The sequence below is a fragment of the Xanthomarina sp. F1114 genome, from assembly GCF_026410255.1.
In the GTDB taxonomy this organism is placed as follows: domain Bacteria; phylum Bacteroidota; class Bacteroidia; order Flavobacteriales; family Flavobacteriaceae; genus Xanthomarina.
This window is the reverse complement of record NZ_JAPMLL010000002.1, coordinates 173015-288357: the sequence shown is the minus strand read 5'-3', so window position 1 is coordinate 288357 and position 115343 is coordinate 173015. Positions and strand designations below refer to the sequence as shown.

Below are 115343 nucleotides of genomic sequence, written 5' to 3'. Positions count from 1 at the left end.
ACAGTTTCCCATTTCCATTAGTTTTTAATTTCAATCCATCATTAAGTGTGCTTTTCCAATCTTTTTTTTCTAATTTAATTTCTAAATCAATTGTTCTCGCAAAATGTAAGTTTGGCTCAAATAAAATTGGATTTTCTTCAAAAATATCAATACCAAAAATTTCTGAATTGTCTTTGGTTGATAAAGCCATTTTCAGATTTTCTTTTGCTGTATAAATATTATATGTTAAACTTTTTCCTCCGAATATTTTAGCAATCCAATTTTTATAGTTTTTAGCCTCAATTTTATTTTCAAAAGAGTACTCTCCGTCACAGAAGATTAAACTTCCTTTTTCAGTAATTAGTTTTTCATTTTCATTAAATTCAATTGCTAAATATGAACTTGGATATTCTGATATTTTAAATTTCATATCTATTTGACGCAGTTTTGGTAAATGTGTTACAACGTGATTGTGTATGATTTCGTTGCGTGTTTCAGCACTAAAGTTAGCAAATAAATCACAGATAGAAAGTCCGCGAGGACTTTCGTAAGTAGGCTAGAACTAGCAATGAATTATACACGGTGTTAGCAGCTGGTATTTTTATTTCGTTGCTATATAAATTTCAACTTCTGAATTTTCTCCTTTTTGAGAGTTCTCTCCGTAAACTTCAAAATCATAAGTGTATTTCCTATTCAGTTCATTGTCTTTTTTCCAAATGTCAATCCAAGTATTTACAACTGCATTAGGCATTTCTCCTTTAGCGATAAATTTTTGAAAATTGTCAGATTTGAATTCACGTCCAATTAATCCGTTTGGAATTTCATTAAGTGAATGAACAGGAACACCAATTATTGTCGTATAATCTTCCGTATAATCACTTTTGTAATCAGTATAGATTGAAACGATTTTGTCTGAGGCTTTATTTGGTACTTTTTCCAATATATTCTCAGCATAAAATTGTCCCCATAATTTTTCTAAATCTTTTTGTGATTTATTTTCCTTATTTGTTGTTCGAGTTGAAACTCCAATTATTTTAAATCCGTTTGTCATTTTTTATTTTGTCAACTGTTATAATCCTGAATGTGTTTGAATTTACTGTAATTCTAACGTTTTTTTCAAAGTTTGAGATGTAGAAGTTCTTACCGATTTTTTCAAAGTTGTTTATTTCCGTTTTCTCAATTGTTCTTAACATTAATATTTCAATTTCTTTATTTGAAAAATTAGTTTTCAGTTTTTTATTAATTCGGTCATAAACTAATTCGGTGTAGCAAATGTTGCTTAAAATTTGAGTTTTGTCAATATTCATTTATGTTGATTCAATTCTACCGAGTTTGTGTTTACTTGCTGCTAACGGTTTTGTGTATGATTTCGTTGCGTGTTTTAGCAACTAATTTAGCAAATACAAACCGAATAGAAAATCCGCGAGGATTTTCGTAAGTAGGCGAGTACTAGCAATGAATTATACACGGTGTTACCACACGTTTTTATTCGGTTAATATTCTTTTTATTTCAATGTGTCCATTTTCATTAGCCCAATCAATAGCTTTTTTTTCTGATTGGTCTTTTATGTTTTTATCCGCTCCTTTTGAGAGAAGAAATTCGACGACTTCTTTATGTCCTCTCAAACTTGCTCTAATTAAAGCAGTTTCTCCATATTTGTTTTTAGAATTCACATTGTCGAATTTATTAAACAACATTTTTACGATTTCTAAATTCCCTAAATCCGAAGCGACAATAAGCTCGGTTAAACCAATTTCAGTTGGTATTCCAATTTTTGCTCCAGAATGAATTAAAAACTTTGCACATTCAGGATGATTTCGAAAACAAGCTTGAATTACTGCATTTTCTCCTCCTTTCAAAGTAAGGTTGATATCAGCACCAAGTTCAGTTAATTTTTTTAATGATTTTAAATTTCCATTTTCAGATGCGTACAAAATAGCAGTCCAACCTTTTAGTGATTGAGTATTTAAATCAGCTTTATATTTAAAAAGTAATTCAATTATTTCAACTTGGTCATTTACAGAAGCGGTCATTATTGGTGTAACTCCATCGTTAATAATATTATTCGGGTGAATTCCGTATGAAAGTTGATTTTTGGTTTTATTATAGTTTCCAGATGCAACATATTGTTGAAAAGTCAGATTGTTAACTTTTTCTTTTTTATTGCATCCAAAAAGAGAAAATGCCATAGTTAATATAATTATTATTCGGTTAAAATTGCTTTTCATCAAATGTGTGGTAACGGTTTTGTGTATGATTAGTTGCGTGTTTTAAGCACTAAAGTTAGTAAATAAAACACAGATAGAGAGTCCGCGAGGACTTTCGTAAATTGGCTAAAACCAAGCAATTAATTATACACGGTGTTGGCAATAGTTATTTTTTCGATTGTTTTTTCTCAAGTTCTATTGCTAAATCAATCGCTTTATCTTTTTTGTTTTTCAAGTCAGCTGATAATTGATCTAAAAAAATGTCTTTGTTTGTTGAATACTCTAATTGACAATCTGTTGGAATTCCAATATTCTCGTAATTTTTGCCATTTAAATCTTGATAAACTTCGTTAGACAACTCGTATTCCCAACCATTTGGAAGTTCTTTGTCTAATGTCGAAGAAAAAATCCCTTCCGTTGTTGAGCCAATTCTTTTGAAATTGTCATTTGCCAAGGAAGCCAAAACAAGAATTTCGGACGCACTCGCTGTTAAATGGCTTGTAAGTAAATATACATTGCCATTAAAGTGATTTTGTGATGGAACAATTTTAAATTTTTGAGGATTTGCAAAACCTTTTTCTATTCTTGCTTTTTTTGTGTAAGCCAATTTTTCCTTATTTGAAAAGTGGTTTAAAATGTCAAGTGCAACAGCATCTTTTCCACCACCATTAAAACGCAAATCCAAAATATAGCTTTTCGCATTTGGTAAGTCTTTAATAATTGAATTCAATATTTTGTTAATTCCGTCAACTTCGTCTTGCCTTTGTAATTCATCTTTTCTGTTTTCTGCTTTTTCCCAATATTGACCATAGAAGTTTCTTAAATCTAAATCTTTTTCCAAATCATAATCCGCTAGCATTAGCATAGAATTTATTTGAATGTAGCCTACGTTTTCCTCGATAAGTCCGTAACGAACCATTCCTGCATTGTAATTGCGTAAACTGTCAACATAAAATTCTGCAATTTCTTTGTTGAGATTAAATTCGTCCAATTTAGAATATTTTTCTTCTTGTTCTTCTATTTGATTTTTAAACTCGTTTTCAATTTTTTCGGGTACTTCCATTTTGACGTGTCCATCATTTAGAAGTTCAATCATTTCCCTAAAGATTGTGTACAGATCTAAATCAGTAGTGTTCTCGTTTACTTTAGGTTCATATTTTTTATAGACTTCGTTCCAATCAATATTTTTAATATCAAAAGATGCGTAATGTTCATTGAATGTGTCCCAAAACACTTGAAAGTTAATTTTTGGGTCGTGATTTAATTCGCTCGTAGTTTTACAGAGATTTGGCAATTCATCTAATCTCGTAAATAACCAATCATCATTTCCGTGTTGAATTGTTAATGTATCTTTTGAATATTTTTTGACTTTTCCAAAATCTAAAATATGTTCTTTAAAGGATAAATTACAATCTTGCTTTGAAATATTATAAACGCTTATAAGTGTGTCGTTCAATTCGATAATATTTCCATATCCAATTTGTTTCCAAATTCCGTCTGGTTTTGGTTTTTCATTCGATACTTTTTCATTGCACGAACACAGAATAAAAAATAATGTAAATACTGATAAAAATTTAATGTTTTTCATTCTGTTTCTTGGTTTGTTTTTAATTATTGCCAACGGTCTTGTGTATGGTTAGTTGCGTGGTTAAGCCTTAAAGTTAGCAAACAAATCACAGATAGAAAATTCCAGCGGAATTTTCGTAAGTCGGCAGTGACCTAGCAATTAATTATACACGTTGTTGTAGTGCGTTTTTATTGTTCGTGCTCATTATAACTTATCCGTTTTTTATTTCCGATTGTGTCTATCTCTATTTCTCCGTATTTAAATTCGGTTGAGTCAATTTCTATATTTTTCGGCAAATTATAGCTTACATTAAATGAATAATCAGGTAAAAATCCGTCATAAGTATAATAGTAAGAAATGCTGTCTGCATTTTTTTGTAATTTCGGAAACCATTTAATTCTGGTGATTTCTTGATATTCCTCAAAAGTTAAATTATCGGCTTTTGTCCCGTAAGCAAGTCCGTTTGCTGATTCGATTTTCATTGCTAGTTCTCTTCTCATTTCGCTTTTCTCAATTCGATTTTCGTAAATCTTTTTTGAATAATTAAAATAAAGAAGTGAAGAAATCAAAATAGTTATCAATGCAGAAATTTGCATTCTTTTCTTGATGGAAGTATTTCTTTTTCTAAAAAATCCGATTGCGATTCTTATTCCAATTAGTGATAGAAATGAGAATCCGATTATTTTTAAAAACTCAATTGGTCGAACATAACTATTGAAAGTCAATTCAACAAAGTCAGTCCAATAAGCCAGTAATCCAGTCAGAATTATCAAGTTTATTAAAACAATTACTAAATATTTAATCGAATTTCTAATCATTTCTCAAATGCACTACAACGTGTTTGTGTATGATTAGTGGCGTGTTTAAGCACCTAATTTAGCAAATAAATACCGAATAGAAAATCCGCGAGGATTTTCGTAAGTAGGCGAAAACTAGCCATTAATTATACACGTTGTTGTAAAACGTTTTTTTATTCAATTTTCCTATAAACATCTGTTCCGCAGTCAATACAAAACCCTTTTCCTTTAGTTAAAGTCAATAGTCCATTTTCTTTAACCATTATTGAATAAAGTTTATTACAGTCAAATTCAATATAATAATTCCCCCAACCTTGTCTTATAAGTTCAAATTTACTCTCTGAAATTAATTTACCGTTTTTGAAAATTTTTATTGTTTTATCTTTCTCAATAATGACTTGTTCATCTTTTTTTCCTTTAAAAGGCATAAAGAGATTTGTCATAGTTTCCCATTTCCATTTTCCGACTATTTGGTTGATGTTTAATTGCTCTTTTTGAAAATTAATCCCTCTAATTCTATCTATTGCATACATTGAATAAAAAGAGCCTTTATTCTTTTTAGCAAACTTTAAGTATTTTTCTGCTAAGATTGAATCATTTGTTTTTAATTCGTTGTTCCTTAAGTAAGTTACATATTCTGAAAAGTTTTTCTTTCTCAAAGAGTCTAATGAAAAATCTTCTGAAATTAATTTCTCAAATTGTATTGTTGGTAAGTTTCCAAAAGAATCAATTTTTGATTTTAAAATAGTTATTTCATTATTCAGTTTTAAGTTTTCATTCTGTAATTTAGATTCATTTTTGTTACAGGATTGTAAAGTTGAAATAATCAAAAAAAGCAAAATTATTGTTCTCATAGTTCTCTGTTTGTCAAATGTTTTACAACGGTCCAGTATATGAAAAGTAGGGCAATAAGTAAGCCATTTCCATTCGGTTAAGCCACGAACCACATTTTTAATTTTTCTTTTTCAATTTTTCAGTTATAAAAATACAAAATTAAAAATGTGGTGGCATTGCAAACACACAACTTGCTTTTGATTAAGCCAAAATCGCCCTATTTTTTATATACATTGTTCTCTACTGGCTTTCTGCGTTCATATTGGTTTTCAGCGTTGGTAGAGGCATACTCTTTTACAGTTTGGGTGTTGCTTGGATGGCGCGACTGTAAATGTGTATGGCTCGTAGCGTTGGCAATTAGAGTGATTTAGAATATCTCAATGTCTTAATATACTTCTCCATATATTCCCAATATGGATTTCCATCTTTATCAGCTGGTAATTTAATAGTTGAAAATGGCATTCGACTCGGACGCCATTTCCTTCCAAAATCCCATCTATATTGTTCAAGTTCTACTATGGTGCATATAAACATTGCTATATAAGGATTCCATTCTTTATTTTTTAACAAGATTACGTTTACATCGTGAGAACAAGTGAAATCAGTATCCTGATAGAAGGCGTAACCTACAGAACCATTGTTAGTAATGGTTATACAATTTTTCTTAAATATTTTCCTTTCAATGTCGTGGTCAGCACTTCTTTCATCTTTATTGTGATTTTCAATATCGAAAAGGGAATAGTATTGCGTTACTCCATTATTATTTTCAGTTGCACCAATAAAAGGAACATTCCCATTTTCTGTATGTTCTGGTTTTCTATTGTAATAGCCATTTAAAATCTTGAAAATCCCGTCATTTCCACCATATTGAAATTCTTTCCATTTTAGAATGTCAAGCTCGAATGGAACCTCATCAAATGGTTCAATTTCTACGGGCGTAAAATTTCTTTTTACCTTAAAAGAAATATAATCTTTAATTTTATTTTCGAAAAGGTTTTGGGTAAGGGATGTATAGTCTGTTTTGAGATATGCTTCTGCAATCCACTCATCTTTACCAGACACTAATTTTTGTATTGATGTACCAGGAATTTCTTTGCGGTTCTTATATATTCTTACAAATTCTGACTTTATTAAGTCCCATCGTTTTCTGAAATCAAGACGTCCTCGGTTTTTTCTTTTTTCAAAACCATCGTCCTTTAGATATCCAAACCACGTCTCATTATCATCATTCGGAATATTGGCCTGCCAAACCATTATACAAGTATTAGCAGCAACAGGATAAAACAATTCATTTGGCATAGATATTACTGCTTTCAATGTATGGTTTTGTAATAATCTTTTCTTGATTGCAATCAGATTTTTCTCATTTTTTATTGCGCAACTCACCTGAACAATACCGATAACAATACCTTTCTTATCTGCAACTACTTTAAGTCCGTGTTCAATAAATTCCATTTGACCAGCATTACCAACATCATAAGGTGGATTTAAAAAAACTACATCTGGACTATGGTTGGCTTTAATTACTTCTTCGTGATTAAAGCAATCTCCATTATATATATTTGATTTTCCATCTCCTCTGAACATCATATTGGTACAAGCATAGGAAAACATATCTGGTCTTCTTTCTACGCCAACAAGTTGTGAAGATTTTATAGTTTTCTTTTTTGCTGAATCGCCATCAGCTAATTTTAGCATTTCTTTCATTGCAGAGATAAGAAAACTTCCAGAACCACAACAAGGGTCATAGATTACAGTGTCATCGGATATATTAGCTAAATCACAAAACAAGCTGGTAACGTGAGTTGGTGTTAATACAAGACCTTGTTTTTGTGAACTGCCTGCATAGCGAATAAATTCAGTATAGAACTTACCTAAAACGTCAACTCCAGCATCTTCTAATTTTATTAATGGATGTACGTTTTTGAATAAATAATCTATAAAATCTTCTTTAACTATTTGAATAGTTTCCTTCTCTTCCTTTTTTCTTTTTATAACCTTTTGCTTGAAAATCGGCTCGTTAAGAATTTTATTAAATTCTTTTATGATAGATTGCTTATTCCTTACATCAAAACTATTTAATACCCTTACAATAGCATCGAGCATACCTTCCGCTAATTCAGGTGTTTTTTTGTACGTTGGATAACTCTGTTTGAAGGGTTCGTCCAATAAGGCTAATAAAATACCACTGACAATTGTACATCTGCTATTTTCGGTTATAGAATAAGAATGGAATTCGTCATTTAAGTGAACCGCTTTTTGCAGTATATCAATATTTTTGAGGCTTTCCGCAAAAGAATCATCGTCAAATAATTTTAGATAATCATTAATTGCAAGCAAGGATGTTTTGTCTAAATCTTCAGCTTCTTCATCGCCCCTTCTTTGTCGAAATGTGGAAACCTTTAACTCGTTTGTGTTCTCTCCGCTTATAGCTAAAGAAATTACATCAAAGTCTTTGGATAAAAAATTTGAATAATGCAAAGCACCATCTACAGCAAATTGTTTTGGTTTATCTCTTTTAGGACTTTCGTGTTCATAAACGTGGAATTTGCATTCAATAACGACAATGTAGTTTATATTTTGAGATGGAAAAGAGATGATAAATTCAGGGAATCCAGGATTTCCTTTTCCTGATTTCGAAGCGAATTTTAAAATTTCATTAATTCTTCGACTTCGAGAACGTTGTTCTTCTAATTTGACAACATTAAAAAGTGGGTCAGTTTTAAAATGTGACCTCACTATATCTTCTGTGATTCTCTCGTTTGCCATATTAAAATTCTAATGAGCCTTGTTTTGTATTTTTGTTTCTAATGTATTTTGAGGTGTTTTCGGCAACTGAAAATACGTTTTCGGTACATTTATATTTAAATGCTTCTTTTGCAAACTTATCTGCAAAAAATAAATCATTAATAGTCTCAAAGTCTATTTTTAAAACGGCAGCCAATTTTTTTAACTTTGTAATGCTAAATTTTTGATTTCCATTTTCAATTCGACTAATTGCACTTGAATTGATTCCGATTCTATCTCCGAATTCAATTTGCGTCCATTCACGTTTCTCGCGTTCTTCCTTTATAAAATTTCCAAAACTTGCCATTAGTAAATACTTTGACTTGACCTATTTCACGCAAATATATAATTATTTTGCGTGAAATAGGTCAAGTTTGTCAATAAGTTTTAGTCAGCGCAAAGGCAGAAACAGTTCTTTTATTTTTTAAGCTTGGGCTGTTGCGTTTGGAAAAAATAAATGTGCTGTTTTGGTGGTGGCTTTTAGCTTGTAGAGAACTGGTTATATGAGCACTAATATACACTTTTATTGGTTATCATTGCGGGATATCGTAACTTTTTGCTCGTGGTTAACAGAAGACCTTATGCCCCGAACAGTCGTGTCCAAAGGATTGCTTATGGCCATTAAATCCCTATGAGCTACATGGGTGTAAATCATAGTCGTCTCAGGCTTACTATGCCCTAATAAACTCTGAATATAACGCAAGTCAACTCCATTCTCAAGCATATGTGTCGCGTAACTATGACGCAAAACATGTGGAGATATCGAAGGACTTATCTGGGCTAACTTACAAGATTTCTTTAAAAATGCACGCACAGAACTTGCACTATAAATCCCGCCATCACGACCCTCAATAAAATAATACCTCGGTTGATAAGTAGCAATATAATTTAAAAGCATAGGCCTCAATACTTCCGCTACACCAACTATTCTGTCTTTTCGTCCCTTGCCCTTTCGTATGCGAATTTGTAGCCTTTCAATATCTAAGTCTGTAGGTTTTAAATCTAGTAATTCGCCTATCCTTAGTCCGCTGGAATATAACAAGCCTATAATGACGCGATGCTTTAAGTTTTTTGTTACCTGAATTAAACGAATTACAGCTTCCTTAGAAATAACATTAGGAAGATTCTTGTCTTTTTTTGGACGCTTATAATCACTGGCATCAAAAGCTTCAAGATCGCAATAGTCGGTTAGATATTTAAAAGCACTAACGCATTGTCTATGGCTGCTAATGCTATATCTTTCTTTAGCCATAACGGCACTCATAAAAAAATCGAGGTGATGGTTATCCCAGTCCCTTAATGGATCGTCTTTAAATAAATATAAAAATCGCAGTACAAAATAACCATAAGTAGCAATGGTTTGCTCGCTTAAACGCTTCCCTTTTAAAAACCAGACATATTCTTTTAAAAATGCTTTGTGAGTTTTGGGTAAGCCGCGATGCATTTCAACTTTACTGTTCTCTACAGGCTGCTTTTTTTCTTCAATAAGCGATTTAGGTTTCGCTTTGTGTAAGCCACTATAATCTACATAATACCCCTTTTCTCTTAAATAATTAAATAAATTATGAAGCTCCTCGTTGGTGTGCAATACATAAAATGTTCTATGTGTTTTAGTCCATAAAACCCCCGGATACTTTTTTATAACGTCTTTAGTAGAATCGTTGTATAAAAATTGAATCGCAATTTGATCTTTGTTTTTATGAAACAAAGGCAGTAAAGTTATAGTTCGCTTCATTAGAACAAGATACAAAAAATAACGACATTAAAAACCTGTTTTTTAGCGACTTAAATAAATTGTTGTTTCATTTTTATTCCAACAAAAGAAGCAGTTACTCCAGTGTTTTTTACCATACTATTAAAAAGGGGAATAGGTCGTTTAACACGAAGTAAAAGTGCAAAAAGAGAACGTAAATCGCAATGGAGATTCCGATATATAAAAAAACATAAATCTTGCTAGATAACCTGTGTTTTCTAGCAAAATTTATGTTCTAAACAAATCTGTGTTCCGTTTAAAATAGATAGTATAAACCTTAACCTTCCAGAAGCTGTAATGTTATAAGAATTTTTTTTAAAGATTCCCTTTTTCGGCCTATCGAAGATTTATTGTAAAATTTGAAATGAAATCGAAGATTCACAAATACCAAAATAAATATTAAAGCATGAGTAAAACGCCGTAAAATTTTAGGCTGTTTGAGCGGGCGAAATTTTGAGTCAAACAAGATTTTTCACGCGAGTTCCTAAAATTTAGGCGTCGAATGATAAATTTAGATAAATTGTCGTAAGCCTAGATTTTTTTGGTTCGTTTTTTCATCGATGGAAAAAATGAACATACTAATAATTAAAAAACTTAGTTTAAAAGAATGTCACGACTTTTTCCGACATTCTTTTAAACTTAAATTAGTCTATTCCTAATCTTCTAACTGTTTTTTCTCTACTAAGAGCTATAACTATAGGTCATGAAAATCGAGGATTTACTCACCAACAATAACAAAGCTAAAAGTGACTAGTAATAAATAAAAAACCAATAATCTTTGGCCAAAAGCCTACTGCCAATTAAAAGTTTAAACCAAACTGTTTTATTTCAGCCAATTTTATTAGTAGTTCTCCAAGAAGTTATTCAACAATCTTACCCCTACGCCAGTACCCCCTTTTCCTTTATAATTATCTACAGCATCTAAGAAAGCTGGACCTGCAATATCCAAATGAATATAAGGCGATTTAACAAAATGCTCCAGGAATTTACCGGCAGTAATACTTCCGGCATACTTGCCACCAAGGTTTTTCATGTCGGCAATAGAAGATTTAATGTCTTCTGCATAATCATCCCAAAAGGGCATTTGAGCCAATCTTTCGTGAACGTGATACCCCGAGTTTATTAAAGCGTTAATTATGTCCTGCTCAGCATTTCCCATAACACAAGAAGCCTTTTGCCCAATGGCAGCAACAGCTGCTCCGGTTAATGTAGCGGCATCTATAACTAATTCTGGATCTAGCTCATTGGAATAGGCTAAGGCATCTGCTAAAATCATGCGGCCTTCGGCATCCGTATTTAAAACTTCAACAGTTGTCCCATCGTACATTTTTATAACGTCTCCCGGAACGTAGGCGTTTCCACCTGGACGATTATCGGTTGCTGGAATTAATGCAATTATATGTAGATCTAATTCGTTCATTGCTGCAGCGTAGATGGCTCCTGCCATACATGCAGCACCACCCATATCACTCTTCATAGAATCCATAGAACCGGCAGTTGGTTTTATACTCATGCCCCCAGTATCGTAAACAACCCCTTTCCCAACTAAAACAATAGGTTTTTTGTTCTTTGGTTTATTCGGTTTGTATTCAATAATGGTGAAGGTTGGCGGATCTATAGAGCCTAAATTTACAGCTAATAATCCGCCCATATTTAGAGCTTCAATTTTGGCTTTGTCAAAAACGGTCACGCTTACATTTGCTACTTCTTCAAACGCCTTAATTTCTTTCGAAAGTTGTACAGCTGTTAAATAAGAAAGTGGCTCGTTTACCATGTCTCTGGACCAATAAACGGCTTTTGTTGTATGGTTTAAATTACTGATTGCTTTAGCTTCGAAAGTATCTAATAAGATAATATTTTTTAGCCGATAGCGTTTTTTATCTGCTTCTTTAAAATATTTTAAAAACTGATAGTTAGACAAGGCTAAGCCTTCGGCAAGCGCTAAGGCTTGAGCACCTTTTCCAGAGATAAATAGATCTTCAGCAGCTTGGTCTAATTTTGTTCGTAGATCGTGTCCGGCAACTCGAAGTTTTTCTAAATCGGTATGCTCTTTTACAAAGAAAATAAACCGATCTCCTAATTTTAAATAATCTGTTTCATCATCAGAAGCAATAAATTTCTTTGCTTGTTCTTCTACTAAAGGCGAAACACCTTCTACAGTTTGGAATTCCTTCCCAATTATAAATGCAATATGTCCGTCTTTGGAATATAGTTCTCCTTGTTTAATCATTTCTTTTGAAATTAAATTTATACATTTTCAAAATTAACCAATTTGAGTACAATAAGAGTGAGTAAAAAGGGAAGATTAAAAATTGATCTCGAAACTGAAATTAAATTCGAAACTGAAGCAATAAATAAAGCAGATGTTTTAACCAAAGTGGAAATTTTAATAACAAGTTATTAGGCTGTCATATATAAAAAAAAAGCCTGTTATCTTAGTCCGGACTAACTCCGTAGCAACTCCGTACATACTCCGTGTCGAGTCCGTGTTAGATTAAATAGAAAAAAACAAGCAATCAGACTCGATCAATTAGGTTGATATCTGTAGATTTTTAAACTTTAAAACTCCCTAAACAGATTCCTATAAAACCTTAATTCCTGTAAACTTAAGAAATTCTTGTTCACTTTTTTTAGATTGTTTGGTTAATAGCCTTTTAAGCTCTAATAAGCTCTTTTAGTTTCTTCTGTCCACTTTCTTAAATCATCAATCCCCAACCAGCCCGCATCATAAAGCTACCTTCGGGTGGGACATCAATTAAAAATACGCTAATCTAAAATCTCCAATAGCCTAGTGTGCTTCCAACCAGTTATCTCCAATATCTAAATCTACATCTAAAGGAACTTTTAGTTTAAAAGCAGATTCCATTTCAGACTTAATTAGAGGTTTAATAATGTCTAATTCCTCTTTATAAACATCAAAAACCAACTCATCATGTACTTGTAAAAGCATTTTGGTTTTGTAATTTCCAGCTTCTAGTTTGTTGTGAATATGTATCATGGCAATCTTAATAATATCGGCAGCACTTCCTTGAATAGGAGCGTTTACAGCATTTCTTTCGGCAGCACCACGAACAACAGCGTTTCTGGAATTAATGTCTTTTAAATAGCGTCTTCGCCCTAAAACAGTTTGCACATAACCATGGTCGCGCGCAAAATCTACCTGCTTTCCAATATAACTTTTAAGTTTTGGATAGGTTTCGTAATAAGTGTCAATTAAGTCTTTAGCTTCAGATCTGGATAAATCGGTTTGATTACTCAATCCAAAAGCCGAAACCCCATAAATAATTCCAAAATTCACCGTTTTGGCATTGCTACGTTGTTCTCTTGTAACCTCGCTTAAAGGCACATTAAATACTTTAGATGCTGTAGATGCGTGAATGTCTTCGCCATTCTTAAAGGCTTCAATCATGGTTTCCTCTTCGCTCAATGCAGCAATAACACGCAATTCAATTTGAGAATAATCGGCTGCTAATAAGGTATAATCTTTATTTCTGGGTATAAAGGCTTTTCTAACCTGTCTGCCACGCTCGGTTCTAATAGGAATATTCTGTAAATTAGGATTATTACTACTTAAACGCCCGGTAGCGGCAACAGTTTGCATATAGTCTGTGTGCACCCTGCCAGTTGTAGGTTCTACCTGTAACGGGAGCGCATCTATATAAGTACTTTTTAGTTTTGCTAAGCCACGATATTCTAGAATATGTTTAATAATTTCATGGTCTTTGGCCAGATTAGATAAAATATCTTCGGAAGTTGCATACTGACCCGTTTTGGTCTTTTTAGGCTTATCTACCAACTTTAATTTGTCAAAGAGAATATCTCCTAATTGTTTTGGAGAGGCAATATTAAACGCTTCGCCAGCTTCTTTAAAGATGTGCGTTTCTAAAGTGTGAATATCGCTATCTAATTTTTCCGAAAGCGAGTTTAAAAACTCCGTATCTAAATTAATCCCTTCTAATTCCATGTCTGCCAATACACGAAGCAACGGAATTTCAATCTCATCAAAAAGTTTTTGCGTATTGGCTTCACCTAACTCTTTGGTAAAATGTTCTTTTAATTGAAGCGTAATATCGGCATCTTCTACAGCGTATTCGGTTTGCTTTTCTATAGGAACATCTCGCATAGAAAGCTGGTTTTTCCCTTTTTTGCCAATCAGTTCGGTAATAGAAATAGGTGTATAATTCAAATAAGTTTCGGCCAAAACATCCATATTATGTCGCATATCTGGATTAATTAGATAATGGGCTAACATAGTGTCAAACAATTTGCCTGCAACTTTTATATCGTATTTTCTAAGAACTTTTATATCGTATTTTAAATTCTGACCTACTTTTTCAATGTGCTCAGCTTCAAAAAACGGACGTAATTGCTCTATAATTTCTTGTGCTTCATTTTTGTCTTCTGGAAACGGTAAATAATATCCCTTCCCAATTTCCCAAGAAAAAGCAATCCCAACTAATTGAGCTTCCAATGGATTTAAACTAGTGGTTTCCGTATCAAAACAGACACTAGCCTGCTTCATTAAGTTTTGTATAAAAAGCTTGGTGGCCATTCCTGCGGCAATACTTTGGTAGAAATGCGACGTGTTTTCTAGGGTTGCTCTGGTAAATTCTGAAACAGTCCCTGATGTTGTTTTAGGTGAAGAATCGCCGCCAAATAAAGAAAACTGTCCAGCACCAGCAGAAGCCTGTTCTTTTGGGGTAGATGCTGTTTGCTTGTCAGCACCTGAAGTAGGAGTCGATCCATGAGAACCCCCAGCATCTTCCGAAGCAAAAGTTTTTAGAAAATTGTCAATTAAACGTCTAAATTCTAATTCTTGGAATATTTTGGTAACCGCTTCAATATCCGGATCAGACATCTCAAAATCTACAGCATCAAAATCTACCGGAACATCCAGCATAATTGTAGCTAATTTTTTAGAAAGCATACCTAACTCCTTAGATGCCTCTACCTTTTCTTTCATTTTCCCTTTCAGCTCATGCGTGTTTTCTAACAAACCCTCCATACTGCCATAGGCCTTAATAAATTTTTTAGCCGTTTTGTCTCCAACACCCGGAAGACCTGGAATATTATCACTAGAATCGCCCATCATGCCTAGATAATCTATAACTTGCTCTGGTCTTTCTACTTCAAACTTTTTCTGCACTTCAGGAATCCCCCAAATCTCATAACCTCCTCCAAAAGATTTTGGCCTGTACATAACAATATTGTCAGATACTAATTGCGCAAAATCCTTGTCTGGAGTTACCATAAATGTTTTATAACCTTCTTTTTCAGCTTTTTTGGCTAGCGTTCCAATAACATCATCGGCTTCAAAACCCTCTTTTACCATGATTGGAATATGCATGGCTTTTAAAATTTCTTGAATATATGGTACAGCAATTTTAATGGCTTCCGGAGTTGCATCCCGATTGGCTTTGTATTCCGAAAACATTTCAACACGATCGGCACTGCCCCCTTTGTCAAAACAAACAGCTAAATAATCCGGTCTTTCCCGTTTAATAACATCTAAAAGAGAATTCATAAACCCCATAATTGCAGAGGTATCCAAACCATTGGAATTAATTCTTGGGTTTTTTATAAAAGCGTAATAGCCACGAAAAATTAGGGCATAAGCATCAACTAGAAAAAGACGTTTTTGATCGGACATGATATAAAATTTGAAAGGATTTCAAAGCTACGAAAAACTTATTAGACCAATATGTTTTTTATAAACCCACTTATTACTTTTTTTTAACAGATACATCCTCAAAAAGACCCGCTTTACACTCAGATTTTATAGTAATTTGTATCCCCGTTTTTAATACAGACCAGAATTTAAATCCAACGGCAGCTTTCCCATAGCTTTCCCGTACCTTTCCCGTACCTTTCCCATGGCTTCCCTATAATGGCATTATAGTTCTTTCCTTTAAGCATAAAAGAAAGAAAAGAGTTGTATAATTATTTCAGGATGTATTTATTAACCTGTATAGTTATTTTAGGACGAGTCAACTTTATAGCTGCTCCATAGATAGTGTATAGATAGTGTATGGATAGTGTATGGATGCAAGCGTTTTTTCTTACAAATTATACCAACCGGACTCATGTGCAAAAGCATTATATTATTCGTGAAATTTTAAGATAATTAGACTCCCTATTGACTCTGTAATGCGGCTGCTGATAGCCACTTTAGAATATAAAACGAAGATGTTGCCTTTTTAAAACAGAGATTTGCTTACTTTCAAATGCATAACGTATCTTTGAAACTCAAAAAATAGACGAATGAATACATTTTCAATAGCCATCCATGGTGGTGCAGGAACCTTAGTAAAAGGCATGATGACGCCAGAACTTGAAACCCAATATAAACAAGCCTTAAAAAAGGCAATAGATCATGGGTATGTAGTTTTAGAAAATGGAGGCTCGGCCGTCGATGCCGTAGAAACAGCTGTTAAAATACTTGAAGATTCTCATTTGTTTAATGCAGGAAAGGGCGCTGTGTTTACAGCTACCGAAACCCATGAAATGGATGCGAGTATTATGGACGGAAAAACTTTAAATGCTGGTGCGGTATCCTTAATTACAGGTATTAAAAATCCAGTGAGTTTAGCCAAAGATATCATGGAAAAAAGCGAGCATGTATTTTTAGCCGGAGATGGTGCTATGGAGTTTGCTAAGGAAATGAATTATAAACTAGAAGATCCTGAGTATTTTTACGACGAATTTAGACATAAACAATGGTTGGAAATTAAAGATACAGATAGCTTTCAACTAGATCATTCTAAAACGAAAGATTCTAAATTTGGAACGGTTGGTGCTGTAGCTTGCGATAAAGATGGTAATATCGCTGCAGCAACATCAACAGGAGGTATGACGAATAAAAAATGGGGCAGAGTAGGAGATTCACCTATGATAGGCGCTGGAAACTATGCCAATAATAAAACCTGTGCCATTTCGTGTACCGGAAGTGGCGAGTTTTTTATTCGTGGCGTTGTTGCTTACGATGTGGCTTGCCTTATGGAACATAAAAATATGTCCTTAAAAGACGCTGCAACCGAAGTCATTAATAAACGCATTCTGGAGCTGGGCGGCGATGGCGGATTAGTGGCCGTAGATGCCAAAGGAAATATGGCCATGCCATTCAATACAGAAGGGATGTATCGAGCTAGTAAGTCTTCTAATGGAATAGAAGAGGTTTCAATATATAAGTAAAAGTGGTGTTAGTGTGTGTATTGTTTAGTAACAGAAAACAATCACTTCAGCCCTTTAGTTGTTCTTTTACTCTGCTCCTCCCTTTAATTAAAGAAAAGAGGCTAGCCCGACTATAGGAGGGCTAGACAGAGAATTTGTTTATTTACTTTTCAATTAGAATTTTCAATTACTACCTAAAAACTCATCGAATCTAAGAGAATGTCCCTGTAATAACCTCCTAGATAAAATCTGCTTCAATTGGCAAAACACGCACTTGTCTATCCGTAATAGAATATCTGTCTCCGTTAGAGAGTACATGGACTCTTAAATTAGCAATAGTCATTGGCGTCCCTTCATCTAAAACTTTTTCGTTGTTATGGGTAATTTTACTGCCATCAAAAATAATAACCATCCCAGAACCAATGACAAGGCATTTTCCGTTTTTAATAATCATTCCTGTGTCTTCAGCTAATCCAAAACCAAGAAGATTTGGGAATTTTGCTACCGCTTCAGAGACACGGCCAAATCTACCACGTTGTATAAAATGTGTGTCAATAATAAGCTCAGGAACAAGCCCTAAACCTTTATACATAGTAACTGCTCCTTTAACAAAAGCGTCGGTAGCACTTCCTCCAGCAATCATTTCTTCTGTCATAGCCATCGCTCCGGCACTGGTACCAGCAATAACAAAACCAACCTCGTTATGGTAACGGTCTAGCATAATTTTATGAATGGTAGTACCTCCAATCTTTCTTGAAATCTTAGATTGGTCACCCCCAGAAAACATAATACAATCTGCTTCCTTAATTAATTTTATAGAACTTTGTTTTTCAGAATCTTCCTGGCTTCTAATATCTAGAACAGTCACATTCTCACACCCTAAAGCAGTAAAAGCAGTTAGGTAGTTTTCACCTACCTCTACCGGAATGCTGGAAGCGGTAGGAATAACAACAATATTGGCGTTTTTGCCTCCTGCTTGTTCTTTTACATGATATAAAATTCCTTCATCTATAAACTCAAGTGTGTGTTTTTCACTTTCGTTTTTTCCTTTATCTTCATTTCCTCCAATAGGAATAAGTGTTCCTTTTATTTCTGATTGACTCATGGGGTCTTATTAATTTTTTGAATTGCAAAAATAAACTTATTTGTTTAAAAAAGTCAAATTACCAATTTTATTGCTAACTTTTATGCTTGTTTAAAAATTGAAAGACTTAAAAGCATTATCCAAAATATAAAAATAAAAGTTTCTGATGCTTAATGAACTCAACTAAAACTTCTGAGGAACTTTTAGAATAAGAAGCAATAAAATAGCATCTCTAATTTTTAGAATTCAAATACAGAAGCATTTTAGGAATCTATGTAAAACAAGAGATACTCCTTGTTTAATCCTTCTGAGCTTGTAATTGTTTTCAAAAAAAACGGATTAGGTCTAATGGTCTTTTAGTTGATTTTTAAGGAGTTATAATTCTGCGTAATTGTTTCTGCGTAAAAACATGTTCCTCTTTAAAATATCCCAAACATTTCTGTATATTTACGATAATTCAATTTAAACTATCAAAACCCTAATAATTTATGAAAATAAGAGAAATAAATGCAATGAGAGGGCCAAATTATTGGTCAATTAGACGTCATAAGTTAATTGTCATGGTTCTCGACCTTGAAGAGATGGAAGAATTACCATCTAATAAAATAGATGGGTTTTATGATAGATTAAAAACCATGTTTCCTACCATGTATGAACACCGTTGCTCTGTTGGAGAAGCAGGTGGATTCTTCCAACGTGTAGAAGAAGGTACTTGGATGGGGCATATTATTGAACATATTGCACTCGAAGTTCAAACGCTTGCCGGTATGGATGTTGGCTTCGGAAGAACACGTGGTTATGGCGAAGAAGGCGTATATAACGTGGTTTTTGCTTATATGGAAGAATCTGTTGGCCGTTATGCGGCTGAAATCTCTGTCAAAATCTGTGAAGCATTAATTGCAGGTGAACCTTATGACATGACGGAAGATATTCAGCACATGCGCGAACTTCGTGAAGATTCTCGCTTAGGACCAAGTACTGGTTCTATTGTGGAAGAAGCAGAGTCCCGTGGAATTCCTTGGATTCGTTTAAATAAATACTCGCTTTGCCAGTTAGGGTATGGCGCCAATCAAAAACGTATTCAAGCTACAGTTACAAGCGAAACAAGTAGTATTGGGGTAGAATTAGCCTGCGATAAAGAAGATACTAAATACCTATTAGAACAAGCTGAGGTGGAAGTGCCAAGAGGCGATATTATTCGCCGAGAACGCAGTCTGGAAGACGCGTGTAAATATGTGGGTTTTCCATTAGTAGTTAAACCTATCGACGGCAATCACGGGAGAGGCATAACAGTAGATATTAAAAATTATGATGAGGCTTTAAAAGCCTTCCATCATGCTAAAGAAAGCTCCAGAAGTGGTGCTATTATTATAGAAAAATTTATTGAAGGAGACGATTATCGTTTGTTGGTTATCAATAACAGATTAGTTGCTGCTGCAAAACGAACTCCAGCTCACGTTATTGGAGATGGGAAATCGACCGTTCAAGAGTTAATAGACGAAGTAAATAAAGACCCACGGCGCGGATACGGACATGAAAACGTGCTGACCCAGATTACAGTCAACGCGCTTACAGAAACTATAATTAAAGATGCGGGTTATAGCTTAGACTCCGTAATTCCTAACGAAGAGATGCTTATTCTAAAAGATACAGCAAACTTGAGTACAGGTGGAACGGCCGAGGATGTTACAGATATTGTTCACCCTTCAAATATTTCCATGGTAGAACGCATTTCAAAAATTATCGATTTAGATATTTGTGGAATTGATATAGCAACTTCAGATATTTCTAAGCCCTTATCAGAAACTGGTGGAGCCGTATTAGAGGTTAATGCGGGTCCAGGATTTAGAATGCACTTAGCGCCAACACATGGTTTGCCTAGAAATGTAGCTGGACATGTAATTGATAAATTATTCCCTAAGGGAGATACAGGACGTATTCCTATTATTGCTGTAACAGGTACTAATGGAAAAACTACAACTACAAGATTAATTGCCCATATGGCAAAAATGAATGGGTATCGCGTAGGCTATACAACCAGCGATGGAGTTTATATTCAAAATAGATTATTAATGACGGGCGATTGTACGGGGCCTGCAAGTGCAGAATTTGTACTAAAAGATCCAACCGTAAATTTTGCCGTGCTTGAAAGCGCTAGAGGCGGACTGCTTAGAGCTGGTCTTGGATTTAAGAAATGTGATATTGGAATTGTTACCAATGTGGCTGCAGACCATTTAGGCCTAAAAGGAATTCATACCATAGAACAATTAGCTAAAGTAAAAGGCGTGATTCCAGAAACGGTTCTACCTAACGGATACGCCATTTTAAATGCCGACGACGACCTAGTGTACGATATGAGACGCGCTGTAGATTGTAATGTGGCCTTGTTTTCTATGGACGAAAACAACCCGAGAATAAAAGCTTTACAACGTATTGGAGGTATTACAGCTGTTTATGAAAATGGCTATGTCACCATTTGTCGTGGCGAATGGAAAATGCGAATCATGAAAGCCGAAAACATTCCGCTAACCTATGGAGGAAAAGCAAAATTCATGATCCAGAATGTGCTTCCAGCAATTCTAAGTGCAAATATTCAAGGTTTTAGTATTGAAGATATGAAAGCGGCTTTAGAAACGTTTATTCCTTCGGCTTCCCAAACTCCTGGACGTTTAAACCTCTTTAAATTTGAAAACTTTACCATTCTTTTAGATTATGCACATAATCCAGCAGGAATGTTAGCACTTAAGAATTTTACAGACGAATTAGAGGCTACAGTTAAAGTGGGAATTATTGCTGGAGTAGGCGATAGACGAGATGAAGATACCAATCAAGTAGGAAGCATTGCTGCCGATATGTTTGACGAAATTATTATTCGTCAAGACAAACGCTTGCGAGGAAGAACCGAAGAAGAACTCATTAAACTTTTGAATGATGGAATAAAAATGAGAGACCCAAATAAGAAAACAACTATTATACCTTCAGAAAAAGAAGCCATTACTTATGCGGTTAAAAATGCTGTTAAAGGGTCGCTAATTATTTTATGTAGCGATGTGATTCCGGATGCTTTATCTTTAGTTCAAAAGTTTAAAGAACAGGAGTCTAGAGGCGAATTAATTAGTGCAGACTAATGTTGCTTTACTTTTTGAAATCTATCATTCAGAGCAAAGCGAAGAATCCCTAATAATTAGAAGATTCTTCAGTTGCTGCACTCTTTCTGAATGACGTTTTCTTTATAATCGACTTTTTTTAAATAAAATAAATTAATGAATTACTCCGATAATAAATACGCAACTTTATTTAATAAGCAAAAAACCAATCAGTTTCTGGTTGGAAACACCTCTTATAAGGAGCGGATTGGAAAGCTAAAACGTTTAAAACACGCTTTAGAGGTTAGCTACAAACAGGAACTTAGAGAGGCGCTTTATAAAGATTTTAAAAAGCCTCATCTCGAAACAGACCTTACAGAAATCTATCCGGTAATAGATGAGATTAAATTTGTAACCAAAAACTTAAAGTCCTGGTTAGAACGTCAAAAGGTAGAAACGCCTTTAGCTTTATTAGGAAGTAGCTCCTTTATTATTAACGAGCCCAAAGGCGTTTGTTTGATTATTTCGCCTTGGAATTATCCCATAAATCTAACTTTTGGTCCCTTGGTTTCGGCTATTGCAGGTGGTAATACAGTTATTTTAAAACCTTCTGAAATGACGCCAAACACCTCAAAAGTTATGGCGAAAATAGTAGCAGAACTATTCGAAGAAAACGAAATAGCCTTGGTTGAAGGTGAAGTTGAGGTCTCACAAGAATTACTAAAGCTACCATTTAATCATATCTTCTTTACAGGATCTCCTGCTGTTGGAAAAATTGTGATGAAAGCAGCTTCAGAACACTTAACCTCTGTAACTTTAGAATTAGGAGGGAAATCGCCAACCATCATTGACGATGGATCGCACTTGGAAAAAGCAGTGAAGAGAATTATTTATGGAAAATTCACCAATGCCGGGCAAACCTGTATTGCTCCAGATTATGTCTTGTTGAAATCAAGTTTGAAATCGGAGTTTATTGAGCTTTTTAAAACAAAAGTTCTGGAGTTTTATTCAGAGAATCCTGAAACTTCAGATTCTTATTGTAGAATTGTCAATAGAAAACATTTTGACCGTTTGGTGTCTCACTTGGAGGAAACCAAAACCAATAAAGGCAGTATAGTGTCTGGAGGAAATTACAATGCTACAGACAATTTTATAGAACCAACCTTGGTTTTAGATAGTCCGGAAGATTCCAAATTGATGCAGGAAGAAATTTTTGGGCCTATTTTACCTATTAAAACTTACGAAACAATCGAGGAGGCAGTTTCCTATGTTAATTCTAAAGAAAAACCCTTGGCGCTTTATATATTCAGTAAAAGCAAGAAAACTATTAATTATGTCCTTCAAAATACACGAGCAGGAGGTACTTGTATAAATCATAATTTACTACAATTTTTAAATCATAACCTGCCTTTTGGAGGCTCTAACAATAGTGGAATAGGAAAATCGCATGGAATCTTCGGGTTTCAGGAATTTACCAATCAGCGCTCTGTTTTAAAACAACATACTCTGGGTGCTGTAGATTTATTGACCCCTCCGTATAATAATTGGAAACAAAAGCTGGTAGATTTAACTCTTAAATGGTTTTAAAAAAGGAGAACGCAACTGATTAAAGTTTATATTCTCCTTTCTCTTCCCTCAAATTAATTAATAGCTTCTTTATATATTTTTCTTGAACACGGGTTATATTATTGCAAAACAATACATAGAACTGATGTTTAGTTAGTTTTTATTTTTTCGTCTAATTAGCTTTTTTCTCTTTAAAGCAGACTGGTTATACGTTTGTTTATCTAATATTTGGAAATCTACAAACATGCTTTTAGAAACGTCTATATGTTTTGTTGTTAAACTACTTGTATTAGATGTGTTTCTTGCTGTGGACATCACTTTGTTGCTTGCAGCAAAAGCGAATATTTGAAAATAAAAGACAAAGAAAAACGTTAAGAAAATAGGTCTGTAGTTGGGTTTCATTTGGTAGATTTTGAGTAAATATATTAATACCCACCAATGTTTAATTATTTATTTAGTGAACGACCTCTTTTATTTAGTGAATGACTTTTTCTATCTAGTAAATGGATTCTTATACCTCTAAAATAGCCTTTAAAGCTTCTTTTTGATGTCGGCTAACAGGAATTTCATTATTGTTAATAAACACTGCATTTCTGTGTAAAGATTCTATTTTGGTAGTATTTACAACAAAAGAACGATGTGTTTTAAAGAAAATGGAAGGATTGAGCTGCTCGGATATAAATTTTAGAGTTTTAGGAACTAAATATTCTCTTTGAGCAGTTACCACATAGCAATAATTATCAAAGGCTTTTAAATATAGAATATCGGATTGCTTTAGTTTTTGGATGATGTTATTAGAAGAAAAGCTTAAGAATTCAGGCGCTTCTTGAAGGTGGTTATTCCAGGCAATTTCAATATTACTTCTTAAACTGTGCTCTGTAAAGGGTTTTACAATATAGCCAAGAGGTTTGGTTTGTTTAACACGATTAATTGTAAGCTGATCTGTCTGTGAAGTGAGATATAAATATGGAATATGTAAGAGGTCTAATGCTTCACCAAGTGCAACACCATCTTTGTCTCCTTCAAGTTGAATGTCTAATAACACCAAATCTGGGTTGGTTTCCTTTATAGAAATTAAAGCATCGTCTACATTATCTGCTTCTCCACACACTAAATAGCCTTGTTTTAATAAGGCCGTCTCAATGGTGATAGCAATTATAGGCTCGTCTTCAACGATAAATATCCTTAATGGTTTCAAAATACAATTCGTTTATCGTTCTAAAATACTAAAGAATATTGAATTTTTTAACAATTAAAGTAGCTTCCGTTCCTTTTTGTTTTTCAGACTTATAATGTATCTCTGCACGAAGTTTTTTAGAGAGTGCTTTCATAAGTTTAATACCAAAAGAGCTGTCTTTTACTTCGCCACTAAAGCCTTTGCCATTATCGATAACTTTTAAAACTAATGCTTTGTCTTCTTGAGTAAATAAAATGGTTAAGAGACTCTTATCTGTTACCTTTTCAAAGGCGTGTTTTATGCTGTTAATAATTAATTCGTTTAAAATTAAACCTATTGGCGTAATGGTTTCTACATCTAAAATAATAGGTTCCACCTGCAGCTTGTATCTAATAGCTTGTTCTTGGAATTGATGACTCTCAAAAATATCTTTTACCAAATCGTTAAAATACTCTTCGGTATTAATTCCAACTAACTGATCTTTATTATAAAGTTTTTGATGAATAAGAACCATAGAGCGAACTCTGTTTTGAGCTTCTTGTATAGCTACTTTTGCCTCTTTATCTTCCATGTTTTCTGACTGTAAATAGAGCAGACTAGAAACAATTTGAAAGCTATTCTTTACGCGGTGGTGTGTTTCTTTAAGTAAAATATTTTTTTCATCGATAGAGGCTTCTAATAAAACTTTTTGTCTGGCTAGCAATTTGTTTTTTCTTTGATTCTTATAAAAAAAGAAGCCTAAAGACGACGCAATTAAAAGTCCTGCAAATGCTAAATAAGAATAAAGCTGACTCTCTCTTTCTTTTGCTTCTAAGCTGAGTTTTTGTAATTCTTCTTTTTTATCAAACTCATATTGCATTTCTAATTGCGTTTGCTTTTTAACATTTGCCGCATTAAAAACAGAATCTTTAGCTTTTAAATAGTCTTCATGGTTTAATAAAGCTAAATCAAATGCTCCTGAAGATTTGTAGGTTTTATATAAGCATTCACAGGCTTCAGTTATAAACTCTATATCATTCTGTTGAACAGCTAGTTGTTTTGATGCTTCGCAGTCTTGAGCTGCCAGTTTAGTATTATTTAGCTCTAAATAAAGATTCCCTCTATAAAGCAGAACCTCATACAATTTACGTTGGTTATTCTCTTTTTCGTAAAAGGAATAAGCATTATTTAAATAGGTTAAAGCTTTGTCATAATGATTTAATTTTAAATGTACATGACCTAAATTTAAATCAGAATTTATAATGGTTCGCTGTGGAGCATTCCCAGCTTCTTTACTCTTTTTTGCTTCCTCTTGAAGGTCTAAGGCTTTTTTAAATTCACCCATTTTTAAAAGTAAATCGCCTTTGTTAGCCATAATAATACCAGCATTAACTTGAGAGCCTAGTTGCAGAGCAGATGCAATAGCCAAGTCGTAATAAACAAGAGCCTTGCTGTATTCCTCCATTTGATTGTAATAGTTTGCAAGTGTATTGTTTAATACTAAATTTTTTCCCTTGTATTTCTCTCGTTGCTCTTGGTTTAATGCTAAAGTGTCTATTTTGTCTAATATTTTTTTAGACTCCAATAAAGTTGAAATGGCTTTAGAACTATTGCCATTTTTTCTGTAAATACCACTTTTACTAATTAAAACGGATGCTTTTAGTGTAGGCAAATCGATATCTTGTAAAAAGTCGTTGGATTTATCAAAATAAATCATGGCCGAATCTAATCGGGTATTATAGAAATAATAATTACCTAGAGAATAATAAGACATGGCTAAAAGCTTATTTCTCTTAGCTTCTTTAGAAATATCAATGGCTTTACTTACAAGCTTAAGAGAGTTTTTTGTGTATCTATATGCTCCAGCTTGAGTGTTTAAAAGCTTGACTTTGTCTTCGGCCAGAGTGACGGTTTCAACAGAATTATAAATGGAGTCAATGGCCTTATTAATTACATCTGTTTTAGTTTGTGCTTGTAGATTAAATGATATAACAGTAGTAGAGAGAAAAATAAAGAGTACGCGTAAAGACATATGTGTTTAATTAGCTAGTAAACTAATATAGGTAATTTTAAATATTAAATAAAAGACGATATGTCATTTTGTTCTTATAGCGGTTATTTTTTCTAAATGAATATAGACGGCTACATACTCATTTTATTTTCTTAACAGATGGTTAAAGTTTTTATTAAGTCAATGACTGTGAGCCAATTCAATTATCTTTGTTAAAATTTTAGAAACATTGCGTTGGATACTTTTTATAATAGCTTATATTTTTTTTGTGGTTTATGGATATCAAGCCATAAAAACCCTGACTAAAAACAAATGGTATTATTATGCTTTTCTAGCCATTGGTTTCGTTGTGGTAGGAAATTTTTTGTTTCAATTTGTTGGGGCATCTAAGGGGCGGGTTATGTCTCCTCCTAAAAATGAAGCTCTTGGATATTTATTGGCTTTTATGTCTTTTGGAATGGTTCTTATTCCAATTTTAATGGGTGAAGATATTCTTCGGTTTTTTACAGGAATATATCATAAATATTCACCCTCTGAAAAGAACTTTCATGTGCCTTCACGAAGAAAATTTGTAAGTCAGATGGCACTGGGCCTGGCAGCCATTCCTTTTTCTTCTTTATTGTATGGCATGTTTAAAGGGAAATACGATTTTAGAGTACTAACATACACGTTACATTTTGACGACTTACCAGCTGCTTTTGATGGTTATAGAATTACACAGATTAGTGATATCCATTCAGGGAGTTTTGACGATAGAGAAAAAATTGAATATGCAGTCGATCTAGTTAATCAGCAGCAATCTGACGCGATATTTTTTACTGGAGATATGGTAAATAATAGATCGTCAGAAATGATTCCTTGGATGGATGTGTTTGACAAATTAAAAGCTAAAGACGGGAAATATTCCATTCTTGGGAATCATGATTATGGCGACTATTTTTATTGGGACAGCGAAGAAGAAAAAGAACAAAACTTTGAAGAATTAAAACAAATTCAAAAAGATATTGGTTTCGATTTACTTCTAAACGAGAGCCGTTTTATAGAAAAAGATGGCCAACGATTAGCTATAGTTGGTGTTGAAAACTGGGGTAGAGGTGTCTTTATAAAAGCCGGAGATTTAAAGAAAGCAGCTGAAAATATTGATAAAGACGACTTTAAAGTTTTAATGACTCATGATCCTTCGCATTGGGAAGATGTGGTAATAGACGACGAATATAAATATCAATTGACACTTAGTGGTCATACCCACGGCATGCAATTTGGCATAGAAATTCCAGGTTGGGTAAAATGGAGTCCTATAAAATGGCGATATAAATATTGGGCAGGAATTTATAAGGAAATGGGACAGTACATTAATGTAAACAGAGGCTTTGGCTATCTGGGTTATCCTGGAAGGGTTGGAATCTGGCCAGAAATAACAGTTATAGAGCTTAAAAAGGGCAAAAACTTGAGCTAGTTAGTTCTCCTGTTTCTTTTTAACATAAAAAGCCTTACTTTTATATCTAAACCTGGTGTAAACTACTATTTACAAGCAGGATATATAATTTATCAAAAAAATACGTAGGTTTGTATATAGTCATTTGACTTAAAACTTTAAAAGTATGTCAAAATTTGGGGAACTTATAGACGTAGATATTCCAGTTCTACTTGATTTTTTTACCGAATGGAATGATCAATCTGTTGCTATGCATCCGGTACTAAGAGATGTAGCAGCTGCCTTAGGAGATAAGGCGAAAGTTATAAAAATTGATGTGGATAAAAATAAAGAACTGGCCGAAGCTCTTAGAGTTAAAGGCTTACCCACATTAATTATTTATAAAAATGGCGAAATGAAATGGCGCCATAGTGGCGAAAAAGATGCCAATGCCTTAATTGGAATTATTCAAGAATACATTTAATTTTATATCAAATCTGCATCTATAGCTTTGAAGGTATATCCTTTTTTGCTAAAATACTCTAATACGCGTGGTAAAGCATATTGCATATTCTCTGAAGCTTTCTCGCTATCATGAAAAACCACAATACTACCATTCTTAGCGTTTTTAATAACATTCTTTAAAGCTTGCTCCTTGCTGGTGTTGTCACTCCAATCTACAGCTAAAACAGACCACATTATTATTATATAATCTAAAGCCATTAGACTACGGCCTTGAGATTTTGTTATTTTTCCATAAGGTGGTCGAAAGAGCTTTTTTACGGCTAATTTGTCATTCTTTACTTCCGACTTTTGAAGCTGAAAATCGATAATGTCTTGTGTTTGTTGGACACTTTCTAAATAAACCTTAGTTGAAGTTTTCCAGCCTTGCGGATGATTGTAAGTATGGTTTCCAACGGTATGACCTTTTTCTACAGTCTTTAGAAAAATTTCAGGATGGGTTTCAATATTATTTCCAATGCAAAAAAACGTAGCTTTTGCCTGATACTTATCTAAGGTCTCTAGAGTCCAAGGAGTTATTATGGGAGTAGGACCATCGTCAAAAGTGAGATATAAAACCTGCTCCTCTGTCGACATATTCCAAGTGTATTTTGGAAAAAGTCTTTTTATAAACAGAGGAAGCTTGGCTGGAATAAATTCCATATTTTAATTATCTTTTAGGTCTAGGAGTAAGCTGTCAAACTCTTGTTCTTGAACCTTGTCTAAATCTGGTTGAGGTGCAGTTTCTGCTTCTGTATCCTCGTAAAAATGGCTAAATAGGTTTAAGTAATTGGTAAACACTTTAGCTTGTTCTGAATAGAAATCAGGGTCGTAGTCCTGTAAGACATTCAAAATACCTTTATAACGTTCTATATCAGTTAATATCTCTTCCAATAACTGGTATTGTTTATCAACCTTTAGCTTACTGTAATAAATTAAGTTTTCTTGATACTTTCTAGAAACATCCATAAAAAGCTTTTCCGCTTTGTCTTCGGCGTCTACTTCATAGTAAATTCCAATATACGGTTCTAATAAGGTATAGTATCCAAATAGTTCAACTGGCATATTATCCATGGCAATATCTGCTATTTCTTCAGCCTTTGTTAATTTCTCGTCATTAATAAGCTGTTCAGCCAAACGTGCTAAATTCCCTCTGTAAGTTATGGAGTTTTTACGGGTTTCTACATCGTGATAGACATCTGGATTACCACTATTTCCCCAATCCCATTTTACAACTTTGTCGTACATTAATTCAGCATCAACACGACCCATATCAAACGGATTGGCTCTATTTACTGGAGTTTTTATTGGCACTAACTTATAGCACATACCATCTAATTGTAAGTAATCTTTCATCCAGATATAATCTTCATCACCAAAAGCGCCACCCGTAAAATAAATAGGGCGTTTCCAATCGTTATTAGCAATAATATCTAGCATTAACAGACGATTTTTATAGATGGCATTATCAGTAATTTTAACATCTAAATAATCCACCATTTTGTCTGCATCTTTTTCTTTTACAATGCCATATTTTAGAGCATTTTCCTTGTTAACTGGAACACGGATATTTTCTACCGGAAAGTAATTAGAATTCACCAATTGAGATGGATAGAAACTGGCGTCTTCTCCTTGTTGTTCTAAAATATATTTGAATTTGGTTCTAGGATTATCACTCGATACAAAATCCATAAAATCTTTAATCATCATGGTGTCTCTAGAGATTTCTCTCTTCATGATATAATCTCGCGTTCCTGCTCTGTATTGGTTATGAGTTAGCTGAGACGGAATAGGATCGCTTTCATAAGCCTTGCGTTTCATTTGGTCAATATACCAGTCTGTTTGGAATAAACTGGTGTTTACAATACGAACATCTGTTCTATAGCCTTCAATTTCTTGGGCATACCAAAGTGCAAACGTATCATTATCTCCAATGGTAAATAAAATAGCATTTTCTGCACAGGAATCTAAGTACATTTTAGCCATAGATCTAGCTGTGTATTTTCCAGACCTATCATGATCGTCCCAGTTATTTGCAGCTAAAATTCCTGGAACTAAAACCAGACATGCCATTGTAATTACAGGTGCTAAATATTTTGAAACTGTGTATTTTCTTAAAAAGTCGAAAATGGCGTAAACTCCAAACCCAATCCATAATGAAAACACATAAAAAGAACCAACTACAGAATAATCTCTTTCTCTTGGTTCAAAAGGCCTTACGTTGGTGTAAAATTGGATAGCCATTCCCGTAAAGATGAAAAAGACCAACATAACCCAAAAGGTTTTTTTGTCTGTTTTAAACAAGAAAAACAAACCGAGAAGCCCTAAAATTAAAGGTAAAAAGTAATAAGTGTTACGGCCTTTATTATTTTTCACATCGCTAGGCAGGTTGTCTTGCGAAAGGCCTAAATGCCACTCGTCTATAGGTTTTATACCACTTAACCAGTTACCATGGTTGTCGTATCTTCCTTGAATGTCATCTTGTTTTCCAACAAAATTCCATAAAAAATACCTCCAATACATATAACCAAACTGATACTCTAGCATATAGGCAATATTGCTTGCTAAAGACGGTTTTTCAACCTTGATATATTGTCCAAATTGTTTTAAAAAGGTATGGTAATCTTCGTAATCTACCAAGCCTTGAGAAACATTGTTTTTAAATTCGGCAACAGTTTTACGTAACTCGTTTTCCATTTGGTATTCAGGCTTAAGCCTAAAATCTAAATAGCCCGAGAACAGCATATAATTAACGGCATTTTCCTGACTCCACATACGTGGGAGAATAGAGGCGTGTTCGCTATTATAGTTTTGTTTGGCGTTTTTCCAGTCGTTTATAATAACGTATTTTCCGTTTTTTTCATCTTTTTCATAGTTTGGTTTATCGTCAATATAAGGCTCGTTTTCATCTAAACCAGAATATTGATCGGTAAATAAAGGACCATAAAATAAGTGCGTTTCGGGGTATTGTTCTAGGTTGTAATAAGCTAGAAGCTCTCGAGCATCAGACGGGTCATTCTCATTAACTACTACATTAGCATTAGCACGAATAGGAAGCATGAGCCAAGAAGAAAATCCTATAAAAATAAACATCAAACACAGAATCCCTGTATTTAAATGTTTGTAGTTTTTTTGATGTGTGTGTTTTAATCCGAAGTAGAAAGCTGCAATTAATACAATGCCCGCAATGATGGTTCCTGAATTAAATGGCATTCCCATAGAATTCACAAAAAAGATTTCGGAAGCACTAAATATTTTTAAAGCATTTGGTAGTAACAGTTTAAAAATGAATAATAAAATGGCGGCAGAAGCTACATTGGCAATTATAAAATTCTTTACAGTAACTGTTTTGTAGTTTTTAAAAAAGTAGATTAATCCAATGGCTGGTATGGTTAAAAGTCCCATAAAATGGACTCCAAAAGATAAACCAATAATAAATGCAATTAGAATTAACCATTTGTTTCCACGAGGGGTATCCATGTCTTTTTCCCAACGTAATCCTAAATAGAAAAGAACAGACATAATTAGGGTAGCCATAGCATAAACTTCCGTTTCAACGGCGCTAAACCAAAACGAATCTGTAAATGTAAAAGCTAAACTCCCTACAAGTGCACTTCCAAGAATAGCAACTTGTTTGTTTTGAGTAAAATCTCCATGAATGGTTGCTAACTTTGTTAATAGAAGTGTTACTGTCCAAAATAAAAACAATATTGTAAAAGCACTTGCTACAGCACTCATTAAGTTCATAACCAAACCAATTTGGCTGGGCTCCATAGCAAACATAGAAAAGAAGGCACCAAACATTTGAAAAAGCGGGGCTCCAGGTGGGTGTCCAACTTGTAATTTAGCAGAAGTTAAAATGTATTCGCCGGCATCCCAAAAGCTTACAGTTGGCTCTACTGTCAAGCTATAAGTTATTAATGCAATTAAAAAGGAACACCATCCTAATATGTTATTCCATTTTTTAAAGCTTAAATGTGTCATAGATTCTATGTTAGTTAACGAGGCGAATTTAACAAATAATATGGTATCTAAAATACTTTTAAGGAAACGTTAAGTAATAATAAAAATTTTTATTCAAAAAATACTTGCGCAAATCAAAGTTTGTTTTAAATTTGCAAACTCAAATGCATCATGGCCTATGGTGTAACTGGCAACACGTCTGGTTTTGGTCCAGAAGAGTCTAGGTTCGAGCCCTAGTAGGCCAACAGTAATGTTTAAATCCCGATCATTTATTTGATTGGGATTTTTTGTTTTAATTTGTAGGGACAGGTCGCGACCTGTCCCTACAACGGATTAGGGTAACAAAAGAGTCTTTCAAATTTAATTTGAAAGACTCTTTTGTTACTGTCTGCAAATTGCTGTCTGTCTTACTATATTTTAAAAGTAATTACTGGGCGTTTAGAATGATTTACCAGATCCTCGCTAATGCTACCATTTAAAAAATGGGCAATTCCCTGTCTTCCATGAGTGCTTATTCCAATTAAATCTGCATTAATTATATGAGAGAAGTTTAAGATTCCTTGTTCTACATTCTCATCATTAAATATATTAATAGTGTAATTTTTATAATCATAGTCTTTTATAAAATCTAAAATTCTAGCATTTGCTTTTGTTGTGGTTGTAAAGTTACTAGCTGTATTAACCATTAATAAATGTAGTTTGGCATGGAAAGCTTCTGCTAGCTCGGAGGCTTGTTTATAGGTCTCTTTGTTGTCTTTTTTAAAGTCTGAAGCAAAAACAATATCATCTAAAGCAAAATGTCTGTGTTCATTTTTAATTACAAGCACAGGGACATCTGCTGTTCTTACTACTTTTTCGGTATTAGAACCAATAAACATTTCTTTAAATCCGCTTGCCCCATGAGATCCCATCACAATTAAATCTATCCCGTTTTCTTTGGCAATTTTTGAAATTCCAGAAAAGGTTTGGTTAAAGTCAACCGTATCGTGAACTGTAATGCCTTGAAGATAGTCTCTGGACAAAACATCCTTGAATTTTTTATTGGCCAATTTCATGAAAAACATAGCTTCAGGTAATTCACTTTGCTGACTAAGAGCATCTATTTGAGATAATGGAAGTTCTAACAAATGAATTAAATATATTTCACCTTCATATCTTTTAGCTAATTGGGCAGCTACTTTTAACGCATTTTCAGCCTCTTTAGAGAAATCTGTGGGTACGAGAATTTTTTTCATGGTTAGGATTAATTAGTTAAAAATTGGTTTTCTTAAAAATATGAAAAATTTACTATATTTAAGTGCTCCTAATGTGAATTGTTTTATAAATAGAACATTTTACGTTGAAAATCTAAATTTTCATGAAATATCTTTACGTATTATCTTTTTGTTTTATCTGCTCTTTAGGTTTCTCGCAAGATCAATTAATAAAAGAAGCAACCGCTTTTTTAGAATCCAATGAGGTTTTTAAAAACTATAAAAGAGAAAAGTTTTTCTTACACACTAATAAAACCACATATTTTTCGGGAGAACATATAAATTATAAAGCATATATAGTAGACGACTTCTCCGATGAACCAAGCGATATCACAACCAACCTTCATTTTAGTATCTATGAGGGTAATGGAAAATTAATAAAGCATCAATTGGTTTTTGTTGAAAATGGTACAGTAAACGGAAGTGTTAAATTAGATAAAGAATTAAAATCTGGAACTTACTTTTTAGTTTTAGACACAAACTATAATGCGAGTTTTGATAAAAAATACATCAGTGAAATCCAAGTGCTAAATTTATTAGATAAACAAAAGCCGCCAATAGAGGAAAAGAGCGTAGTGGAAGAGGCGCAAGTTGCCAAGGGTAAAGGTGTTCAAGTAGAGTTTTATCCAGAAAGTAATATCTTGCTTTCTAGAGCCAATAATACATTGTATTATAAAATTTTCCTAAACGGAATACCGTTTGAAACTAAAGGAAAATTAATAAAATCGTTAAATGATGAAGTTGTTGAGCTTATGAGGTTTCAAAGCTATCAAATTGATGTATTTTTCTTCTTCCTCTTTTTGTTTTTTCGAAACTAATGCGGCTTCTGAATAGCTTTTCTAGAAAAACATGAAAAATTTACTATATTTAAGTGCTCCTAATACAAATAGTTTTAAGCTAAATGAATTTGTGTTAAAAACTTACTTATTATGAAACACTACTACTTATGGCTTTTTCTGTTTTTTAGTTTTATTGGGTTTTCCCAAAATGACTTAATTCAAAAAGCAAATTCTTTTATACAATCAAACGAGTGTTTTTCAAATCAACCAAAAGAGAAATTCTTTCTTCACACCAATAAAACCACCTATTTTTCTGGAGAATATATAAACTTTAAAGCTTATGTGGTAGATGATGTTACAAATAAGCCAAGTCAAATTACCACCAATTTGCATATAAGTATTTACGATTCTAATAGAAAATTGCTAATTCATCAATTGGTTTTTGTTGATGAAGGAATGGTAAATGGTAGTATAAAATTAGATAAAAATCTAAAGACTGGGCCTTGTTATATATTGCTTGACACCTATTATAATACAAATTTTGATAATAAGAACATTACTAAAATTCAAGTTTTAAATTTGGGAGACAAGAAAGCTAGTCCTGATTACAACGCCAGTGTCGATACTGTGTCAACTCAAATAGAGGAGTCTTCAAAACTACAAGTGTTGTTTTATCCGGAAAGTCATGTTTTACTTTCAAGAGCTAATAACACCTTGTTTTATAAAGCCCTTTTTAATGGAATTCCATTTAGTGGTCAAGGAGAGTTAATAAATGCAAATTCTGAAATTGTAATAGATACTTTTAGCACGAATAGGGAAGGTATAGGTTCTGTTAATTTCGATTATTTTCCTAATCAGTCTTATTATTTTAAGATTCAACATGGGGAAAAAGAGTATAAAATAGATTTACCATTAGCACAAAAAGAAGGTTTTGTGGTGCATTACGACTCCCAAATGGCAAATTCTAAAGGAGTAGATTTAGTAATTAGAGTTAATAATGAAACGGCTAATACGTATAACAACGAACCAATTTTAGCAGTAATACATAGAGGTAATACCAGTAGATCTGTTATTCCTTTTAAAATTGATAAAAGTGTCAACAATTACAGATTAAATATACCATCGGAAAGCTTGTTTAATGGTATAAATATTGTCTCATTATTTAATAAGAATAACAAGCTATTATCTAATAGATACTTTTTTTACGACAAGAATAAAAACGTTGAGTTAGACCTGATTAAAGTAGCGGAAACCAAAGATTCTTTAACTATCGATTTAAAAATGCCAAATAGTTATATACAAGCTAATACAAGTATTTCTATTTTGCCTAAGCAAAGTGTTTTAAATAAAAACTCCAATACAATTTATAAAGCATTTATGTTATCACCTTATGTGCCAAACATAAGAAGTATGGAAGATCTTGATCTTTCAATACAAATTTATAGTCCTAAAGATAGTATTCTAGAAACTTCTAAAAACAAAGCAATAAAAAGTGTGGAGAACGGGGTTTCTATTATTGGACAAGTGCAATCTAGAAGTGAAAAGATGTATGGGTATCAGGTATTGCTTACCTCTAAAGAAAATGGCTTAGCCTTAATGAGTCCTTTAGAAGATGGTAATAAATTTTATTTTGATAACTTGTTGCTATATCATCCGTCTCAGTTTGATTTAGCTTTATTAAACCCATCGGGTCAAGTTGTAGAAGCAGAGTTTGAATTAAACGAACAGGTATCAAACTATCCTGTGGACTCTATTTTAACTTTAAACCAAGAAACAGAAATTTCGAAAATACGACAAACAGTAGGTTATTCAAAAACAGTTACTCAGGCAGCCTTAGAACGGGGTAGCAACTTAGATGAGGTTCTACTATACGGGAAAAAATCTAATAAGGAAGAGGAAGAAGTGTATCCGGATTTTGGTTATGTAGATATGCCGGGAGAATTGGGCAATGGAGCTACAAGACAAAAGACTAAAGACGAAATTGATTGTATGGGCTGTACTCTTTTTGAATATTTAGACCAGTTTCCGGAGCTTAAAACATTAAGAGTGGAACCTGGCGACTCAACTAACCCTGAAGTAGAATATCTTCTTACTTTTAAAAATAGAGGTATAAATACGGTCTATGGATCTATAACAGCTCTATTAATTATCGATGGAATACCATCTAGCTATTCTGCTTTAGAAGATTATATGGCAGAAGATGTAAAGGCTGTAAAGCTAAATCGCTCGGGAGCAGGATATGGATTTAGAGGTTCAAATGGGGTGGTTATTGTTGAGCTTAAGAAGCCAGAAGATTATATGGAGTCAGAATCTACTAAAAGAACTAGGAAAAAAAATAAGGTTTACTCTAGTAGTACATCATTTGGATTCTCACGGATGACAGAGTCTTTTAATGAAAGCAATCTTGTATTTAATAATCAAGATTCTATCGATAAATTCGGTACTATAGACTGGATCCCTAATTTTAAATTAAGACCAAACTCTTCCAATTATATTAAATTGGCTAAAGAAGAGTTTTCAGCAATAAGCTTAATTATAAATGGGATGAATAATCAAGGATATCTGGTTTTTAAACAGTTTGATGTTCCTTTCAATTAGTAAATTGTTATACAGCTATTGTTTTTCAATAAAAAATTGTATATTTGCACCGTTGTAAGAATTAAGAGATATGAGGGGACGTGAAGTCCCCTCTTTTTATACCAAGAAATGTTTAGAACAACTGTCGAAAATTTATTGAAAGAAGGTTTAGAAGAAAAACAGCATTTGTTTTTAATAGACTTATCTATTTCAGAAGATAACAGTATTAAAGTTGTAATTGACGGAGATACTGGTGTTACCGTAGAGGACTGCATGTTTATTAGCCGTGCTATAGAGCATAATCTAGATAGAGAAGAACAAGATTTTTCTTTAGAAGTAGCTTCAGCCGGAGCAACAGCGCCTTTAAAAAATAAAAGACAGTTTAAGAAAAATGTTGGAAGGACTTTAGAGATTAAAACAAACGATAAAGATATAAAAGCAGATCTTAAAGATGCAACGGATAATCATATTGTTGTAGAGTGGAAATCCAGAGAACCAAAACCAGTTGGGAAAGGGAAAGTTACTGTACAGAATAAGGCAGAAATTGCCTACAAAGATATAGTTGAAGCAAAAGTTATGATAAAATTTTAATTCAGAAAAGATATGGAAAATCTTGCGTTAATTGAATCGTTTTCAGAATTCAAAGACGACAAATTAATTGATCGTGTAACGTTAATGGCGATTCTTGAAGATGTGTTTAGAAATGCCTTAAAAAAGAAATTCGGAGACGACGATAATTTTGACATCATTATAAATCCAGATAAAGGCGATTTAGAAATATGGAGAAATAGAGTTGTGGTAGCCGATGGTGAAGTTGAAGATCCAAACCAAGAAATATCTTTGTCTGAAGCACGCAAAATAGAACCAGACTTCGAAGTTGGTGAAGATGTGTCAGAAGAAGTGAAGTTAATAGACCTTGGACGACGTTCTATATTAGCCTTAAGACAGAATTTAATCTCAAAAATACACGAACACGATAACACAAATATATATAAGCAATTTAAAGACCTAGTTGGAGAAATTTATACAGCCGAAGTACATCATATTCGTCACAGAGCTGTAATTTTGTTGGACGACGAAGGAAATGAAATTATCTTACCTAAGGAAAAACAAATTCCTTCAGACTTTTTTAGAAAAGGAGATAATGTTCGCGGTATAGTAGAAAGTGTTGAATTAAAAGGTAATAAACCTGCTATTATCATGTCTCGTACGTCCCCAATTTTCTTGGAGAAACTATTCGAGCAAGAAATACCAGAAGTGTTTGATGGTTTAATTACTATTAAAAATGTGGTAAGAATTCCTGGTGAAAAAGCAAAAGTAGCTGTAGATTCTTACGACGATAGAATAGATCCAGTAGGAGCTTGTGTAGGAATGAAAGGATCTAGAATTCATGGCATAGTTCGTGAACTAGGAAACGAAAATATAGATGTTATTAATTATACAACAAATTTACAGTTGTATATTACAAGAGCTCTAAGTCCGGCCCGTGTTACTTCTATTAAAATAGATGAAGAAAATAAACGTGCCGAAGCTATTTTAAAACCAGAAGAGGTTAGTAAAGCAATTGGACGTGGTGGACATAACATCCGTTTAGCTGGGCAATTAACTGGATACGAAATAGATGTATTTAGAGAAGGTGCTGAAGAAGATGTAGAATTATCAGAGTTTTCAGATGAAATTGAAGGCTGGATTATTGCTGAGTTTAGCAAAGCTGGATTAGATACTGCCAAAAGCATCTTGGAACAAGAAGTATCAGATCTAGTAAAAAGAACAGATTTAGAAGAAGAAACAATTATAGATGTTATTAGAATTCTTAGAGAGGAATTTGAAGAATAACATATTTTTAGGTTATATTAAAGCAATTTATGGCTGAAACAATTAGATTAAACAAAGTATTACGCGAGTTGAACATTTCTTTAGATCGTGCTGTGGAATTCTTAGATTCCAAAGGCATCGAGATAGAGAAACGTCCTACTACAAAAATTTCAAACGAGGTTTATCAAGTTCTTTCCGACGAGTTTCAAACAGATGCCAACAAAAAAATGGCATCTCAAGAAGTTAGTGAGGCAAAACAGAAAGAAAAGGAAGCCCTGAAAGAACAGCGTGAACGTGAGCTTGAGGAAAAGGAAAAAGCTAGAGCGAAAAGAGAGGCTGAGGCGGCTGCTAAAGAAGCTGAAGTTGTAAAAGCTAAAGCTAATTTATCTGGTCCAAAACAAGTTGGTAAAATCGACTTGGATCCAGCCAAAAAAGAAACGGAATCTCCTGCTAAAAAGGAAGATGAAGTAAAAGCTGAAAAGCCAAAAGAGAAGCCTTCAGAAAAAACCGAAGAGAAACCTAAAGAAAAGGAATCAGAAGTAAAAGCTGAAAAGCCTAAGGAAAAGAAAGCAGAGAAATCTGAGGAAAAACCTAAAGCAGACGATAGCTCTAAGAAGACAGAAACTAAAAAAGTTGAAGTTAAAAAAGAAGAGGCTAAAGCTGAAGCTAAATCTGAAACTAAAAAGGAAGCAACTAGTACAACAGATGCTCCTGTGGAAGACGAAAAGCTAAAAACGCAATACCAAAAACTTTCAGGTCCTAAAATTGCAGGAGAAAAAATAGATTTATCTCAGTTTAATAAACCTAAGAAGAAAACTGACGATAAGAAGAAATCTGATAAAGCAGGAAGTGGTAATAAGAAAAAACGCCGTAGAATAAGTAAAGCGGGTGCTCCAGGATCTGGAAACACAAGTAATACGAGAGGTGGAAACGATAGATTTAAAGGAAAATCTGGCGCTGGAAAAGGAAGAAGAAACACGGTTAAAGAAGAGCCTAGCGAGGAAGAAGTACAAAAACAAGTACGTGAAACATTAGAGAAACTTCAAGGAAAATCTAGTAAAGGTAAAGGCGCTAAATATCGTAGAGATAAAAGAGACCAACATAAAGAGCAAACTGCTAAAGATTTACAAGCCGAAGCAGAAGATAGCAAAATTATTAGAGTAACAGAATTTGTTACTTCTAGCGAAATGGCAACCATGATGGATGTTCCGGTAACTCAAATTATTTCGGCATGTATGTCGCTTGGAATGATGGTTACAATGAACCAGCGTTTGGATGCTGAAACCTTAAGTATAGTAGCTGAAGAATTTGGATATCAGGTAGAGTTTGTAAACACTGGTATTGAAGAAGCTATTGAAAAAGTTGAGGATAAACCAGAAGATTTGGTGGAACGCGCACCTATTGTAACAGTAATGGGACACGTAGATCACGGTAAAACATCTCTTTTAGATAATATTCGTAAAGAAAATGTAATTGCTGGAGAGTCTGGAGGAATTACGCAGCATATTGGCGCTTACGGTGTACAATTAGAGAACGGACAGAAAATGGCCTTCTTAGATACCCCTGGTCACGAGGCTTTTACAGCCATGCGTGCTCGTGGAGCGCAAGTTACAGATATTGCAATTATTGTAGTAGCGGCGGACGACGATATCATGCCACAAACTAAAGAGGCAATAGCGCATGCGCAAGCAGCAGGAGTGCCAATTGTGTTTGCTATTAATAAAATAGATAGACCAACAGCGAATCCAGAAAAAATTAAAGAAGGACTGGCTCAGATGAACTTACTGGTAGAAGATTGGGGAGGGAAAATCCAATCGCACGATATATCTGCTAAGATGGGAACCGGAGTTAAAGAATTACTGGAAAAAGTATTGCTTGAAGCCGAATTATTAGAGCTTAAAGCGAATCCAAATAAAGCTGCAGAAGGAACTGTGGTAGAAGCCTTTTTAGATAAAGGTCGTGGATATGTATCAACTATTTTAGTACAAGCAGGAACCTTAAAAGTTGGAGATTATGTGCTTGCCGGTAAACATAGTGGAAAAGTTAAAGCTATGCACGATGAACGTGCAAACGAAGTTTTTGAAGCTGGACCATCTACACCAGTATCTATTTTAGGACTGGATGGTGCGCCACAGGCAGGAGATAGATTTAATGTATTTGCAGACGAACGTGAAGCTAAACAAATTGCAACAAAACGTACTCAGTTACAACGTGAGCAATCTGTTAGAACACAACGTCACATTACTTTAGATGAAATTGGAAGACGAATCGCACTTGGAGACTTCCAAGAGTTAAATATTATACTTAAAGGTGATGTGGATGGTTCTGTTGAAGCATTGACAGATTCTTTCCAGAAACTATCTACCGAAGAGATCCAAGTAAATATCATACATAAAGGAGTTGGTCCAATTACAGAAAGTGATGTCTTGTTAGCAACTGCTTCCGATGCCATTATTATTGGATTTAACGTTAGACCAATGGGTAATGCACGTCAAATTGCTGATAAAGAAGAAATCGATATCAGAATGTACTCAATTATCTATGATGCCATAAACGATCTTAAAGATGCTATGGAGGGAATGTTGTCTCCAGAACTTAAAGAGGAGATTACGGGAACTGCAGAAATTAGAGAAATCTTTAAAGTTTCTAAAATTGGTAGTATTGCCGGATGTATGGTATTAACAGGTAAGATTTATAGAACTTCAGGTGTTCGTTTAATTAGAGATGGTGTAGTTATCTATACTGGAGAATTGGCTTCGCTAAAACGTTTTAAAGACGATGTTAAAGAGGTTGCTAAAGGATACGATTGTGGAATGCAAATTAAAAACTACAACGATATCAAAGAAGGCGATATCATTGAGGCTTACCATGAAGTAGAAGTTAAAAAGAAATTGAAATAAGTTTCTTTAAACTATAGAATATTAATTAAAAAAGACTGTCTATTTAGACAGTCTTTTTTTGTGTTATAAACTCTAAAATTGATTTTATAAAGTGTATAAATTTAATTTATAGAACTTCTTATAGGTCCAAAAATTAATGTTTATAAATTCGGTATGTATAAAAACTAGAAGTCAGATAAAGCCAAAAAAAATCCTCTTGGCAATTAAAACAAAAAGAACTTATCAGATGTTTCAGTGTAGATAAACATGAGGCATTCTTTCAGGTTTTTGTGTTATTCTTTTTCTTTCTTTGGTTTAAAGATAAAAGCAGAAGGAAAGGTTGTTTTAATTTTAGCCAAAGCTCTGTCTGCCTCTAAGCTAGTTCTAAAATTTCCAATCCAGATTTTAAAGTTAGGAGTTTCGTATACCAATTTTGAAGGCATTTCTAAATTTAATGCTTTAAAGTTGCTTTGATTTTTTTCAGCCTCGGTTCTATTTCCAGAATAAATCTGGATTTTATACCTATCTGATGTGTTTTCAGAAGTATTAATTTCCTTCTTTAAAGCTAATAATTGGTTAATTTCTTTGTCTTGATTGATATTTACGCTGCCTTGTTGGGCAAAACTTAGGCTCGTAATCAAGATCATAAACCCAAGACTGTAAACGGACTTTTTATAGTTCAATATTTTCATTTTCAAGGTTGTTTAATGCAAATGTATGCGTTATAAACTAATTTTTATAGTGATTTATTATTTAGAATACCTCTAAATTACCAATTAACACTTCGCTAACATTTCTAAAATGGACTTTTAATATTACTTTTGCGAGTGGTTTTACAATTGTATATAACTGTAATTCTTGTTTACATAAGTGAAAAAATCGTACCAAACTAAAGAAGTTAATTCAACCATTAATATGAAACAGGTGAGTGACCGTAAGTTAAGTAGAAATGTACTTACATTAAGTTTAATTTTTATTCTAACACTTTCAACCTCGATTTTCGCTCAAGACGGCGATCCGGATAAAGGAAAATCCTTATTCAATACCAATTGTGCTGCTTGTCATGCTTTAGATAAAAAGATGACAGGTCCAGCTTTGCGTAATATCGAGCAAATCCTAGAGGACGAAGAAGGGTTAGATAGAGAATGGCTTGCAGCTTGGATTCGTAACAGTTCTGCTGTTGTTAAATCTGGAGATGCATACGCTAAAAAGATTTTTGATGAATATGGAGGAGCAGCAATGACTCCTTTTCCACAATTGTCAGATGATGATATTAATGATATCTTAGCTTATACAGCCCAAGAAAAAACAGTGGCAGCAGTGCCTGCAGCTGGAGGAGCGGCTGACGGAGCAGCAACTACATCCGGTTCTGGAATATCCAACAAAGTTATTTTAGGTGCATTGGCACTATTGTTTGCATTATTAGCAATGGCTTTATTGTTAGTAAGGCGTACATTAACCCGTTTTGCAGAAGCTAAAGGTGTGGATGTAACAGAAACACAACGTACACCAATCTGGAGAGCCTTTGTTCAAAATCAATTCTTAGTCTTAGTAGCTGTTATTTTCTTGCTATTAACTAGTGGGTATTTCGTTTATGGTTATATGATGCAGGTAGGTGTTGATCAAGGATATCAACCAGTGCAACCAATTCACTTTTCACATAAAATTCACGCAGGAGATAACGGGATAGATTGTAAGTTCTGTCACTCTTCAGCAAGGGTAAGTAAAACCTCTGGTATTCCATCTTTAAATGTTTGTATGAACTGTCATAAATCTATTTATGAAGTAGCAGAAACTACTGCAACAGATGAGTACAGTAAAGAGTTTTACGATGGTGAGATTGCAAAGTTATACGCGGCAGCCGGATGGAGCGATGAGGATCAATCTTATACAGGCGATTCGCAACCAGTAAAATGGGTTAGAATTCACAATTTACCAGACTTCGCTTACTTTAATCACTCGCAACACGTTACAGTTGGTGGTTTAGAGTGTCAAACTTGTCATGGTCCAGTAGAAACTATGGAAATTATGTCTCAGTACTCTCCTTTAACTATGGGATGGTGTATTGATTGTCATAGAGACACGAATGTAAAAGTTGAAGACAACGCATACTATACTAAAATACATGAGGAACTATCCAAGAAATATGGAGTAGAAAAACTTACTGTAGCTCAAATGGGTGGTTTAGAATGTGGTAAATGTCATTACTAAGTTCTCTTAAAGAGAAATAAAATAATTAAAATTAATAAGAAGTAATTCATTATATAATATGTCATCAAACAAGAAATACTGGAAAAGTGTTGAAGAGCTAAACGAAAATAGCTCTATTGTTGAGGCGCTACAACAAAAAGAGTTTGTTGAAGAAATTCCTACCGATGAATTTTTAGGTGATAAAGATTCTTTAGAAAGTTCTTCAACAACACGTCGTGATTTCTTAAAATATGTTGGTTTTAGTACAGCTGCTGCGTCATTAGCAGCTTGTGAGGGACCAGTAATTAAATCCATTCCTTATGTGGTGCAACCGGATGTAATTATTCCTGGGGTAGCTAACTACTATGCAACTACAATAGCAGATGGATATGATTTTACGAGCGTATTGGTAAAAACTCGAGAAGGTCGTCCAATTAAAATTGAAAATAATACTATGGCAGCCACTAATGGTGGTGCTAATGCTAGAGTTCATGCTTCGGTTTTAAGTCTGTATGATAGCTTAAGAATGCAAGGTCCAGTAAAAGGAGATACCTATGTTTCATGGGAAGACCTAAACTCTGAAGTTAGCAATCAATTAACTTCAATTAGTGGTACTGGAAAGCAAATTGTATTATTAACTCAAACTTTTGCAAGTCCTTCTACTTCCAAATTAATTGGAGAATTCAAACAAAAATTCGGAAACGTAAATCACGTACAATACGACGCTATTTCAGAGTCAACTGCATTAGATGCGTTTCAAGCAAAATATAACGAACGTGGTTTAGCTAGTTATGATTTTTCAAAAGCGAAGACCATAGTTTCAGTTGGAGCCGACTTCCTGTCTGATTGGCAAGGTGGTGGTTTTGATGCAGGATATGCTTCGGGACGTGTTCCTACCAATGGAAAAATGTCGCGCCATATTCAATTTGAATCTAATATGTCTTTATCTGGTGCAAACGCAGATAAGCGCGTACCTTTAACACCTACGCAACAAAAGTTAGCCTTAGCTAAACTTTATTCTGCGATTGTTGGAGGTTCTGTTTCTGTAGATTTACCAGAACATATTTTAGATGCCGTTAATAAAGCGGCCTCTGAAATTAAGAAAGCTGGAAGCGACGCTGTTGTTGTTACCGGAATTCAAGATGTAAACGCTCAAACTTTAGTTTTAGAGATTAACGAATATTTAAACTCTAAAGCTTATGATGCTTCTGCTCCAATAAAAACGAGACAAGGAAACGATAAAGCAGTTCGTACTTTAATTGCCGATATGAAGGCAGGAAAAGTAGGAGCTATTATTATGAGTGGAGTAAATCCACTTTATACCTTACCTAATCCAGCAGATTTTGCTGAAGGATTAGAAGCTACAGATTTATCGGTTTGTTTTTCTATGAAAGCAGACGAAACATCTACATCAGCACAATATATCGCAGCAGCACCTCATTATTTAGAATCTTGGGGAGACGTTGAATTAAAGAAAGGTCATTTTGCATTAATGCAACCAACCATTCGTCCGTTGTTTGATACTATGCAGTTCCAAGATGCTTTATTGCATTGGATGGGAAGCGATGTAACTTACCACGACTATATTAAGCAAACTTGGAACGAAAGCATTTTAGATGGAAGTTCATTTAGTCAGGCTTTACACGATGGTGTTTTTGTTTCTAATGGTTCTGTTGCAACAGCAGAAAACTCTGAAGAAGCTGAAGCTAAAGAAGACAAAACTTTTGTAGGTGGCGTTATAGATGATGTAGCAAAAGGCATTGGCTTAAAAAAGGAGGAGGAAGAAACAACTACTACTGTTGGGGCTACCACTATGTCTAAGATAGATGGAGCATCTGCTGCTAGAAGCTTAGCTTCTGCTAGTTCTTCTGAAGGTTTTGAGTTGTCCTTATATCCTAAAATTGGAATGGGAGATGGTCAACAAGCTAATAACCCATGGTTACAAGAGTTCCCAGATCCAATTACAAGAACCACTTGGGATAACTATTTAACGGTTTCAAAAGCTGATGCTGACACGCTTGGATTGAAAAGCGAGCATATGGCAGATGGAGGTTTAAATGGAAGCTATGTAGATATTACTGCTAACGGTATAACCCTTGAAAAAGTACCGGTAATTATTCAGCCAGGACAAGCTAAAGGTTCTGTAGGACTATCATTTGGTTATGGTAGAACAGCTGGGTTAAAAAATGAAATGAAGACTGGTGTTAATGCATATCCACTATACCAGGACTTTAATAATGTTCAGAATGTAAGTGTAACAGCTGCGTCTGGAATGCACGAATTTGCTTGTGTACAATTGCACAACACTTTAATGGGCCGTGGAGATATTATTAAAGAAACATCTTTAGAAATCTTTAATACCAAAGATAAGAAAGAATGGAACCCTCCAACGGTTGTTTCATTAAATCACGTTGAAACTGAGGTTTCAGAAGTCGATTTATGGGATGAATTTGACCGTAGTATTGGACATCACTTCAACTTATCTATCGACCTAAACGCATGTACAGGTTGTGGAGCTTGTGTTATAGCTTGTCATGCAGAAAATAATGTGCCTGTAGTAGGAAAAGAAGAAATGCGTAAAAGTCGTGATATGCACTGGTTGCGTATAGACAGATACTATTCTTCTGAAGAGTCTTTTGAAGGTGATAACGAAAAGAAAAATAATATTTCAGGATTAGGAAGTTCTTTAAGCGAGTTTGGTAAATTGGAGCATGCTTCAGAAAACCCACAAGTAGCTTTCCAACCAGTAATGTGTCAGCATTGTAATCACGCTCCTTGTGAAACTGTTTGTCCTGTGGCAGCAACGTCTCATGGACGTCAAGGTCAAAACCATATGGCTTATAACCGTTGTGTTGGTACCCGTTACTGTGCTAATAACTGTCCTTATAAAGTACGTCGATTTAACTGGTTCCGTTATAACGAGAATGTTGAATTCGATTATCATATGAATGATGATTTAGGACGTATGGTATTAAATCCAGACGTGGTAGTTCGTTCTCGTGGAGTTATGGAAAAATGTTCGTTGTGTATTCAAAAAACACAAAAAACAATTCTTGATGCTAAGCGTGATGGGCGTGTTATTAAAGATGGGGAATTCCAAACAGCGTGTTCTTCAGCTTGTAGTAATGGAGCCATGGTATTTGGAGATATCAACGATAAAGAAAGTAAAGTTGCAAAACTTTTAGAAGATAACCGTATGTATCACTTGTTAGAGTATATTGGTACTAAACCAAATGTTCAGTATCATACTAAAGTGAGAAATACAACCGAAGCATAATAAAACGAATTAAGAAAATAATTATAGAAGGATTATGGCGTCTCATTACGAAGCACCTATTAGAAGACCTTTAGTTACAGGCGAAAAATCATACCACGACGTAACAGTGGATGTAGCACGACCAGTAGAAGGTAAAGCAAACAAATCTTGGTGGATAGTTTTTTCTATCTCGCTAGTAGCGTTTCTCTGGGGAATAGGATGTATTATTTACACAATAGCAACAGGAATTGGAACCTGGGGTCTGAACAAGACTATTGGTTGGGCTTGGGATATTACTAACTTCGTTTGGTGGGTTGGTATTGGTCACGCAGGTACTTTAATTTCTGCAGTACTTTTACTCTTCCGTCAAAAATGGAGGATGGCAATTAACCGTTCTGCAGAGGCAATGACAATTTTTGCTGTTGTTCAAGCGGGATTGTTCCCACTTATTCACATGGGCCGTCCATGGTTAGGATATTGGGTATTACCTATACCAAACCAATTTGGTTCTTTATGGGTTAACTTTAACTCCCCACTACTTTGGGATGTATTCGCAATTTCTACATATTTATCTGTATCATTAGTTTTCTGGTGGACAGGCTTATTACCGGATTTTGCTATGTTAAGAGATAGAGCGGTTAAACCTTTCCAAAAGAAAATATATTCTTTAATAAGTTTTGGATGGTCCGGACGAGCAAAAGATTGGCAACGTTTTGAAGAAGTGTCTTTAGTGCTTGCAGGTTTAGCAACACCATTAGTACTGTCTGTACATACTATTGTATCTTTTGACTTCGCAACCTCAATAGTACCTGGATGGCATACAACCATTTTTCCTCCATACTTTGTGGCAGGAGCAGTTTTCTCAGGTTTTGCCATGGTAAACACACTTCTTATTATTATGAGGAAGGTGGCTAATTTAGAAGACTATATAACAGTTCAACACATCGAATTAATGAATATTGTAATTATGATTACAGGTTCTATAGTTGGTGTGGCTTATATAACGGAGTTATTTATAGCATGGTATTCTGGAGTTGAATACGAGCAGTATGCTTTCTTAAACAGAGCAACAGGACCTTATTGGTGGGCATATTGGTTAATGATGACATGTAATGTGTTCTCTCCACAATTTATGTGGTTTAAAAAATTAAGAACAAGTATCATGTTCTCTTTTATTATTTCTATTGTGGTAAATATAGGAATGTGGTTTGAGCGTTTTGTAATTATTGTAACGTCGTTACATAGAGATTACTTACCATCTTCTTGGACTATGTTCTCACCAACATTCGTAGATATTGGAATCTTTATTGGAACTATTGGATTTTTCTTCGTATTATTCTTATTATACGCCAGAACCTTTCCAGTAATTGCACAAGCAGAAGTAAAGACTATTTTAAAATCTTCTGGAGATAAGTATAAAGCCTTAAGAGATTCTGGACAGAGTTTAGTAGGTACTGGAGTTGATGAAAGAACTTCTGGAAGTCAAGTTAATAAAACTAAAAACGACGAGTAGCAATATGGAAACTTCAAAAGTAATTCACGCTATTTATACAGATGATGATGTTTTAATGAATGCCGTTAAGAAAGTAAAGGCAGAAAAATATCACATCGAAGAGATATATACACCTTTTCCTGTTCACGGACTAGATAAGGCAATGGGATTAGCTCCAACAAGACTTGCAATTACAGCATTTTTATATGGTGCCGTAGGTTTGATTGTATCTATTGTTATGATGGATTATATCATGATACAAGATTGGCCTCAAAATATTGGGGGTAAACCAAGCTTTAGTTATATGGAAAACATGCCTGCATTTGTTCCTATTATGTTTGAGTTAACGGTGTTTTTCTCGGCTCACTTAATGGTTATTACTTTCTATTTAAGAAGTAAATTATGGCCATTTAAAAAGGCTGAAAATCCAGATGTAAGAACTACAGACGATCATTTTTTAATGGAAATTCCTATTCATGGAAATGTTCTAGATCTTGAAAACTTACTTAAGGAAACAGGAGCAGTTGAAATTAAATTAATAGAAAAAGAAGAAGCACATTAATATAGTAATATGAAGAGCTTAGTAAAAATAACGGTTATCGCATTAGTATTCGCAGCGTTTGTGTCTTGTCAAAACAAGTCAAAACCTAACTATCAGTTCATGCCAGATATGTATGTGCCTGTAAGTTATGAAACGTATTCAGAATCAGCTGCTTTTAAGACTGGGGTTGAAGCCCAATTACCTGTTGATGGAACAGTGCCAAGAGGACATATACCTTTTGATTACGAGAATACCATTCCAGATTATAATTTAGCTAAAACAGACTTAAAGAGTCCTTTAGATTCTACTCAGGTAGATTTAGTTCGTGCCAAGGCTTTATACGATATTTACTGTGGAATTTGCCATGGTACTAAAGGTGATGGACAAGGAAACTTAGTAAAAAGAGAAAAAATTCTTGGTATTCCAAGTTACGACGATATAGGAAGAGCTATTACAGCAGGAAGTATTTACCACGTTATTTATTACGGTAAAAATACGATGGGGTCGTATGCTAATCAACTTAATGAAGAAGAGCGTTGGCAGGTAGTTGCTTATGTATTAGATTTAAAAGCTAAATTAGAAAATTAAGAAAGATAAAGATTCGATATAGATATGTACACAATCTCAAATAAATTAAAGACATTTTCTATTGCCTTAATGATTTTAGGTCTATTAGGGGTAGGATATGGTTTTATGACATCTCATAAATCTTTTGAAGAAGTTGAAACCATGCTTTCAGAGGATGCTTCTCATCATGGGGGAGGTCATGCAGTAGCAGAGGTCTCAGAGCATTCAAACAGTGGTCATGAAACAAATGCACAAGATGCTACAACCCAAGTTGATGAACATACAAAGCACGTAGAACATGTACAGCATCAAATAGCAAATAGACCTTGGTCTGCATTATATGTAGCAGCCTTTTTCTTTTTTATGATTGCTCTTGGAGTGCTGTCTTTTTATGCTATTCAATTTGCATCTCAAGCCGGATGGTCTCCAGTACTGTTTAGAGTAATGGAAGGAATTACTGCCTATGTATTACCTGGCGGAGTTATTGTTTTAGCAATTGCTTTAGCTTCTGGATTAATTGGACATTACAATATTTTTGTTTGGATGGATCCGGATGTAGTAGCAAACGATAAATTAATTCAAGCAAAAGCCAGTTGGTTAAATATTGGGTGGTTTGCTGTAAGAGGAGTTATCTTTATTGCAGGATGGAGCTTATATAGATATTTTGCACGTAAATTTACAATTGCTCAAGATACTGCATCAGACGATAGTAACTTTAAAAAAACCTTCCGTATTTCTGCAGCATTCTTAGTGTTCTTTATTTATACGGAATCAATAATGTCTTGGGACTGGATTATGAGTGTGGACCCACACTGGTTTAGTACTTTATTTGGATGGTACGTATTCTCAGGAATGATAGTTAGTGGTATTACCGTGATTGCTTTTATAGCTTTATATTTAAAGTCTAGAGGTTATTTAGAAGTTGTTACTGATAGTCATATTCACGATTTAGCTAAATACATGTTCGGATTTAGTATATTTTGGGCATACTTATGGTTCTCTCAATTCATGTTAATCTGGTATGCTAATATCCCAGAAGAAGTTACTTATTTTGTAACACGTATTGAAGATTATAACTTATTGTTCTTCGGAATGATGGTGCTAAATTTTGTATTCCCATTCTTAGTATTAATGAATAGTGATTATAAACGTATTCCATGGTTTGTAATGATGTCTGGAGTTATAATTTTAATTGGACATTATATAGATGTTTATGTTATGATTATGCCTGCTACGGTAGGAGATCAATGGGGAATTGGAATTCCTGAAATAGCTTCAGTAATGTTGTTTTTAGGTTTATTCCTATTCATCGTATTCACGGCCTTAACCAAAGCACCGTTAGTAGTAAAAAGAAATCCATTTTTAAAGGAAAGTGAAGGATTCCATTATTAAGAAACTTAATTAAAGAAGAGAAAAGACAATGACAGCTTTTTTAACAATTATTATAGTACTTTTTGTAGCTGTTGCCATTTGGCAAATGGTTAAAATATTTGATTTAGCTCAGGTGGGCGTATCAGATACACAGATAGCAACAGACCAGGATAACAAAGTTAACGCATATATTATGCTAGCCTTCTTGGCTTTCATTTATATCCTAACCATTGTATGTTTCGTACTTTGGGGGGATTTACCTTTATTATCAAATGCAGCCTCAGAACATGGTTCAGAAATAGATAATTTAATGATTATCTCTTTGGTAGTTATTTTTATTGTTCAATTTATTACTCAGTATTTACTGCATTACTTTGCCTTTAAATACAGAGGAGAAAAAGGTAAAAAAGCGCTATTCTATGCAGATAATAATACCCTAGAAGCTATCTGGACTATTATTCCTGTAATTGTATTAGCAGGTTTAATTATATACGGATTGTTTACATGGACAACTATTATGAATGTAAATGAAGATGAAGACCCGTTAATTATCGAGTTGTATGCACAACAGTTTAACTGGAAAGCACGTTACGGTGGTAATGATAATACCTTAGGAAAAGCAAATGTTAGATTAATCGACATCGACAAGGCTAATATTTTAGGTTTAGACGAAGCTGATCCAAATGGACAGGACGATATTATTGTGTCTGAAGTTCATTTACCTGTTGGAAGACCGGTATTGTTTAAAATTCGTTCGCAAGACGTTTTACACTCGGCTTATATGCCACATTTTAGAGCACAAATGAACTGTGTTCCTGGTATGATAACTCAGTTTGGCTTTACTCCGGTAACAACAACTGCAGATATGCGCCAAACGCCAGAAATGATTGATAAAGTGGCTAATATTAATAGAATTCGAGCAGACAGAAGCAAAGAGCTGGTAGCTAATGGAGAGGAAGCTCTAGATCCTTATGAGTTCCATTATTTATTACTTTGTAATAAGATTTGTGGAAAATCTCATTATAATATGCAAATGAATATTATTGTTGAAACTCAAGAAGAGTACGACGCTTGGATAAGTGAACAAAAGGAATTTAAAGATTCTTTAATTAAGTAATTAAGAAACGGTTTAAAAAGTATATAAATAGATTATGTCAACACACGCAGATACGCACGAACACGAAGATAATCACGGGCATCATCACAAAGAGACGTTCATTACTAAATACATATTTAGTCAGGATCATAAAATGATTTCTAAACAATACCTTATAACAGGAACCATTATGGGGGTTATTGGGGTATTAATGTCTGTCATGTTTCGTATTCAAATAGCATGGCCAGAAGAACCAAATGTATTGTTCGAAGCCTTATTAGGTAAATGGGCGCCAGATGGCGTTATGGATGCAGATGTTTACTTAGCTTTAGTAACTATCCATGGTACTATAATGGTATTCTTCCTATTAACGGCAGGATTGAGTGGTACTTTTAGTAACTTATTAATTCCGTTGCAAATTGGAGCGCGAGATATGGCCTCTGGTTTCTTAAACATGATTTCTTATTGGTTATTCTTCTTGTCTGCAATAATTATGCTTGGTTCTTTATTTGTAGAAGCAGGACCTGCAGCAGCTGGATGGACTATTTACCCGCCATTAAGTGCCTTACCTATGGCTCAAGGTGGATCTGGAATGGGGATGACACTGTGGTTAATCTCTATGGCAATCTTTATTGCCTCTTCCTTATTGGGGTCTTTAAATTATATAGTTACTGTAATTAACTTAAGAACAAAAGGGATGTCTATGACTAGACTACCTTTAACAATCTGGGCATTTTTTGTAACAGCTATTATTGGGGTGGTTTCATTCCCAGTTTTATTGTCTGCAGCTTTATTGTTAATTATGGATAGAAGTTTTGGAACGTCTTTCTTCTTATCAGATATTTTTATTCAAGGTGAAGTATTACATTACCAAGGCGGATCGCCTGTATTGTTTGAACACTTATTCTGGTTCTTAGGACATCCAGAAGTATATATTGTAATTCTACCAGCTATGGGAATTGTGTCCGAAATTTTGGCATCTAACTCGCGTAAACCAATTTTTGGATACCGTGCCATGATTGCTTCTATTTTAGCCATTGCGTTCTTATCAACCATCGTTTGGGGTCACCATATGTTCGTGTCTGGTATGAATCCTTTCTTAGGTTCAGTATTTACCTTTACCACCTTATTAATTGCTATCCCATCGGCAGTAAAAGCCTTTAACTGGATAACAACTATTTGGAAAGGGAATATACAAATGAATACAGCCATGCTCTTTAGTATTGGTTTTGTATCAACATTTATCACTGGTGGACTAACTGGAATTATTCTTGGAGATAGTGCTTTAGATATTAACGTACACGATACCTATTTTGTAATTGCTCACTTCCACTTAGTAATGGGTATTTCTGCGCTTTATGGAATGTTTGCTGGAGTTTATCATTGGTATCCAAAAATGTTTGGTAGAATGATGAATAAGAACTTAGGTTATATTCATTTCTGGGTTACTGCTGTTTGTGCTTACGGAGTATTCTTCCCAATGCACTTTATTGGAATGGCGGGATTACCAAGACGTTACTATACAAATACGGCCTTCCCTTTATTTGACGATTTACATGATGTGAACGTTGTAATTACTGTATTTGCAATTATTGGAGCTGTTTTCCAAATTGTTTTCTTATACAACTTCTTTGTAAGTATGTTCTATGGTAAAAGAGCAACTCAGAACCCATGGAAATCTACAACTTTAGAATGGACAACTCCTGTAGAACATTTACACGGAAACTGGCCAGGAGCAATTCCTCATGTATACCGTTGGCCTTACGATTATAGTAACCCTGGACATGACGTGGATTTTGTTCCTCAAAATGTACCTTTAAAAGAAGGAGAAGAAGAGTTACATCATTAAAATATATTCCTTTTAAAAAAGGATTTTATTAAGTATATAAAAAGACCTTTAGAATTATTGTATTCTAAAGGTCTTTTCTATTATATAAGGTTAAATTACCTCATTCCTTTTGAAATTAATAATGTTCTAAAAGAGATTCCTTATTTTAGAAGGCTTTTTCTTTATATTTGTTGTTATAACCTGAAGGGTTTCAAACATCTTTTAGGTTCAAATTATCACAATCACGTACAATTATTTAAATAGATTTCCACGTTCGTGGGAAGTTAATATGAATGAAAACCTAGATCCTACCGGAGATAATTTTACCCCAGAAGAACTGGACGTAGAAAAGAAATTAAGACCTTTGTCATTTAATGATTTTACAGGACAGGATCAAGTATTAGAAAACCTTCAAATATTTGTTCAGGCTGCAAATTTAAGAGATGAAGCTTTAGACCATACGTTATTTCATGGACCACCAGGTTTAGGTAAAACCACCTTAGCTCATATTTTAGCTAACGAATTAAGTGTAGGAATTAAAATAACCTCTGGACCTGTATTAGACAAACCGGGTGATTTAGCTGGTCTTTTAACTAACTTAGACGACAGAGATGTTTTATTTATTGACGAAATCCATAGATTAAGTCCTATTGTCGAGGAGTATTTGTACTCGGCCATGGAAGACTTTAAAATAGATATCATGATTGAGTCTGGACCTAATGCAAGAACAGTTCAATTAAACTTAAATCCGTTTACCTTGGTGGGTGCAACAACCCGCTCAGGATTACTTACAGCTCCTATGAGAGCACGTTTTGGAATTCAAAGTAGATTACAATATTATAATACTGAATTACTAACTACCATTGTACAGCGTAGTTCTGCCATTCTAAAAGTAACTATATCGATGGAAGCTGCTATTGAAATTGCTGGAAGAAGTAGAGGAACACCTCGAATAGCTAATGCTTTACTGCGTAGAGTAAGAGATTTTGCGCAAATTAAGGGAAATGGACATATAGATATTAAAATTGCAAAGTTTGCTTTAGAAGCGCTCCATGTAGATGCTCATGGTTTGGATGAAATGGATAATAAAATTCTAACAACCCTTATTGATAAATTTAAAGGAGGTCCTGTTGGAATTACTACCATAGCTACAGCTGTAAGTGAAAGTGCAGAGACCATAGAAGAAGTATATGAGCCGTTTTTAATTCAGCAAGGGTTTATTATGCGTACGCCCAGAGGAAGAGAAGTAACCGAGTTGGCATATAAACACTTGGGGAGAACAAAAGGCCCTACTCAAGGTGGATTATTTTAGTCGGCCGTGCTTATAAGTTTTAAAACAAAATGCCAGCTTACTTAAAATAATTATTACTTTCTGCTAATTAGTTTTGTAGATTATATTTATTTTAACCTGATATCTAAATTTTGAAAGCTAAAAATAAAATACCTACCGTTCCAATTAGTGGTTTTTTAACTAACGCTTTGGGAATTCTTAAAAATCCCTTGCCATTCCATCATAAGAATTTCGAAGAACAAGGCGATATCTTTAGGTTAAAAATAGGTCTATCAAACAGTGTTGTTTTTGTCCGTGATGCTGCTTTTGCTGAGTATGTACTTCAAAAGAACCAAAAAAACTATACAAAGTCTAAAATCCAAACGGAAGATTTAGTAAAATATATTGGAAAAGGTTTATTAACCTCGGAAGGTGAACTCTGGAAAAAACAACGGAAACTAATTCAACCAGCTTTTCATAAAAAGCAATTAGAGAATCTTTTAGGGAGTATAAAAAGGGCTATTCTCACAGAATATGATAAAATTACAGACAACACAAATACAGATGTTTTTCCTATTTTAAACGACTTAGCTTTTCAAACTGTTGTTAAATCTTTATTCAGTAGTGCTGCAAGTCAAGAAGATATTAATAGGTTGCAATATATTACAGAAGCAGCTCAAAAAATGTTAGTTAGAGAATTGCGACAACCATATTTGGGTTGGTGGTTTAGCTGGAGTGGCGAAATTAAAAAACATCTCGATTTAACACTAGAAGCAAGGCAAATTTTAAAACGAATTGTTAACGAGCGTCGTCTGTCTCAAACTAAAGAAAACGATTTGTTAGATATGCTTTTGGATGCCAAATATGATGATGGCTCCTCAATGGAGGAAGAACAACTCATTGACGAAATTTTAATTTTGTTTACAGCAGGACACGAAACCACCTCCAATGCACTAACATTTATCACTCAATTATTGGCCTTACATCCGGAATGGCAAGAAAAAATATATAACGAGCGACTACAAATACAACAAGAAAGTACAGATACAATAGATTTGGTTACTAAGTCGAAAGATTGTCAAAAAGTTATAGAAGAAGCGATGCGTTTATATCCTCCGGTTTACTTTATAGATCGTGTAAATATTGAAGCAGATTGTTTTAAGGGTTTAGATATTGAAGCAAAATCTAATTTGCTGTTTTCTGTCTATGAAATTCATCGTCACCCTAAATTATGGGAACGACCAACCGAGTTTTTACCCGAAAGATTTAATGAAGGTAGCCGAAAATTTTCATCTCAGTATTTTCCGTTTGGAGCTGGACCTCGCAAATGTATCGGTAATAATTTTGCTATGTTTGAAATGATAATTGCGGTTTCAGAATTACTTTCAATCTATAAAATTCAACCTAATTTTAAAACTATAGAAGTTACACCGCTTATTAGCTTAAAACCTAAAAATGCATTTTTAACTTTTCAAAAAAGAAATTAATGTCCATTAATAAACCTAAATATAGTGCTCTTATAAAATCTGAAGCCAAACGTCTTGGCTTTTTGTCTTGCGGTATTAGTAAAGCTGAATTTTTAGAAGAAGAGGCGCCACGTTTAGAAAAGTGGTTAGAAGCAAACATGAATGGGGAAATGCATTATATGGAAAATCATTTCGACAAGCGTTTAGATCCAACAAAATTGGTGGAAGGTTCTAAAAGTGTCGTTTCTTTATTGCTAAATTATTATCCAGAGAAAACACAGGGTGATGATACGTATAAACTTTCTAAATATGCTTATGGTACCGATTATCATTTTATTATAAAAGATAAATTAAAATCTCTTTTACATTTTATTCAAGATGAAATTGGCGAGGTAGATGGTCGTGCATTTGTAGATTCTGCTCCAGTTTTGGATAAAGCCTGGGCAGCAAAATCTGGATTAGGTTGGGTAGGGAAACATACGTTACTATTAAGCCCACAAGTAGGTTCGTTTTATTTTATAGCTGAGTTGATTATCGACTTAGACTTGGAATACGATTCCATTACTACGGATCATTGTGGTACTTGTACAAAATGTATCGATGCTTGCCCCACACAAGCCATTACAGAACCCTATGTAGTAGACGGGAGTAAGTGTATTTCATATTTTACTATAGAGTTAAAAGATAATATTCCAACCGATTTTAAGGGCCAATTTGAAGATTGGATGTTTGGTTGCGATATTTGTCAAGATGTGTGTCCGTGGAATAGATTTTCAAAACCGCATAGTGAACCATTATTTAATCCACATCCAGAATTACTATCAATGAGTAAAAAAGATTGGGAAGAAATAACCGAAGATACCTTTAGAAAAGTATTTAAGAAATCTGCTGTAAAACGAACAAAATTCTCGGGTTTAACTCGCAATATCACATTTCTAAAAGATAGCTAAAAAAAGAAGGCCCTTTTGAAATTTCAAAAGAGCCATCTAAACAATAATTAATCAATCAATCTAATTATTTTTTCATTATCTTAATCACTTGCTCCTGGTTGTTATTAGTTGTAATATGAACTAAATATAACCCTGGATTCCAATTTTGTGAATCTATAGAGACTTGATTAGAATTATTTTTTTCAACTTTATTTACTAGTTGTCCCAACATAGTATAAACAGTTACCTTTTCTATACTAGAGCTGCTTTTAATTTCCAAAACATCAGTTATAGGATTAACAAATTGAAAATCTGCACTTATAACTTCATCGTTAATTGATAATGCAGAATCCATAAAAGTTTGAGCATATATCGCTTCAGTAGTACCATCTGCATCTCTGTTTTCTACAAATGTAGATAAAAGTTCTCCATTGGATAATTCGTGAAAATTAACTTTCCCTTTCGGATAATTAGATGTGGCAAGTGGCTTAGTTTCGCTGCTCCAAACAAAATCTCCGTTTGCATCTAAAAGGTTTACATGTAATGAGTTCCCCATAGGTGTTAAAAATGTTGGTTGGTCGTTTGCAACTAGAAAGTGTCCAGATGGAACTATTCCATCTTGTTCTACAGGATAAATTTCTTTTCCGTTGTTTGTTAGTAATCTATCTCCAGTAACTTTATCATATTTTTGAAGAAATGTTCCTGTTTGACTTTGAGATCCGTTTGTAAATCTACTTAGAGCCCAGATATGGTCTGTACCAGGTTGGTGTGCAATTTGAACTTCTTGTTCAAAATATGTTTCAGTAATATCAAAAGCAGAACCATTTGTACCCCATGGTAAAGTTCCATCAGGGTTTATGCGCTGTACATAAACGTCGAAACGGCTATCATGAGATAATTTAAAAGAATAGTAAATATTATCTCCATCTTGAACCCCAAAATAAGTGGCGTTATAAGCAGTACTCATATTGTTATCAAATAATTGAGCCGGATTGTCCCATACAGGAGATCCATCAGTAATACTATAACGTTGGGCAAACATAGTAGAATAGATACCGTAATTTCTTTGGTGGTAAACAGAAACAATATCCCCGTTTGCTAATTCATATAGATTGGCAGAAACCGATCCTGTTGTAGCTGGAGTTGCCCAAATAGGTGTACCATCACTAGCATATTTTTGCAATTCTCCTACAGAAGTGTCTCCATTTAACGTAGAAATCATGACATCTCCAGAGTCTAGAGGTAGCATTCTAACTAAATAAGCAGTTCCAAGATCTAATCCGTCACTTGTCCATAAGTTATTTCCAGTACTGTCTAATTTAAAAGCACGCCCAGCGTTCCCTACAGTTCCAGTTACTCCCACATAAACGTTGTTAGATTTGTCTAAAACTATAGACTTAATTTGGGTATAAGATCCCATTGGAATAGTGTTGCTAATAAGTCCTCCAGTATCACCTAGTAATCTATTTCCTGATTCGTCTAGAACCTGAATTCTTAATTCGTAGTTAGTAGGAGATGGTACTTTGTTCCAAAATACCACGTATGTATAGTCATTTGTTCCTACTACAGATTGTGCGTCTCCATCAACACCAGTATTCGCAACCAAGGTGTTAACAGCAATGTCTGTGTTCCATTGGGCTTGTGTTATAAATGTTGCAAATAAACAAACCATTAAAAGTGTAATTTTTTTCATAATTAATTGTGTTTTTTTGTGTTAGTGTTCATTTTAGCAATAATTTTTTTTAAGGCTTCTTTTTTAATTTCAGAATCTTCAAGTAATTCTTCTAAACTTTTTAGTTTGTCTTTTTTCGATTTTGAAGCCATAATCTTTTCTATTAGCTGATTGTAAAATTAAGGTAGGATTAAAAGAATTAAAAAAAAACAGCTAATAGTAAAACACTCAATATGCAGTTTTATATGCATAAAAAGCACTCATTACACCGTAAGTTACTGAAAATAAATTAATTAATAAAAATTAATTTAATGATTTAATTTACAGAAAGAGAGTTTAAATAGGTGGATAGGTTTACTTTTTCGTTGGTGAGGTTTAATTTTTTTCGCAATCTAGTTCTCGCATTTTCAACAGATTTGAACGATTGCCCTGTAATTTGAGAAATTTCTTTGGAGGTTAAATCAAGGTATAGTAAAGCGCAAAGCCTTCTGTCTTTAGGTGTTAAATCTGGGTGGTTTTTATTAATGTTTTTGTAAAATGATTTATGCACCTGTTCAAAACTTACTTCAAACTCTTTCCAGATATCTGTGTTTAAATCTCGTTGTAAACGTTTTAATATAAAATCTATTGCTTGTTGCGTCTCCTTCTTAACAGCTTTTAATTTAATGTGTTTTAGGTCTTTTAAAATACCATTTATAATATCTGTTCGGTGCATTTCTGTCATAGCTTTCCCTATGAGTACTTTGTTTTTAGCATCTAAACTATGTCGTAATTCTTGTTGTTTGGTTTTAAGTAATTCTCTTTCTAGCCTGTTTTTTGTCATTCTATTTCTATATTTAATAACTAGTATTAGTAAGGCTAAAATACCTGTAACCATACTTAAACCAATTAAAAAATATTTAAACTGTTGTTTTTCGGCTAATAATTCACGGTGCTGTATTCGGGTGTTATATTCTTGTTGAAGCCTTAGTCGCTCCACGTTTACAGCTTTCTCTTCTACATTTAAACTATCTCTTAAAATATTATAACGCTCATAATAATTAACGGCTTCTTCAAAATCTCTCTTTCCTTTATAAGCAGTATAAAGGGTTTTTAGGGCATCTAAATTGGTAAAACTATACTCAAAATCATCCTGAAGGTCTAAAGTCCTTTTGGCGTAGAAAATAGCCGAATCGTTTTCTTTTTTATTTAAATAATGTTTAGATAGAGATTTAAAAAGAAAGGATTTTGTGTTGTCAAATTTGTATTCTTCTAAAGATTTTAACGCAAGGTTAAAATAAATTGTCGCGTTTTTATCATCATTTTTTAAATCGTAAATACGTCCTAAATTGGTGTATAGGTATGCGTTTAATTTTAGGTTATCAAGAGTTTTTGAAATGGCAAGCGACTTTTCATAATAATATAAAGAGGAATCTATATTTGTCTCCATATATATAGTACCTATATTATTTAGTACTTGAGCAGTACGCAAAGTGTCTTTTTTTGATAATTGATGTTTATATATTTTTTGAAAGTGCTTTAAGGCTTCTTCTTTATTATTTAGTCTAGCATAAATAATGGCTAAATTATTTTCGACTTTAAAAACTTCATCAAAATCATTTGCTTTAAGGTATATATTATATGCTTTTTGGTAGTAATCCAATGTTACATCTAAAACATCTTTATCATAATATAATGTTGCAATGTTTTCATAAATGGGCGCTAAATAAATGTCAGGATTCTTTGTTTTTTTTGCTTCTGTCTTCGCTAACTCTAAATAAGTTAAGGCGCGTTCCCAATCCTCGTCTTTAAGTTCCATAGCTATTTGCTGACTTAAAGAGATCTTTTCTTCTACCGAATTTGTAAGGTTTAAGCTGTCAATAAGTATGTTAACAGATTCTTGACAGTAGCTAAACCCTGAAATAAAAAATATTAATAAAGCAAAATAACGATGCATAATGGTTAAATATGGAAGTAAATATAGAAAAATAACCCTGAATTGAATGATTCCTTTTTACGCTTTAAAATATTAGAGTTTAAAATTTAGTATTATTACATTTGTATTTAAGAATCATTAATTTTATGAGCAAACAAAGTAAACGTAGAGAAGCCCTAGTATATCATGCCAAACCGACCCCTGGTAAAATAGCTGTAGTTCCAACTAAAAAATATGCCTCGCAAAGAGATTTGTCTTTGGCTTATTCTCCAGGCGTTGCAGAGCCCTGTTTGGAAATTGCAAAAGATGTAAATAATGTCTATAAATATACTGCTAAAGGGAATTTAGTAGCAGTAATCTCTAACGGAACAGCTGTATTAGGTCTCGGAAATATTGGACCTGAAGCCTCTAAACCAGTAATGGAAGGAAAAGGCTTGTTGTTTAAAATTTTTGCAGACATCGACGTTTTTGATATTGAAGTAAATACGGAAAATATTGAAGAGTTTATTCAAACTGTAAAAATGATTGCTCCAACTTTTGGAGGAATTAACTTAGAAGATATAAAAGCACCTGAAGCTTTTGAAATAGAAAAACGATTAAAAGAAGAACTGGATATTCCAGTTATGCACGACGATCAGCATGGAACTGCCATAATTTCGGCAGCTGCCTTATTAAATGCTTTAGAACTTTCTGAGAAGAAAATTGAAAATGCTCGAATAGTAATTAGTGGAGCAGGAGCTGCAGCAATCTCTTGTACTAGATTGTATCAAGCTTTTGGTGCTAAACGTGAGAATATTGTCATGTTAGATAGTAAAGGTGTTATTAGACAGGATAGAGAAAATCTTACCGATGAGAAAGCTGAATTTGCGACACATAGAAAAATAGATACTATGGACGAAGCTATGGAAAATGCCGATGTGTTTATCGGGCTTTCTAAAGCTGATATTCTTAGCCCTGAAATGTTATTGTCTATGGCAGAAAACCCAATTGTTTTCGCTATGGCAAATCCAGATCCTGAAATAGATTACCAATTAGCTTTAGACACCAGAGAGGATATTATTATGGCTACTGGTCGTTCAGATCATCCAAATCAGGTAAATAATGTTCTTGGTTTCCCATTTATTTTTAGAGGAGCTTTAGATGTTAGAGCTACCAAAATTAATGAAGCTATGAAAATGGCTGCCGTAAAAGCTCTAGCTAATTTAGCAAAAGAACCAGTTCCGGAACAAGTAAACATCGCTTATGGCGAAACGCGCTTAACCTATGGAAGAGAATATATTATCCCGAAACCATTTGATCCTAGATTGATAGCAGAAGTGCCTCCAGCTGTAGCAAAAGCTGCTATAGAAAGTGGGGTGGCTGAAGAACCTATCGAGAATTGGGAAAAATATAAAAACGAATTATTTGAGCGTTTGGGTTCAGATAATAAGTTAGTTAGACTCTTGTTAAACAGAGCTAAAATAAATCCTAAAAGAGTGGTTTTTGCCGAAGCAGATCATTTAGATGTGTTAAAAGCAGCTCAGATTGTACATGACGAAGGAATAGCTATTCCTATTCTTCTTGGAAGACGCGATGCTATTGAAAAGCTAAAAGAGGAGATTGAGTTTGATGCCGATGTTGAAATAATTGACCCGAAATCTGACGAAGAAGAAGAGAGAAAATATAAATATGCTCATGGATATTGGGAACAGCGTAAACGACGAGGAGTAACCCTATATTCAGCTCAGAAAATAATGAGAGAGCGTAATTATTTTGCCGCTATGATGGTAAATGTAGGCGATGCTGATGCTATGATTTCAGGGTTTTCTAGAAGCTACCCATCTGTGGTAACTCCTGTTTTAGAGCTTATTGGTTTAGCACCGGATTCCTCAAGGATTGCAACTACAAACTTAATGGTGACAAAACGTGGGCCTTTATTTTTAAGTGACACTGCCATTAATATAAACCCAACGGCCGAGGATTTAACAAAAATAACTCAAATGACGGCAGGAGTAGTTAAAATGTTTGGTATGGAACCAGTAATGGCAATGATCTCCTATTCAAATTTTGGTTCATCTAAAAATCAAACGGCAATTAAAGTAAGAGAAGCTGTAAGTTATTTACATAAAAGACATCCAGATTTAGCGGTAGATGGAGAACTTCAAGCAGATTTTGCATTAAATAGAGATATGCTTCAAGATACTTTTCCATTTTCTAAATTAGCAGGGAAAAAAGTGAACACCTTAATTTTTCCTAATTTAGAATCGGCAAACATTACCTATAAATTATTAAAAGAACTCAATAATAGCGATTCAATAGGACCAATTATGATGGGCTTAAACAAACCTGTTCACATTCTTCAGTTAGATGCTAGTGTAGACGAAATTGTTAACATGACTGCTATTGCTGTTATAGATGCTCAACAAAAAGAAAAACAAGCTAAAGCTAAATAAATTCATTAGGGAAATAAACGGTTTAAAATGTGAATAATTTTATTACATTTGAGAGTTTATTAAAATTTTGTTAATGATTACACATATTCAAGGAAAACTTGTGGAGAAAAACGCAACCGATGTTGTTATAGATTGTAATGGCATTGGTTACTTGTTAAACATTTCTTTACATACATTTTCTCATATACCAGATCAAGAAAATATCAAATTATTTACTCACCTTCAAGTAAAGGAAGACTCTCATACCTTGTTTGGGTTTTCATCTTTAGCTGAAAGAGAAATATTTAGACTGTTAATTTCGGTTAGTGGTGTTGGAGCAAGTACTGCTAGAACCATGTTGTCTTCTTTAACGCCTAAACAAGTAAGAGAAGGTATTGCTGTTGGAGATGCCGCATTAATTCAATCTATTAAAGGAATTGGGGCTAAAACAGCTCAACGAGTAATCTTGGATTTAAAAGATAAAATTTTGAAAGTTTATGATATTGACGAACTTTCGACTCAGAAAAGCAATACCAACAAAGATGAAGCGTTATCTGCTTTAGAGGTTTTAGGATTTAATAAAAAACAATCGGAACGTGTGGTTGAAAAAATAGTTTCTAGCCAACCAGATGTTAGTGTAGAAGCTATTATAAAACAGGCCTTAAAAAATCTATAAAAGTTTGAGTGCAACCAATAGAAAGTATTTAAAAATAACTAAACAAAACATACTATTAAGTACCTTGCTGCTTTTTAGTTTTTATTCGTTCTCTCAGGTTACTCCAATGCCTCAAGATTCTACTAGTACGGGGTATTCTATGGGGAATATAACCATGCCTAATCCGTCGAGTATCGAGTCGAAATACACCTACGACCCATTAACGGATAGATATATTTACACCGAAACGGTTGGGAATTTTAATATTAAATACCCTATAATTTTAACTCCCGAAGAATTTAGGCAATTGGTTTTAGAGGAAAATCTAAAAGCTTATTACAAAGAGAAAATTGATGCTTTTGAAGGTAAAAAAGAAGGTTCTGAAGAAGGACAGAAAAATTTGCTTCCTGAGTTTTACGTCAGATCGGGGCTTTTTGAAACTATTTTTGGAGGAAACACGATAAATGTAGTCCCTCAAGGATCTGTAGAAATGGATTTAGGTGTGTTGTTTACCAAGCAGGATAACCCTACTTTTTCACCACAGAATAGAAGCAATTTTACGTTCGATTTTGACCAACGTATTAGTTTAAGTTTATTGGGGAAGGTAGGAACCAGATTACAAGTTACAGCCAACTACGATACAGAATCTACCTTCGACTTTCAAAATCTTATAAAATTAGAATATACTCCAACTGAAGATGATATTATTCAGAAAATAGAAGTAGGTAACGTAAGTATGCCTTTAAATAGTTCCTTAATTACCGGAGCACAAAGTTTATTTGGTGTAAAAGCCCAATTACAGTTTGGTAAAACAACTATTACCGGAGTGTTTTCTGAACAAAAATCAGATTCTAAAACCGTAGTTGCACAAGGTGGAGGTACTATAGAAGAATTCGACTTTTTTGCAAGAGACTACGATGAAAACAGACATTATTTCTTATCGCACTATTTTAGAGATAATTATGATAAAAGCTTAGAAAACTATCCATTTATCAATTCAAATGTACAAATTACCAGAATTGAAGTTTGGATAACCAATAGAAATAACAATACAGAAAATGTTAGAAATATTGTGGCATTACAGGATTTAGGAGAAGCAAACCCAAACCCAGATGCTAACAATATTCTATTACAACCAGTTCCTCCTGGATTTATAAATGTAGGACCTAATGCGTTTCCAAATAATGGAAACAACGACTATGATCCAACAAAAATAGGAGCGGGTTCTGTTCTTACTCAGCAAATTAGAGATATTGCTACTGCTCAGCAAGGTTTTGGAACCTTGTCAGCTTCAGTTAGTGAAGGTTCAGATTATGCAAAGCTTGAAAATGCTAGAAAACTACAAGAAGGTCAGGAGTACAACTTAAACCAGCAACTTGGATATATCTCGTTAAACCAAAGATTAAATAACGATGAGGTTTTAGCAGTTGCCTTTCAATATACCGTTGGAGGTAACGTGTATCAAGTAGGTGAGTTTGCAAACGACGGATTAGATGCTACAGGAGTTGAAACAGATCCAAGTGGTATTACTACAGTAACTAACAATACTTTAATTCTGAAATTATTAAAAAGTCCCATTACAAATGTCAATCAGCCAATTTGGGACTTAATGATGAAAAACATCTATAATACTGGAGCCTATCAATTAAGTCAGGAAGATTTTAAATTAAATATTTTTTATAACGAAGCATCCCCATTAAACTTTATTTCTCCAGTTGGAGGAGGTTCTTTTGGAGTTGATATTAATGGAAACCCAATAACATCAAGCACACCTCCTGAAGATTTAATTGAAAACACAACATTATTAAACTTGTTTAATTTAGATAGGTTAAACTTTAATGGAGATCCACAAAAAAATGGAGATGGATTTTTCGATTTTGTTCCGGGAATAACAGTTATTCCAGAAAATGGAAAAATAATATTTACAAAAGCTGAACCTTTTGGAAAATACCTGTTTGATAAACTTGCACTTGGAGGAGAGGATTATAATAACGACTTAACATATAACGATAACCAGGCTAAATACGTGTACGATGTTCTCTATAAGAAAACTAAAACAGCTGCCTTAGAAGCATCGGATAAAAATAAATTTAAAATTAAAGGACGCTATAAATCCTCGGGAGGAGATGGTATTCCTATTGGAGCCTTTAACGTGCCCAGAGGTTCTGTAAAAGTAACTGCCGGAGGTAGAATGTTAGTAGAAGGTATTGACTATACCGTAAATTATATGCAAGGTACGGTTCAGATTTTGGACGAAGCTTTAAAAGCATCTAATACTCCAATTCAAGTTACCACAGAAAACAATGCTGTTTTCGGACAACAAACCAAACGTTTTACTGGGTTTAATGTCGATCATCAATTTAACGAAAACTTTGTTATTGGTGCTACATGGCTTCATTTAAATGAAAGACCAATCACCCAAAAAGCTAGCTACAATCAAGAGCCTATTAATAATCATATCTTTGGATTTAATGGAAACTATTCTACCGAAGTCCCATTTTTTACCAGATTGGTTAACAAATTACCAAATATAGATACAGATGTGCCATCTAATCTTTCAGTTAGAGGAGAATTTGCTTATTTAACTCCAGGTTCGCCTAAAGGAACCGAGTTCAACGGGGAGGCCACTTCTTATGTGGACGATTTTGAAGGTTCGCAGAATTCAATCGATTTAAAATCTCCTCAATCATGGTTCTTATCGAGTAGGCCTCATGGTATTAATGGAAATAACGATAATGTTAATGGCATAGAACAAGGTTATAATAGAGCCATGTTAAACTGGTACAATATCGATCCCATATTTTATGGAAGTAGAAGCCCGAATGGTATTACAGACGACGATATTTCAGACCTATACACCAGTCGCGTATTTATTCAAGAATTATTTCCAAACCAAGATGTAGCACAAGGACAAACAACAGTAGTTAATACCTTAGATTTAGCTTACTACCCAGAAGAAAGAGGACCATATAACTTCCAAACTACAGATGTAGATATTAATAGTAACACGTTATTAGATCCGCAAAGTAGCTGGGCAGGAATTACCAGAGCCTTAACTTCTACAGATTTTGAACAAGCGAACGTAGAATATATTGAGTTTTGGTTACAAGATCCATTTCAAGATAACACCGCCAATCCTGGTGGAAAGTTAATTTTTAACTTAGGAAATATCTCTGAAGACGTTGTAAAAGATGGAAGAAAATTATACGAAAACGGCCTTCCTGCAGATGGAAATGTTATTGGAGTATTACCAGTTTCAGACTCGTGGGGAACAGTTTATCCTCAAAATCAATCTTTAATTTATGCCTTTGATACTACAGGACAAGAACGTGCTAATCAAGATGTGGGTTACGATGGGTATAACGATGCCGAAGAAAGAATAGCTTTTCCAGATTTTGCATCCTTAGACGATCCTTCAAACGACAACTATAAATATTTTTTAAATACAGAAGGAGATATTTTTGATCGTTACAAGTATTATAATGGAGTGGAAGGGAATTCTCCAGACGAGTTTTCAGATACAAATAGAGGTTCTACAACGCAACCAGATGTAGAAGATATTAATCGTGATAATACTATGAATACTATAGATAGTTATTACGAATACGAATTAAACTTGACTCCAAGTAGCTTAAATATTAACAACCCATATATTGTTGATATTAAGCAAGATCAAGTTAGAACATTGCCTAACGGACAAACGGTTACGCCAAGATGGATACAATTTAGAGTGCCAGTTTCAGATTATACAAATGCTATTGGAGGTATATCAGATTTGAGATCAATTCGTTTTTCAAGAATGTATTTAAAGGAATTTTCAGAAAAAACAGTTTTTAGGTTTGGTACCTTAGATTTAGTACGAAGTGATTGGAGAAGATATAATCTAACTTTAGACGAAGATATGGGAGATCCGGCTTTAGACGCTACAGAATTTTCTGTGGGCGTTATTGGAACCATAGAAAACGATGGAATTTACATCTCTCCTCCAGGAGTAGAACCTGAAGAATTTTATAATAATAACACAGTTATTCGTCAAAATGAACAATCGTTGGTTTTAAACGTATGCGATTTAGAATCTCACGATGCTAGAGCTGTTTATAAAAATATTAATGTAGATATGCGTCAGTATAAACGTCTAAGAATGTTTATACATGCCCAAGAAGGTGAAATTCCTGGTTTAAACGATGAAGATTTAGTAGGTTTTATTAGAATGGGTAACGACTTAACCCAAAACTACTATCAAATAGAAGTGCCATTAAAAGTAAGCGAAGGTACCACTAGAGAGTTGCTGTGGCCAACAGAAAATGAAATTAATTTAGCGCTAGACTTACTTCAAGATATAAAATCTAAAGGTATTAGCAACGGAACTCTGGCTAATCCTACACCAACGTTCTACGATGTTATTGACGACGCTTTAAGCGAAAACCCCGTTCCAGAATATTCGCCTTATGTATTAGGACAAGAACGTGTTGGTATTATTGGGAATCCTAACTTTGGAGATATTAGAACCTTGATGGTGGGGGTTAAAAACTCGTCTGGAATCGATAAATGTGGTGAATTGTGGTTTAACGAGTTACGTTTGTCTGATATGGATAACGAAGGTGGATGGGCAGCTGTTGTTACAATGGATACCAATTTTGCAGATTTTGCAAATGTAAGTGCTACAGGAAGAAAAAGCACTTCAGGATTTGGATCAATAGAACAAGGTCCAAACCAAAGAAGTAGAGAAGATGTAGAGCAATATGACGTGGTTACCAATGTAAATATTGGTCAATTACTTCCTCAAAGATGGGGAATTCAACTTCCATTTAATTATGGTCAAGGTGAAGAAATGATTACTCCTAAATACGATCAGTACTATAAAGATTTAACCTTAGAATCTAGATTAGATGCTGCAACTTCAAACGATGAGAAAGATGAAATTTTAGAACAATCACAAAATTTCACAAAACGTAGAAGTATTAACTTTATTGGGGTTAGAAAAATTAAAACTAACGAGTCTAAACCTCGTTTTTACGATGTAGAAAATTTAACGTTTAATTATTCCTATAATAAAATAAAGCACAGAGATTTTGAAATTGAAAATTCTATAGACCAAACTGTAAGGGCAGGAGTTAATTATGCGTATAATTTTATGCCTGTTTCTATAGAACCATTTAAGAAAAAAGACTCTTTATTTACCGGAGAATATTGGAAACTGCTTAAAGATTTTAACTTTAGCCCTTTGCCTTCAAACTTCACGGTTAACACCAATATTAATCGTCAGTTTAATCAGCAAAAATTTAGAGAAATAGAGTTAACCGGTAATAATATTGGTTTGGACGAATTTTATAGAAGAAACTATACTTTCGATTATCAATACACAATTAATTACAACTTATCTAAATCGCTTCAAGTAAACTTAACGGCTTCAAATAATAATATTGTAAGAAACTATTTTAAAGATAATATTATCAATGGCGAGCAAGATCCAAGCTTAGATGTTTGGGATGGCTTTTTCGATTTTGGAGATCCAAATAGACAGTTCCAGCAACTTACAGTTAATTATGATATTCCTCTAAATAAAATTCCAACCTTTAGTTTTGTAGATGCTACGTATTCTTATAGTGGCGATTTCCAATGGCAAAAAGGATCAGATTTATTTGGAAACCTAGATGTAGATGGGCAGACTTACGACTTAGGAAATACAGTTTCTAATGCGAATAGGCATAATATTAATACCACTTTAAACATGAATAAGTTCTATAATTATTTAGGGCTTAAAAAGAAAACTGTAAGAAGATCTGCTCCGCCATCCACTAGGCCAGGAGCGGTTTCAGACAATGATAAAGACAATAAGGCTAAGCCTGCTAAGGCTAAAAACGGTGGTCAGAAATTGGCTAATGTGGGAATAGATATTATTACAAGTTTAAAAAGAGCTCAGTTAAATTATTCTGAAATTAATGGAACATATTTGCCAGGATATTTAAGAACTCCTGGTTTTATAGGAACCTTTAAGCCTACAGTTGGCTTTACTTTTGGTAGTCAGAGCGATGTGAGACATCTAGCGGCCAAAAACGGATGGTTAACCTTATATCCAGACTTTAACGAACAGTACACAGCAGTAAAAACAAAACAATTAGATTACTCAGCCAATTTAGAGCCGTTTAAAGATTTTAAAATTGACTTAGTAGGGAATAGAATTCTTTCAGAAAACTATACAGAAAATTATAGAATTAACGATTATGGTAATGGTTTGGAATACGAGTCTTTAACGCCAAATTCTTTTGGTAACTATAGTATTTCTACTGTTCTTATTAGTACAGCTTTTCGTAAAAGTGACGAAACTCAGTCGGCTTCATTCGACGATTTTAGAAGTAATAGACTACAAATAGCTAATAGATTGGCAGAATCTCATTACGGAACCTCCAGTTTCCCGGTAGATGCAGAAGGTTATCCTGTTGGGTTTGGTAAAAACAGTCAATCTGTATTATTGCCATCATTCCTGTCTGCTTACTCAGGAAAAGACGCCGGAGGTATTTCGCTTTCTGCTATAAAAAGTTTTCCTGTTCCAAATTGGGATATAAAATATACAGGATTAATGAACCTGAAATGGTTTAAGCAGCGCTTTAAACGTTTTTCTTTACTTCATGGTTATCGCGCTTCTTATACTATTAACCAATTCAGATCTAATTTAGATTACGATCCGTTAGAGCCTGAAGCTTTAGACCAAGGAGGAAACTTTAAAAGCGAAACCCTTTATAGCAATATTAACTTAACCGAGATGTTTAGTCCGTTAGTGCGTATTGATATGGAAATGAAGAATTCGGTGAAAATACTTGCTGAAATTAAAAAAGACAGATTGCTTTCTTTAAGTTTTGATAATAACCTAATGACAGAAATTCAAGGGAATGAGTATATTATTGGTTTGGGTTATAGAATTAAAGATGTTAGGATAAAATCGAAATTGGCCGGTCCAACTAAACGAATTGTGAGCGATTTAAATTTCAAAGCAGATTTATCTTATAGACGAAACGAAACTATTATTAGATATTTAGACGTATTAAATAATCAAATTACATCTGGGCAAACAGTTTGGTCTGGAAAACTTACAGCCGATTATTCTTTTAGTAAAAACTTAACTGGAATCTTTTATTTCGATTATATGTTTTCTGAATATGCTATTTCCACGGCATATCCACAAACAACCATTCGTTCTGGGATAACTTTAAGATATAATTTCGGGAATTAGTTAAATCTATTTGATATTACCAATTGAATAAATACATTTGCGAAAACAAATACACTTAGAAATGAATATTCCATCAAATTTGAAGTACACCAAAGATCATGAATGGGTAAAAATGGATGGCGATGTAGCCACTATTGGAATCACAGATTTTGCACAGAGCGAGCTAGGAGATATCGTATATGTCGAAGTTGAAACTTTAGACGAGACTCTTGAAGCCGATGAAATTTTTGGTACTGTTGAAGCTGTGAAAACAGTTTCAGATTTAATTTTACCGCTTTCTGGAGAAATTATTGAGTTTAATGAAACACTTGAAGACGAACCAGAAAAAGTAAATAGCGATCCCTACGAAGAAGGTTGGATGATTAAAGTTAAATGTTCAGACTTATCACAAGTAGAAGATTTAATGTCGGCAGATGCCTATAAGGAATTGATTGGTGCTTAAAAAAAGAGCCTTATTAATTGCCATTTCTTATGCCATAGCACTTCTAGTGGTAAGTTTAGTTAGACTTGACTTAGAATCAGTAGAAGATATAGTTCCGTCTTATAGCGATAAAATTTTTCATTTTATGGCTTATGCATTATTTACTTTGCTTTGGTTTAATGCTTTTTATTTCAGATTTAAGTACGATAAAATAAAAGGTATTTATAGAACGGTTGTAATTGCAATTGTTTTTGGTATAATTATTGAGGTCCTACAATGGTTAGCAACCACATCTAGAAGTTTCGATTTGTTAGATATTGTAGCAAACGTTCTAGGTGTTTTATTTGCTGCTGTTATATTGAATAGTAAAATCAAATTAGACGTTAAAAAATAATAATCGTTTGCATTATTGCCAAATAAATGGTTATTTTAGCATTCAGGAAAATTAAAAATCATGGAACAAAAGAAAAATCCTAAATCAAATGTAGGTCGAAATAGCTCGCTTTTCTTCGCAGTCGGATTGGCGTTAATGTTATTTGTAACATATACAGCTATTAATTACAAGACTTATGATAAGGAAGCTATAGACATTGGAATGTTGAATTTGGATGAGGAAATGGATGAAGAAATTCCAATTACAGAACAATTACAAACACCACCACCACCGCCACCACCACCTGCTGCTCCAGAAGTAATTGAAGTTGTAGAAGATGAAGTGGAAGTGGAAGAAACAGTTATCGAATCGACTGAAACAAGTCAAGAAGAAGAAATTGTTGAGGTAGAAGAAGTGTTTGTAGAAGAAGTTGAAGAAGATATTGAAGTTCCTTTTGCAGTAATTGAAAACGTTCCTGTGTTTCCTGGTTGTGAAAAAGGAAATAACGAAGATAAAAAAGCTTGTATGAACGAGCAGATGAGCAAGTTTATTGCAAGAAAGTTTAATACAGATTTAGCTGGAGAATTAGGCTTAAGTGGTATTCAGAAAATTAGCGTATTCTTTAAAATTGATAAAACTGGTGAAATTGTAGATATTAAAGCAAGAGCACCACACCCAAGATTAGAAAAAGAAGCTATTCGTGTAGTAAGCTTATTGCCTAAAATGAAACCTGGAAAACAACGTGGTAAAGCAGTGAGAGTTCCATACTACTTACCTATTAAATTCCAAGTACAAGACTAAAACTAATAGTTTTAACTATATAAAAATCCCGTTAACATTCCGTATCCTTCGGAATTAACGGGATTTTTCTTTTTGGTACGTTTATTGATATTTTGACATAATATTAACATTTAAACTTAATTATTATGAAAATCTCAAAGAAACATCCCGATGTTGTTCAGGAAAATAAGCAAAAACCATTAAAGTCTCAAAAGCACGATGCAAATCTTAAATTAAATTCAACAGTTTACTTTCAGGTGGGTTTAATTGTGTGTTTGCTTATTAGTTATTTTTTATTAGAAACTTCCTTTCAATCGTCAGAAGTTACTATTCCAAGCTTACCCGAACTGCCAGTAGACGAACTGTATGCATATAATGTGCCCATTAGAATTTATGAAGAGCCAGCCAAGGTTGAGAAAAAGAAAAAGCAGCCAGTGGTTTTTAATAATCCTACAATCAGCGACGACGATGTAGTCTTTGAAACACCTGATGTTGTTACAGAACCAACAATTAGTGAACCACCTTTAGATCCAGGGTCAATAAATGTAACTAACGTACCCGAAGATGTTCCGTTAATGAATATCATGGCTGTAGAACAGGTTCCAATTTTTCCAGGCTGTGAAGAGGCGACATCTAATGAAGCAAGAAGAGAATGTATGTCTGAAAAAATTGCTAGACATATTCAGAAAAAATTCAACACAAATATTGCTGGTGATTTAGGATTGGTAGGCGATCAAAAAATTTATGTCACTTTTAAAATTGATGCAACCGGACATATAACCAATATTAAAACAAGTTCTAAGCATATTCAATTAGACAAGGAATCGGAAAGGGTTTTAGAGAAGCTACCACAGATGACTCCTGCAAAACAAAAAGATAAAAATGTAGAAGTACTTTATGGATTGCCTATAAAATTTCACATTATAAATTAAAGTTTAAATATTTTTAATACTAAAAGCTGTTAGCATCTTTGTTAACGGTTTTTTTCGCTTTTACATTATTAAAAAAATAGTATCTTTCAACGCAAAATAATCCCACCTATGAATATGAAGAAGTTCTTCGTACTTGTTTTTCTGTTTTTTCAAATATATAGTTACGCTCAAAACAAGTTTTTATATGAAAAACCTCCTGTTTTTTCTGAATGTGAAAATGTGAATGTAGAACTTTTACAAAAGTGTTTTGATAATCAAGTTTTTAATCTTGTCTTTAATAATTATCAAGTTCCTCAAGACGTTATCGATGAGAATTATAAAGGTGATGTAGTGGTCCTCTTTGAAGTTGATAAAGAAGGAGTTTTTCGTGTTATTTATGTAGATGCTACGTATCAAGCTCTTAAAAATGAAGCTAAACGAGTTTTTGGAGATTTCCCAAAAATTCAGCCTGGTACTTACAACGGAAAACCAACTTTTAAACAATATTCCATAGAAATAAAAATACCTTTGTTAGATCAAGCTGTTGCAACTAAAGACTTGGCCAAAGATGAAGCTCCTGATTACGATAAAGAACTATCTGAGTTGGAAAATGCTGCCAAAAAGGAATATGATAGTGTAAACACCAAATTGGTGCCGTTTTCCAATAAAGAATATAACAGTCAATTAAATATTCCGTTTACACATAGTAATTATGCCAAATTTGATAGAAGCATTAATTTGGTAGGAACAAATAGTCATACAGCATCTAAACCTTATATGTATGAAGATGTATCACCTTATTACGATTTTCAAGCGGAAATTGACACATTAGCAAGAACCAGTCACACATTTGCTGGAAGAAAACTCTGGAATGAAAGATTAGTTAGAGTGGAAGGGAAGGATTATTGGTTTACTATTGATCCTATTTTCGATTTTGAAGTTGGTAAAGACACCGAAGCCGATTTCTCGAACACCTACAATAACACCAGAGGAATTAATATTCAAGGTGGTTTTGGTGACAAATTTAGTTTTTATACTTCATTTTTTGAAAGTCAAGGACGTTTTGCACAATATTATAATGAATATGCCGAATCTATAAAAGCAGCAGATGAAGCAGCTATAATTCCTGGGCGTGGAATAGCAAAAGCTTTTAAAGACGGAGGTTACGATTACCCTGTAGCCGAAGCATATTTATCTTATACGCCATTTAAGTTTTTAAACCTTCAGTTCGGGCATGGGAAAAACTTTATTGGAGATGGATATCGCTCTTTGTTTATTAGCGATGTGGCTACACCACATCCGTTTTTAAAATTAAACGCCACTTTTTGGAAAATAAAATATACTAGTACCTGGATGTGGTTAAGAGATGTAAGACCAGAAGTAAAAGTAGATGGTGCTTATATGCCAAAATATATGGCTACTCATTTTTTAAGTTGGAATGTCTCCAAAAGATTAAATATTGGACTTTTTGAATCGGTAATCTGGAATAATGCTAATAATAGAGGGTTTGATATAAACTATTTAAATCCCATTATCTTTTTTAGAGCTATTGAATTTGAAACCGGTCAAGGTGCCGGAAATGCGCTTCTTGGAATGTCTGGGAAGTTTAAGATAAACGATAATATGAATGTCTACGGTCAGTTTATTTTAGACGAATTTTCATTAAGTCATATAACAGGAGGAGAAAAAAGTTGGAAGAATAAATTTGGATATCAATTAGGGTTTAAATATTACGATGCTTTCAAAGTAAAAAACTTACTGTTACAAACAGAATACAACCGGGTTAGACCTTATACCTATTCGCACAACACAGTGGTATTAAATTATGGACATAGCAATCAGTCTATGGCACATTTGTGGGGCGCTAATTTTAGTGAGTTTGTTTTAATTGGTCGTTATCACTATAAACGCTGGTTTGGAAATGCAAAAATGGTTTTTGGTACTCGAGGTTTTGACTTTAATGATGGTACAGATAACTATAGTTATGGAGAAGATATTTATAGAAACTATAATGAAAGACCTTATGATACCGGGATAGTAGTTGGGCAAGGAAATAAAACAAACACCTTCTTCTTTAACTTACAAGCAGGTTATGTTATAAATCCAGCGACTAATCTAAAGATTTTTACAGATGTTACTTTTAGAGATTTTAACCCGGAAGCCCAAACTCTCAGCACAATGAATAGTAATACAGTTTGGTTTAATCTAGGAATTAGAACGGATCTATTTAATTGGTATTTTGATTTGTAGAATTAACTTTTCAAAGTATCTTTGCAAACGCAATATAAAGCCTCAGGCAAAGCATTTTTTACTTTGGATCAAACAGTAACTTCGTCGATTAAATATTCTCTGGTTTCAGATTTTAAGGAAATAACTAAAATCCGGTTATCAGTTAGTGTCGTATTTTCTTCCTTAGCAGGATATCTTTTAGGTGTTGAAACAGTAGATTATACCACGCTTGTTTTATTAGCATTTGGTGGATATTTTATGGTGGGCGCTTCAAATGCCTTTAACCAAATTATAGAAAAAGATCTAGACGTCTTAATGGATAGGACTAAAAATAGGCCAATTCCTGGAGGACGAATGTCTGTAACTTCAGCTTTTGTTATAGCTACGTTATTCACCATATTGGGACTTGGAATTCTATACAGTATCAATCCAAAAACGGCTATGTTTGGAGCTATCTCCATCTTCCTTTATACTTGCGCTTATACCCCTTTAAAAACCAAAACCCCATTATCTGTTTTTGTCGGAGCCATTCCAGGTGCCATTCCGTTTATGTTAGGTTGGGTAGCGGCAACTAACGACTTTGGTATTGAACCAGGAACTTTATTTGCAATACAGTTTTTTTGGCAATTCCCACATTTTTGGGCCATTGGATGGTTTTTATACGACGATTATAAAAAGGGAGGCTTCTTTATGTTGCCTACTGGAAAACAAGATAAAGGTACAGCCGTACAAATCATGATGTACACTATTTGGACTATTATAGTCTCAATAGTACCAGCATTTGGAGTTACAGGACGCTTGTTCCTAACACCAGTTTCGGCAGTAATTGTGTTTTTATTAGGAATAGGCATGTTGTATTATGCCATTCAACTTTATAAAAAAATGTCAGTTTCAGCAGCAAGACAACTTATGTTGGCAAGTGTATCTTACATTACATTGTTGCAAATAGTTTACGTAATAGATAAGTTTATTAGATAAATCATGGATTTAACCCAAGGTACTTTAGAAGAAAAACAAGGCAGAGCAAAAAAGATGATGCTTTGGTTTGGAATTATTTCATTAGTTATGTCTTTTGCAGGATGGACTAGTGCTTTTGTAGTAAGTAGCTCTAGACCAGATTGGCTTACTGATTTTAAATTGCCAAATGCTTTTATAATTAGTACAGTTGTTATAATTATTAGCAGTTTTACATTTATTTTGGCTAAAAGAGCAATGAAAGCCAATAATAGAAAACTTACAATGGTCTGGTTACTAACCACTCTCGCTCTTGGAATTGCTTTTATAGTAAGTCAGTTTGCAGGATTTCAACAAATCATAGATTTAGGCTATAATTTTACAGGTCCTACAAGTAATATTACCATGTCTTACATTTATTTAATAGCTGTAGTGCACATTTTGCATGTGGTTGTTGGATTAATCTGTTTGTTAGTGGTAATTTATAATCATTTTAAACAAAAATATGAACCAACAAAAATGTTAGGGCTTGAATTAGCTGCAACTTTTTGGCACTTTATAGATATCCTATGGTTATATCTGTTTTTGTTTTTATATTTTATAGGATAAATACCATTGAATTCTAACAATATGGCGCCATAACTATAGGGATGCTTATTTAGAGTCCTTAAAATTTAGAGGTGTAAATTTCGTTAGAACGATAAATTGATTATTTTTGTTCAACTTTTAAATAAATACTAAACCAAATATATGAACACTACAGTTGCAGATACTGGTACAGACGAAAAAACTTGGGGTGGAGGAAAAGAACCTTTAAAAGCAAGTTACGGGAAATTGATGATGTGGTTTTTCATCACTTCCGATGCTTTAACCTTCACTGGATTTCTAGCATCTTACGGATTTTCAAGATTTAAATTTGCCGAAATTTGGCCAATTGCAGACGATGTGTTTACACACGTTCCTTTTATTCATGGAAATTATCCAATGATTTTCGTGGCATTCATGACCTTCATTTTAATTATGTCGTCAGTAACTATGGTATTAGCTGTAGATGCCGGACATAAGATGGATAAGGCTAAAACTACTATCTATATGTTTTTAACCGTTATAGGTGGGTTTATTTTCTTAAGCTCTCAAGCTTACGAGTGGACAACATTTATTAAAGGTGAATACGGAGCTGTTGGAACGCATGGAGGAAATATTATCCATTTTGTAGATACAGATGGAAATCGTGTGGCTCTAAAAGATTTTGCCATTGGAGAACCAAAAGAGCGTACACAACATTTAGGAAAAAATGGACTTTGGTTTACTAGTGAAAGCAGTTTGCCAAGTTATACCTTTGATGAGGTGGTAGCTGGTTTTGAAGCAAACGAAAACATTTTGGTTAAAACAACTTATACAGATAAAGAGACTGGACATAAAACTATTTTATCCAGAAACGAATCTTTAAAAGAATTAAAAACCAAAGGAAAGAATGTTGTAGAAGGAGCTAACCTAATTCAAAACGAGTACGGTCCGCCATTATTTGCAAATTACTTCTTCTTTATTACTGGATTCCACGGGTTTCACGTATCCATTGGTGTTTTGTTGAATATTATTATATTCTTTAACGTAATACTTGGTACTTACGAGCGTAGAGGAAGTTACGAAATGGTTGAGAAAGTAGGATTATATTGGCACTTTGTTGATTTAGTATGGGTGTTTGTATTTACATTCTTCTACTTAGTATAATTTTTATATAATTTATTTTAAACATGGCAGACACGCATAAATTAGAAATATTTAGAGGATTAGTAAAGTTTAAATCCAATACCCAAAAAATCTGGGGTGTATTAATCTTTTTATCAATTGTAACGGCTATTGAGGTTGTTTTAGGTATCTATAAGCCTGAAGTTCTTAATGGACACTTTATGGGAATGAAAATCTTAAACTGGATTTTTATTATCTTAACCATAGTAAAAGCTTATTATATTACTTGGGATTTCATGCATATGAGAGACGAAACAGCAAGCTTAAGACGTATGGTTGTTTGGACAGGAGTGTTCTTAATTTGTTACATAATATTTATAATATTACAAGAAGGACAATATGTTGGATCCGTTTTTACTAATGGTTTTGTAAAACACGATTTTTAATAAATCTTATCAAAGTTAAATAAATAGAAAAAGACGGTTTTTAGACCGTCTTTTTCTATTTTTGCACTATAAATATTAAAAGCAAGTTTAATCTTATTTAGATAATTTTTACGACTTATAAAAATGAATAAAAAGCTTATAAAACGCTATACAACTCTTGGAATATTATTTTTTCTTCCAGTATTATTTTTATTGATGTTGTTCCCCTCTAAACACAATTATACGCCATTAAGCGTGGTTCATTCAGGGGTCGTTGAGTTTCAAAATTTCACCTCGGATGATAATAAGGAAATTGTCTTAGAAGATTATATTACCGTTTTAGGCTTTTTGGGTAGAAACCCGATGGATAATGTTATGGCTGCCTCAAACTTAAAAGAGCTGGTTTATAATAAATTCAAAGGATTTAAGAATTTCCAGGTAGTTCTTTTATTGCCATATGGAGCCGAAAAAGATATCGAAATCTTAAAAAAAGAAATTAAATCTTACGAAGATTTAAAATATTGGCATTTCCTCTATGGTGAAGATGCAGATATTGAACGTGTATTTAATAGTTTGAAGTCTAAAGAAACTTTAGATAACGACTTAGCCACTCACGAGGTTTTTATTATAGATAAAGACTTAAATCAACGTGGTAGATTAGACGATAGAACCGATAAGGAAAAAGAAAAAAATAAACCTGCATATCCGTTATATTCTTATAATTGTATTGAAGTTTCAGAAATGAAAAATAAAATGAGTGCAGACGATTTACGTGTATTATTTCAAGAATATAGAGATAGAAGAAAAGGAAATTTCGACTCGTCAACGAGAAGAGCAAACAGTTTAAAAAGTAGTAATCATGAGTAATAAAACAAATTATTCATACGTAGGTATGGCCTTTATTATTTTGGTTTTTGGAATTATTTTTGTTCCAAAAATTGTAGATAGAATAAAGAATAAAGACATTTCAAGAAGCGATAGGATGAGCCAGGGGCAAGACAACAACTTTAAAGATAATAATGATCTGGTCTTCCTGGAAATTAATGGAGAGCCCAAAAAAGTACCCGAGTTTTCATTTACAGATCAGAATGGTCAAACCATTACCAATAAAGATTACTTAGGAAAAGTATATGTGGTAGAGTTCTTTTTTACAACTTGTCCTTCTATTTGTCCTAAAATGAATAGAAACCTTGTTGAGATTCAGAATGCTTTTAAAGGCAATACCGACTTTGGTGTAGCTTCTTTTTCTATTAATCCGGAACATGATACCATGGAAGTATTAAAAGATTATGCCAGTAAATACGGAATTACTAATCCAAATTGGCATCTTCTTACAGGTGAAAAGGAAGATATTTATAAGCTAGCCAACGAAGGGTTTAATCTTTATACAGCTCAAGACGATGAAGCCGAAGGAGGTTTTGAACATTCAGGAAACTTTGCGCTTATAGATAAAAACGGCTTTATTAGATCAAGAATCTTAAATGGGAATCCGGTAATTTATTATAATGGTATTATCTCGGAAGCTGAGAAAGTAGACGAAGACGGTCAGGAAGAACAAATCTCTATGCTTAAAGAAGATATTAAAAAATTGCTAAATGAATAAGGAGGATGCTTTGCTGCAAGAGAAAAAGTATAATAAATGGGTCATTGCTTTATCCATAATTATCCCTTTAGCTGTAGCTGCTTTGTTTGGTGTTAATTTAAGAGATCTTGGTTTAGATGTAGAGCCATTAACATTCTTGCCACCTATTTATGCTTCTATAAATGCTATTACTGCTGTAATTTTGGTAATTGCTGTTATAGCCATTAAAAATAAAAAGATGGTACTTCATGAAAACCTCATGAAGACAGCAATAGGTTGTTCTATTGTATTCTTAGTTTTATATATGGCGTATCATATGACCAGTGACTCTACAAAGTTTGGAGGAGAAGGAGCAATTAAATACGTCTATTACTTTATTTTAATTACACATATTCTATTATCAATTGTTATTATCCCCTTTGTTTTAATAACTTTTGTAAGAGCTTTATCAGGAAGTTTTGAAAGACATAAAAAAATTGCAAGAATAACATTTCCTTTATGGTTATATGTTGCTATTTCAGGTGTTATTGTCTATCTTATGATTTCCCCTTATTATGTTTAAATTTTAAATTATGCAACGCAAAATTCTATTTTTTCTGTTTTCTTTTTTCCTTTTTACTCAGGTAAATGCACAATGCGCTATGTGTCGTGCTGTTTTAGAAACTGGAGGAGGCGAAGACTTAGCTAAAGGAATTAATGATGGAATTGTTTATTTAATGGCAGTTCCTTACATTCTTATAGCAGGGATTGGCTTTCTAATTTACAAAAAGTTTAACAAGACTAAAAAAGCGACTTCTTAAATTATATTTAGTTTTGTTGTAACAAATTAGCTTTTAAATAGTCTTATTATTATAAAGCTAGTTTAATCAACAACTAACAAATATGTTAAACATTAAAAAACTTCATAAATCCTATCCTATAGGAGATTCAAGTTTGCATGTATTAAAAGGGATCGATCTTACAGTTGAAGACGGCGAAATGGTTGCTATTATGGGTTCTTCAGGTTCTGGAAAATCCACATTACTGAATATAATCGGGATGTTAGATGAAGCAGACGAAGGTGAATATATTCTAGATGGAGTTCCCATTAAAAACTTAACAGAAAAGAAAGCTGCAATTTATAGAAATAAATTTCTCGGATTTATTTTTCAGTCTTTCAACCTCATTAATTATAAAAATGCTTTAGATAACGTGGCTTTACCTTTGTATTATCAAGGTATGAAACGCCAGGAAAGACAAGAATTGGCCTTATTCCATTTAGGAAAAGTTGGTTTAGAACCTTGGGCACATCATCTGCCTAATGAGTTATCTGGAGGTCAAAAACAACGTGTGGCAATTGCAAGAGCTTTAGCCGCAAACCCAAAGTTGTTATTAGCCGATGAACCTACAGGAGCTTTAGATACTAAAACTTCTCACGAAATTATGGACTTTATCCAACATTTAAACGATGAAGGTAAAACCATTCTTATTGTTACACACGAAGAAGATATTGCTCAAATGTGTAAGCGTATTGTTCGCTTAAAAGACGGACTAATTATGGAAGATGAAAAAGTAGAACAAGTAAGAGCTTCTCAATATGTTGGATAGAGGTCTCTGGAGAGAAATATTTCAAAGTATTAATATGAATAGAACCAGAAGCTTGCTTTCTGGGTTTACCGTTGCATTTGCAATCTTATTATTCACCATTCTTTTTGGAATAGCAAATGGACTAAATAATACCTTTGCTGAAGCTTTCTCAGACGATGCTAACAATTCCATCTTTATTCAGTCTGGAACAACAACAAAGGCAAATAAAGGCTTTCAGGCGGGAAGACAAATTCAGTTTAAAAATAAAGATTTCGATTATATAAAAGAAGAATACGGAGATAATGTACAATATATAACCTCTAGATTGCATTTAAACGTGGATGCTATCTTTAGAAACGAAAAAAGTACCTATCCCGTTCGAGCTGTTCATCCAGATCATCAATTCTTAGAGAATACTATTATTAAAGATGGCCGATATATTAACCAGTTGGATATTGAAAATAAAACCAAAGTGGTTGTTATTGGAAGATTGGTAGAGCAGGATTTATTTTTGAAAACTACAGCTTTAGGTAAATACATTAGTTTAAACGGCTTGCAATATAAAATTGTGGGTGTTTTTAGAGACGATGGTGGCGATAATGAAGAACGTATTATTTATATGCCAATTAGTACGGCACAACGTGTTTATGGAAATAACGATTATATAGATCAAATAAATCTAACTTATAATCCGGAAATGAATTACAATAAAGCTATTGCTTTTAGTAACAATTTAACCAAAGATTTAAAAGATAGATTTGATGTAGCTAGTAGCGATCAAAGAGCTATTCGTGTTAGAAACCTTGCTAACGAATCGAAAACAGTTAATCAAATGACCTTTGGTCTTGGAGTAATTATAATTGTTATTGGTTTTGGAACTTTAATAGCAGGAATTGTGGGAGTTAGTAATATCATGATTTTTATTGTTAAAGAACGAACCAAAGAAATTGGAATTAGAAAAGCTCTTGGAGCTTCGCCTAAATCTATTATATCTCTCATTTTATTAGAAGCTATTCTAATTACTGCCATAGCAGGCTGGATAGGATTGTTAATAGGAATGGGTGTTTTAGAGTTTATTGGACCAAGTTTGGAAGACTATTTTATAAAAGACCCAAGTGTTAGTACAACTTTGGTTATTGCTGCAACCCTTACATTAATTGTAGCCGGTGGAATTGCGGGATATTTACCTGCTAAAAAAGCATCGCAAATTAAACCAATTGTGGCCTTAAGAGACGATTAATATGATAAAGTTTTTATTCGCAAGAGATACATGGCAAGAAGTATGGGATAGTCTTAGTAAAAACAAACTAAGAACCATGCTTACTATGGTTGGTGTTTGGTGGGGAATTTTACTACTTATTGGCTTACTTGGTTCTGCTAGAGGTTTAGAAAATTCCTTTAATAGACTATTTGGAAGTTTTGCAACTAATAGTGTGTTTGTTTGGGGACAAAATACAAGCAAGCCTTTCAAAGGATTTCAGGAAGGAAGAATGGTAAAACTTACTCTTACAGATGCTAAAATAGTTGAAGAAAATGTTGAAGGAATTGAGTTTGTAGTTCCTAGAAATCAAAATCAAAGTCAGGTAGTTAGAAATTTTTTATCAGGAAATTTTGCAATTAATGGCGATTTCCCTTTACTAGATAAGGTTCAGAAAAAGAAATTAATTCACGGTAGGTTTCTCAATCAAAGTGATATTGACGACAATAGAAAAGTAGCTGTTATTTCAGAAGATATCTACAAACAACTGTTTGAAAAAGATGAAGAAATGATTGGCCAACTAATTCAAATAAACAATATGAATTTTACGGTTGTTGGCATGTTCGAGAATGGAAATGTAAATATGGGGCCAACCAGTGATATTCACATTCCGTTTACAACCTTTCAACAAATATTTAATCAAGGTGATAATATTGGTTTTATGATGATTACTGGAAAACCAGAATATGATATCACACAAATTGAAGCCGATGCCAAGCTTATTTTAAAAAACCTAAATAACGTTCATCCCAAAGATAAACGCGCTTTTGGAAGCTTTAATTTAGGGAAAGAATTTAAAAAAATTACAGGCTTTCTTGTCGGAATGCAATTTCTAACCTGGTTTGTAGGTATTGCCACCTTAATTGCCGGAGTGTTTGCCATTGGTAATATTCTTTTAATTACCGTAAAAGAGCGTACCAAAGAAATAGGTGTCCGTCGTGCCTTAGGAGCAACCCCCTACGAAATTAAAAGACAAATAGTTGTAGAAGCTGTATTTATAACCCTTCTAGCTGGATTTCTTGGAATTATTACAGGAGGTTGGATTCTAATAGCCTTAGATAAAGCCTTTGGACAAGGAGACGAAGCGGTGATAGTAAATGCATCAGTATCTATTGGAGTGGTTTTTATATCGTTAATAATATTAGTGGTTTTAGGAACTTTAATCGGACTAATTCCAGCTTTTAAAGCCACAAGTATTAAACCTATAGATGCTTTAAGAGAAGAATAATCAATTGAAAACAATCATAAATCGTCTTTATAGCATTATAAGAAGACTATCAAACCAAGCAAGAATTATAAAAGGAATTAAAAATGAATAAAACGCTAAAAATTATAGTTGGAATTGTTTTACTAGTACTGTTTGTATGGGTAATTAAATACTTTAAAGATTCGAATTCAAAAGCTCTTGAAGACTTTAAAGTAGAAGAGCCATTCTTTACTTCTATTAACACAAAAGTTGTGGCTACAGGAAAACTTAATCCTGAAGAAGAAATTGAGTTAAAACCTCAAATAGCCGGAATTATCGATAAAATCTTGGTAGAAGAAGGAGATATTGTTAAGAAGGGAGATATGATTGCTAAAATTCGTGTGGTACCTAACGAGCAAAACTTGGCAAGTGCTAATAGTAGAACGCGTACGGCGCGTTTAGCTTTAGACAATGCTCAAATTTTATACGATAGAAATAAAGGACTTTTTGAAAAAGGTGTTATTTCTAAGCAAGATTTCGAAAATAGCGAGCTATCTTATAATCAGGCAAAAGAGTCTTTAACTCAGGCTCAAAATGATTATCAAATTATTAGACAGGGATCTCTTTCTGGTGGAGGCTCTGCAAATACTAATATTGTAGCTCAAATTGCAGGAACTGTTCTGGAAATTCCTGTTAGAGAAGGAGATCAGGTTATTGAATCCAACAGCTTTAACGCTGGTACAACAGTTGCAACAATTGCAGATATGAGTAAAATGATTTTTGAAGGAAAAGTGGACGAGGCAGAAGTTGGTAAAATTGAAGAAGGAACAGATATAAAAGTCGTTCTTGGAGCTTTAAACGAACAGGAATTCCCAGCAAAGTTAACCTTTGTTGCCCCAAAAGGGAACGAGGAAAATGGCGCCGTTCAATTTACTATTAAAGCAGATGTTGAAGTAACACCTTCCACAAAAATTAGAGCAGGTTATAGTGCTAATGCCGAAATAGATATGGAAAGCAAAGACAGTATTCTGGTAATTAAAGAATCTTTACTTCAATTTAATAGAATTACAGAAAAACCTTATGTTGAGGTTTTAGTAGGAGATAATAAATTTGAAGAAAAATATGTGGAATTAGGAATTTCAGATGGTATTAATGTCGAAATAGTAGACGGCGTTAAAGAAGGAGATAAAATTAAAGTGTGGAACAAAGCTTCTAAAGATAATAATGATGAAGATTAATAGAAATATAATTACAACAGTTTTATTAACTGTTTTTGTAGGAGTATCTACCTTTGCTCAAGACAAAAAATGGTCTTTGGAGGAATGTGTAAACTACGCTTTGGAGAATAATATATCTATCAAGCAAACAGAATTAGATACAAAAACGGCAGATGAAGAATTAACATCAGCCAAAGGTAATTTCTTACCAAACTTAAGTGGATCTGCAACACAAAACTGGAACTTCGGGTCGTTTATTGGACAAGATGGAAATAGAGTTAGTAGAGATTCAAGAGGAAATAGTTTTGGTTTAAATACGGGAGTCACCTTGTTTAATGGGTTTAGAAATACCAGTATGTATAAGCAAGCTCAATTAGGAATTGAATCCAGTATCCTGCAATTAAATATTTTAAAGGATAATATTTCAGTTAATGTTGTGAATCAATACCTGAATATTTTACTTAACAAGGAAAATTTAAAAGTAGCTCAGGAGCAAATAGAAATTACAGAGAAGCAAGTAACCCAAGTAACCGAGTTGGTGAATTCTGGAGTTAAACCTCAAGCAGATTTGTATGAAGTTCAAGCTCAATTAGCAACCGATAATGAAAAATTAACGAATGTTGAAAACAGTTTAGACCTTGCCAAGTTAGGACTAACTCAGCTCTTACAAATACCAAGCGAAGGTTTTGATGTTGAAGAAATAGAAATGCATCTTCCTGAAGTTTTAGTGGAACATAAAAACTCAAAAGAGATTTATGACTATGCGCTCCAAAATAGACCCGAAATAAAAAAGGCCGAATTAGATATAGAAAATTCTGAATTAGCAATAGATATTGCTAAAAGTGCCTATTATCCTACTTTGAGTTTTGGTGCAGGTTTAGGAACATCTTACCAACATTTCCAAGGACAGGAAGATTTAAGAATTATATACGACGATCCTTTAGATCCATCGAGTTTTCAAATAATAGAAAATGGTTTTACCCAACAACTAGAAGATAATTTAGGTTATAACTTTGGTTTTAGTCTTAATGTTCCAATTTTTAATCGCATGCAAACAAAGGTAAGTGTTAATAAAGCTAAAATTAATAATGAGCGTATTGCTTACTCTTTAGACCAAGCCAAACAAGATTTACGTTCAACCATCGAGCAGTCTTATACAGATGCCAAAGCTGCCTTAAAGCAATTTGAAGCCTCCCGAATTTCCTTAAGTGCTCAACAGGAATCCTTTAAAAATGCTCAAGAAAGCTATAATTCTGGGGTTATGAATTCTTTTGAATTTGAGCAAGTTAGAAATAGATTGGTAAATGCAGAAGCTAACTTAATTAATGCAAAATATAATTTTGTGTTCACAACCAAAGTCTTAGATTTCTACTTAGGCAATTCTTTAATAGATTAATTATTGTGGCTATAATATTAAATATAGAAACATCTACAACTAATTGCTCTGTCTCTCTTTCTAAGCAAGGAGAGACTTTTGCACTTTTAGAAGATAATAGTAAAGAGTACTCTCATGCCGAGCGTTTGCATATCTATATAGAAACAATTTTAGCTAATAATAATTTAGCAACAAATCAACTAGACGCCATTGCAGTTAGTAAAGGTCCTGGATCTTATACAGGATTAAGAATTGGAGTTTCGGCTGCAAAAGGGCTTTGTTTTGCTCTAAACAAACCTTTGATTGCTATTTCTACTTTAGAAGCTTTAGCACATCAGGTGGATACGACAAAAGGACTAATAATTCCCATGCTAGATGCCAGGCGAATGGAAGTCTATTCAGCTGTTTTTGATCAGGATTTTAATACAATCCGAAAAGTTGAAGCTCAAATATTGGAAGCAAATTCTTTTAATGAATATTTAGAAAAAGGTCCTGTTTATTTTGTGGGAAGTGGAGTTGAAAAAACTAAATCCCTAATTCAGCATCCAAATGCACACTTTGTTGAAGATAAACTGCCCTCAGCAAACCAAATGAGTTTAATAGCTTATCGGAAATTTATACAAAATGACTTTGAAGATGTTGCTTATTTTGAACCCTATTATTTAAAAGATTTTGTGGCCTTAAAACCTAAAAAAAGATAATAAAAAACCTGCCTAGTTTTAATCCTAGACAGGTTTGCTTAATTATAAATCCTCTTTATTCTTTATGGAGGATTTAAAGGCCTTGGTTTTAGCCTTGTTTTTGTATTTCAACTTGATGTGGATAAGGAATATCTATTCCAGCAGCATCAAGAGCTTCTTTAGTACGTTCTATAGTATCAAAGTTTACATCCCAGTAATCCTCTTTCTTTACCCAAACTCGAGTAAAGAAGTTGATAGAACTATCTCCCAGCTCCGAAACATTTATCGCTGGTGCCGGATCTTTTAAAATAGCGGGATTAGATTCAATAACACTCATTATAACTTCTTTAGTTTTTTTGATGTCTGAGTCGTATCCTACTCCAAAAGTAAAGTCTACACGTCTATTATCTTCCGTACTAAAGTTTGTAATGTTCCCATTAGAAAGACTTCCGTTAGGGATAATAATTTCTTTATTATCTGGAGTTGTTAATTTTGTAGTAAATATTTCAATTTCTTTTACTGTACCAGCTTCACCTTGAGCGTTAATAAAATCGCCAATTTTAAAAGGCTTAAAAATCATAATTAAAACGCCTCCTGCAAAATTACCTAAGGAACCTTGTAAAGCCATACCAATAGCTAAACCGGCTGCAGCTAAAATAGCAGCAAAAGATGTAGTTTCAATCCCAACTTGAGATAAAATACTAATTACTAAAAGAATTTTTAAAGTCCAACCTATTAAATTTGATAAGAACTTTTGAAGACTTACTTCTAATTCTCTTTTCTTCATTATTGTTTTGGCTGCGTTTTGTAATTTTTTAATTACCCACGATCCAATAACCCATATCAGAACAGCTCCTAAAAGCTTTAAACCATATACGGTTATAAATTCAATTCCTCTTTCTGTCCAATTTTCTAAATCCATATTTATATTTTAAGTTAGGGTGTAAAGTTAAAAAAAATAGTTTGATTTCTGGTTTTCAATTAAAAACAGTAGGAAACTCTTTTAAAATAACAATGAAATTAGGGCTAAACCAGCAGGTAAAGATTGTAAAATAAATAGTTTTGGCTTTTTGGTGGTGATGGCTCCAAAAATTCCTGCAACTATCACACAGATTAAAAAGAAAATAAGTGTTTTTACATCGTTATTTACTAGAGCGAAAACAAGCCCTGCCGACAAAAAACCATTATACAAACCTTGATTGGCCGCTAAAGTCTTAGTTTCTTTGGCAAAACTTTGAGACTTTAACCCGAAAATTTTAATCACTTTAGGAGTGGTCCATAAAAACATTTCTAAAAGTAAAAAATAGAGGTGCTCTAAGGCAACCAAACAGATTAAGAATATAGAAATAAGACTCATACTGAATTAATTTTTAATTTGTTTAATGGCCTCTTTTACTTCTTTAACTGGAAGTTGGCAGGCTTGATTAACACAAACATAAATAAATGTCTCGTTTTCTATAAACCTGTTTTCTAATAGAGGCAAAGAACTTTCCTTTGTTGCACCAGCAAGAATTTTGTTTGGAATATATTTTTTATTTAACTCTTTTATTTTCTCGTGAGCTTCTGTTCCAGACACAACAACTTCGTAAAAAGGTTCTGTGTAATTTAGCATTAAATCTAACCAATTGGAATAATTAGAACCGTATTCCTGCATTTCTGGTTTGATATTATTTAACATGTTAGTGGCTGTTTTATGGTAATAGTTATTATCGAAATAACGTGATAATTTAAAGAGGTTTTTAGCCATCATAGAGTTACTTGCAGGAATAACATTGTCTCTGTATTCTGTACTTCTGCTAACTAATAAGGGGTCTTTATTAGATGTAAAATAAAACATACTATTGGTTTCTTCATAAAAATAATCGAATGCATAGTTGGTTAAATCTCTTGCTGCAGATAACCATTTAACGTTTAAGGTATTTTCATAAAGAGCTAAATAGGCATCAATAGTTGTGGCATAATCTTCTAGATAACCATTTATGGTGCTCGTGTTATTTTTGTAGTTATGGTTTAATCCGCCATCTTCTCGCAATTGAACATTGAGTATAAAATTAGCGTTTTTTTCGGCTGTTTTTAAAAAGTTTTCTTCGCCAAATACACGGTAGGCATCTACATAGCCTTTTATCATTAAGGCATTCCAAGATGTTAAAGTTTTATCGTCTAGCCTAGGTCTATTTCTTTTTTCACGTTTTTCTAAAAGAAGTTGCTTCCATTCGGCTTTCTTTTTATTTAAATCTTCAAGAGAAAGCTTGTGCGTCTTTAATATTTTTTCGTCAGAATCTTTTCTAATTAAAACATATTGACTGTTTTCCCATAAACCATAGTTATTAATATTATAATATTCCGAAAATAATTCATAACTCGAACCTAATATTTTTTGTAGTTCTTCTTTCTGCCAAACATAAAATGCACCTTCCTCTAAAGTGCCGTTTGGCATGTTACTATCGGCATCTAAAGAAGAGTAGAAGGCTCCGTTTTGGGCTGTTAACTCACGTTCTACAAACTCTAGAGTTTCATAAACAATATCTTTATATAATGGATCTTTTGTAATTAAATAAGCATCAGAATATAGACTTACTAATTGCGCGTTGTCGTAAAGCATTTTTTCAAAATGCGGAATATGCCAATTAACATCTGTAGAATATCTTGAGAAGCCACCTCCAACTTGATCGTAAAGACCTCCGTAGGCCATTTGAGTTAAAGTAAGGTTTACAAATTTTTGTAAATCTTTATGTTTGTGTTGATAAGCATATCGCAATAAAAAATGATAGTTATTAGGCATCATAAATTTTGGCGCACGTTTAAAACCTCCAAATTTATGATCAAAATGAGCTTCCCAATTTTTAACGGTCTGATCTATAAATTCTAATTTGAATTCTGCCTCTTCTTTATTTAAGGTAACCACATCCATGGCTTTGATACCTTGTTCTAGCTTATCGGCATATTCGTATAGTTTTTCCGGGTGTTTACGGTACAAATCTGAAATTTGCTCCAAAGCACTCATCCATTGTTCTTTTCTAAAATATGTTCCTCCCCAAACAGGTCGGCCATCCGGAAGAGCTATCACATTCATTGGCCAACCACCACTTCCTGTCATAAGTTGCACAGCATTCATATATACCTGATCTATGTCTGGGCGTTCTTCTCTATCAACTTTTATATTTATAAATTTCAAATTCATTAATTCAGCCACTATGGTATCTTCAAAACTTTCATGTTCCATAACATGACACCAATGGCAGGCTGCATAACCTACACTTATAAGAATGAGTTTGTTTTCTTTTTTTGCCTGCTCTAAAACGGTCTCGTTCCACGGATTCCAATCAACAGGATTATGGGCGTGTTGTAAAAGATAGGGACTAGTTTCGTGAATTAAATTGTTTGTATATGCGTGCTTCATGGAGTCTTTGTTTTGTCCTTGACAACTTAATAAAATACTGATTATTAGTAGCGATACGTATTTCATGTATCAAAGTTAAGAATTATAACAATAAAAAAAAGCGTTCACAAGGAACGCTTTTTATACTTTTTATAGCACTTACTTTACTTCAAAAGTAAGTTTTACATTTACTCTAAATTCTGTAACATTGTCGCCACTTACCATAGCGCTCTGCTCCTTAATATAAACAGATTTAATATTTTTAACTGTTTTAGAAGCTTCTTTTACGGCTTTTCTAGTAGCGTCTTCCCAGCTTTCATTAGAACTGGATAATACTTCAATAACTTTTAATACTGACATAATTTTTCTTTTTTATTAAATGAAACTTAAGCGAGTTTTAAAGTTAAGAAAAATTTAGCCGTTAATAGCAATAACGCTTTCTATTTTATCTGGTAACATTTCTTTCAAAATATTCTCAATACCACTTTTTAAAGTATAGGTCGAAGAAGGGCACCCGCTACAGGCTCCTTGTAAAACCACTTCAACAACTTTACTTTCTGGATTATACGAGGTGAATTGGATGTTTCCACCGTCGCTAGCAACAGCTGGTTTTACATACTCATTAAGAATAGTGACGATTTCTTTTGAAATACCGTCCAAATTATCATAATTCCCATCGCTCTGCGTAGTACTTGTAGGTGAAACTTGAGGAGCATCAGCTATTACAATCTCTTTGCCCTGTTCTAAATAACTTCTAATAAACTCACGAAGTTCCATAGTTATATCATTCCAATCGGCCATTTCGTATTTTGTAATTGAAACAAAGTTGTCATCGAAAAACACGTTTTTAACAAAAGGAAAATGAAATAACTCTGCTGCTAACGGAGACATTTTAGCTTCATCTATAGAAGTAAATTCGCAAGAAGTTGTTACTAATTGTTTATTAGCCACAAATTTCATAGCGGTTGGGTTTGGAGTAACTTCGGCATAAACGGTTACTGCGGTTTTTTTAGAAGCAGGTGTTTCTTCTACCACAACACCTCCATTGTTTAAATAGGTTTCTATTTGCTCTGCTACTTCTGCTTGCACATCTTTCCATTCTACTATATTATACCTTTCAATAGCAATAAAGTTGCCAGAGATGTATACCTTTTTAACAAAGGGTAAATAAAATAATTGCTGTGCTAAAGGCGATGATTTTGCCTCGTCTATATTGTTGAATTCGAAACTTTGATGTTGTGTAATAAACTGGTTTATCTCGAATTTTATAATGCTAGTATTGGTAGTTTCTTTAATTGAAACTTGAAAATTACTCATAAGATAAAGTTTTTTGCAAAAATACTAAAAGATAAATTCAGTTATCCATATATTTGACTTTTTCGCTTTTAAAATACAGGTTTTTTGTCATATATTCACAAAATATTATAAACCTTTAACTATATAGTGAGACTGATAAAAAGTAATTTTTATATATTTGATTTCTGTTTATAATTTTTTTAAAGATTTTGAGTTTTATAATTACCAATTTAACAAGTACTTAAACAGAATCCCTGAAAACTAAAATTATGATATTAAAAAGGTTTTATATGTTAGCTTTTGTGCTTTTTCTAGCGCAGACAGCTATATCTCAAGAGGGTATGCCTGTATACTCCGACTACCTAACCGATAACTATTACTTAATACACCCTTCCATGGCTGGAGCAGCTAACTGTGCAAAAGTTAGAGTTACCGGGCGTCAACAATGGTTTGGAGACGATAATGCTCCCAGACTTTTAACTATGAGTGCTAACGGGAGAATAGGGGAGTCTAATTCGGGAATTGGAGCTATATTTTATTCAGATAAAAATGGATATCACTCACAAAATGGGGTTTACCTAACCTATGCACACCATATCATGTTTTCTAGATCTGAAGTAGATTTAAACATGCTTTCTTTCGGATTAAGTATTGGTGCTTTGCAATATAAATTGGACGAAACAGCTTTTATTAACGAGCCGTTCGATCCTATAGTGGCTGGAATAGAACAAAGTGCTACTAATTTTAATATCGATTTTGGTTTTTCTTATTTCCTATATAACTTTTATGCTCATGCCACTGTAAAAAATATGTTGAAGAACGACGGAGTAAATGCTAACGAAAATGGGCTTTTTGCTTACGATAATCCAAGACAATTTATAGTGAGTGCTGGAAATGTATTTCAAAAATATGATAGCGAATGGAGTTTTGAACCTTCTTTAATGTTTATGTATAAAGACGGTACCAAAGAGTCCTCAATAGATATTAATGCTAAAGCTTATAAAGATTTTGAATTTGGTAAACTTTGGGGAGGCCTTTCTTATAGAAGAAGTTTAGACGGAGCGGAGTTCCAGGACGGAACAGAAATAGCTAGTCAGAATTTACAATATATTACACCAATTTTAGGTATAGACTACGATCAGTTTATGTTTGCATATACCTATTCGTACCAAGCAAATTCGGTAGTTTATAATAATGGAGGTTTCCATCAAATAACTCTAGGTTATAAGTTTGGTTGTAAAAAAGAACGATACCACTGTAAATGTCCAGCAGTTAATTAAAAACAAAAAAGCCTTGAAAAATATCAAGGCTTTTTTATGCACTTAACTTTCTGTATTTTTAAACTATAAATAAGACTAGTGTTCAAAAATTACTAGATTAACTTAAAAGCCTAATTTGATTATTTTTTTGAACATCGTATATTAAACTTAAAAAACTTATGCCAATAATAAAATCTGTAAACGGAAAATCCCCACAAATTCCTGAATCTTGCTATATAGCAGAAAACGCTACTATAGTTGGAGATGTTTCAATGGGAGACGATTGTAGCGTATGGTTTAGCGCTGTAATCAGGGGCGATGTTCATTATATAAAAATGGGAAATAAAGTTAATGTCCAAGATGGGGCAGTTATCCATGCCACTTACCAAAAACACCCTACAAATATTGGTAATAACGTATCCATAGGCCATAATGCTATAGTACATGGTTGCACACTTCAAGACAATGTGCTAATTGGAATGGGGAGTATTGTTATGGATAATTGTGTGGTAGAAAGCAATAGTATAATTGCTGCTGGCGCTGTAGTTACTCAAAATACTAGGGTAGAAGCAGGTAGTATTTATGCAGGAGTTCCAGCTAAAAAAGTTAAAGACATAAGTAAAGAATTACTTTCTGGCGAAATCCATAGAATTGCAGAAAACTACGTAAAATATTCTAGTTGGTTTAAATAGTATTTTTTGGGCGTTCCCTTAAAACCTTTTAGGGTTTTAACGTCGCGCTTTCCGTTATATCTTTTCTTAAGGCTAACTACGTATAGTTTAAGCAATTTAAATGTTTTATATAATACATAAGTCCTTTTACCACTGTGTAATAAGAAAAGGATGCCACTGCAATCGCTAACGCAGGGCTTTTTTAAGAACTAACTCTAATTAATTGAGCCTTACTTTTTATTAAAAATCTAAATACTCAACCTTGTATTCTTTCCCTAATAACGACGATAGAACCTCTGTATGTGCATTAGTATAAAACTCTGTTTCAGGATTAGCTCGAGAGGTGTTTAACAGTAAGTGCTGCTCTAAAACAGCTTTTGTTTGTAGGGCAACAGCTTTTCCAGAATCGATTATCTTAATCTGCTCCGGTAAAAGCTCTAAAAGTTGCGGAATAAGATAGGGATAATGTGTACAGCCCAAAACTAGATAGTCTATATTAGCTTCAATCATTGGTTTCATATAGATTTGTAGAAGCGCTTTCATTTCTTTCGAATTTACTTTTCCAGATTCAATTAAGTTTACAATACCTTCTCCCACTTGTTCAACTACATTTATATGGTTTGTAAACAAATCTGTAGCTTTATGGAATAATTCGCTAGCCAAAGTTCCTTTAGTAGCTAAAATGCCTATAGCTTTAGTTTTTGTTTGTAGAGCAGCAGGTTTAATAGCAGGCTCAATGCCTATAATAGGAATATTATAGGTTTCTCTTAAGGTTTTAATGGCATTGGTTGTAGCAGTATTACAAGCAACAACTATTAGTTTACAGCCTTTGCTTAAAAGTAAGTCTATATTTTTTTTACTAAGAGCAATTATTTCTTCCTTAGGTTTTTCTCCATAAGGAGCATTCTTACTATCGGCTAGATAAATAGTATTTTCATGTGGTAAGAGAAGATTTAGTTCTTTCCATATAGAAGTGCCACCCACACCAGAATCGAATATGCCAATTGGTTGATTACTCATATTCTCAAAAATAGAAAAAGCCACTTAAAATAAGTGGCTTTCTCAATATCTTTTTTAAAAGAAAATTAGATACCTAATTCTTTTTTAACATCATCCAATAAGTTTTTACCATCGGCCATGATTACGCCTCCACCTTGAGTAGAATCTAATACATAATCAAAACCTTGAGCTCTAGCTACTTTTAAAATTGCAGATTTAGCTTTTTCAGTAATTGGCTTTAATAAATCAACTTCTTTTTTCTGCATTTCTTGTTGCGCTTGTCCTTGATATTGTTGGATGTTTTGTTGCATTGTTTGAACTTCAGCAATACGCTTTTGGTTTTCTTCGTCTGTTTTTGTTCCAGATTCAGCTTCGTATTGTTTCATTTTGTTTTGATATTCGGTAACCATAGACTGAATATCTGCCTCATAAGTTTTACCCAATTTATCCATTTCTGCTTGAGCTGTATTCATCTCAGGCATAGATTTTATTAAATCTTGGGTGTTAATATGTGCAACTTTACTTTGAGCTTGTGTAAAACTTGTTGCTCCAATAAATAAGGCTGCTGCAAATAAAAGGGTTTTGAATTGTTTCATTTCTAAAATAGTATTAATAAGTGTTATAATTTATTTAATTGTTATCTGTGTCTTCAGGCTCTTTGCCATCAGTGTTTTTATTTTCTTGTGCTTCTTGTCTTTGCCTTTCTCTTTCTTCTTTAGCTTTTTGTCTGTCTTCAAGAATTTTTTGTCGTCTGGCATCTAATTCTTTCTGTCTTTCTTCTCTGTCTTTTAATTTTTGTTGTCTACGTTCCTCTAGAATTTCCTCTCTAGATTTTTGTTCAACTGGCTCTCCTTCTTTTACAACTTCTCCGTCTTCGGTAATTGTTGTTTCTTCATTTTGAGCGTTTCTAGCATTTATTTTTTCTTCTCTAAGTCTTTGTCTTTCCTGAATAATGCTATCTCTTCTTTTTTGAGCTTCTAATTGTTTTTGTTCACGCTCGCTTAAAATCAGTTCTCTTCTTTCTTCGGCTGCTTTTTCTCTAGCTTCTTGTTCTTCGTTTATTTCTGGAAGATTCTCTTCGGCTTCTGCTGCTTTTCGTTCTTGTCTTGTTTGGGCTTGTGTTCTTTTTGCACTTCTAGATATACTTCTAATAACTTCGTCACTAAAATCAAATCTGTCTGCCGAGTACAACATCACAACATCAGCTGCTTTATCAAAAACAAAATCGTATTTTCTTTTTTCAGCCATATCTTGAACGGCTGCAAAAATTTGATCTTGAATAGGCTGAATTAATTGTTTTTTCTGAATCATTAAATCTCCATTTGGACCAAATCGCTTTTGCTGATAGTCAAGAATTTCTTTTTCTTCAAAAGTTATATCTTCTTCACGTTCTTCAATTAGCTCTTTCGTTAAAAGTGCTTTTTCGTTGCTTAAGTCTTTTCTTTTCTGTTCAATGGCACTTAATTGGGTTTCAATTTCTGTTTTCCACTTTTGAACCTTATTGTCTAATTGAGCAGTTGCTTCTTGATATTCTGGAATATTTTGTAAAATATATTCTGTGTCTATATAACCAATTCTTACGCCACGTTGCGCATGAGCAGAGATACTAATTGTAGAAACTATAATCAGTAAAAAAAGAACTTTTAATTTTATCTGTGTCATATATTATAATTTATGGATATATAAATTCTAAAAACATCAGCTACTTATTAGTTTATTTGGACATTTTTGGAATTAAGATTTTCAAAACTAACGAATTTTAATTATAAAAATTTTAATTCACAATGTAAATAATCAAATTGTTATTAGAAAATATCGTGCCAAATTAAAATTGTTGTCCAATAATAAAGTGTGTTTCCCATCCATTTGCTTTATTTTGACCAGGAACTGGATCAAATCCGTAACCTAAATCGATACCTAATAAACCAAAGGCTGGCATAAATACACGTAAACCAGCACCTGCAGATCTTTTTAAATCGTAAGGACTATAATCTTTAAAGTCGTTAACAGAAATACCTCCTTCCATAAAACCTAAAACAAATATTTTTGCTTGTTGCTTTAAAGTAATTGGATATCTTAATTCTAAAGAGAACTTGTTATAGATGGTTCCCCCGTCGTTAGTTGGAACACCATTCTCGTCTACTGGTTGAATAGATTGGTTTGGGTAACCACGTAAACCAATAGTTTCTCTTCCATCTAAACTGTAAGATCCAAGACCATCGCCTCCTAAAAAGAAACGCTCAAATGGAATATCTCCTCTATCTTGATTGTAGGCACCTAAGAATCCAAATTCAGCACTTGGTTTTAAAACTAGTTTTTTAACTATTTCTGCATACCATTCTGCTTTGAATTTAATTTTATAAAACTCTAACCATTTAAAACGCTCTTGGTCAATAGCAGCAATACCATTGTTTGCAGCCATACGCTCTTCATTAGAGTATATCTGGTTAGGATCTTTTACAATTTCGCTTAATTCTTCTCTTTCTTCTTTTAATGCGCCGTAATCCACATCGTTAAATAGAGAATATGGTAAGGTTAATTTAGCACTTACATTAAAATTAGAACCTCCAACTGGGAAAACAGGATCGTTATATGTACTGTTTCTGCTTAATCCTATAGTATATGCCAAGTTGTTAGAATACCCATCTCCAAATGTAAATAGTCCTGTATTATAGTTTTTTAAATTATAATGTTGGTAGCTTACGGCTTGAGATAAGGTGAAAAAGTTATCTGGTTCGTTTAGACGTTTTGCTAATCCAACAGAAACCCCTGTAATATTAAAACGTTTGTCTCTATCTGCTTTTCCTGTTTGGGTATCATATAAAAACTGTTTTGTATGCGAAACGGATGTTGAAAACTGTACTGGTTTTTCTCCACCTAACCAAGGTTCTGTAAATGAGAAACTATAAGTTTGGTAAAACTGACTTGCTTGTAAACGCAAAGATAATTTTTGTCCATCTCCTCTTGGAACAGGTTTGTATGATTCTAAATTAAATATGTTTCTTAAAGAGAAGTTGTTAAAAGATAAACCTAAGGTTCCAATAAAACCACCTCCACCATAACCACCTTGTAGTTCTATCTGGCTAGATCCAGTTTCTACTACAGAGTATTCTAAATCAATTGTCCCCTCGTTAGGGTTTGGGTTGTTGAAATTAGTGGCTATTTGAGCAGCATCGAAAAAGCCTAATTGACTTAATTCTCTAATGGTTCTAATAACATTAGATTTATTATACAATTGACCTGGTCGTGTATGCATTTCTCTGTAAATAACATGATCGTTAGTTACATCGTTTCCAACTACTGATACATCTGTAAAGTAAACAGGTTTACCTTCAGAAATTCTAATCTCTAAATCAATTACATTACCTTGAGCACTAACTTCTACAGGATTGATTGAAGAAAATAAATACCCGTTGTTTTGATATAAGTTTGTAATATCTATAGCATCAGGGTTTTCTACATCTGCAATTCTTTTTTCTAATAAAACACCGTTATAAGTGTCTCCAGGGTTTATTCTTAGAGTTCGTCTTAAAACTTGGTCTGAATAAACAGTATTTCCAATAAAGTTAATTTGTCCAAAGGTGTATAATTCTCCTTCTTCTAATTCTATATAAAGAGCTACGTGTTTTGGATCTAGAACTACTAGGCTATCAGATAATATACGTGCATCTCTGTAACCTATTTCTTTGTATTTATCAACAATACTGTTGAGGTCTTCTCTAAAATCACCCTCTATGTATTTTGAACGTTTAAAAATATGGGTAATGTTTTTCTGCTTGGTATTTTTCATAGCCTTTTTTAGTTTGCTATCTGTAATTACCGAGTTTCCAGAAAAGTTGATGTTCTTTATTTTTACCTTTTTGCCTTTATCTATATTGACTACCATATTCATAGCCGATTTTGAAGTTTGAATAGTATCTTCAATTTCTATGGTATTAATATGGACCTTAGTATTGTAAAATCCTTCTTTTTGGTATTTGCTAACTAAGTAGTTTTTTGTGGTTGTAACTAGGTTTTCTGTTACTTTTACTCCTTTAGTTAAAGAGTTCTCTGTTATGAGTTTCTCTTTTTTGGATTTTTTTATTCCGTTTATTTTAACCTCATTAAGCTCTGGTAAGTCCTCTAATCTTATTTCTAAGAACACCTCTCCATCTTCAACACGATTAATGTAAATTTCAATATTATTGAATAAATTAGAGTTCCATAATTTCTTGATGGCAGTACTAATCTTGTCTCCAGGAACAATAACTTCTTCTCCTTTTCTTAATCCAGAATATGTAATAATGGTTTGCTCACTAAAACTTGTTTCACCAACTACCGCAATACCACCAATAATATATTTTTCGCCATTTTGTGGAGTTATTTCTTGCGCCTGCAGCGTTTGATTACTTACAACAAATAGCAATGTAAAAATAAATAGTATGTATGTTTTCAATAGTACTTTATTAGTTAATTTGTTCACTTGTTTTCCCAAACCGTCGTTCTCTTTTTTGATATTCAATAATTGCTTCATATAAATGCTGCTTTGTAAAATCTGGCCAAAGTACATCTGTAAAGTACAATTCAGCATAAGCAATTTGCCATAAAAGGAAATTACTAATACGTTGTTCCCCGCTTGTTCTAATAAGCAAATCCACGTCGTGTAAATTTTGCGTGTAAAGATGCTTATTAATAACCGATTCATCAATATTTTCGGGCGAAATTATATTATTTTTAACTTTAATGCTTATTTTTTTTACGGTATTTATTAATTCCTCTCTAGAACCATAACTTAAAGCTAAGGTTAATACCATTCTATTATTGTCTTTGGTTCTATCTATTACTTCGGAAAGTTCTTTGAATGCTTTCTTTGGAAGATTGTCCAGATTGCCTATAGCCATTAGTCTGATGTTGTTATCCTGTAGTGTTTTAATCTCCTTTTTTAAGGAAGAAACCAATAGTTTCATTAGAGTTTGTACTTCTAATTTTGGTCGGTTCCAGTTTTCTGTAGAAAAAGCGAAAAGCGTCAAGTTCTCTATACCTAATTCCGCACATCCTTCTACAACCTGTCTTACAGATTTTGTGCCATTTTCATGACCAATAGCCCGTAGCATGCCTTTTTGTTTTGCCCATCTACCATTGCCATCCATGATAATAGCAAGATGTTTTGGTAATTTATTAGTATTTATTTCTGATTTTAAGTCCATTTAAAAAACGCAGTAGCAAGGTTTTCTACCAAAGGTATAAGTTAGTGTGAGGCCTGTAAAAACATACCAATCGTTGTTGTTTTTATTTCCGAATGCCAGATTAGAATCGTTGTCAAAGTCAGGAGCGCTACCATCTATTTCATCACTAAAGGTGTATCTTGCGCCAATTTCTGCCGCTAATACAAAGTTATCCATGAATTTGGCTTTCACACCAAAAACCATAGGAATGCCATAAGCAAAACTTGAAGTGTCTTCTGATCTAAGCTCTCCTCCTGGCGTAAAAAAATAATTGTCGTGATAAGCAACTGATATTCCAGAATATAAATAGGGTGTTACTTTGTTTTTTTCGTCGTGTAAATTAAAGTCGAAAAATGTAAACTCTAACCCTACAGATGCCTCTACTATATCGTTATTAATTTTATATCCTCGTTCTTGACGTCTGGGATCATCCGATTTTAAATCGTTCATCTCCAAATCGCTATACATTAACGAGAATCGAAAGGAATGTCTAGCACTTCTGTTCCATTTATAGATACCACCAACAGCGAGCTGATTTGGTGCAATATAATTTGTTGCGCCAACATCGCCTATAAAGTTACTACCACCAAGAAAAACTCCTATTTCATGAGTTTGAGATTGGCTTAATTGAATAGTTACTATTAAAAAAAATACAGTGGTTAAATACCTCATAAATGTTCAAAAGTTTGCAAATATAATAAATAAGAATTCCCTATAACAATTTGAATGGAATAGTATTACGAATAAAACAGCTTTTCTTAAAAATTATTGTTTAATTGCGTCGATCTTCTCCCCAAAGCAGTTTTTTTCGGAGGGTATCAATAAAACTTTCTTGTAATAACTCAATCATTTTAATTTTAAAAGGTGCTTTTTTAATGGTTACAATTGTATCCTTACCAATAGTTGCAATTCTAGAGTCTAAGGAAATTAAATAGTTGTCTTCACGTCCATTTACCTTTATCTCTATTTCTGTAGAGTCGGTAATAATTAAAGGTCTGGCATTTAAATTATGAGGAGAGATAGGGGTTAAAACAAGACTGTTTGTATCAGGTGTAATTACCGGACCACCACAGCTTAAAGAATAACCTGTAGATCCGGTTGGAGTAGCTATTATTAAGCCATCACTCCAATAGGAAGTTAAATATTCGCCATTTAGCTTCGTTTCCACTGTAATCATGGAAGTTGTATTTTTTCTACTAACAGCTATTTCGTTTAATGCAAAATCTAATTCTTGAAAGTCTTCTTGTTCTGGATCTGTTTTTATGCTGAGTAAACTGCGTTCAGAGATTTTGTAATTTCCACATAAAATATCGTCAATAGCAGTTATAATGGCTTCGTTTTGTATGGTTGCAAGAAAGCCTAATCTGCCAGTATTTATTCCTACAATAGGAATGTCTAGGTCTTTTACTAAAGTAGCACTTCTTAGCATGGTTCCATCGCCACCAATACTTATTAATAAATCAAAACTTTTATCTAAAACATTAAAAGTTTTAAAACTACTGTAGTTTTTGTGGTCTGTTAATTGAAGATTTATAATCTTGAAAAACTGTTCTTCTAGATATACATTAGTGTCTTTTTCGTAAAGATGGTCTAAGAGTATTTCTACCGCTTCTTCAGCATTTTTATGATAGAATTGACCGAAAATTGCAATTTTCACAGATTTTATTTTTAATAATTAGCTATTAAGTAAGTAGTAGGGAGTTTTAAAAGAGTTTAATAATACCTGTTTTAGATATTTAAATATTTGCTTAAATAATCTGAACGCTCTTTTAAATTTTCTAGATAACTGTCTTCTTCATGTCCAGAAACAACTTTGTAGCTGTAACGTCTAAACGTTTGCATAATATCGTTTAATCCAGTATTCCCAATTTTTAAGGTTATTTGAACCATATCGTTTTCCATTTTAGATATAAAAGCTCCTAGTAGTTTTCCGTTATTGGATTCTACTATTTGGCTAAGTTCGCTAAAAGAGTAGTCTAAAACTCCTTTTTCAACAATTAATATGCTTCCTGCTTCAGCAAAGAAAGGGGTTTCATTAAAAAGACTAATTACATCGTTTAATTCGTAGTAACCTAAATAGGTGTTGTTTTCACTTAACACAGGCATAATATTCGTAGAATTTTGAGCAAAAGCTTCCAATACATCTAACCATACAGTATGTTCCCTAACGTAAAAGCCTTCAATGGCATGCGTAAAATCTGACAAAGGTTTACCGCTATTAAAGCAATGTGCATCAGTTTCAGACATACAGCCTAAGTAAACATTGTTGTCGTTTTTAATAGGAATATGCGAGTATGTTAACTGATTAAACAAAAGTTGGATGTCTCCAATCTTGTCTTGCCTGTCAAGTGGTTTAATATCGTTTATTATGTAATCTGAAAGATTCATTGTTTCAATTATAGTTATTGCAAATTAATCAAAATTTACTACAATAACCTTGATTGACTTCGTATTTTTGTAGGATTAAAATCTATAAAATGACAAAATTAAGTGTTAATATCAATAAGATTGCAACTTTAAGAAATTCTCGAGGTGGCGATCTTCCAAATGTGGTGCAATTTGCTAAAGATGTACAACGTTTTGGAGCTCAAGGAGTGACCATTCATCCAAGACCAGACGAAAGACATATTAGATATCAGGATGCATACGATTTAAAATCTGAAGTTTATACGGAATATAATATTGAAGGAAACCCAGTAAAAAAGTTTATGGATATGGTTTTAGAATTAAAACCTACACAAGTTACCTTGGTGCCTGATGCTGAAAATGCTATTACTAGTAATGCTGGTTGGGATACTGTTAAGCATAAAGATTATTTAATGGATGTTATCAAGGAGTTTAAAGATCATGGCATTAGAACTTCCATTTTTGTAGATCCAGAATTAAAACAAATTGAAGGAGCTAAAGCAACTGGAACAGACAGAATAGAACTTTATACCGAAGCGTTTGCTCATCAATTTGGTCTGGGTAATAAATCGGCTATTAAACCATATACTGCTTGTGCCGAATTAGCAAATTCTTTGGGTTTAGGAGTAAATGCAGGTCACGATTTATCTTTAGATAATATTGCATATTTTAAGCAACATGTTCCGGAGTTATTAGAGGTTTCTATAGGACATGCTTTAATTTCTGAAAGCTTATACTTAGGTATTGAAAATGTTATACAGATGTATTTACAAAAGCTTTCTTAAAACGCTTGTTTGTAGTTTACAGGTTTAGATTATAAGAAGGATAGAAAAAACAGAAAAGGTTTTAGTTTATAGTAATTGACGAAAAACTCTGGTTAAAAGAAATATTAGGTTTCTGCAGTTGTTTGTTAAAATTCTAGGATAAAGAATTCAGCATGTAAACTAACAAACAGAAACTGTAAATGCCAGGTTGAAAAACATATAAAATCATGACGAGAAAAGAAGAATTATATTCAAATATTATTGGTGAAGGAAATCCCTTTGTTATTCTTCATGGCTTTTTAGGCATGAGTGATAATTGGAAAACTCTGGGCACTAAATTTAGTAAAAGTAACTATCAGGTTCATTTAATAGACCAGCGTAATCATGGAAGAAGTTTTCATAGCGATAATTTTAACTATGAAGTTTTAGTAGAAGATTTAAAAAACTATTGCGATAGAAACGATTTAAAGAACATTGTTTTGCTGGGTCATTCCATGGGAGGGAAGGTTGCCATGCTTTTTGCTGCCACTTACCCAGAATTGGTTTCAAAACTAATAATTGCGGATATCTCACCTAGATACTATCCAGTACATCACGACCTTATTTTGGAAGGTTTAAGCAGTCTGGATTTTGAAAATATGGAAAGTAGAGGGGATGCAGACGATCAGTTAGAAAAATATATTTCAAATTTTGGAATCCGACAGTTTTTATTGAAAAACTTATATTGGACAGAAAGCAAGAATCTAGCTTTAAGAATAAATTTAGAAGTTTTAAAAAGCAATATCGAAGAAATTGGCGAACCCTTGCCAATTCATGCCCAATTTAAAGGAGAAACACTTTTTTTAAGAGGCGATCGCTCGGAATATATAGGAGCACAAGATGAAACTTTAATCAAAAATCATTTTCCTAATTCTAAAATTATAACTATTCCAAAGTCAGGACACTGGTTACATGCCGAAAATCCGAAAGTTTTTTATAACGAAGTTATGAGCTTCCTAGCATAACAAAAGCTAATTTTCTATCTTTGAATTTAACATATAAAAGAACTTATGAACTTAATTATACGGATTTTATTAACTGCTGTGGCAGTAGTTGTTTTAGCTTACCTCTTGCCCGGTGTTTATGTTGAAGGTTATGGGGCAGCCGTTATTGTAGCTGTTGTTTTAGGGCTTCTCGATGCCTTTGTTAAGCCTTTATTGGTAGTTTTAACCTTGCCAATTACAGTAATAACTTTAGGCTTTTTTTTATTGGTAATTAATGCTTTAATTATTTTAATGGCCAATAAATTTATTAGTGGCTTTACAGTAGATGGCTTTTGGATTGCTTTGCTATTTAGCTTTTTATTATCTATTCTTCAGTCTATCTTGTTTTCTGTCTTAAAAGACGATGTAAACTAGGCTGACATACAATACGTTAAAAACTTTGTTGGGTTGTAAAAAATATGTATTTTTGCAACCCAATTTTTATGTCATAATATAATGAATATTACAAGAGAAAACATCGATGCATTAAATGCTGTAGTAAAAGTAGATATCGCAAAAGACGATTATAGCGATAAGGTTGATAAAATCTTATCCGATTATAGAAAAACAGCAAACATTCCTGGTTTTAGAAAAGGTCATGTACCAATGGGAATGGTTAAAAAGCAATACGGGAAAGCCGTATTGGTTGATGAAGTAAACAAGTTATTACAAGAAGCTTTAAATAAGTACTTAACTGAAGAAAAGCTAGATGTTCTTGGACATCCAATCCCAAAACCGCAAGATGATTTAGATTGGGATTCAGATAAATTATCTTTTGAATTCGAATTAGGACTTGCTCCAGAATTTGAAGTGGAATTAAAAAGTAAAAAACCTATCACACAGTATCAAATTGTTGCTGGAGATGAGATGATTGACGATCAAATTAAAAACGTTCAAAAACAATACGGTAAACTAAAGCCGCAAACAGAAATCACTAAAGATAGCGAGGTTACTGGAACTTATACAAACGAAGAAAAAGGGATTGAAAATTCAGTAACTTTAACTTTAGATAAGTTTAAAGGGAAAGCAACTGAAAAGAAATTTGTTGGAGCTAAAGTTGGAGATGTAATCAAATTAAAAACAAAAGGACTTTATAACGACGATCACGAATTAATGCATGCTTTAAAATTAGAGCACGACGCTGTTCATGGTTTAGATATTGAAGTTGCTTTTACAATTACAGAAATTAACGAACGCGAATTGGCAGATCTGGACCAGGATTTATTCGATAAATTATTTGGTGAAGGTGTTGTAAAATCTGTAACCGAATTAAAAGAAAAAATCAAAGAAGATGCTGAAAAGCAATTTAAACAACAATCCGAACAAAAGTTGTTAAATGATGTTACTGAGCATTTGGTTGAAAACACTAAATTCGATTTACCGGCAGAATTTCTAACAAAATGGATGCAAACATCTGGAGAAAACCAATTAACAGAAGACCAAGCTAAAGAAGAATACGAAAAATCTGAAAAAAGCTTACGTTACCAATTAATTGAAGGGAAATTAATTACCGATAACGACATCAAAGTAACAATGGATGATATTAAAGGACAAGCTAAAGAAATGATTAAAATGCAAATGGCGCAATTTGGTCAAATGAATCCTTCAGATAAGGAGTTAGAAGATATTGCTGCTCGTGTATTATCTAATCAAGATGAAGCACGTAGAATCTCAGAACAACTTATTAGCCAGAAACTATTAGAGCTTTATAAAGAAAAGGCAAATCTTAAAACCAAAGAACTTCCTTACGAAGCTTTTGTAAAAGAAGTTTACGGCGATAAGTAATATTTAAATAGATTACTAAACCTCTGTCAAGGATTAGTATTTATTTAACTAAATAATCCTTATATTTAGGCGTTAAAATTGTAATTTTAACGCCTTTTTAATTCACATTTAATAGATAAAATAACCTTTATGAATTACGCAAAAGAATTTGAAAAATTCGCTATAAAAGACCAAGGAATAAGTAGTACGTATTACGATAAAATTATCAGCCATATGTACCCAACTAATTTAACGCCTAATATTATTGAGGAGCGCCAAATGAACATAGCTATCTTCGATGTATTCTCTAGATTAATGATGGATCGTATTATCTTTTTAGGAACGGCTATCAACGATCAGGTTGCAAATATTATTCAAGCACAGTTGTTGTTTTTAGAAAGTACAGATTCTTCTAAAGACATTCAGATATATATTAACTCACCAGGTGGAGGTGTTTATGCTGGTTTAGGTATTTACGATACGATGCAGTTTATTAAACCAGATGTAGCTACAATCTGTACAGGAATGGCTGCTTCTATGGGAGCTGTTTTATTATGCGCCGGAGAAAAGGGTAAACGTAGCGGATTAACACATTCTCGTGTTATGATTCATCAGCCTTTAGGTGGAGCTCAAGGACAAGCAAGTGATATAGAAATTACAGCTAGAGAGATCTTAACCCTTAAAGAAGAATTATATAAAATTATTAGTAAGCATTCCGGACAAGATTACGACAAAGTTTACGCAGATAGTGATCGTGATTATTGGATGAAAGCCGATAAAGCTAAAGATTACGGAATGATCGACGAGATTTTAGTACGTACTTAATCTAATACGAAGAAAAATAGTTATATTAAAGACATTGTTTTTAGAGAGAATAATGATTTAAACGGCGTTAAAACGCTGATATAATATCTCAGTTTTATTCAAATTGGAATGTAAATTAAAAGAATGAAGTAAAAATTATAAGTAAGACTATTTTTAAGTCTCGAATTTTCAACTTCAAAACCTTAAACTCAAGTAATGGCAAAGGAAGAATTAGAATGTTCGTTTTGTGGTAGAAAAAAGCCAGAAACAAATTTATTAATTGCAGGATTAGATGCTCATATTTGTGATAAATGTATCGAGCAAGCTCATGGTATTGTTTTAGAAGAATCTAAACAAACCGATAATAGCGAGCTTTCAGCAGAACTTATGTTGCGAAAACCACAGCAGATAAAAGATTTTTTAGACGAATATATTATCGGTCAAGACGTAACCAAAAAAGTAATGTCTGTAGCCGTGTACAATCATTATAAAAGACTGTTACAGCCTCCAAGTGATGACGATATTGAAATTCAAAAATCTAATATCATCATGGTTGGGCAAACAGGAACAGGTAAAACCCTAATGGCAAAAACCATTGCTAAAATGCTTAATGTGCCTTTAGCAATTGTCGATGCCACAGTTTTAACTGAAGCAGGATATGTAGGAGAAGATGTAGAAAGTATTTTAACCCGTTTATTGCAAGCTGCAGATTATAGTTTAGAGAAAGCCGAAAAAGGAATCGTGTTTATTGACGAAATAGATAAAATTGCTAGAAAAAGCGATAATCCTTCTATAACAAGAGATGTGTCAGGAGAAGGTGTACAGCAAGCCTTATTAAAGCTTCTGGAAGGAACTGTTGTAAACGTACCACCAAAAGGCGGACGTAAACATCCAGACCAAAAATTTATAGAAGTTAATACAGAAAATATCTTGTTTATTGCAGGAGGTGCTTTCGATGGTATTGATAAAGTAATCTCGAAACGTTTAAACATGCAAGCGGTTGGTTATAGCGCTTCCATGTCTGAAGAACGTATAGACCACAGCAATTTGTTGCAGTACATTATTCCAAAAGACTTAAAAGATTTTGGACTAATTCCAGAAATTATTGGTCGTCTTCCTGTATTAACTTATATGGATCCGTTAGATGCTGAAACTTTAAGATCTATTTTAACAGAGCCTAAAAATGCCATTATCAAACAATACAAAAAACTGTTTGCTATGGACGAAATTGACTTTAGCATTACAGATGGAGCTTTAGATTTTGTAGTTGAAAAAGCGGTTGAATACAAGCTTGGAGCACGGGGATTACGTTCTTTATGCGAAGAAATCTTAACAGATGCTATGTTTGAGATGCCGGGAACAGACGAAAAAGAAATTAGAGTAACTAAAGCCTATGCTGAAGAGAAATTAACAAAATCAACTATTAAGAAACTGAAAGCTGTTTCTTAATTAAATAAATAGTTCAATTTGAAAAAGACTGTCTGAAAAGGCGGTCTTTTTTGGTTTACAAAACATCCAATATTTCTGAAAAGACGCCTTTTAAAGCTACTGCTCGATTTTTAAAACCTTATTGGCTCTTTTCTTTTTTAAAATAATTATAAAACTCAATATTCATAAAAATCAATAACAAGCCATAAACCGAGTCTTCAATTGGAATATTGCTTATTCTAATGCCTAGATTTTCAGCGTCGTTATACCAAACAATAGGTTCTACTAAAAAACTGCCAGTTAAAACGCCATTGCTTAAAATAAAGAAGGGCATTACAAAAAGATAGCTTAGATAATGTAAGGATAAATCCACCTTTTTATAAACTAGGAAAATCAAGTAAAAACTGGTAGCAAAAAAAGTAACTGTAGTGTATAGTTTGTCGTAATTAAAAATGGCGACAATTAAAAGAATAGAAATAAGCACATAAGATATGATAGCTTGCGATTTCTGTAAAATATTTGACTTAAAAAAATACTGAAATGCAAAATAGCTAAACACACAAGCATAAGGAATACAGATAAAAAACAGGATTTCCTCCAACGGTAAATTAATGATGTTTATTCCAGTTAAGTAGGCCTCGTTAAAACCCCAAATACCGATTTTAGTAAAAATAGAATCCCAAATTACAAATAACAAAGTCACAATAAGATTGGCTTTAAAAAAAGGCCTCCATTCTTTATAAAAAGCATGTTTCGGATAAAAGCTAGCAATAAAAGGTACAGAAATACAAGCTAGATTAACTAATAAATAGGTGTATATTTCCATAGTTTACTTGTATTGCTTATGATACTTTTTAGGAACAAACAACATTCCAAAACATTCGCCTTCTTCTTTATCCATATGTTTATGGTGTACTTTGTGAGCTTTACGTAAGCCTAAAAGAAACTTGTTTCTTGTGTTTTTAAACCACTTAAAACGTTGGTGAATTAACACATCGTGAATTAAAAAATAGGTGATTCCGTAGAATAAAATCCCCAAACCAATAAAAAACATAAAGTTGAGCTCTGGAACGGCCCCAAAATAGAACAACAAAATACTTGGGATAGCAAAAATGATAAAAAACGCATCGTTTTTCTCAAATACATGTGGATACTTTGGCTGATGATGATCGGCATGTAAATACCACAAAAACCCATGCATCACATATTTATGCGTGAGCCAGGTTACCAATTCCATAAGAGAAAAGGTTCCAAGAGTTATTAAAATATACAATAAAATAGTCATAATTAAAGTTACTGATTTTGTGTTTAAAAAAAGTTTAATTTATACCGGATATACGACTTAGTAAGAATAAACACTTTTAATCCATTCGAAATTCGAATGCGTCTATTCCTGATTTTTTCTGAATCTGCTTTTTTTAGTTTTTTCAAAAGTTTTAAGTAATATCTATAAGCAATATACACGCCTAATTTACTTTCTAAGGGTAGTTGAATAATCCCCTTGTAAGCTGCATCCAAATCTTTGTCAATATCTGCAATAATCTCATTTTTATTGCCATTATTTAAGCCGTTGTGAGACAAATTGGGAAAATACGAACGCCCTAATTGCTCCACATCGTCCTTAAAATCTCTTAAAAAATTTATTTTTTGAAAGGCAGAACCTAAGTGTCTTGCTGCATCTTTTAATTCGTTAAATTTTTTCTCATCGTTATTAACAAAGACGCGTAAGCACATTAAACCTACCACATCTGCAGAACCATAAATATAGTTTTCGTAAGCTTCTTTGGTGTTGTAATCTGTAACGTATAAATCTGCTTCCATTCGCTTTAAAAAATCGTCGGCATAGGTATGTAAGTCATATCTATGTACTACTTCCTGAAACGCATTGATAATGGGGTTTAAACTTATTTTCCTATCTAAAGATTTCTTGTAATCTTCCACAAAGTCGTTAAATAGATCTTGTTGATTATAACCTTCAAAAGAATCTACTATTTCATCTGCATAACGCACAAAACCATAGATCGCGTAAATGTGTGGACGAACAGATGGTGCAAAAAGTTTAATTCCTAAAGAAAAGGAGGTGCTATAGGTATTGGTAACAATTTTGCTACACTTGAGGCTGGAGGAGTCAAATAGCTGTTTCATTTTAATGGTATTTTGAGATTAATTCGCTTACAATTTTTCCAGATATTAAGGATGGTGGAACCCCAGGTCCTGGAACAGTAAGTTGCCCACAGAAATAGAGGTTATCTACTTTCTTGCTTTTTAGCTTAGGCCGTAACACATGAGTCTGCATAAGTGTATTCGCTAAACCATAGGCATTCCCTTTATAAGAATGATAATCGTCTTTAAAATTATTCACACAATAAGATTCTTTAAACAAAATGTGGTTTTTGATGCTTTCTCCAGTAATGGTTTCCACTCTTTCTATAAGTTGCTTAAAATAATGTTCTCTAATCTCTGACGTGTCTTCTACATCTGGAGCAATAGGAATTAGGAAAATGCCAGCTTCTTTCCCCATAGGAGCTGTTGAATTGTCTGTAATACTTGGAAAACTAGCATAAAACAATGGTTTTTCTGCCCACTCCTTAGTATCGTAAATAGTTTTAGCATGTGCTTCAAAATCAGTATCAAAGAATAGAGTATGATGGGAAACATTATCAAGTTTTTTATCAAATCCCACATAAAATAGTAGGGCAGAAGGAGCAAAGGTCTTCTTGTTCCAATAGGTTTCAGAATACTGTCTTAACTCTTGTGGTAACAAAGTTTCTGTATGATGGTAATCTGCGCCACTCAATAAGATGTCACACGGAAAGTAACCCGTTTTTGTTTGGACTCCTGTAACTGTTTTATTTTTATTTTCTATTTTTTCTACTTCACTATCTGTAATAATTTTTACACCTAAACTTTGTGCAAGGGTGGTCATGGCTTTTACAACTTCATACATACCACCTTCGGGATGCCATGTGCCTAGTTTGAAATCGGCATAATTCATAAAATTGTAAAACGAAGGTGTGTTACTTGGCTTGGCGCCAAGAAATAAAACAGGAAATTCCAATATTTTTTGAAGTTGCTTGTTTTTTACGTATCCAGAAACTTGACTCTTAATGGTTAAAACAAACTCATAAAGTTTTAAAAAAGTTTTATGGTTTATAATTTCGAAAACGTGTTTTCCAGGTTTATAAACCAAATCCTTTATAGCAATGTTGTAGTTTCTATGGGCCTTATTTATAAATTGTTGTAGTTTTTTACCACTTCCTTTTTCAATGTTTTCAAAAGTTTGTTTGATATCTTCAAAATTATCAGAGATACAAACTGAATCATTTTTACCAAAATAAATCTGATATGCAGGATTAAGTTTATTTAGTTTGTAATGTGCTGCTGTCGAGGTACTGAAATCGTTAAAAAAGCGCTCAAAAACATCGGGCATCCAATAGAAGGTAGGACCAATATCGAAAGTAAATCCCTCTTTTTTTAATTGTCTGGCACGACCTCCAACCGTTTTGTTTTTTTCCAAAATAGTAACATCAAAACCATTGTTTGCTAAGTAGCAAGAAGCGGAAAGTGAAGAGAATCCCGAGCCTATAATGACAATTTTATTTTTTTTCATTTTTCATTTTTAATGTAGTAAACCGATAACCAAAAACAGTTATCGGCTTACTACTAACTAACTAAAACCTATTTTAATTCGTTTTAATCTTTTTGACTGCTTATAAATTAGGTATCATTACTTTGTTGATTACGTGTATCACCCCATTTCCGGCTTGAACATCTACAGCTATAATTCCTATATCTGTAGCTCCAGAACCATCTGTTACATTGGCAATATTATCTCCAGTTCCAGGTAAAGTAATTGTTATGTTATCTCCTTGCAAAGTGCCTGCAGTTGTGTCTCCAGGATTATTTAAGTCTCCAGAAGTTACATTGGCTTCAGCAATTACATGATGCAGCAATACTTGAGTTAATACAGCTTCAGCGGGAACAGAATCTAAAGCGGCAAAAGCATCGTTTGTAGGTGCAAAAACTGTAAAGTCTGGGTTTATACCGTCTGTATTACTACCTTCAGTTCTTGATAAAATGGCTGCAAAATCAGTTGCAGGTGTTAAATCTGTTAAGGCTGAAACTAAGGTCGAAAAATTAGGATCTGCTAGGGCGAAAGTCACCACAGTAGGAATATCAATTACAGTATCTACAGCATGAATAATTCCATTTGTTCCCACAACATCTGCTTGTGCTACACTTGAAATGCCGTTAAACATAACACCGCTATTAGTATTGAAATAAAGACTCAAAGCATTTGCTCCAGGACCAGTAGCAGCTGTGTTTGTATATCCAGCTCCGGCATCTACTAAATCTGTAGAGGTTAAAGCAGTACCATTAATAACGTGGTTTAATAATATCTGAGATAATACAGCTGTATCAACATCTCCTAATGGAGTTCCATTTAAGAAAGTGGTAAAGGCATTATTGTCTGGTGCTAAAACGGTAAAAGGACCATCGCCGTTTTTAAGTAAATTAACCAGGTCTCCATCTGCAGCTCCTAAAGCTGCAACCAAACTAGAAAAAGATGAGTTTGCTAAAGCATGATCGACAACATCTGGTAAGTCTAAAACACTGTCAATTATATGGATAGTTCCATTTGATGCTTCCACATCTGCAGTAGTAACCATAGCGGTATTATTAAACATAACGCCGTTAGCTGTATCAAAATAGATACTTATATTTTGGCTTCCTGCTCCTGTAGCACTACCAGAAGTGTATCCAGAACCCATTGAAATTAAGTCGTTTGCTTTTACATTAGACATAATTACATGGTTGAGTAAAATTTGTGATAATACATCTGTTGGAACTTGTTCTAAAGAGCTAAAGCCGTTCTCCGAAAGAAATGCAGAAAAAGCGTCATTTGTAGGTGCTAATACGGTAAAAGGACCATCACTACTTAAAATACTTACTAAATCTCCGTCTGCTCTGGATAAAGCAGCTACTAACGAGCTTAATTCGGGAGTTTCTAGGGCGATATCCACAATATTTTGCTCTTGAGGTTCCGGTTGAGGTTGTGGCATTGGGCCGTCGTCATCATTACTACAAGATGTAAGAAATAATGAGAGGCTAAAAAATACGAGGTAAAAGATTTTTGTTTTCATTTTGTCTATCAATTTTTATTAATACTTAGACAAAAGTAGAAAAATATTTTGTTTTGTCAAAGAAAAAATAAAAAAACTTAGACAATTTTAAATTATATTTTGTTTAACTTCTTTATTTTTGTTTAACTTTGCTTAGTAAAATATTAGACATGAGCACATATTCAATGGCACAAATAGTAGCTTTAACAGGTGTAAAAGCACATACTTTGCGCAAATGGGAAACCAGATATAATTTTTTAGTTCCAGAAAGAACCGACACGAATATTCGATATTACACAGATTCCCAATTAAAAAAATTAATGAATATTGGAATTCTTACACGTAAAGGCTACCGAATTTCTAAGATTGATAAAATGTCTGAGAAAGAAATTCATGAGTTAATTAGCAAAAGTTTATTGGAGAGCTCTGAGGAAGATGAGATAGGTGCTTTAATAATTGCTACTCTTGAAATGGATGAGCCTAGTTTTGATAAGGTCTTAAATAATCATATTAATTCTCATGGCTTATTAACCACTACAACACAATTAATTTATCCGTTTTTAAATCAAGTGGGTGTTTTGTGGGGCATTAATAAAGTGATGCCAGCACAAGAACATTTTGTTTCTAATTTAATTAAAAAGAAAATGTTTGTCGCCATTGATGCCTTACCCTATCCTGAAAAAAATGCGCCTGTAATTATACTTTTTTTAATGGAAAATGAACATCATGAAATAGGATTGCTATTAGCTTATTTTATGGCAAAAAAAATGGGATGGAAAGTGTATTATCTTGGACAGAATGTACCATCAGAAAATATCAAACAAGTAATTGAGGAAGTCCAACCAAAAGTTATGTTGTCCATGTTTATAACACCTACTCAAGATCCTGTAAATATAAAATTAGATACCATTTTAAAACAAACAGACGTCCCATTATTAGTTTCCGGAAACCCTGAAGTACTTGGAGACTGTACAAAAGATGAACGAATAGTTTATATCTCACATCCCAATGACTTAGTTGAAAAATTAAACCAAATAAAATAGGGGAGATAGATTCTCTAACTATTAAGAAAATAAAAACCACTCAACTCGAGTGGTTTTTTGTTTAGTTTATATGTTAATTAATAATTGGAAGTTATATTCTAGAAGATATAGAAAAACGACATCTATCTGGCATTTATTTGGTTTATATAAATACCAGATAAATGATATCGTTAATAATTAATAGCGAAGTAAAACTAGCATTTATTCTGTAAGAAAAAAATGAACTCCTTGGCTTTTAGATAAAACATAAAAAATAATCGTTATACGTAATTTTTTATATTTTCTTCAGATTAAATACGGGTTATCTGTTTAAATCTAATAGAGCATCTAGAAAGTCCCGAGAGTTCGAAAGTCTTGGTACCTTGTGTTGTCCACCGAGTTTATCGTTTTGCTTTAACCAATCATAAAACAACTGTTCTCTACCAATATGGATAGTTGGTTTGTTTAGTGTCATATTATTGTAACG

General features: G+C 33.4%; 95 protein-coding genes and 1 tRNA gene (2 of these 96 running past the window's edge). 54 read left to right on the top strand and 42 right to left on the bottom strand.

All coding sequences use genetic code 11. The annotated features are described in order from the left end of the window. The 11 genes from OS188_RS02610 to OS188_RS02565 all read right to left on the bottom strand — a co-directional run. On the bottom strand, positions 1–409 hold the 5' portion of the coding sequence (locus tag OS188_RS02610; RefSeq protein WP_267147259.1) for an AIM24 family protein. 263 nt of this gene lie to the left of the window's left edge; the window shows 409 of its 672 coding nt (coding positions 1–409); it begins with the start codon at positions 407–409; its stop codon lies off the left edge, out of view. Between the two features lie 171 nt (positions 410–580). Further along, entirely contained in the window at positions 581–1030 is a 450-nt protein-coding gene (locus tag OS188_RS02605) for a GyrI-like domain-containing protein (protein WP_267147258.1), read from the bottom strand. Beyond that, positions 1014–1286, bottom strand: a complete 273-nt coding sequence (locus tag OS188_RS14795) for a DUF3781 domain-containing protein (RefSeq protein WP_416236488.1) — start codon at positions 1284–1286, stop codon at positions 1014–1016. Before OS188_RS14795 ends, OS188_RS02605 begins: the two co-directional genes overlap by 17 nt. 178 nt (positions 1287–1464) lie before the next feature. Beyond that, complete coding sequence (locus OS188_RS02600; protein ID WP_267147257.1) at positions 1465–2169, bottom strand: ankyrin repeat domain-containing protein; 705 nt, start codon at positions 2167–2169, stop codon at positions 1465–1467. A 184-nt stretch (positions 2170–2353) separates the two neighbouring features. After that, positions 2354–3775 (bottom strand): S41 family peptidase, encoded by a 1422-nt coding sequence (locus OS188_RS02595; protein WP_267147256.1) that lies wholly within the window; start codon positions 3773–3775, stop codon positions 2354–2356. 167 nt (positions 3776–3942) lie between these two features. Further along, positions 3943–4572 (bottom strand): hypothetical protein, encoded by a 630-nt coding sequence (locus OS188_RS02590; RefSeq protein WP_267147255.1) that lies wholly within the window; start codon positions 4570–4572, stop codon positions 3943–3945. A gap of 152 nt (positions 4573–4724) precedes the next feature. Next, the gene (locus OS188_RS02585) at positions 4725–5405 is read right to left on the bottom strand and encodes a hypothetical protein (protein WP_267147254.1); all 681 of its coding nucleotides are present in this window, start codon (positions 5403–5405) and stop codon (positions 4725–4727) included. Positions 5406–5742: 337 nt separating this feature from the next. Then, positions 5743–8154 (bottom strand): N-6 DNA methylase, encoded by a 2412-nt coding sequence (locus tag OS188_RS02580; RefSeq protein ID WP_267147253.1) that lies wholly within the window; start codon positions 8152–8154, stop codon positions 5743–5745. Between the two features lies 1 nt (position 8155). Continuing rightward, positions 8156–8479, bottom strand: coding sequence for a helix-turn-helix domain-containing protein (locus OS188_RS02575; protein ID WP_267147252.1), 324 nt, complete (start codon positions 8477–8479; stop codon positions 8156–8158). Positions 8480–8695: 216 nt separating this feature from the next. Next, positions 8696–9907 (bottom strand): tyrosine-type recombinase/integrase, encoded by a 1212-nt coding sequence (locus OS188_RS02570; RefSeq protein WP_267147251.1) that lies wholly within the window; start codon positions 9905–9907, stop codon positions 8696–8698. Between the two features lie 859 nt (positions 9908–10766). Continuing rightward, a complete protein-coding gene (locus tag OS188_RS02565) occupies positions 10767–12155 on the bottom strand; it encodes a leucyl aminopeptidase family protein (RefSeq protein ID WP_267147250.1) in 1389 nt (462 codons plus the stop codon). Positions 12156–12197: 42 nt separating this feature from the next. Between OS188_RS02565 and OS188_RS02560 the strand changes: the two genes are divergently transcribed. Beyond that, on the top strand, positions 12198–12329 hold the full coding sequence (locus OS188_RS02560) for a hypothetical protein (RefSeq protein WP_267147249.1): 132 nt from the start codon (positions 12198–12200) through the stop codon (positions 12327–12329). 384 nt (positions 12330–12713) lie between these two features. Here the strand turns inward: OS188_RS02560 and polA are convergent, their stop codons facing one another. Beyond that, positions 12714–15575, bottom strand: a complete 2862-nt coding sequence (polA, locus tag OS188_RS02555) for a DNA polymerase I (protein WP_267147248.1) — start codon at positions 15573–15575, stop codon at positions 12714–12716. 611 nt (positions 15576–16186) lie between these two features. Between polA and OS188_RS02550 the strand changes: the two genes are divergently transcribed. Next, positions 16187–17116, top strand: coding sequence for an isoaspartyl peptidase/L-asparaginase family protein (locus OS188_RS02550; protein ID WP_267147247.1), 930 nt, complete (start codon positions 16187–16189; stop codon positions 17114–17116). 217 nt (positions 17117–17333) lie between these two features. Here OS188_RS02550 and OS188_RS02545 read toward each other — a convergent pair whose 3' ends face one another. After that, entirely contained in the window at positions 17334–18200 is an 867-nt protein-coding gene (locus OS188_RS02545) for a cyanophycinase (RefSeq protein ID WP_267147246.1), read from the bottom strand. Between the two features lie 467 nt (positions 18201–18667). Between OS188_RS02545 and cphA the strand changes: the two genes are divergently transcribed. Together cphA and OS188_RS02535 are read left to right on the top strand one after the other, a co-directional pair. Then, positions 18668–21307, top strand: coding sequence for a cyanophycin synthetase (gene cphA / locus OS188_RS02540; RefSeq protein WP_267147245.1), 2640 nt, complete (start codon positions 18668–18670; stop codon positions 21305–21307). 135 nt (positions 21308–21442) lie between these two features. After that, the gene (locus tag OS188_RS02535) at positions 21443–22852 is read left to right on the top strand and encodes an aldehyde dehydrogenase family protein (RefSeq protein ID WP_267147244.1); all 1410 of its coding nucleotides are present in this window, start codon (positions 21443–21445) and stop codon (positions 22850–22852) included. A 132-nt stretch (positions 22853–22984) separates the two neighbouring features. On the opposite strand, the gene OS188_RS02530 is transcribed toward OS188_RS02535, so the two are convergent. The 3 genes from OS188_RS02530 to OS188_RS02520 form a co-directional block, all read right to left on the bottom strand. Continuing rightward, positions 22985–23233 (bottom strand): hypothetical protein, encoded by a 249-nt coding sequence (locus OS188_RS02530; RefSeq protein ID WP_267147243.1) that lies wholly within the window; start codon positions 23231–23233, stop codon positions 22985–22987. Between the two features lie 109 nt (positions 23234–23342). Further along, complete coding sequence (locus tag OS188_RS02525) at positions 23343–24029, bottom strand: LytR/AlgR family response regulator transcription factor (protein WP_267147242.1); 687 nt, start codon at positions 24027–24029, stop codon at positions 23343–23345. 28 nt (positions 24030–24057) lie between these two features. Then, the gene (locus tag OS188_RS02520) at positions 24058–26019 is read right to left on the bottom strand and encodes a tetratricopeptide repeat-containing sensor histidine kinase (RefSeq protein WP_267147241.1); all 1962 of its coding nucleotides are present in this window, start codon (positions 26017–26019) and stop codon (positions 24058–24060) included. Positions 26020–26227: 208 nt separating this feature from the next. On the opposite strand from OS188_RS02520, the gene OS188_RS02515 reads away from it, so the two are divergent. Both OS188_RS02515 and OS188_RS02510 read left to right on the top strand, forming a co-directional pair. Further along, positions 26228–27454, top strand: coding sequence for a metallophosphoesterase (locus tag OS188_RS02515; RefSeq protein WP_267147240.1), 1227 nt, complete (start codon positions 26228–26230; stop codon positions 27452–27454). A 145-nt stretch (positions 27455–27599) separates the two neighbouring features. Next, positions 27600–27896: a thioredoxin family protein gene (locus OS188_RS02510; protein ID WP_267147239.1), complete on the top strand. Its 297-nt coding sequence runs from the start codon at positions 27600–27602 to the stop codon at positions 27894–27896. 2 nt (positions 27897–27898) lie between these two features. On the opposite strand, the gene OS188_RS02505 is transcribed toward OS188_RS02510, so the two are convergent. Next, positions 27899–28576: a polysaccharide deacetylase family protein gene (locus OS188_RS02505; protein ID WP_267147238.1), complete on the bottom strand. Its 678-nt coding sequence runs from the start codon at positions 28574–28576 to the stop codon at positions 27899–27901. Between the two features lie 3 nt (positions 28577–28579). Beyond that, positions 28580–31897 (bottom strand): glycosyltransferase family 117 protein, encoded by a 3318-nt coding sequence (locus OS188_RS02500; RefSeq protein ID WP_267147237.1) that lies wholly within the window; start codon positions 31895–31897, stop codon positions 28580–28582. Positions 31898–32048: 151 nt separating this feature from the next. Here OS188_RS02500 and OS188_RS02495 point away from each other — a divergent pair. Then, positions 32049–32121, top strand: a tRNA-Gln gene (locus OS188_RS02495). Positions 32122–32286: 165 nt separating this feature from the next. Here OS188_RS02495 and OS188_RS02490 read toward each other — a convergent pair. Beyond that, positions 32287–33111, bottom strand: a complete 825-nt coding sequence (locus tag OS188_RS02490) for a universal stress protein (RefSeq protein WP_267147236.1) — start codon at positions 33109–33111, stop codon at positions 32287–32289. Positions 33112–33233: 122 nt separating this feature from the next. On the opposite strand from OS188_RS02490, the gene OS188_RS02485 reads away from it, so the two are divergent. From OS188_RS02485 to infB, 5 genes are all read left to right on the top strand, one after another. After that, a complete protein-coding gene (locus tag OS188_RS02485) occupies positions 33234–33947 on the top strand; it encodes a hypothetical protein (RefSeq protein ID WP_267147235.1) in 714 nt (237 codons plus the stop codon). Between the two features lie 111 nt (positions 33948–34058). Next, positions 34059–36506, top strand: a complete 2448-nt coding sequence (locus OS188_RS02480; protein WP_267147234.1) for a hypothetical protein — start codon at positions 34059–34061, stop codon at positions 36504–36506. Between the two features lie 108 nt (positions 36507–36614). Beyond that, on the top strand, positions 36615–37076 hold the full coding sequence (gene rimP, locus OS188_RS02475; protein ID WP_267147233.1) for a ribosome assembly cofactor RimP: 462 nt from the start codon (positions 36615–36617) through the stop codon (positions 37074–37076). 12 nt (positions 37077–37088) lie between these two features. Next, the gene (gene nusA / locus OS188_RS02470) at positions 37089–38321 is read left to right on the top strand and encodes a transcription termination factor NusA (RefSeq protein WP_267147232.1); all 1233 of its coding nucleotides are present in this window, start codon (positions 37089–37091) and stop codon (positions 38319–38321) included. A gap of 29 nt (positions 38322–38350) precedes the next feature. Next, entirely contained in the window at positions 38351–41200 is a 2850-nt protein-coding gene (infB, locus tag OS188_RS02465) for a translation initiation factor IF-2 (RefSeq protein WP_267147231.1), read from the top strand. Between the two features lie 272 nt (positions 41201–41472). Here the strand turns inward: infB and OS188_RS02460 are convergent, their stop codons facing one another. Further along, positions 41473–41871, bottom strand: coding sequence for an SPOR domain-containing protein (locus OS188_RS02460; RefSeq protein WP_267147230.1), 399 nt, complete (start codon positions 41869–41871; stop codon positions 41473–41475). A 223-nt stretch (positions 41872–42094) separates the two neighbouring features. Here OS188_RS02460 and OS188_RS02455 point away from each other — a divergent pair, with 223 nt between their 5' ends. The 11 genes from OS188_RS02455 to queG all read left to right on the top strand — a co-directional run bounded on the left by OS188_RS02455 (position 42095) and on the right by queG (position 57206). Continuing rightward, positions 42095–43390, top strand: coding sequence for a c-type cytochrome (locus OS188_RS02455; RefSeq protein ID WP_267147263.1), 1296 nt, complete (start codon positions 42095–42097; stop codon positions 43388–43390). Positions 43391–43448: 58 nt separating this feature from the next. Further along, the gene (locus tag OS188_RS02450; RefSeq protein WP_267147229.1) at positions 43449–46646 is read left to right on the top strand and encodes a TAT-variant-translocated molybdopterin oxidoreductase; all 3198 of its coding nucleotides are present in this window, start codon (positions 43449–43451) and stop codon (positions 46644–46646) included. Between the two features lie 34 nt (positions 46647–46680). After that, positions 46681–48138, top strand: coding sequence for an NrfD/PsrC family molybdoenzyme membrane anchor subunit (nrfD, locus tag OS188_RS02445; RefSeq protein WP_267147228.1), 1458 nt, complete (start codon positions 46681–46683; stop codon positions 48136–48138). Positions 48139–48142: 4 nt separating this feature from the next. Beyond that, a complete protein-coding gene (locus OS188_RS02440; protein WP_267147227.1) occupies positions 48143–48679 on the top strand; it encodes a DUF3341 domain-containing protein in 537 nt (178 codons plus the stop codon). 9 nt (positions 48680–48688) lie between these two features. Then, complete coding sequence (locus OS188_RS02435; protein WP_267147226.1) at positions 48689–49246, top strand: c-type cytochrome; 558 nt, start codon at positions 48689–48691, stop codon at positions 49244–49246. A gap of 24 nt (positions 49247–49270) precedes the next feature. After that, positions 49271–50617: a quinol:cytochrome C oxidoreductase gene (locus OS188_RS02430; protein WP_267147225.1), complete on the top strand. Its 1347-nt coding sequence runs from the start codon at positions 49271–49273 to the stop codon at positions 50615–50617. Between the two features lie 28 nt (positions 50618–50645). Further along, positions 50646–51713, top strand: a complete 1068-nt coding sequence (locus OS188_RS02425) for a cytochrome c oxidase subunit II (protein WP_267147224.1) — start codon at positions 50646–50648, stop codon at positions 51711–51713. A 34-nt stretch (positions 51714–51747) separates the two neighbouring features. After that, positions 51748–53541: a cytochrome c oxidase subunit I gene (locus OS188_RS02420; RefSeq protein WP_267147223.1), complete on the top strand. Its 1794-nt coding sequence runs from the start codon at positions 51748–51750 to the stop codon at positions 53539–53541. A 268-nt stretch (positions 53542–53809) separates the two neighbouring features. Next, complete coding sequence (gene ruvB, locus OS188_RS02415) at positions 53810–54832, top strand: Holliday junction branch migration DNA helicase RuvB (RefSeq protein WP_267147222.1); 1023 nt, start codon at positions 53810–53812, stop codon at positions 54830–54832. A gap of 110 nt (positions 54833–54942) precedes the next feature. Further along, complete coding sequence (locus OS188_RS02410; protein WP_267147221.1) at positions 54943–56277, top strand: cytochrome P450; 1335 nt, start codon at positions 54943–54945, stop codon at positions 56275–56277. Then, the gene (gene queG / locus OS188_RS02405) at positions 56277–57206 is read left to right on the top strand and encodes a tRNA epoxyqueuosine(34) reductase QueG (protein WP_267147220.1); all 930 of its coding nucleotides are present in this window, start codon (positions 56277–56279) and stop codon (positions 57204–57206) included. The genes OS188_RS02410 and queG overlap by 1 nt, the downstream gene beginning before the upstream one ends. 64 nt (positions 57207–57270) lie before the next feature. Here queG and OS188_RS02400 read toward each other — a convergent pair whose 3' ends face one another. From OS188_RS02400 to OS188_RS02390, 3 genes are all read right to left on the bottom strand, one after another. Further along, positions 57271–58878: a T9SS type A sorting domain-containing protein gene (locus OS188_RS02400; RefSeq protein WP_267147219.1), complete on the bottom strand. Its 1608-nt coding sequence runs from the start codon at positions 58876–58878 to the stop codon at positions 57271–57273. 2 nt (positions 58879–58880) lie between these two features. Continuing rightward, on the bottom strand, positions 58881–59009 hold the full coding sequence (locus OS188_RS02395) for a hypothetical protein (protein ID WP_267147218.1): 129 nt from the start codon (positions 59007–59009) through the stop codon (positions 58881–58883). Positions 59010–59173: 164 nt separating this feature from the next. After that, positions 59174–60793 (bottom strand): tetratricopeptide repeat protein, encoded by a 1620-nt coding sequence (locus tag OS188_RS02390; RefSeq protein WP_267147217.1) that lies wholly within the window; start codon positions 60791–60793, stop codon positions 59174–59176. Positions 60794–60918: 125 nt separating this feature from the next. Here OS188_RS02390 and OS188_RS02385 point away from each other — a divergent pair, with 125 nt between their 5' ends. From OS188_RS02385 to tsaB, 22 genes are all read left to right on the top strand, one after another. Further along, positions 60919–63204, top strand: a complete 2286-nt coding sequence (locus OS188_RS02385) for an NADP-dependent malic enzyme (protein WP_267147216.1) — start codon at positions 60919–60921, stop codon at positions 63202–63204. A 73-nt stretch (positions 63205–63277) separates the two neighbouring features. Then, positions 63278–63859 (top strand): Holliday junction branch migration protein RuvA, encoded by a 582-nt coding sequence (gene ruvA, locus OS188_RS02380; protein WP_267147215.1) that lies wholly within the window; start codon positions 63278–63280, stop codon positions 63857–63859. A 4-nt stretch (positions 63860–63863) separates the two neighbouring features. Then, complete coding sequence (gene sov, locus OS188_RS02375; RefSeq protein WP_267147214.1) at positions 63864–71069, top strand: T9SS outer membrane translocon Sov/SprA; 7206 nt, start codon at positions 63864–63866, stop codon at positions 71067–71069. Positions 71070–71130: 61 nt separating this feature from the next. Beyond that, positions 71131–71511, top strand: a complete 381-nt coding sequence (gene gcvH / locus OS188_RS02370; protein ID WP_267147213.1) for a glycine cleavage system protein GcvH — start codon at positions 71131–71133, stop codon at positions 71509–71511. Then, positions 71504–71884, top strand: a complete 381-nt coding sequence (locus OS188_RS02365) for a VanZ family protein (RefSeq protein WP_267147212.1) — start codon at positions 71504–71506, stop codon at positions 71882–71884. The genes gcvH and OS188_RS02365 overlap by 8 nt, the downstream gene beginning before the upstream one ends. Positions 71885–71944: 60 nt before the next feature. Then, entirely contained in the window at positions 71945–72664 is a 720-nt protein-coding gene (locus OS188_RS02360) for an energy transducer TonB (protein ID WP_267147211.1), read from the top strand. 125 nt (positions 72665–72789) lie between these two features. Then, complete coding sequence (locus OS188_RS02355; protein ID WP_267147210.1) at positions 72790–73575, top strand: energy transducer TonB; 786 nt, start codon at positions 72790–72792, stop codon at positions 73573–73575. A 114-nt stretch (positions 73576–73689) separates the two neighbouring features. Continuing rightward, positions 73690–75804, top strand: coding sequence for a gliding motility outer membrane protein RemB (gene remB, locus OS188_RS02350; RefSeq protein ID WP_524499586.1), 2115 nt, complete (start codon positions 73690–73692; stop codon positions 75802–75804). 63 nt (positions 75805–75867) lie between these two features. Then, a complete protein-coding gene (cyoE, locus tag OS188_RS02345; protein WP_267147208.1) occupies positions 75868–76761 on the top strand; it encodes a heme o synthase in 894 nt (297 codons plus the stop codon). Between the two features lie 3 nt (positions 76762–76764). Then, complete coding sequence (locus tag OS188_RS02340) at positions 76765–77346, top strand: cytochrome c oxidase subunit 3 (protein WP_267147207.1); 582 nt, start codon at positions 76765–76767, stop codon at positions 77344–77346. A gap of 141 nt (positions 77347–77487) precedes the next feature. Beyond that, positions 77488–78468 (top strand): cytochrome c oxidase subunit 3, encoded by a 981-nt coding sequence (locus OS188_RS02335; RefSeq protein WP_267147206.1) that lies wholly within the window; start codon positions 77488–77490, stop codon positions 78466–78468. Between the two features lie 23 nt (positions 78469–78491). Beyond that, positions 78492–78872, top strand: coding sequence for a cytochrome C oxidase subunit IV family protein (locus OS188_RS02330; RefSeq protein ID WP_267147205.1), 381 nt, complete (start codon positions 78492–78494; stop codon positions 78870–78872). Between the two features lie 123 nt (positions 78873–78995). Then, positions 78996–79718, top strand: coding sequence for a hypothetical protein (locus OS188_RS02325; protein WP_267147204.1), 723 nt, complete (start codon positions 78996–78998; stop codon positions 79716–79718). Continuing rightward, positions 79711–80454, top strand: a complete 744-nt coding sequence (locus tag OS188_RS02320; protein WP_267147203.1) for an SCO family protein — start codon at positions 79711–79713, stop codon at positions 80452–80454. The genes OS188_RS02325 and OS188_RS02320 overlap by 8 nt, the downstream gene beginning before the upstream one ends. Then, entirely contained in the window at positions 80447–80995 is a 549-nt protein-coding gene (locus tag OS188_RS02315; RefSeq protein ID WP_267147202.1) for a DUF420 domain-containing protein, read from the top strand. The genes OS188_RS02320 and OS188_RS02315 overlap by 8 nt, the downstream gene beginning before the upstream one ends. Positions 80996–81005: 10 nt before the next feature. Beyond that, positions 81006–81233 carry a CAMCR motif-containing small membrane protein gene (locus OS188_RS02310; protein WP_267147201.1) on the top strand — a complete coding sequence of 76 codons (228 nt, stop codon included), beginning with the start codon at positions 81006–81008 and terminating at the stop codon, positions 81231–81233. An 82-nt stretch (positions 81234–81315) separates the two neighbouring features. After that, the gene (locus OS188_RS02305) at positions 81316–82020 is read left to right on the top strand and encodes an ABC transporter ATP-binding protein (RefSeq protein WP_267147200.1); all 705 of its coding nucleotides are present in this window, start codon (positions 81316–81318) and stop codon (positions 82018–82020) included. Continuing rightward, a complete protein-coding gene (locus OS188_RS02300; RefSeq protein WP_416236487.1) occupies positions 82010–83239 on the top strand; it encodes an ABC transporter permease in 1230 nt (409 codons plus the stop codon). Before OS188_RS02305 ends, OS188_RS02300 begins: the two co-directional genes overlap by 11 nt. Before the next feature lies 1 nt (position 83240). Next, positions 83241–84485 (top strand): ABC transporter permease, encoded by a 1245-nt coding sequence (locus tag OS188_RS02295; protein WP_267147198.1) that lies wholly within the window; start codon positions 83241–83243, stop codon positions 84483–84485. Between the two features lie 83 nt (positions 84486–84568). Beyond that, positions 84569–85681, top strand: coding sequence for an efflux RND transporter periplasmic adaptor subunit (locus OS188_RS02290; RefSeq protein ID WP_267147197.1), 1113 nt, complete (start codon positions 84569–84571; stop codon positions 85679–85681). Further along, complete coding sequence (locus OS188_RS02285) at positions 85671–87056, top strand: TolC family protein (protein WP_267147196.1); 1386 nt, start codon at positions 85671–85673, stop codon at positions 87054–87056. Before OS188_RS02290 ends, OS188_RS02285 begins: the two co-directional genes overlap by 11 nt. A gap of 5 nt (positions 87057–87061) precedes the next feature. Continuing rightward, the gene (gene tsaB, locus OS188_RS02280) at positions 87062–87736 is read left to right on the top strand and encodes a tRNA (adenosine(37)-N6)-threonylcarbamoyltransferase complex dimerization subunit type 1 TsaB (protein ID WP_267147195.1); all 675 of its coding nucleotides are present in this window, start codon (positions 87062–87064) and stop codon (positions 87734–87736) included. Positions 87737–87824: 88 nt separating this feature from the next. Here the strand turns inward: tsaB and OS188_RS02275 are convergent, their stop codons facing one another. The 5 genes from OS188_RS02275 to OS188_RS02255 all read right to left on the bottom strand — a co-directional run bounded on the left by OS188_RS02275 (position 87825) and on the right by OS188_RS02255 (position 92411). After that, the gene (locus OS188_RS02275; RefSeq protein ID WP_267147194.1) at positions 87825–88637 is read right to left on the bottom strand and encodes a mechanosensitive ion channel family protein; all 813 of its coding nucleotides are present in this window, start codon (positions 88635–88637) and stop codon (positions 87825–87827) included. Between the two features lie 81 nt (positions 88638–88718). Further along, positions 88719–89072, bottom strand: a complete 354-nt coding sequence (locus OS188_RS02270) for a DUF1304 domain-containing protein (protein ID WP_267147193.1) — start codon at positions 89070–89072, stop codon at positions 88719–88721. A gap of 6 nt (positions 89073–89078) precedes the next feature. After that, on the bottom strand, positions 89079–91115 hold the full coding sequence (locus OS188_RS02265; RefSeq protein ID WP_267147262.1) for a thioredoxin domain-containing protein: 2037 nt from the start codon (positions 91113–91115) through the stop codon (positions 89079–89081). A 138-nt stretch (positions 91116–91253) separates the two neighbouring features. Continuing rightward, the gene (locus OS188_RS02260) at positions 91254–91454 is read right to left on the bottom strand and encodes a dodecin family protein (RefSeq protein WP_267147192.1); all 201 of its coding nucleotides are present in this window, start codon (positions 91452–91454) and stop codon (positions 91254–91256) included. A gap of 54 nt (positions 91455–91508) precedes the next feature. Next, positions 91509–92411 carry a NifU family protein gene (locus tag OS188_RS02255; protein ID WP_267147191.1) on the bottom strand — a complete coding sequence of 301 codons (903 nt, stop codon included), beginning with the start codon at positions 92409–92411 and terminating at the stop codon, positions 91509–91511. 248 nt (positions 92412–92659) lie between these two features. Between OS188_RS02255 and OS188_RS02250 the strand changes: the two genes are divergently transcribed. Then, on the top strand, positions 92660–93670 hold the full coding sequence (locus OS188_RS02250; RefSeq protein ID WP_267147190.1) for a PorP/SprF family type IX secretion system membrane protein: 1011 nt from the start codon (positions 92660–92662) through the stop codon (positions 93668–93670). Positions 93671–93828: 158 nt separating this feature from the next. Continuing rightward, complete coding sequence (locus OS188_RS02245) at positions 93829–94341, top strand: gamma carbonic anhydrase family protein (RefSeq protein WP_267147189.1); 513 nt, start codon at positions 93829–93831, stop codon at positions 94339–94341. A gap of 219 nt (positions 94342–94560) precedes the next feature. On the opposite strand, the gene murI is transcribed toward OS188_RS02245, so the two are convergent. The 8 genes from murI to OS188_RS02205 all read right to left on the bottom strand — a co-directional run bounded on the left by murI (position 94561) and on the right by OS188_RS02205 (position 102911). Beyond that, on the bottom strand, positions 94561–95340 hold the full coding sequence (gene murI, locus OS188_RS02240; RefSeq protein WP_267147188.1) for a glutamate racemase: 780 nt from the start codon (positions 95338–95340) through the stop codon (positions 94561–94563). 65 nt (positions 95341–95405) lie between these two features. Then, a complete protein-coding gene (locus OS188_RS02235; protein WP_267147187.1) occupies positions 95406–95915 on the bottom strand; it encodes an OmpH/Skp family outer membrane protein in 510 nt (169 codons plus the stop codon). A 34-nt stretch (positions 95916–95949) separates the two neighbouring features. Beyond that, a complete protein-coding gene (locus OS188_RS02230; protein ID WP_267147186.1) occupies positions 95950–96981 on the bottom strand; it encodes an OmpH/Skp family outer membrane protein in 1032 nt (343 codons plus the stop codon). 163 nt (positions 96982–97144) lie between these two features. After that, positions 97145–99832 (bottom strand): outer membrane protein assembly factor BamA, encoded by a 2688-nt coding sequence (gene bamA / locus OS188_RS02225; protein ID WP_267147185.1) that lies wholly within the window; start codon positions 99830–99832, stop codon positions 97145–97147. Continuing rightward, the gene (gene uppS / locus OS188_RS02220) at positions 99765–100505 is read right to left on the bottom strand and encodes an undecaprenyl pyrophosphate synthase (RefSeq protein WP_267147184.1); all 741 of its coding nucleotides are present in this window, start codon (positions 100503–100505) and stop codon (positions 99765–99767) included. The genes bamA and uppS overlap by 68 nt, the downstream gene beginning before the upstream one ends. Further along, a complete protein-coding gene (gene porG / locus OS188_RS02215) occupies positions 100506–101195 on the bottom strand; it encodes a type IX secretion system protein PorG (protein ID WP_267147183.1) in 690 nt (229 codons plus the stop codon). 100 nt (positions 101196–101295) lie between these two features. Next, the gene (locus OS188_RS02210; RefSeq protein ID WP_267147182.1) at positions 101296–102180 is read right to left on the bottom strand and encodes an NAD kinase; all 885 of its coding nucleotides are present in this window, start codon (positions 102178–102180) and stop codon (positions 101296–101298) included. Between the two features lie 71 nt (positions 102181–102251). Continuing rightward, a complete protein-coding gene (locus OS188_RS02205) occupies positions 102252–102911 on the bottom strand; it encodes a CBS domain-containing protein (protein WP_267147181.1) in 660 nt (219 codons plus the stop codon). Between the two features lie 89 nt (positions 102912–103000). On the opposite strand from OS188_RS02205, the gene OS188_RS02200 reads away from it, so the two are divergent. From OS188_RS02200 to clpX, 6 genes are all read left to right on the top strand, one after another. Continuing rightward, complete coding sequence (locus OS188_RS02200; RefSeq protein WP_267147180.1) at positions 103001–103714, top strand: pyridoxine 5'-phosphate synthase; 714 nt, start codon at positions 103001–103003, stop codon at positions 103712–103714. 206 nt (positions 103715–103920) lie between these two features. Next, entirely contained in the window at positions 103921–104697 is a 777-nt protein-coding gene (locus OS188_RS02195; RefSeq protein WP_267147179.1) for an alpha/beta fold hydrolase, read from the top strand. A 45-nt stretch (positions 104698–104742) separates the two neighbouring features. Further along, positions 104743–105090 carry a phage holin family protein gene (locus OS188_RS02190; RefSeq protein ID WP_267147178.1) on the top strand — a complete coding sequence of 116 codons (348 nt, stop codon included), beginning with the start codon at positions 104743–104745 and terminating at the stop codon, positions 105088–105090. Between the two features lie 81 nt (positions 105091–105171). After that, positions 105172–106500, top strand: a complete 1329-nt coding sequence (gene tig / locus OS188_RS02185; protein ID WP_267147177.1) for a trigger factor — start codon at positions 105172–105174, stop codon at positions 106498–106500. A 129-nt stretch (positions 106501–106629) separates the two neighbouring features. After that, on the top strand, positions 106630–107304 hold the full coding sequence (gene clpP, locus OS188_RS02180; RefSeq protein ID WP_267147176.1) for an ATP-dependent Clp endopeptidase proteolytic subunit ClpP: 675 nt from the start codon (positions 106630–106632) through the stop codon (positions 107302–107304). 195 nt (positions 107305–107499) lie between these two features. Beyond that, positions 107500–108732: an ATP-dependent Clp protease ATP-binding subunit ClpX gene (gene clpX, locus OS188_RS02175; RefSeq protein ID WP_267147175.1), complete on the top strand. Its 1233-nt coding sequence runs from the start codon at positions 107500–107502 to the stop codon at positions 108730–108732. A gap of 118 nt (positions 108733–108850) precedes the next feature. Here the strand turns inward: clpX and OS188_RS02170 are convergent, their stop codons facing one another. From OS188_RS02170 to OS188_RS02150, 5 genes are all read right to left on the bottom strand, one after another. Next, positions 108851–109537 carry a lycopene cyclase domain-containing protein gene (locus OS188_RS02170; protein ID WP_267147174.1) on the bottom strand — a complete coding sequence of 229 codons (687 nt, stop codon included), beginning with the start codon at positions 109535–109537 and terminating at the stop codon, positions 108851–108853. Between the two features lie 3 nt (positions 109538–109540). Beyond that, positions 109541–109996: a sterol desaturase family protein gene (locus tag OS188_RS02165; protein WP_267147173.1), complete on the bottom strand. Its 456-nt coding sequence runs from the start codon at positions 109994–109996 to the stop codon at positions 109541–109543. Between the two features lie 23 nt (positions 109997–110019). Continuing rightward, positions 110020–110856, bottom strand: coding sequence for a phytoene/squalene synthase family protein (locus tag OS188_RS02160; protein WP_267147172.1), 837 nt, complete (start codon positions 110854–110856; stop codon positions 110020–110022). Position 110857: 1 nt separating this feature from the next. Next, entirely contained in the window at positions 110858–112321 is a 1464-nt protein-coding gene (crtID, locus tag OS188_RS02155; RefSeq protein WP_267147171.1) for a bifunctional phytoene desaturase/3,4-desaturase, read from the bottom strand. A gap of 100 nt (positions 112322–112421) precedes the next feature. Continuing rightward, the gene (locus tag OS188_RS02150) at positions 112422–113855 is read right to left on the bottom strand and encodes a fasciclin domain-containing protein (RefSeq protein ID WP_267147170.1); all 1434 of its coding nucleotides are present in this window, start codon (positions 113853–113855) and stop codon (positions 112422–112424) included. Between the two features lie 149 nt (positions 113856–114004). On the opposite strand from OS188_RS02150, the gene OS188_RS02145 reads away from it, so the two are divergent. Further along, positions 114005–114877 (top strand): MerR family transcriptional regulator, encoded by an 873-nt coding sequence (locus OS188_RS02145; protein ID WP_267147169.1) that lies wholly within the window; start codon positions 114005–114007, stop codon positions 114875–114877. A gap of 301 nt (positions 114878–115178) precedes the next feature. Here OS188_RS02145 and OS188_RS02140 read toward each other — a convergent pair whose 3' ends face one another. Further along, on the bottom strand, positions 115179–115343 hold the end of the coding sequence (locus OS188_RS02140) for a GH3 auxin-responsive promoter family protein (RefSeq protein ID WP_267147168.1). It continues 1350 nt past the right edge of the window; only the last 165 of its 1515 coding nucleotides appear in the window; its start codon lies beyond the right edge, outside the window — the gene reads right to left on this strand; its stop codon occupies positions 115179–115181.

Bases quoted from the DNA above. Each gene is read 5' to 3' on its own strand.
- OS188_RS02605 (WP_267147258.1), bottom strand. From the start codon at position 1,030: ATGACAAACGGATTTAAAATAATTGGAGTTTCAACTCGAACAACAAAT.
- OS188_RS14795 (WP_416236488.1), bottom strand. From the start codon at position 1,286: ATGAATATTGACAAAACTCAAATTTTAAGCAACATTTGCTACACCGAA.
- OS188_RS02600 (WP_267147257.1), bottom strand. From the start codon at position 2,169: ATGGCATTTTCTCTTTTTGGATGCAATAAAAAAGAAAAAGTTAACAAT.
- OS188_RS02595 (WP_267147256.1), bottom strand. From the start codon at position 3,775: ATGAAAAACATTAAATTTTTATCAGTATTTACATTATTTTTTATTCTG.
- OS188_RS02590 (WP_267147255.1), bottom strand. From the start codon at position 4,572: ATGATTAGAAATTCGATTAAATATTTAGTAATTGTTTTAATAAACTTG.
- OS188_RS02585 (WP_267147254.1), bottom strand. From the start codon at position 5,405: ATGAGAACAATAATTTTGCTTTTTTTGATTATTTCAACTTTACAATCC.
- OS188_RS02580 (WP_267147253.1), bottom strand. From the start codon at position 8,154: ATGGCAAACGAGAGAATCACAGAAGATATAGTGAGGTCACATTTTAAA.
- OS188_RS02575 (WP_267147252.1), bottom strand. From the start codon at position 8,479: ATGGCAAGTTTTGGAAATTTTATAAAGGAAGAACGCGAGAAACGTGAA.
- OS188_RS02570 (WP_267147251.1), bottom strand. From the start codon at position 9,907: ATGAAGCGAACTATAACTTTACTGCCTTTGTTTCATAAAAACAAAGAT.
- OS188_RS02565 (WP_267147250.1), bottom strand. From the start codon at position 12,155: ATGATTAAACAAGGAGAACTATATTCCAAAGACGGACATATTGCATTT.
- polA (WP_267147248.1), bottom strand. From the start codon at position 15,575: ATGTCCGATCAAAAACGTCTTTTTCTAGTTGATGCTTATGCCCTAATT.
- OS188_RS02550 (WP_267147247.1), top strand. From the start codon at position 16,187: ATGAATACATTTTCAATAGCCATCCATGGTGGTGCAGGAACCTTAGTA.
- OS188_RS02545 (WP_267147246.1), bottom strand. From the start codon at position 18,200: ATGAGTCAATCAGAAATAAAAGGAACACTTATTCCTATTGGAGGAAAT.
- cphA (WP_267147245.1), top strand. From the start codon at position 18,668: ATGAAAATAAGAGAAATAAATGCAATGAGAGGGCCAAATTATTGGTCA.
- OS188_RS02535 (WP_267147244.1), top strand. From the start codon at position 21,443: ATGAATTACTCCGATAATAAATACGCAACTTTATTTAATAAGCAAAAA.
- OS188_RS02530 (WP_267147243.1), bottom strand. From the start codon at position 23,233: ATGAAACCCAACTACAGACCTATTTTCTTAACGTTTTTCTTTGTCTTT.
- OS188_RS02520 (WP_267147241.1), bottom strand. From the start codon at position 26,019: ATGTCTTTACGCGTACTCTTTATTTTTCTCTCTACTACTGTTATATCA.
- OS188_RS02510 (WP_267147239.1), top strand. From the start codon at position 27,600: ATGTCAAAATTTGGGGAACTTATAGACGTAGATATTCCAGTTCTACTT.
- OS188_RS02505 (WP_267147238.1), bottom strand. From the start codon at position 28,576: ATGGAATTTATTCCAGCCAAGCTTCCTCTGTTTATAAAAAGACTTTTT.
- OS188_RS02500 (WP_267147237.1), bottom strand. From the start codon at position 31,897: ATGACACATTTAAGCTTTAAAAAATGGAATAACATATTAGGATGGTGT.
- OS188_RS02490 (WP_267147236.1), bottom strand. From the start codon at position 33,111: ATGAAAAAAATTCTCGTACCCACAGATTTCTCTAAAGAGGCTGAAAAT.
- OS188_RS02485 (WP_267147235.1), top strand. From the start codon at position 33,234: ATGAAATATCTTTACGTATTATCTTTTTGTTTTATCTGCTCTTTAGGT.
- OS188_RS02480 (WP_267147234.1), top strand. From the start codon at position 34,059: ATGAAACACTACTACTTATGGCTTTTTCTGTTTTTTAGTTTTATTGGG.
- rimP (WP_267147233.1), top strand. From the start codon at position 36,615: ATGTTTAGAACAACTGTCGAAAATTTATTGAAAGAAGGTTTAGAAGAA.
- nusA (WP_267147232.1), top strand. From the start codon at position 37,089: ATGGAAAATCTTGCGTTAATTGAATCGTTTTCAGAATTCAAAGACGAC.
- infB (WP_267147231.1), top strand. From the start codon at position 38,351: ATGGCTGAAACAATTAGATTAAACAAAGTATTACGCGAGTTGAACATT.
- OS188_RS02460 (WP_267147230.1), bottom strand. From the start codon at position 41,871: ATGAAAATATTGAACTATAAAAAGTCCGTTTACAGTCTTGGGTTTATG.
- OS188_RS02455 (WP_267147263.1), top strand. From the start codon at position 42,095: ATGAAACAGGTGAGTGACCGTAAGTTAAGTAGAAATGTACTTACATTA.
- OS188_RS02450 (WP_267147229.1), top strand. From the start codon at position 43,449: ATGTCATCAAACAAGAAATACTGGAAAAGTGTTGAAGAGCTAAACGAA.
- nrfD (WP_267147228.1), top strand. From the start codon at position 46,681: ATGGCGTCTCATTACGAAGCACCTATTAGAAGACCTTTAGTTACAGGC.
- OS188_RS02440 (WP_267147227.1), top strand. From the start codon at position 48,143: ATGGAAACTTCAAAAGTAATTCACGCTATTTATACAGATGATGATGTT.
- OS188_RS02435 (WP_267147226.1), top strand. From the start codon at position 48,689: ATGAAGAGCTTAGTAAAAATAACGGTTATCGCATTAGTATTCGCAGCG.
- OS188_RS02430 (WP_267147225.1), top strand. From the start codon at position 49,271: ATGTACACAATCTCAAATAAATTAAAGACATTTTCTATTGCCTTAATG.
- OS188_RS02425 (WP_267147224.1), top strand. From the start codon at position 50,646: ATGACAGCTTTTTTAACAATTATTATAGTACTTTTTGTAGCTGTTGCC.
- OS188_RS02420 (WP_267147223.1), top strand. From the start codon at position 51,748: ATGTCAACACACGCAGATACGCACGAACACGAAGATAATCACGGGCAT.
- ruvB (WP_267147222.1), top strand. From the start codon at position 53,810: ATGAATGAAAACCTAGATCCTACCGGAGATAATTTTACCCCAGAAGAA.
- queG (WP_267147220.1), top strand. From the start codon at position 56,277: ATGTCCATTAATAAACCTAAATATAGTGCTCTTATAAAATCTGAAGCC.
- OS188_RS02400 (WP_267147219.1), bottom strand. From the start codon at position 58,878: ATGAAAAAAATTACACTTTTAATGGTTTGTTTATTTGCAACATTTATA.
- OS188_RS02395 (WP_267147218.1), bottom strand. From the start codon at position 59,009: ATGGCTTCAAAATCGAAAAAAGACAAACTAAAAAGTTTAGAAGAATTA.
- OS188_RS02390 (WP_267147217.1), bottom strand. From the start codon at position 60,793: ATGCATCGTTATTTTGCTTTATTAATATTTTTTATTTCAGGGTTTAGC.
- OS188_RS02385 (WP_267147216.1), top strand. From the start codon at position 60,919: ATGAGCAAACAAAGTAAACGTAGAGAAGCCCTAGTATATCATGCCAAA.
- ruvA (WP_267147215.1), top strand. From the start codon at position 63,278: ATGATTACACATATTCAAGGAAAACTTGTGGAGAAAAACGCAACCGAT.
- gcvH (WP_267147213.1), top strand. From the start codon at position 71,131: ATGAATATTCCATCAAATTTGAAGTACACCAAAGATCATGAATGGGTA.
- OS188_RS02360 (WP_267147211.1), top strand. From the start codon at position 71,945: ATGGAACAAAAGAAAAATCCTAAATCAAATGTAGGTCGAAATAGCTCG.
- OS188_RS02355 (WP_267147210.1), top strand. From the start codon at position 72,790: ATGAAAATCTCAAAGAAACATCCCGATGTTGTTCAGGAAAATAAGCAA.
- remB (WP_524499586.1), top strand. From the start codon at position 73,690: ATGAAGAAGTTCTTCGTACTTGTTTTTCTGTTTTTTCAAATATATAGT.
- OS188_RS02340 (WP_267147207.1), top strand. From the start codon at position 76,765: ATGGATTTAACCCAAGGTACTTTAGAAGAAAAACAAGGCAGAGCAAAA.
- OS188_RS02335 (WP_267147206.1), top strand. From the start codon at position 77,488: ATGAACACTACAGTTGCAGATACTGGTACAGACGAAAAAACTTGGGGT.
- OS188_RS02330 (WP_267147205.1), top strand. From the start codon at position 78,492: ATGGCAGACACGCATAAATTAGAAATATTTAGAGGATTAGTAAAGTTT.
- OS188_RS02325 (WP_267147204.1), top strand. From the start codon at position 78,996: ATGAATAAAAAGCTTATAAAACGCTATACAACTCTTGGAATATTATTT.
- OS188_RS02320 (WP_267147203.1), top strand. From the start codon at position 79,711: ATGAGTAATAAAACAAATTATTCATACGTAGGTATGGCCTTTATTATT.
- OS188_RS02315 (WP_267147202.1), top strand. From the start codon at position 80,447: ATGAATAAGGAGGATGCTTTGCTGCAAGAGAAAAAGTATAATAAATGG.
- OS188_RS02310 (WP_267147201.1), top strand. From the start codon at position 81,006: ATGCAACGCAAAATTCTATTTTTTCTGTTTTCTTTTTTCCTTTTTACT.
- OS188_RS02305 (WP_267147200.1), top strand. From the start codon at position 81,316: ATGTTAAACATTAAAAAACTTCATAAATCCTATCCTATAGGAGATTCA.
- OS188_RS02300 (WP_416236487.1), top strand. From the start codon at position 82,010: ATGTTGGATAGAGGTCTCTGGAGAGAAATATTTCAAAGTATTAATATG.
- OS188_RS02295 (WP_267147198.1), top strand. From the start codon at position 83,241: ATGATAAAGTTTTTATTCGCAAGAGATACATGGCAAGAAGTATGGGAT.
- OS188_RS02290 (WP_267147197.1), top strand. From the start codon at position 84,569: ATGAATAAAACGCTAAAAATTATAGTTGGAATTGTTTTACTAGTACTG.
- OS188_RS02285 (WP_267147196.1), top strand. From the start codon at position 85,671: ATGAAGATTAATAGAAATATAATTACAACAGTTTTATTAACTGTTTTT.
- OS188_RS02275 (WP_267147194.1), bottom strand. From the start codon at position 88,637: ATGGATTTAGAAAATTGGACAGAAAGAGGAATTGAATTTATAACCGTA.
- OS188_RS02270 (WP_267147193.1), bottom strand. From the start codon at position 89,072: ATGAGTCTTATTTCTATATTCTTAATCTGTTTGGTTGCCTTAGAGCAC.
- OS188_RS02265 (WP_267147262.1), bottom strand. From the start codon at position 91,115: ATGAAGCACGCATATACAAACAATTTAATTCACGAAACTAGTCCCTAT.
- OS188_RS02260 (WP_267147192.1), bottom strand. From the start codon at position 91,454: ATGTCAGTATTAAAAGTTATTGAAGTATTATCCAGTTCTAATGAAAGC.
- OS188_RS02255 (WP_267147191.1), bottom strand. From the start codon at position 92,411: ATGAGTAATTTTCAAGTTTCAATTAAAGAAACTACCAATACTAGCATT.
- OS188_RS02250 (WP_267147190.1), top strand. From the start codon at position 92,660: ATGATATTAAAAAGGTTTTATATGTTAGCTTTTGTGCTTTTTCTAGCG.
- OS188_RS02245 (WP_267147189.1), top strand. From the start codon at position 93,829: ATGCCAATAATAAAATCTGTAAACGGAAAATCCCCACAAATTCCTGAA.
- murI (WP_267147188.1), bottom strand. From the start codon at position 95,340: ATGAGTAATCAACCAATTGGCATATTCGATTCTGGTGTGGGTGGCACT.
- OS188_RS02235 (WP_267147187.1), bottom strand. From the start codon at position 95,915: ATGAAACAATTCAAAACCCTTTTATTTGCAGCAGCCTTATTTATTGGA.
- OS188_RS02230 (WP_267147186.1), bottom strand. From the start codon at position 96,981: ATGACACAGATAAAATTAAAAGTTCTTTTTTTACTGATTATAGTTTCT.
- bamA (WP_267147185.1), bottom strand. From the start codon at position 99,832: ATGAAGCAATTATTGAATATCAAAAAAGAGAACGACGGTTTGGGAAAA.
- uppS (WP_267147184.1), bottom strand. From the start codon at position 100,505: ATGGACTTAAAATCAGAAATAAATACTAATAAATTACCAAAACATCTT.
- porG (WP_267147183.1), bottom strand. From the start codon at position 101,195: ATGAGGTATTTAACCACTGTATTTTTTTTAATAGTAACTATTCAATTA.
- OS188_RS02205 (WP_267147181.1), bottom strand. From the start codon at position 102,911: ATGAATCTTTCAGATTACATAATAAACGATATTAAACCACTTGACAGG.
- OS188_RS02200 (WP_267147180.1), top strand. From the start codon at position 103,001: ATGACAAAATTAAGTGTTAATATCAATAAGATTGCAACTTTAAGAAAT.
- OS188_RS02195 (WP_267147179.1), top strand. From the start codon at position 103,921: ATGACGAGAAAAGAAGAATTATATTCAAATATTATTGGTGAAGGAAAT.
- OS188_RS02190 (WP_267147178.1), top strand. From the start codon at position 104,743: ATGAACTTAATTATACGGATTTTATTAACTGCTGTGGCAGTAGTTGTT.
- tig (WP_267147177.1), top strand. From the start codon at position 105,172: ATGAATATTACAAGAGAAAACATCGATGCATTAAATGCTGTAGTAAAA.
- clpP (WP_267147176.1), top strand. From the start codon at position 106,630: ATGAATTACGCAAAAGAATTTGAAAAATTCGCTATAAAAGACCAAGGA.
- clpX (WP_267147175.1), top strand. From the start codon at position 107,500: ATGGCAAAGGAAGAATTAGAATGTTCGTTTTGTGGTAGAAAAAAGCCA.
- OS188_RS02170 (WP_267147174.1), bottom strand. From the start codon at position 109,537: ATGGAAATATACACCTATTTATTAGTTAATCTAGCTTGTATTTCTGTA.
- OS188_RS02165 (WP_267147173.1), bottom strand. From the start codon at position 109,996: ATGACTATTTTATTGTATATTTTAATAACTCTTGGAACCTTTTCTCTT.
- OS188_RS02160 (WP_267147172.1), bottom strand. From the start codon at position 110,856: ATGAAACAGCTATTTGACTCCTCCAGCCTCAAGTGTAGCAAAATTGTT.
- crtID (WP_267147171.1), bottom strand. From the start codon at position 112,321: ATGAAAAAAAATAAAATTGTCATTATAGGCTCGGGATTCTCTTCACTT.
- OS188_RS02150 (WP_267147170.1), bottom strand. From the start codon at position 113,855: ATGAAAACAAAAATCTTTTACCTCGTATTTTTTAGCCTCTCATTATTT.
- OS188_RS02145 (WP_267147169.1), top strand. From the start codon at position 114,005: ATGAGCACATATTCAATGGCACAAATAGTAGCTTTAACAGGTGTAAAA.